We start from the raw sequence: 90,121 nt of genomic DNA, 5'->3' as shown, positions 1-90,121 counted from the left end.
CCGTTCGACTTGCATGTGTAAGGCATGCCGCCAGCGTTCAATCTGAGCCAGGATCAAACTCTTCAGTTTAAACCTGTTACTGTTTTCGGTTCAGTTAAGAACCGGTCGCTCACTCAAAGCTGACAGGAATATGAATTGCTTCATAAACCTGACTTACTTTAGTGTGAGACTCTTGATACTTTCGCTATCTGATCCGAGGATCAGCTCGCTTCCATCAAGCGCCCACACTTATCGGCTGTTAATTTTTAAAGAGCATTCTGCGAGGAACTTCGTGTTTCTCAGCAGCGCTGCGTTTTCAGCAGCAGAGAAGCGAGATTATGAACCGTGTTTCGCAGCTCGTCAACAACTTTTTACACTACATCGTTGCGACTGCGGGGCTCAACTTCCAGGCCAGTTGCGCGCTCCTGACTCCAGCACACCGCCAACCCTGCTTCCCTTCTCCCGCGCTGCGTTTCCGTTAGCGCGAAAGAGGCGTGATTGTAGGCAGCCTCCTCGATCTGCGCAAGGGGTTTCTCAAAAAATATAAGGCCCCGCACGCTGCCGCGTGCGGGGCCTTATATAGATAGAAGCGGCCGAACCGTCAGGCCGCCACGCGCACCTGGCGCGAGACGATCTCCATATAGTGATCGAGATCCGGCGTCACCTTGCCTTCTTCCTTCGCCATATCGTCCCAGCGGCGCAGACGCAGTGCGTCCTCCGCGAACGGGCGCTGCAGGAACGCCGCCGTCTCCTCTTCACTGAAGATGCCGCCCTGCAGCGCGAGGCTGCGCACCGAGTCCGGCGACAGACTCTCGAAGTAGCCGGCGTCCGTGCGGCACAGGCAGCGCTTCGCGTCGACGTGCAGCCGAATCGGCTCCAGCACCGCGTCGGAAAACAGCGGCCGCAGGAACGGCAGCACGTAATACTGATGCAGATCGTCGATCCCGCGCGCGCTCGGCGTCTCGCCCTGGCGATTCAGCAGATGCCCGAGGTCATGCAGGAACGCCGCCGCGACCAGCGCTTCGTCCGCCCCCGCCTCTTCGGCCAGCAATCCGCTCTGCAATGCATGCTCGAGCTGCGTGACCGGCTCGCCGCTATAGGCCACATGGCCATGCTCGCGATACAGCCCGTGGATCTCTTCCACCGTCAATGCCATTCATTCACTCCCAAGGCAGCGAAAACGTCTTCAGGTTCGTGAAGCTCTTCATCGCCTCCTGAACGCCTTCCTTGTAACCGAGCCCCGAATCCTTGATCCCGCCGAACGGCGACAGCTCGATCCGGTAGCCGGGCACTTCCCATACATTCACCGTGCCGACGTTCAGCTCGTTCACGAACCGCACGACCGCCGCCGTGCTGTCGGTACAGACGCCCGACGACAGCCCGAACGCCGTCCCGTTGCTGATCCGGATCGCGTCGTCGATCGTGTCGAACGTGATCACCGGCGAGACCGGCCCGAAGGTCTCCTCGCGCACGAGCGTCATCGACGGATCGACGTTGTCGAGCACGGTCGGCGCATACAGCGCGCCGCGCCGCACATTGCCGGTCAGCAGGCGCGCGCCCTGCGCGACCGCCTCTTCCACTCGCGCCTCGAACAGCCGAGCCGCTTCCTCGTCGATCACCGTGCCCATCTCGTTGGCGGGATCGAACGGATCGCCGTACTTCCATGCACGCGTCTTCTCGACGAGCAATTCGGTAAACGCCGGCGCGATCGAACGCTGTACCAGCATCCGCTTGACCGCCGTGCAGCGCTGGCCCGAATTCCGATACGAGCCGAGCACGGCCAGCGACGCCGCGCGGTCGAGATCGGCGTCCTCGAGGACGATCAGCGGATCGTTGCCGCCCAGCTCCAGCACGATGCGGCGGTAGCCGGCCCGCGCGGCAATCGCCTTGCCGATCGCCACGCCGCCCGTAAACGTAATCAGCGACGCATGCGGATGCGTGACGAGTTCGTCCGCGATCTCGCGCGGATCGCCGGTCAGCACCTGCAGCATCGGCTCCGGCAGCCCGGCTTCATACAGCAGATCGGCCAGGTAGAACGCCGACAGCGGCACCTTCTCCGACGGCTTCACGATCACACGGTTGTTGGTCGCGATCGCCGGCGCGATCTTGTGCGCCACCTGGTTCATCGGATGATTGAACGGCGTGATCGCGACGATCACACCGTCGAGCGGCTGGCGCTGCGAAAACACGCGGCGCGCCTTGCCGCGGGGCGTCAGGTCGCACGAGAAACTCTGCGCGTCGTCGCGCAACGCCTCGACTGCCGCAAACTTCAACACGTCGGCCACGCGGCCGATCTCGTAGCGGGAGTCCTGTTTCGACAATCCCGATTCGAGCGTGATCAGGTCGGATGCTTCCTCGGTGCGCTCGCGCAACAGCGCGGCCGCACGCTCGAGGATCTGCGAACGCTCGTACCGCGTGAGCTTCGGCCGGTACGCCATCGCGTAGTCGAATGCCGCGCGCACATCCTCGATGCTCGCCAGCGGCACCGTCCCGACGCGCGTGCCCGTGTAAGGGTCCATGACGTCGAGCGTGCGTTCCCGCGTCGCGCGGGTGCCGCACCAGCGCAGCGCCTCTGCACGAAACGCCGGGTGATCGTGTCGGGGATGAGCCATCATGTCGCGACCCGGTTCAGCACGAAATCGAACACGTCGAAGTTGCGCGGGCGACGCGCGGGATCGGCCGGCTCGATACGGCGATTGAACAGCAGCGGCACTTCCTGCTCCGACACGCCGCCATGCGAACGCAGCGGCACCGTGAGGCCCGACAGATCGTGTTCGCGCTCCCGCGTGCCGAGCGTCATGTCGCGGCGGCCGATCACGACGACGTCGCCGATCCGGTCGGCCGGCAACTCGAAACGGGCGGCGGCTTCCGCGTTGTCGAGCACGAGCTCGACGCCGTCGAGGCCACCGACGCGCCACATCGCCTCGGCCCGGTCGACGCCCGGCGCCAGATAGACGGTCGCAAACGAGCCGAGCGCGCCGTGGTGCACGACGTACGGATCCGTGATCGGCAGGATCACGCGCGCGGCCTGCGCGCCGTACCAGCCGTCGAATGCGTCCTGCAGATAGATGACGTTCGGCCGGCCCGTCGCCGGATCGTGCTTGGCGTTCATCCCGTGGTCGGCCGTGAGGCCGATCGCCCAGCCGAGCGCGTCGAGCTGCGCAAGATAGCCGTCCATCATCGCGTAGAACGCGTTCGCGCCCGCACTGCCCGGCTCGCACTTGTGCTGCACGTAATCGGTGGTCGACAGGTACATCAGGTCGACCTGGCGCGTCTGCGCAAGCCGCACGCCGGCCGCGAACACGAATTCGGACAACGCCGCGCTGTAGACGTCCGGCGACGGCAGGCCGACCCAGTCGAGCACGTCGACGATCCCGTTTTCCGCGAGATTCGCCTGCGCGGCCTTCTCGGCCGAAAAGCAGATGCCGTTCAGTTGCCAGCCGAGCAGCCGGCGCAGCTTGTCCTTCGCCGTCACGACGGCGACGCGCGCACCGGCGTCGGCGGCCGCCGCGAGCAGCGTGCCGGCCCGTAGGTAGGCCGGGTCGTTCATCATGACTTCGGCGCCACGCGCGCCGTCGGCGGCCGGATCCCAGAAGTAGTTGCCGCAGATCCCGTGGACCGACGGCGGCACGCCGCAGACGATCGACAGGTTGTTCGGGTTGGTGAAGGTCGGCACGACGCAATCGGCGCGCCAGGCCGTGCCTTCCGCGATCATCCGGCCGATGAACGGCGCGACGCCCGCTGCCACCGCCCGTTCGAGATAGTCGTACTCGCAGCCGTCGACGCAGACGACGACGGTCGGCTCGACCGGCAGCCGGTAGTGGCGGCCGTTGACGTCGACGGAACGTCCCGCGAGGCCCGTCGATGCGCCGGCTGCCGACGCGTCACCAGGCTGGCGCAGTGCGAACGCGGCGTTCATGATGCCACCCGCTTGCCGCGCGGCACGCGCGCCGCGATCAGCAGCAGCGCCGCGAGCGACGCGCCGAGCATCAGCAGCGACAGCGCCGATGCCGGAAGGTAATACCCGCGCTCGACCTGGCCGATCACGACGATCGGCACGGTGGCGAAGCCGGGCGGATAAACCGTCAGCGTCGCGCCGAGCTCGCCGAGCGACAGCGCGAAACCGAGCGCGAGGCTCGCGCGCAGCGCGGGCACGAGCTGCGGCAGCAGCACGCGACGCAGCACCATCGCGGGCGGCGCACCGAGGCTTGCCGCGGCCTCGCGCAGCACGGTCAGTTCCGGACGCAGCGCGGCGGCCGCGCAGCGATAGCAGAACGGCAAGATCAGCGCGAGCTGCACGAGCACGACGATCGCCGCCGAGCTCGACAGGTCGACCGGCTTCTGGTGATACGCGATCAGCACCGCGAGCCCGAGCACGACGCTCGGCACACCGTTCGGCACCATCACGAGCGCGTCGACCACCGCGCCAAGGCCGCGCCGGTCGCGCCCTTCGAGCGCCAGCGCAAGCCACAGCCCGAGGATCGTGCCGACCGCGGACACGCCGAAGCCGATTTCCAGGCTCGTCAGCAGCGCATCGTATTCCGGCGACCCGAGCCGCTCGAACCAGCGCAGGCTGTAGCCGGCCGGCAGGATCGTGCCCGACCACTGCGTCGACACGCTCGACAGCGCGACGACGATGACCGGCAACACGAACAGCCAGAAGCACGCGAACGCGGCCAGCGCGAGCGCCGCGCGCGACGCATGCTTGAGCACCGTGTCGCCCCAGCCGATCTGGTGGCGCGGCACGGCTTGCCCGATACGAAATTCAGCGGACATCGTTTCCTCCCGTCGCACGCCGGTTCACCCGGCGATAAACCGCATACAGCGCCAGCGACAGCGCGAGCATCACGACCGCGCCGGCCGACGCGGTCGGCAGGTCGAGGTCGACCGTCGCGCTGCTGTAGATCGCAACCGGCAGCGTCACGAGCCGCGCGCTGCCCAGCACGAGCAGAATCCCGAATTCGTTCAGCGTCAGCAGGAAACACAGCACGGTGCCGGCGGCGATGCCCGGCCACGCGATCGGCAGCACGACGCGACGTGCCAGCATCCAGCCGGACGCGCCGAGGCTGCGCGCGGCTTCGATCAGCCGCAGATCGAGCGTCGCGAACGACGCGAGCGTCGGCCGCACGACGAACGGCGTATAGAACACGGTCTGCGCGAGGATCACGCCGCCGATGCCGAACAGGAAGTTCAGCGGCGGCTCCTCCAGATGGAACAGGTGCTGCAGCGCGATGCTGATCGAGCCTTGCGAGCCGTACAGGAAGATCAGCGTGAACGCGACGAGGAACGACGGGAACGCGACGTACAGCTCCAGGAAGCGCGTGACCAGCGACGCGCCCGGAAACGGCTTGAAGAACAGCAGCGCGGCCAGCAGCACGCCGAGCACCGACGCAGTGCCGGCGCTCGCGAACAGCACGCCAAGTGTGGTCAGCATCACGTTGCGCGTGTCGGGGTTGCCGAAGAACGTGCGGTACGCGGCGAAACTCAGCCCATGGTCGCCCGACACGCTCAGCAACACGAGCCGCACCAGCGGATAGACGACGAGCGGGCCCAGCAGGACGGTCGCGAGCGCGGCCAGGTGCAGATCACCCATGCGCTTGCGGCGCCGCGCGGCGGCGGCGTGCGCGGCAGCCGACGCGAGCACGTGCGGCGGCAGGCCGGCTTCAGGGCTCGATAAGGACGACATCGTCTGCCTCGCAATGCAGGGAAACGCGCGCACCGCGCTCGGGAGCCGCACCGCGGCCGCGTTGCATCGTCACGCGCACCGGCTCGTCGGGGGCCGCATCGATCGTGACCGCGATCGACAGGTCAGCGCCCTGCCATTCGACGGACGATACCGTGCCGTGCAGCCCGCCCGCGGCGGGCGGCATCAGGGTCAGGTGCTCGGGGCGCACGCAGGCCACCTTGCCGCGCACTTCGTGGCGCGGATCGCCGAGCGGGAAGATCACGTGCGGCGGCAGCAGGTTCGCCGGGCCGAGATAGCGTGCGACGTAGCCGTCCTGCGGCGCGTCGTACAGCTGCTGCGGCGTACCGAGCTGCGCGATGTGGCCGTCGCGCATCAGCAGCGCGCGATCGGACAGCACGAGTGCGTCGTCGCGGTCGTGCGTCACGCAGACGACGGTCAGGTTCGGCAGGCGCTCGTGCAGCGCCTTCAGTTCGCTGCGCACCGAGGCGCGCAGGTTGGCGTCGAGCGCCGACAGCGGCTCGTCGAGGAGCAGCACGTCCGGCTCGATCACGAGCGCGCGCGCCAGCGCGACGCGCTGCTGCATCCCGCCCGACAGTTGCGCGGGCAGGTGATGGCCCGCATCGCCGAGCTGCACGAGCTTCAGCGCATCGGCGACGCGGCGCGTCACTTCCGACGACGCCATGCCGCGTGCGCGCAGCCCGAATGCGACGTTCTCGAACACCGTCAGGTGCGGGAACAGCGCGTAATTCTGGAACAGCAGACCGAGGTTGCGCTTGTGCGGCGGCGCATAGGTCAGGTCGCGTCCGGCCACGGTCAGCGTGCCGGTCAGGCCGTCGGCCTTCACGAACCCGGCGATGAAGCGCAGCAGCGTGGTCTTGCCGCAGCCGCTCTTGCCGAGCACGGTCAGAAATTCACCGGCACCGATCGACAGCGACAGATCTTCCAGCACCGTGCGTGCGCCGTAGCGCACGCTCAGGTGTTCGATCTGCACGCCGCCCGGCGCGCCGGACCGCAGCGTTGCCTGCGGTTCGGCGGCGCCGAATGCGCCGGGATGGGTCAGGGCGGTTTCCACCGGGTTCATCCTCTTGCTCACAAATACAGGCGGCGTGCGCCGATCACTTCGGCTTGACGACGTCGAGCTGCTTGCCCGAGCTGCCGATCACGTCCTTCTTCCAGCGCTCGATCCACACCGGCTTCTTCGCCATCACCTGGGTCCAGTCGACCGGGATCAGCTTCACGCCCGCGATCGCCTTCTTGACCGCTTCGCCGTTCTTGCCGGCCAGCGGCACGTCCGTGCGGCCCGGGATGCCGTACATATCCGGCACCTTCGACTGCACGTCGGTCGACATCAGGTAGTCGATCAGCTTCTTGCCGGCGTCCTGGTTCGGGCCGCTCTTGATCAGGCCGATGCCGTACGGGAGCTGGAACGTGGTCGGCTGGTCGCCTTCCTTCGCGGCCAGGAAGATCGGCTTGACGGACAGCGCGCCGTGTTCGGCGTCGTCGAGGTCCATCTGCAGGTCGCCGTTCGCGACGCTGATTTCGTTACGCGACAGCAGCACGTTCAGGTAGCCCGTGCCCTTCGTGTGGAACTTCACGCTCTGCGACAGCTTCGCGAGGTAGTCGAACGCCTTGTCCTCGCCCATCAGCGACGTCGTCAGGATCAGCACGGCCATCCCGTCGCCGGCGGTGGCCGGGTTCGAGTACGCGACCTTGCCGGCGTAGGCCGGCGCGAGCAGGTCGGCGAACGTCTTCGGCTGGTTCTTCACGACGTCCGGGTTGATCGCGAACGAGAAGTAATTGTTCACGAACGTCGCCCACGTGCCGTCTTCGGCCTTCGCGATGGCCGGCACGTTCTTGTAGTTCACGCTCTGGTACGGCTGCAGCAGGCCCATCTGGCCAGCTTGCTGAATGAACGGCGGCAGCGTGACGATCACGTCGGCCTTCGGGGAGTTCTTCTCGATGTTCGCACGATTGACGACTTCACCGCTGCCCGCCGTCACGATGTTGACCTTGACGCCTTCCTTCTTCTCGAAAGCCGGCAGCACATCGCGATAGAGGTTCTCGAGGCCGTCTGCCGTATACAGCACGACCGCGTTCGCCGCATGTGCGGGCAGCGCGGCGCCCATCAGGCCGGCGACGCTGGCGGCCAGCGCAAGCTTGCGGAACGCGCCGGCAGCGGCGCGCGAGGGTTTCTGCAGTGTCATCTGACTTCTCCGTAGGCGGAACACCAAATGGCCGGGGCACGATCCGGCTCTCCTGTTATCTCCGGGCAAGGCCGATCGACGGCCCGCCTCGCTACCGCGCCGAGGTGAGGTTTCGCGCGGCAAGCGAAGGATCACAGCGTTCGATGACAAACCCGTGACGAATGCGGCAATTTCCAAAAAATGACACATTTTGCCAATATCATGCAAGTCATTCAGAAATGCTTCCCGGCGTTTCTTCCGACCTTTGCAGAGGAAAACCATGTCTGATCCGATTCTTCTTACGCCTGGCCCGCTCACCACGTCCGCCACAACGCGCCACGCAATGCAACACGACTGGGGCTCGTGGGATGCCGCGTTCAATCAACTGACGGCCAGCGTCTGCGCGGATCTCGTCGCGATCGCGCACGGCGGCGATGAATACGTGTGCGTGCCGATGCAGGGTAGCGGCACGTTCTCCGTCGAAGCCGCGCTCGGCACGCTGGTGCCGCGTGACGGCGTCGTGCTGGTGCCCGACAACGGCGCGTACTGCGCGCGCATCCTGAAGATCCTCGGCCGGCTGGGTATCGAAGCCATCGCGTTGCCGTTCGGCGAGGACGCGGCCGTCGATCCGGCCGCGCTCGAAGCCGCGTTCGTGCGCGAGCCGCGCATCACGCACGTCGCGCAGGTGCATCTGGAGACGAGCGCCGGGATCCTGAACCCGCTCGACGACATCGCCGCCGTGTGCCGGCGCCGCGGCAAGCGGCTGATCGTCGACGCGATGAGCTCGTTCGGCGCGCTGCCGATCACGCTGGCCGGTAGCGGCATCGATGCGCTGATCTCGGCGAGCGGCAAATGCCTGGAAGGCGTGCCGGGGATGGGGTTCGCGATCGTGCGGCGCGACGCGCTCGACGCGAGCGAAGGCAACTCGCCGTCGCTCGCGCTCGATCTCCACGATCAATACGCGTACCTGCGCAAGACGGGCCAGTGGCGCTTCACGCCGCCGACGCACGTGATCGCCGCGCTGCGCGCCGCACTCGATCAGTACCTCGCCGAAGGCGGCCAGCCGGCGCGCGGCGCGCGCTATGTGGATAACTGCCGGACGCTGGTCGATTCGATGCACGCGCTCGGCTTCACGCCGTTCCTCGATGCGAGCGTACAGGCGCCGGTGATCGTCACGTTCCACGCGCCCGACCACCCGGCCTACGATTTCCGCCGCTTCTACGACGCGGTGCGCGACGCGGGCTTCATCCTGTATCCGGGCAAGCTCACGCAGCTCGAGACGTTCCGTGTCGGCTGCATCGGCGCGATCGACTCGAACGATATCCGCCGCGCGGTCGCGGCCATTGCGCAGGCGGTCGAATCGCTCGGCATCGCAGTTCAGCGCGCGTAAGCGCCGTACCACGCAAAAAAGCCCGGCGGCCTTGCGGCTGCCGGGCTGACGCACAGGATCTGCGTGGAGCCGGTGCTTACAGCTCGATCCGCTTGATGTCGCCGACCACGAAGATGTACGACGCCGCACCGACCAGCGCGATCACGCCGATGAACACGAGCGCGCCGACGAACGACCCGGTCGACGCGACGATGAAGCCGACCACGAGCGGCGTGACGATGCCCGCCAGGTTCGCCGCGAAGTTGAAGATGCCGCCCGTGACGCCGAGCAGGCCGTCCGGCGCGATGTCCGACACGAGCGTCCAGCCGAGGGCAGCCATCCCCTGCGCGAAGAACGCGACCGACATGATCGCGATCACGGCCTCGTTGCTCTGCACGTAGTTCGCGAGAATGATCGTCGATGCGAGCAGCAGGCCCGCGATGATCGGCAGCTTGCGCGCGAGGTTCGCGGACTTGCCGCGACGCAACAGCCAGTCGGAGAAGATCCCGCCGAACATCACGCCGACCGACGCGGCGATGAACGGCATCACCGCGAAGAAGCCGATCTTCAGCCAGCCCATGTGGCGTTCGGTGGCGAGGTAGGTCGGGAACCAGGTCAGGAAGAACACGAGCGTCGAGTTGCCGGCGAACTGGCCGAGGCAGATGCCCGCAAGCTGGCGCTTCTTCACCAGTTGGCCGACCATCGACCAGCTGAACTTGGCCTGCGCCGGCTTGTCGCCCTTGTCGCCGCTCTTGCGCGCACCGTGTACGAGACCGCCGCCCGCCTCGATATAGGCCAGCTCCTCCGAGTTCGCACCCGGATGGTTGCGCGGCTCGTGATAGAACTTCCACCAGACCAGGCCGAACACGATACCCACCGCGCCGACGACCCAGAACAGCGAGCGCCAGCCGAACGCACCCATCAGCGCGAACAGCACCGGGCTGAAGAACGCCAGGCCGATGTACTCGCCGACGGTGTAGGTACCCGTCGCCATCGCACGCTCGTTCTGCGGGAACCACGTCGCGACGACGCGGCTGTTGGTCGGGAAGCACGGCGCTTCCGTCACGCCGAGGCCGAGCCGGCAAGCGAGCAGCGTCGCGACGCCCGGCACGAAGCCTTGCAGGAACGTGCACAGCGACCACAGCGTCATCGACCAGTAATAGGTGATCTTGCTGCCGAAGCGGTCGAGGAACAGGCCGCCGGGAACCTGCATCGCGACATACGTCCACGAAAACGCGGAAAACATGATGCCCATCACGGCCGCGTTGATGCCGAGCTCCTTGGTGAGCTGAGGCGCAGCCACCCCCAGCACGGTGCGGTCGAGATAGTTGATCATCGTGCCGATCGCGAGCAGCGCGAGAATCTTGTAGCGCGCCGAAGTGCGCCGGACGGTGCCGGCCGCCTGCGCCGGCGCGGCGCTCGTGTGGGTGGTGTGCTGCATGGTCGTCTCCTGGTCTCTCTTTATGGAAGGGGTCAGCGCGCGACGAGCGACTGAAAGTGTTCGAACATCCGCTCGGCGTCGGGCGTGCGTCCGGTGAAGATCTCGAACGCGTCGACCGCCTGGTAGACGGCCATCCCGCCGCCCGGCAGCGTGGCGCAACCGGCCGCGCGCGCCGCGTGGATCAGTTCGGTTTCGAGCGGGAAGTACACGATGTCGGCCACCCACATGCCCGCGTGGAGCAGGTCGGCCGGCAGCGGCAGGCCCGGATGCTTGGCCATGCCGGTGGGCGTGCAGTGGATCAGGCCCGTCGCGGCGCGCATCGAGGCCGCGAGATCGTCGCCCTGCACGACGCGTGCCGCCGGGAAGCGCTGCTGCAACTCGGCCGCGAGCGCGGCGGCGCGCGTGCCGTCGACATCGAAAATCGTCAGCTCGGCCGCGCCCATTTGCAGCGCCGCATGCGCCACGGCCGCGCCCGCGCCGCCCGCGCCGAGCTGGACGACGCGTTCGAGCGACGCGTCGGGCAACCCGCGGCGGAACGATTTCGCGAAACCCGACCAGTCGGTGTTGTGGCCGATCCGCTTGCCGTCCTTGAACAGCACGGTGTTCACCGCGCCGAGCGCGCGCGCATCGTCCGACAGTTCATCGAGGTGCTCGATCACGCGCTGCTTGCACGGATGCGTGATGTTCAGCCCGTTGAAGCCCATCCGCTGCGCGGCGTCGAGCAGTTGCGGCAGGGCGTCGACGGTCACGCCCAGCACGTCGAGATCGATGCGCCGGTAGACATAGCCGAACCCCTGGCGGAACCCTTCTTCCTCGTGCATCGCGGGCGACAGCGAGCCGCCGATGCCCTGGCCGATCAGGCCGATCAGAAACGACGGGCGGCTCATCGTGCGGCTCCCTGCGCGAACAGCGTCGCCAGACGCTGCAGCGCGAACACGTAGCCCTCGGTGCCGCAGCCGCAGATCACGGCTTCGGCGAGCGCCGACACATAGGAATGGTGCCGGAACGCCTCGCGGCGATGCACGTTCGAGATATGCACTTCGATCACCGGCTTCGCGATCGCGGAAAGCGCATCGGCCAGCGCCACCGACGTATGCGTATAGGCGGCCGGGTTGATCACGATGCCGTGCGTGTCGTGACGGGCGGCGTGCAGCCAGTCGATCAACTGGTGCTCGGCGTTCGACTGGCGAAAGTCGATTTCCAGCCCGAGCGCCTCGCCCGCCGTACGGCAGCGCTGCTCGACGTCGGCCAGCGTTTCCGCGCCGTAGATATGGGGCTCGCGGGTGCCCAACAAATTCAGGTTCGGGCCGTTCAGCACGAGCACCTTGTGCTTGCTCATCGTGTTTCTGCTCCTGAAACAGGGGCAGACCACGATCGGCGCCGCCCCGAAGACATCGGAATGTGGCGCTAGTGTGCGCCCGTGCAAGCGGGCTGTCTTTTCGGGTTTTCGCTAATTTGTACCACCTAGTTAGTTTGTACAATACGCATCACTAGCCCAGTAAATTCGGGATATGGCGTTCGCGACGAATTCAATGACTGGTTCATTCAGGGTCGATTCGACCGGCGCCATGCCCCGCTCATCCGCAGGAATCGCCCATGCAGCGCTCGATCGCCACCGTGTCACTGTCCGGCACGCTCGCCGAGAAACTCGCCGCCATCCAGGCCGCAGGCTTCGACGGCGTCGAAATCTTCGAAAACGACCTCGTCTACTTCGATGGATCGCCGGCCGACGTCCGGCGCATGGCCGCCGATCTCGGCCTCGACATCGTGCTGTTCCAGCCCTTTCGCGACTTCGAGGGGGTGAGCGCGGCCCAGCTCGCCCGCAACCTCGACCGGATCAAGCGCAAGTTCGACGTGATGCATGCACTCGGCACCGACCGCATCCTGGTATGCAGCAACGTGTCGGCCGACACGATCGCGGACGACGGGCTGCTCGTCGACCAGCTCGGCGCGCTCGCCGAAGCCGCGCGGCAGGCCGGCGTGGTCGCCGCGTACGAAGCGCTCGCGTGGGGCCGCGTCGTGAAGCGCTACGGCCATGCGTGGAAACTCGTGAATGCCGTGAACAGCCCGCATCTCGGCCTGGCGCTCGACAGCTTCCACACACTGTCGCTCGACGATTCGCCGGACGCGATCGCGGACATCCCCGGCGACCGGATCGCGTTCGTGCAGATCGCCGATGCGCCGAAGCTCGCGATGGACGTGCTCGAATGGAGCCGCCATTTCCGCTCGTTCCCGGGCCAGGGCGACTTCGACCTTGCACGCTTCACCGCGCGCGTGATCGAGTCGGGCTATACGGGGCCGCTGTCGCTCGAGATCTTCAACGACGGCTTCCGCGCCGCGCCGACCGCGATCACGGCTGCCGACGGTCATCGTTCGCTGCTCTATCTGGAAGAACTGACGCGCGAGCGGCTCGCGCAGGACGGCCGCGCGCCGGCCGCCGGCCAGCCGCTGTTCGCGCCGCCGGCGCCGCCCGCGCACGTCGGGTTCCAGTTCATCGAATTCGCGGTCGACGCGCAGGCGGCGGCGACCGTCGGCGAGTGGCTCGGCCGGATGCGCTTCCGGCTCGCGGGCCGCCATCGCTCGAAGGACGTGACGCTGTTCCAGCACGGCGCCGCATCGATCGTGCTGAACGCCGAGCGCGACTCGTTCGCCGACGCGTTCTTCCAGCAGCACGGGCTGTCGCTGTGCGCATCGGCATTCCGTGTCGACGACGCGAAAGTGGCGTTCGAGCGCGCAGCCGGCTTCGGCTATGCGCCGTTCTCCGGCCGCGTCGGGCCGAACGAGCGCGTGCTGCCGAGCGTGCAGGCGCCGGACGGCAGCCTCGAATACTTCGTCGACGAAGCGCCGAACGCGCCGACGCTGTACGAATCGGATTTCGTGCTGACCGACATCGACGGCCCGAGCGAAGTCGGCCCGCTCACGGGTATCGACCACGTGTGCCTCGCACTGCCGGCCGACGCGCTCGATACGTGGATCCTGTTCTTCAAGACGGCATTCGGCTTCGAGGCGGAACGCAGCTGGCTCGTGCCCGACCCGTACGGGCTGATGCGCAGCCGCGCGGTGCGCAGCGCCGACGGCTCGGTGCGGATCGCGCTGAACGCGTCCGTCGACCGGCACACGGCGGTCGCCGAATCGCTCGACCGCTACCACGGCACGGGGCTGAACCACGTCGCGTTCCGCACGGACGACATCGTGAAGACGATCGCCGCGTTCGCAGCCGACGGCATTCCGTTCCTGCGCATTCCGCCGAACTACTACGACGATCTCGCCGCACGCTACGCGCTGCCGGACGACCTGATCGACACGCTGAGCACGCATCACCTGCTGTACGACCGTGACGAGCACGGCGGCGAATTCCTGCACGCGTATACAGAACTGGTCGACAACCGCTTCTCGCTCGAGATCGTCGAGCGGCGCGGCGGATACGACGGCTACGGCGCGACGAATGCGGCCGTGCGGCTCGCCGCCCAGGCGCAGCGCAGGAAATAAGGGAAGGAAGCGGGCAGGGATTCAAGGGGCGCATCACATTCGCGGCCTGTGGCTGCTTCAAAGGGCCGCATCCTGGGTGCACCATCGTGGGGAATCGCTCGGCCGCGCCTCCATCCGCGCGGCTCGCCACGATCGGGCGGGAAACCGCATTCCATATGGCGTTACATCCGGTAACCCGTACCGCAGCGCAGCATTCCGTCGCCCACCGCGGTTTTAAGAATCGCTTAAGTCTTCGACGGCACCATCCGCAACCAGTACCCGATGGTTATCTCGAAAAGGAGGAAAGCGATGAGCGCCGTAGAAGCACCCGCGGGCCGCCCGGCCGCGCCCCCTGCAAAGAAGACGATGCTGCGCCGCCTGCTCAGTCATCATGAAATCGCGACGCTGCTCGTGCTGCTGCACGCACCGATCGGCGCCAATGCCAAACCCGAACTGCCTGCGCTGCAGGAAGCCGGTCTCGTCGAGATGGTCAAGCTCGACACCGAAACGGCACCCAGCTTCCGGCTGACCGAAGACGGCACCGCCGTCCTGAAAGGGCTCGGCTACCGCTGAGCCGCCGTTTTCATCCCTTTCCCGCTTTCCCGCATCACCCCGATTCCCAGCGACCCGCCGGCCCTGTCGGCGTGTCGCGTCACCCCGCCCGCTCCTGCAGCATCAACCGGTATTCCGTCGGCGTGACGCCGACCGTCGCCTTGAACTGGCGCGTGAACGCGCTGTGGTCCGTATAGCCGCATAGCGCCGCGACGTCGGTCACCTTGTCGTGCGTGACGAGCAGCGCGGTGGCCGCATCGAGCCGCGTCTTCAGCAGCACCTGGCGCGGCGTCAGGTGGAACACCTTGTGGAAGTAGCGCTCGAGCTGCGCGACCGACATCCCCGCCATCTGCGCGAGATGCTTCAGGTTCAGCGGCTGCACGTAGTGATCCTGGATGTGCTGGACGACGTCGGCGAGCCGGCTGTACGCCGGGTGCGATCCCTCGTGTGCCTTCAGGTCGCGCGAGATGCCCGCGAGGCCGACGACCCTGCCCGCGGCGTCGCGCAGCGGCTCCTTGCAGGTCAGGCACCAGCCCGGCTGACGGCCCGGATACAGGTGCAGCTCGAGCTGGTCCATCAGTTGCTGGCCGGCGTTGATCGTCGCCATGTCCTGCTCGAAATAGCTGCGGCCGAAGCGGCGCGGAAACACTTCGTCGGCCGTCTTGCCGAGCAGGTCGCGCTTGTCCTTGTAGCCGCAGCGCATCGCCAGCGTGCGATTGACGATCGCGTAGCGGCCGCTCGCATCCTTCACGAAGAACGCGACGTCCGGCAGTGCATCGAACACCGGTTCGAGCAGGCGGAAGTGCGCAAGCATCGCGCCGAAATCGGCGTTGTCGGGCTGGTAGCGCAACGGTTCGGACAGGCTCATGGGCGGTACGGCAAGCAAGGGCGTCATCCCGGCAACCGCAATGCGAGTGGCAGATGGCGTCGATTATAGAAGCGCCCCTTCGATCGCGTCGCGCCGATCGCAAAGGCGGGCAAGTTGGCGGCGGCCGTCGCGTCGCGGCGCGCCGCCGATCGGCCGGCCGGCATCGTCACGCGACATACGTTGCGTGCGCAACCACTGCGTCGAGCGTGCGGCGGCCGGCGGCGAATCCGCTTGTGTCGACGCAGCCACCACGCGTGCGCCGGTGCCGACACGTCGCGCGCGGACTGGCGCACTCGCACGCCGGCACCGTACGCCCGAACTTGCCAGCATAGAAATGCGGACGTGCAGCGTCTTGGCGCGTTTGCGCATTCGGCGTGACGATTTCGGCATATATCAGGGTTATCGACGATATGCCGATATCGTCGCCGCCCACGCATCGAACGCGCAAGACGCACGCATTTTCGCTATCTAGACTTCGCTTCACGGTCACGAGACGACCTCACGCCGCGGCAGCAATCGGCATGCATGGCCTGCGGCATCGGCCATCGGGCGCGCCGATTCCGGCACAGCCCGGACAGCACGCGGCAAGCACGCACGGCCCTCGCATCGGCCTGCCGACCGAACCGTCTCGCCCGGTTTACCGGCGCCGGCCCGCCAGCCGGCGGCGGCCCAACCACGCCATCAAGGGGAAGTGAAAGTGAAGCTGAAGGTATCGCACGTCGCGCTGGCCGCTGCCTGCGCACTGTCGGGCACGCACGCCATCGCCGCCGACGTCGTCAAGATCGGTTTCGCCGCACCGCTGACCGGCCCGCAGTCGAACTACGGCACGGACATGCAGAAGGGCGTGCAACTCGCGATCGCCGATTTCAACGCGACGCGTCCGACCATCGGCGGCAAGCCCGTCACGTTCCAGCTCGACTCGCAGGACGACCAGGCCGACCCGCGCACCGGCACGACCGTCGCGCAGCGGCTGATCGACGACAACGTCCGCGGGATCATCGGGCACTTCAACTCGGGCACGAGCATTCCCGCATCCGACCTGTACGATCGCGCGGGGCTGCCGCAGATCTCGATGGCCACGTCGCCGCAATACACGGCGCGCGGCTACAAGACGACCTACCGGCTGCTGACGAGCGACGCGCAGGCGGGCCGCATCGTCGGCACGTACGCGGTGAAGACGCTGCGCTTCAAGCGCATCGCGATCATCGACGACCGCACGGCCTACGGCCAGGGCATCGCCGACGAATTCGCGAAGGCCGTCGAAGCGGCGGGCGGCACGATCATCAAGCGCGACTTCACGAACGACAAGGCGCTCGATTTCTCCGCGATCCTGACCAACCTCAAGGGGATGAACCCGGACGCGATCTTCTACGGGGGCGGCGACGCGCAATCGTCGCCGATGATCCGCAAGATGCGCCAGCTCGGGATGAAGTCGGCGTTCGTGACGGGCGAGATGTCGCGCTCGCCGACGTTCCTGAAGGTCGGCGGCGACGCGGCCGAAGGCGCGATCGTCTACATGGGCGGGCTGCCGAAGGAAAAGATGCCCGGCTTCGCCGGCTACGCGGCACGCTACAAGGCGCGCTTCAACGAAGACGTGATCACCTACTCGCCGTACGCGTATGACGGCACGATCGCGCTGCTCACCGCGATGAAGGACGCGAACTCGACCGACCCGAAGGTGTACACGCCGTATCTCGGCAAGGTGTCGGTCAAGGGCGTGTCGGCCCCCAGCATCGCGTACGACACGAAGGGCGACCTGAGGGATGCGCCGGTGACGATCTACAAGGTCGAGCACGGCGCGTTCAAGCCGGTCGATACGATCGCCGGCAACTGATACGTAAAACCCCGCCCCACGCGGCGCGTCAGCGGCTCACCGGCCGCCCGCGCCGCGTGCGCTTTTGCGTCTGCGTCTGCGTCTGCTCCGGCTTCGCGATCCGAACCGTTCCTCGGCGCGCCCCCACGCGCGTGCATTTCGCGCTCCTGTAGAATCCCCCCACCCGCTTTGACGCTTCGTCTCCGCCGCGCCCCATCCCGGTGCGGCGGCGCGTGTTTCGTGCCGCACCCGGCACGCGGCACGCTTCGACGATGCAAGCCGCGCCTTGTCAGTCCATGCCGAAAAGCGGGCCCTGGAGACGCAGCACCGACAACACCATTCGAAAAACCAATCGTCCTGACCATGCAAGCTTCCGAATTGAGCGGCGTGCCTCGCGCCGCCGAACGCGCGCTCACGCGCAGCGACTACAAGACCCTTGGCCTCGCCGCACTCGGCGGCGCCCTCGAGTTCTACGACTTCATCATCTTCGTGTTCTTCGCGCCGGCGATTGGGCAACTGTTCTTCCCGCACGACATTCCCGACTGGCTGCGCCAGCTGCAGACGTTCGGCATCTTCGCGGCCGGCTACCTCGCGCGTCCGCTCGGCGGCGTGATCATGGCGCACTTCGGCGACCTGTTCGGCCGCAAGCGGATGTTCACGCTGAGCGTGCTGATGATGTCCGTGCCGACGCTGCTGATGGGCCTGCTGCCGACCTACGACACGATCGGCATCCTCGCGCCGGTGTTGCTGCTGCTGTTCCGCGTGCTGCAGGGCGCGGCCGTCGGCGGCGAAGTGCCGGGCGCGTGGGTGTTCGTGTCCGAGCACGTGCCGTCGCGCCACATCGGCTATGCGTGCGGCACGCTGACCGCGGGCCTGACGGCCGGCATCCTGCTCGGCTCGCTGGTGGCCGCCGGCATCAACAGCCGTTACTCGAGCGCCGAAGTCGGCGCGTTCGCGTGGCGCATCCCGTTCCTGCTCGGCGGCGTGTTCGGCCTGTTCTCGGTGTACCTGCGCCGCTGGCTGCACGAGACGCCGGTGTTCGCCGAGATGAAGGCGAAGAAGGCGCTCGCGGCCGAGATTCCGCTGAAGGCCGTGCTGCGCGACCACGGCCGCGCGGTGATCGTGTCGATGCTGCTCACGTGGATGCTGTCGGCCGCGATCGTCGTCGTGATCCTGATGACGCCCGCGTTGCTGCAGAAGCAGTTCCACCTGACACCCGCGACGACGCTGTTCGCGAACAGCGTCACGACGCTGTGCCTGACGGCCGGCTGCATCACCGCGGGTTCGCTCGCGGGCTGGATCGGCGCGAAGCGTGTGCTCGCCATCGGCGGCATCGGGCTGGCCGCGTGCTACTACCTGCTGTTCGCGCAGGTCGCGGCCGACGCGTCGACGCTGCCGCTCTACTACGGGATCGCGGGCTTCATGGTCGGCACGATCGGCGCGGTGCCGTTCGTGATGGTCAAGAGCTTCCCGGCCGTCGTGCGCTTCTCGGGCATCTCGTTCTCGTACAACGTCGCGTATGCGATCTTCGGCGGCCTCACGCCGGTGATCGTGTCGCTGATGATGAAGTCGAATCCGCTCGCACCGGTGGTGTACGTCGCGGCGATCTGCGTGCTCGGCGCGATCGCCGTGCAGTTCTCGAAGGATGCGAAGGAGGATTCGCCGCACTGAGCGGCGACGGCGCGCGTGCGGTGGCGTCCAGCGCCGCATTGAATGACCGAATGCACGCGCTCCATGAACAAAAGGGCCGAATCCCGCGGGATTCGGCCCTTTTGTTTTGCTTCAGCGCAACGGCGACGGCGCGACGACGTGCGATCAGCGCAGGCTGCCGTACGTCGTGCTCGGCCGGCGCAGGCCGTCGATGCTCGCGCCGCCGGCGCCGGTGACGTACAACAGCAGGAATCCGCCGGCGATCGCGATGTTCTTCCAGAAATGGATCACCATGTCGTGCTGGACCGCGGCGTCCGTCGCGTCCCAGAAATTGTGCCCGACCATCGCGGTCGCGACCGTGTAGAACGCCATCAGCAGCGCGAGCGGTTTCACCTTGTAGCCGACGATCAGCAGCAGCCCGCCGAGCCCCTCGATCGCGACGACGATCGGCCCCATCACCTGCGGATACGGCACGTTCAGACCATGCAGGTAGCCGATGAAATCGCCATAGCCGAGCAGCTTCATCACGCCGCCCCACAGGAACAACGCCGCCAGCGCCAGGCGCGCGAAAAAAATGACGCCGGAATCGACGGAACGCGTCATGCCTCTCTCCTCGTATGCAATTCGGCCGGCCGCCCGGAGCATACCCGGACAACTCGGCGCCGCGCGACCCTGCGGGGCCTGCGGCAAATGGGCCAGCATAGACAGAGTTTCGGCCGTGTCCAAGAAAAAGGTTGTAGCAAATCTTTACACGGCGGCCGCCGCGCGGCCCGAAGGCAGCGGTATCGCCAAGGCGTTTAGCCCGCGTCGCTCAACAACACGCCCTTCTTGAAGATGAAGCAGCCGTAGCCGCGCAGCTCGCCGGTGACGATCACCGCGTACGTCTGCTGCGCGCGCTCGTAGAACGCGAACCGCTCGATGCCCGTGAGCGGCACCGGGCGCCCTTCGGCGCGATCGATCTCGGCCTGCACTTCGCGCTGTACGGGCGGCACCGCAGCTGCGTCGCCGACGACTTCCATCCGCCACGCGGGGGTGTCGACGTACGTGTCGAGCGGCAGCACGGACAGCACCGCGCGCACGACGCGTGCCGAATCGGCACCGTCGATCCGCAACGCGCGGCCGACCACCGTGTGCTCCGCGACGGATTCCGCCGGGAAATTCGCATCGCAGATCGCGATTTCGTCACCGTGGCCCATCGCGCGCAGCGTGTGCAGGATGTCGGCGTGCAGCAGCGGGTCGAGATTCTTCAGCATGTCGGCTAGTCTCCGGGATCAGGAACGAACGCATAACGTTACCCGATCCCGGTGGCCGCTGCGCATGCATCGCTCGTATCACGACGCCGCGGCCGGCATTTCGTCGATGAAACCCGTGACCGACGCGAGGCGGCCCGATGCGTCGACAGTGCCGAAGTCCGAGCCCTTCACGATCGCCGCGCCGTCGGGCGACACGAGCGCCCACGAGAACCGCAGGTGCTGGCCGAACCCGTCGACGTCGGTCGTGCGGCGGAAGCGGAACGCGGGGAAACGCGCCTGCACGGCCGCGATCATCGCGTCGATGCCCGCGTGGCCGTCGCCGGCCATCAGCGGATCGCGATACGCCGCGTCGCTCGCGTAGGTCGCATCGATCAGCGCGCGGCGGCGCGCGACATCGGGTTCGTTCCAGGCGTCGATGTAGCGGTCGATCAGGTCGGCGTGAACGGACGAGGCGGATGGGGCGGTGTTCATGGCGAGGCTCCTTGGGTCGATGAGAGGACGATGTCGCGAACGTCGCGTGTTGCGTGTTGCGTGTTCGCGTGCAGACATCGTCGCCGGCCTCGCGCGGGCGGTCGATTACGTACGAGGTAAGGAAATCGCACCCGCGCCACCGCGATCAACCATCAACCATCAACCATCAGCCATCAGCCATCAATTGGCCGCGTAGTCGACCGCCAGGCTCCACGCCGGATCCTCGTGCTTCGCCCAGTACGCGTCGAACAACCGGCGCGTCACCGGGCCCGGCCGGCCGTCGCCGATCGGCGCGCCGTTCAGCCGCGTGACGGGCATGATCCCGCCGGCCGTCGACGTGATGAACACCTCGTCCGCATCGCGCAGTTGCACGTCGTCGATGCGATCGGCTTGCGCGTCGATGCTCATCGACGCCGCCAGCTCGAACACGGTCTGCCGCGTGATGCCGTGCAGCACACCGCGCTCGGGCGTCCGAAGCCGGCCGTCGCGTACGACGAAGATGTTGAATCCGGGCCCTTCGGCGATGCTGCCGTCCGTGCACTTCAGCACGACCGACTCCGCTCCTGCGTCATAGCCCTTCAACAGCCCCGCGACGAGGTCGAGCCAGTGGTAGTTCTTGATCTGCGGATCGACCGATTCGGGCGGAATCCGCCGCACGTCGTCGATCAGGTGCAGGTGCAGGCCCTCGCGCAACTGCCGCTCGTTCGCGACCGAGCCGTACGGCACCGCGAACGCGATGAACTGGTTCACCGCGTCGCGCGGGTCGCGGCTGAAGGTGGGCGACACGCCGCGCGTGCACAGCATTTCAACGTACGCGTTGCGCAGGCCCGAGCGGCGCACGCATTCGACGAGGATGTCGCGCAGCGCGTCGTCGCTCAGCGGCACATTCAGCCGCAGCCTCGCCAGCGAACGCCTGAACCGCGCGATGTGCCGGTCGAGGCGGAAGAAGCGGCCGTTCCACACGTGCACGGTGTCGTACGTGACGTCGGAATGCAGGAAGCCCCAGTCGAGCACCGATACGCGCGCGTCGGCGATCGGAATGAAACGGCCGTTCATGTACGCGGCACCCGGCGGATACGCGGGTGCTTCGGCCGACTGAATACCTTCCTGCGTCGTGCGCGTCGCGGCGGGAACGTGCGGTGGCGCGTAGTCGACCTGCGCGGCAAACGACGCGCGATCGGCGTCGAACACGCTGCGATGCACGACCGCATTCGGTCCCGCCGCACGATCGAACGACAGCTTGCCATCGAGATGATCGATCTCGTGCTGCATCAGCTCCGACACATCGGGCGACAGCGCATCGCGCCGATGCAGTTCGCCGTCGAGCGTCGTGTACCGCACGCTCACCGACGCGTGGCGCTCGACGCGCACGAACAGGTCGGGAAAGCACATGCAGTCATCCCACAGCGTCATGCGCGCATCGCTGCGCCACACGATCTCGGGGTTCACGATCACGTCGGGCCAGCCGTCCAGCGCGAGCGCGATCATCCGTTGCCCGACGCCGATCTGCGGCGCGGCGACCGCGCGGCCGAAACCGTGTTCGTCGCGAAATGCGCGCAGCGCGGCGCGCAGTGCGCTGGCCGCTTCGCGCACGGCGGGATCGGCAACGTCGCCGACCGGCCGCGCGACGTCACGCAACGATGCGGTGCCCACGGGAAGAATCCGCGTATTCATTTCACTACCTCCGACAAAGTCACCTTGTTGCCTCCTTTGAACGTCGAAATCGTTGCCGCCGGATTGCGCAGCTCACCGTTCGCGTCGAACGCGATCCGGCCGGTCACGCCCTGGAAGTCGACGCGATGCAGCGCGCCGACGATCTTCGCCGGATCGGTGGACTGCGCGAGCATCACCGCGTGATAGACGGCCATCATCGCGTCGTAGGCATACGGCGCGTAGAGCTGCACGGGGGCGCCGTACTTCTGCGTGAAGCGCGCCGCGAACGCGGGGCCGCCCGGCATCTTCGCGAGGCTCCGGCCGCCGTCCGCGCACACGAGGTTGCCGTCGAGCGCATCGCCGGCCAGTTTCAGGATCTCTTGCGTGCACAGACCGTCGCCACCCAGCAGCGGCGCGGCAATTCGCAGCTTCTTCATCTGCCTGAGCATCGGGCCGCCCTGCGTGTCCATGCCGCCGAAGAAGATCGCGTCGGGCGCCTTGCCCTTGAGCAGCGTCAGCGGCGCGCCGAAGTCGAACGCCTTGTCGGTCGTGTATTCGCGGCCGACCATGGCCGTGCCCGTCTTCCCGAGCCCGTCGACGAACACATCCGCGATGCCCTGGCCGTAAGCCGTGCGATCGTCGACGACGCCGATGCGGCGCGCGTGCAGTTGCTCGACCGCATAGCGGGCGACGGCCTGCCCGAGGAAGTCGTCGTTCGCAAGCATCCGGAACGTCGTGTGATAGCCGAGACGCGTGAACGCCGGATTGGTGGCCGACGGCGTCAGCTCCGCGATGCTCGCCGTCGCATAGAGCCGCGCGACGGCGATCGACGTCCCCGAATTCTGGTGGCCGATCACCGCGCTGACGTGCGTATCGACGAAGCGCTGCGCGACCGTCGTCGCGACCTTCGGGTCGGCCTGGTCGTCCTGCGCATCGAGCGCGAACGTGACCGGATGCCCGGCGACGCTCGGATGCGCCGCGTTGATTTCATCGATGGCCAGCCGGATGCCGCGTGCGCTGTCCTCGCCGAAATGCGCCTGCGCGCCCGTGAGCGCGCCGGCAAAACCTACGACGACCGTATCCGCACCGAACGCGGGAACGGCCAGTACAAGCGACACAAGTGGCACGAGCGGCGCCAGCAGCAGACGTCGGGAACGCATGATGTTTTCCTCGCAGCTTCGTCGTTGACGGATGCTACGATTATCGGCAGCCGTCACGAAATCCGATAAACATCGAGCGGCTTCGTTCGTGAGTTTGTTTCGTTTTTTCTCTCCGAAGGAAATCCGATGAATCCTGCCGCCGCGCCGCTCGACGACTTCGACCTGCGGATCCTCGCCCGCCTCCAGCACGACAACCAGATCACCAACCAGGCGCTCGCCGCCGAGATCGGCCTCAGCCCGCCCGCGTGCCTGCGACGCGTGAAGCGGCTGCGCGACGAGCACTACATCCAGCAGGACGTGTCCGTCGTCGATCCGACCAAGGTCGGCCTCCCGTTGACGATGCTGGTGCTCGTGCAGGTCGAGCGCGAACGGGTCGACCTGCTCGACGAATTCAAGCGGTTCCTGAAATCGCTGCCGGAAGTCATGCAGTGTTATGTGGTGACGGGCCGTGCGGATTTCGTGCTGATGATCGCGATGCGCGACATCGACCACTACGAGGAGTTTTCCACGCGCGTGTTTCGGCAACACCACAACATCCGTCACTTCGAGACGATGGTCGTGATGTCACGCGTGAAGGTGGGGCTGTCGCTGCCGATCGGCATCGAGTGACGACCGCCCGGCCCGGACGCGGGCCCGTGCACGTGCACGAGCCGCCGCGATGAAAACGGGCGCCCTCGGGCGCCCGCTTCGTCCGGCGGCAACAGCCGCGCGCGTCAGGTCACCGGCGCCGGATTGAACAGCGTCAGCGCGTTCGCGAGCTTCCATTGCTCGGCCCACGTGCGGCGCTTGCCGCTCGCGACGTCGAGCATCAGCCGGAACAGTGCCCAGCCGGTGTCCTCGATCGTGGCCGCGCCGGTCGCGATCTGCCCCGCGTCGAGGTCCATGAGGTCGTGCCAGCGGCGCGCGAGGTCGCTGCGCGTCGCGACCTTGATCACCGGCACCTGCGCGAGCCCGTACGGCGTGCCGCGGCCGGTCGTGAAGATGTGGAGGTTCATCCCGGCCGCGAGCTGCAGCGTGCCGCAGATGAAATCGCTCGCGGGCGTCGCCGCGTACAGCAGCCCCTTCTGCTTCGCGCGATCGCCGGGACGCACGACGCCGGCGATCGGCGCGCTGCCCGATTTCACGATCGATCCCATCGCCTTCTCGACGATGTTCGACAGGCCGCCCTTCTTGTTGCCGGGCGTCGTGTTCGCGCTGCGGTCGACGCGGCCGCGCTGCAGGTAGCGGTCGTACCAGTCCATCTCGCGGATGATCTCGCGCGCCACGTCCTCGTTCGCCGCGCGCGACGTGAGCTGCGCGACGCCATCGCGCACTTCCGTCACCTCGGAGAACATGATCGTCGCGCCCGCGCGCACCAGCAGGTCGGCCGCGAAGCCGACGGCCGGGTTCGCGGTGAGCCCCGAGAACGCATCGCTGCCGCCGCACTGCACACCGACGACGAGATCCGATGCCGGGCACGTCTCGCGGCGGCGGCGGTTGAGCCGCTCGAGATGCGATTCGGCCATCTTCATGATCGAGTCGATCATCGAGTTGAAGCCGACGTGCGCGGTGTCCTGCAGGCACACCACGCCGCCGTTGTCGGCCGCACCGTCGGCCGCGACCGGAATCGTGCCGGGCGGCAGCAGGCGCTCGGGCTGCAGCTTCTCGCAGCCGAGGCTCACGGTCATCACCTCGCCGCCGAAGTTCGGATTCAGGCTGATGTTGCGCAGCGTGCGGATCGGGATGTCGGCGTCGGGCGCGTCGATCGCCACGCCGCAACCGTACGTGTGCTCGAGCCCGACCACGTCGTCGACGTTCGGGTAGCGCGGCAGCAGCTCGGCCTTGATCCGCTTCACCGCGTGCTCGACGACGCCCGACACGCACTGCACGGTCGTCGTGATCGCGAGGAGGTTGCGGGTGCCGACCGAGCCGTCGGCATTGCGGAAGCCCTCGAACGTATAGCCTTCGAGCGGCGGCAGCGGCGGCGCGGCGCGCGTCGCGAGCGGCAGGTCGTCGAGCCCCGGCGGCTCGGGCATGCGCATCGTGCGCTCGTTGACCCAGCTGCCGCGGCGCAGCTCGACCAGCGCATAGCCGATCACCACGTTGTAGCGGACGATCGGGTCGCCGGCCGCGAGATCGACCAGCGCAACCTTGTGCCCCTGCGGCACGCCTTCGCGCAGCGTCAGCCCGTCGGCGAACGTCGCGCCCTCGGGCAGGCCGCCGTCGTTGACGACGATCGCGACGTTGTCGTCCGGATGCACACGGATATAGAGCGGGGAAGCAGTCATCGGAATTCCTGGAGGCTATCGGCCATATCGTTAGTCATCATATGACATTAGACCTTGCTCGGCGATGCTGCGTAAACCCTTATCCGGAAAGACCCTACTATTTATCGACCAGCAAACCGCTTGCGTCGCCCCTCCCCTCGTTGTACGATGACATACAACGACATCGCCAATGTGGCTCGTATGCCGTTCCCAACGAACCCAGCACTCGCGCTAGACGGACGACCCAACCATGACCTCACCGCAAGAACTCAAACAGATCATTTCCCACGGCCTGCTGTCGTTTCCGCTGACGGATTTCGACGCCGACGGCAGCTTCCGCCCGTCCACCTATGCCGAGCGCCTGGAATGGCTCGCGCCGTACGGTGCGAGCGCGCTGTTCGCGGCCGGCGGCACCGGTGAATTCTTCTCGCTCACGCAGCGCGAGTATTCGGACGTGATCCGTGTCGCGACGGAAACCTGCAAGGGCAAGGTGCCGATCCTCGCCGGCGCGGGCGGCGCGACGCGCGTCGCGATCGAATATGCGCAGGAGGCCGAGCGCCTCGGCGCGAGCGGCGTGCTGCTGATGCCGCATTACCTGACCGAAGCCAGCCAGGAAGGGATCGCCGACCACGTCGAGCAGGTGTGCCGTGCGCTGAAGATCGGTGTCGTGGTGTACAACCGCGCGAATTCGAAGCTGAACGCCGACATGCTCGAGCGCCTCGCCGATCGTTGCCCGAACCTGATCGGCTTCAAGGACGGCGTGGGCGAAATCGAAAGCATGGTGACGATCCGCCGCCGCCTCGGCGACCGGTTCGCGTACCTCGGTGGCCTGCCGACGGCTGAAGTCTATGCCGCCGCGTACAAGGCGCTCGGCGTGCCGGTGTATTCGTCGGCCGTGTTCAACTTCATCCCGAAGACGGCGATGGAATTCTACGAAGCGATCGCGAAGGACGACCACGCCACGGTCGGCCGCCTGATCGACGAATTCTTCCTGCCGTACCTGAAGATCCGCAATCGCCGCGCGGGCTATGCGGTCAGCATCGTGAAGGCGGGCGCGAAGCTCGTCGGCCATGACGCAGGCCCGGTGCGCGCGCCGCTCGTCGATCTCACCGATGCAGAAGCGGCGGAGCTCGACGTGCTGATCAAGAAGATGGGGCCGCAATAAGCGGTGTTCGTCGGCGGCGCACGTCGCATTGGCACCGCGCCGGCAGTGCTACATCGCGGCCGGCATTCTCCGGCCGCGCCCTTTTGCGCGCTTTCCGCGATGACGCACGCATCCGCCGCCATGCGTGTCGCCACCGTCACATCTGCGCGATGACCCCGACGATCCGGTAACGCACGTTCCCCAGCTTGACGCGCGTCGCCTCGATCTGGTCCTGCGCACCCGACCGCGCGCGCGAATTCGATTCGCTGCCAAGGATCTGCCCGAGTACGTCGCGGTCAACGACCGCGTCGAAGAACCGGCCGACCGTGATCGTCGCCGACTGCTTCGCGGTCGCGAGCTGGCTGTTCGCCTGCATCAACGCTTCGGTGCGCAGGCCCGGATCGCGTTCATCGATGCCGCGCCGGTACTGGAGCGCGAACACCAGCGCTTCCATGTCCTGCCGGAAACGGCGAACGGCTTGACCGAACACGAGCGAATGCGCGTCGGAGCCCGTGACGAGCCGCCCCTGGTTGATCGTGATGTCGAATTCGCTGCCGCCCAGGTCGCGCTGGAATTCCAGCAGTGCATTCGCGAGCACGCGTCCTTCGCTGTACTGGCCAATCTGGGTGCGCACGGATTTCGCGACGTCGCCGATCGCTTTCCACAATCCGGCCGCGAACAGATGGTCGCCACGTTTGTTGATATTCATGGATTCGGTACCCTTTTAGACTTTTTCTGGATCTCTCAGGCTTCGCCCGCGGGTCGGTCGACCCGGGGCTTCGGTACTGTAGGAGAAAAGCGCGGGCGGCGAAAGTCTGCCGGGGTGGCATGCATCCGTTCTCCGACAGTTTCCGAAGCACGCAAAAAAGGCGGAAGCAGCCGACCGGCTACCTCCGCCTTTCCGATTTCAGGCACGCAATCGGCGCATTGACCGCCGTCATGACGCCATCAGCCGTGCGTGACGATTACTCCGCCTTCCCGTCCCGCAGCCGCGGAATCGCGAGCGGATTGCTTTCCTGCAACCCTTCCGGCAGCAGATCGTCCGGGAAATCCTGGTAGCACACCGGCCGCAGGAAACGCTCGATCGCCGTCGCGCCGACCGACGTGACGGCCGGGTTCGACGTGGCCGGGAACGGCCCGCCGTGCACCATCGCGTCGCACACCTCGACGCCGGTCGGGTAGCCGTTGAGCAGCAGGCGGCCCGCCTTGCGTTCAAGGATCGGCAGCAGCCGGCGCGCGAGCGGCTTGTCGTCGGCATCCATCTGCAGCGTGGCCGTCAGCTGGCCTTCGAGCGCTTCGAGCACGCGCGCGACTTCGTCGAGATCGCGGCAACGCACGATCAGCGACGCCGGCCCGAACACCTCGTGGCTGAACGCCGGCTCGGCGAGGAACGCCTGCGCGCCGACTTCGTACAGCGCGCCGCCGGCCTGGCAGTCGGTCTGCGCCGCCTCGCCCGCGCCGATCTCGCGCACGCCCGGCAGTTCGGCCAGCTTGCCGCGGCCGTTGCGATACGCATCGGCGATGCCGCGCGTGAGCATCACGCCGGCCGGCTTCTTCGCAAGCGCCTGCGCGGCAACGGTTTCGAAGCGGTCGAGATCGGGGCCGTCGATCGCGAGCACGAGGCCCGGGTTGGTACAGAACTGGCCGACGCCCAGCGTCAGCGAATCGACGAAGCCCGTCGCGATCGCGTCGCCGCGCGCGGCGAGCGCCGCCGGAAACAGCACGACGGGGTTGATGCTGCTCATTTCCGCGTAGACGGGAATCGGCTGCGGGCGCGCGTTCGCGAGCTCCACGAGCGCCATGCCGCCCTGCCGCGACCCCGTGAAGCCGACCGCCTGGACCGCCGGATGGCTGACGAGCGCCGCGCCGATCACGCGGCCGGGGCCGACCAGCAGCGAGAACACGCCCGCCGGCATCCCGGTTTTCGCGACGGCGGCGCGGATCGCGCGGCCGACCAGCTCGGACGTGCCGAGGTGCGCCTCGTGCGCCTTCACGATCACCGGGCAGCCGGCCGCGAGCGCCGACGCCGTATCGCCGCCGGCCACCGAGAACGCGAGCGGGAAATTGCTCGCGCCGAACACGACGACGGGCCCGAGCCCGACTTTCTGCAGCCGCAGGTCCGACCGCGGCAGCGGTGTGCGCGCCGGCTGCGCGGGATCGATCGACGCGGCGAGGAAGCGCCCGTCGCGCACGACGCGCGCGAACAGCCGGAGCTGGCCGACGGTGCGGCCGCGCTCGCCCTGCAGCCGCGCGACGGGCAGGCCCGTTTCGGCGTGCGCACGCTCGATCAGCGCGTCGCCGAGCGCGACGATTTCATCCGCGATCGCGTCGAGAAACGCCGCACGGGCCGCGAGCGGCTGCGCGCGGTACGCGTCGAATGCATCGCGCGCGAGTTCGCATGCGCGCTCGACGTCGGCCTGCGCCGCAACGCCGAACGCCGGCGCGTCGATCGGCTCGCCCTTCGACGGGTCGAACGCGCGCAAGGTACCGGCCGAGCCGGCGACCGCTTCGGCGCCGATCAGCATCTCTCCAGTCAGTTGCATGGGGTGTGCTCCGTGGTTCGGGAATAGATCGCTCATTGTAGCTCAACAGATATGATGTCCGCCCACCTAGCATCAATATCCGCGTCGATTGTCGGGTTGGCGCCGACGCGAGCAAAACCCTTATTTCACGCGCCAATATCTGGGATTTTCACTCTTTCACGCCATCATTCAGAGGGAAAACCCGAGGTTTCTGCGCCTGATTATTACCAATAAACTGTCGCCAAGTCATACGACGACATACATTAAAGTGCCTAATCAAACCCCTTCTCGCGAGCTTCCGCTCGACCTCGCGCGCACCGCGCGCCGGACCGCCGTGCGCTACGGGATCCTGGCGATGCTGTTCGTCGTCACGACGCTCAACTATGCGGACCGCGCGACGCTGTCGATCACCGGCACGCCGATCCGCAAGGCGTTCGGCATCGATCCGGTGACGATGGGCTACATCTTCTCGGCGTTCAGCTGGGCGTACGTGCTCGCGCAACTGCCGAGCGGCTGGCTGCTGGACCGCTTCGGCGCGCGGCGCGTGTATGCGGCCAGCATCTTCCTGTGGTCGGCGTTCACGCTGCTGCAGAGCACGATCGGCCTCGGCGGCAGCGCCGCGTTCGCGGTCGCCGCGCTGTTCGCGATGCGCTTCGCGGTCGGCATCGCCGAAGCCCCCGCCTTTCCGGCGAACGCGAAAGTGGTCGCGAGCTGGTTCCCGACCGCCGAACGCGGCACCGCGTCGGCGATCTTCAACGCCGCGCAGTACTTCGCGGCCGTGGTGTTCTCGCCGCTGATGGCGTGGCTCACGCATGCGTACGGCTGGCACCAGGTGTATCTGTGGCTCGGCCTCGCGGGCATCGCGCTCGCGTTCCTGTGGCTGCGGGTCATGAAGGATCCGGCCGACCATCCGGCCGTGAACCGCGCGGAACTCGACCATATCGAGCAAGGCGGCGGCCTCGTGCGCACCGCTGCACGCAGCAGCAACGGCGCGCGCTCCGAAAGCAGCCGCGTGGCCGGCTGGTACTACGTGCGCCAGCTGCTGTCGAACCGGATGCTGATCGGCGTGTACCTCGGCCAGTACTGCGTGAACGTGCTCACGTACTTCTTCCTCACGTGGTTCCCGATCTACCTCGTGCAGGCGCGCGGCATGTCGCTGCTGAAGGCCGGCTTCATGACGTCGCTGCCCGCGATCTGCGGGTTCCTCGGCGGCGTGCTCGGCGGGATGCTGTCGGACGGGCTGATCCGCCGCGGCGTGTCGCTCACGCTCGCGCGGAAGATCCCGATCGTCGGCGGGATGGCGCTGTCGATGGTCATCATCGGGTGCAACTACGTCGACAGCGAAGTGCTGGTGATCGTGCTGATGGCCGTGTCGTTCTTCGGCAAGGGGATCGGCTCGCTCGGCTGGGCCGTCGTCGCGGATACCGCGCCGAAGGAAGCGATCGGCCTGTCGGGCAGCCTGTTCAACATGTTCGGCAACACGGCCGGCATCGTCGCGCCGATCGCGATCGGCTACCTCGTCGGCGCGAGCGGCTCGTTCAACGGCGCGCTCGTGTTCGTCGGGCTGAACGCGCTCGTCACCGTGTTCAGCTATCTCGTGATCGTGAAGGACATCAAACGCGTCGAACTGCGTCATCGCGACGCCTGACGTTCGGCTTCAAGACAAAGCAACGGCGGCCGCATGAAAACGGCCGCCGTTGTTGCATCGGATACCCGGTATCAGCAGTCAGATCGACGAATGTGCGACGCGTAGCATGTCATGCACGCCGGACGTCATCAGCGCGAGGAACGCGAGCAGGCCCACGTAGCAGAGCGCGTACGTCGTCTTCGTCTCGATCGATGTCGCGTAGTACACGCGGTTCTCCGGCGCGTCGGGATCGTAGCGCCACGCGCGCTTCAGCTGCGGCAGCGCGAGGATCGCCATCACGATCAGCAACGGGCTCGGGCGGTACACGAACAGCGCGATCAGCACCGGCACGCCCGCGAACCAGATGCGCGGCGACAGCACCGCGGTGATCCGCCCGCCGTCGAACGGCGACAGCGGAATCATGTTGAACAGGTTCAGGAAGAAGCCCGTGTACGACAGCGCGAGCAGCAGGTTGCTGTCGGTGTGGCGCGCGGCCGCGTAGCAGGCCAGCGCACCGAGCGTGCCGACGAACGGCCCGGCGAGCCCGACGTACGCCTCGGTTTCCGCGTCGTGCGGCATCTCCTTCAGCTGGATCCACGCGCCGACGAACGGGATGAAAGTCGGCAGCCCGACGTCGAGCCCGCGCCGCTGCGCGGCGAGGTAGTGGCCGGCTTCGTGCACCAGCAGCAGCGCCACGAAACCGGCTGCGAACCGCCAGCCGTAGAACAGCGCGTAGACCGCGATCGACGCCAGCATGGTGCCCGCCGACATGAGCACCTTGCCGAGCTTGAGGCCGCCGAAGATCAGCAGCAACAGCTTCGTCATTCCTTGCGCTCCGTGCCGGATACGTCGGATACGCCGGATGCCTCGGCGACGGCCGGCACCGCGGCCGCCTTCGGCTTGCGCCCGAAGAAGCGCTTCAAAGCCGCGCCGCCGGCCAGCAGCGCGACCGCGCCGATCTTGAAGAACTTCACCGCGAACGCGCCGATCAGCGCGAGCAGGCCGAGCTTCTTCGCGCCGACGCCGACGATCAACGCCGCGAGGCCGTACTCGGCGACGTGGTCGGTCGACTTGTTGAAATCGGCATAGCGCTTGCCGTCGTTGAAGCGGATGTTCGACAGCAGCTCGTCGGCCGACGCCTTGTATTTCGGCAGATCGGCCAGCGTCGACGCCATCGTCAGCGACAGGTAGCCGTCACGGCCGAGCACGAGCGTCCGGTAGTTCACGCCGTCGTTCTCGGCGTTCGGGGCCGCGCCCTTGTCGCGGATGATCGCGGACCACACGAGCCGGTGCGTGGCGGCGTCGTACGCGGGCGCCTTCGCCCAGCCGACCACCTCGGTCTCCGGCAGGCCGCGCTCCTTGCGCCCCGGGTTGTCTTCCTCGGTGCCGGACTGCAGGCTCTTCAGCAGCTCGTCGGGCTTCCAGTCCTTCGCGTCGTCGTCGCGGATATAGCCGCTCGGCTCGAACGACACGACCGAGATCCAGTCGGCATCGGGATCGTCGGGCAGCACGAGGCCGACCAGCTTGGATTCGTCGATCGAGTTGCCCATCGAGCGCAGGTAGCGGCCGGCTTCGGCAGCCGGCACGAACGATTCGCCGGCTTTCAGCTTCAGCACGGCTTCGTGTTTCACGTCGATATCGGTCGGGCCCTTCACGACCGCGTCGTTGGCGGCCGCGGCGGCGGCCCTCATTTCCACCTGCGCAGCTTCGGTCTGCGCGTGGCCGGTGGTCGCGGCGAATGCGAGCGTCGCCACGCAGGCGAGCCGGACGGCAAGTTTTTTCATTGTTGGATTCCCCTGGAATGCCTTGTCGTAAATATGCACGGCACCGGCCCAGGCGTTTTCAATCGCGGGTCCGGCGTCGTCTCTCAGTTGGCACGGGGGCTATGGTAACGCAGCGCGGTGACACGCCGGGGAACGGCGCGATGCTTACGTCCGAGGTAATGCCCAAGCTGCGCGGGATTGCCTATCATCTGCCACATGAACCCGACCGCCGCCCTCCATTCGCCCTCCCCGTCCGCCGGCCGCGCGCCAGGCATCGGCCCGCTGCTGCGCACGTGGCGGCAACGCCGGCGCCTGAGCCAGATGGCGCTCGCGCTCGACGCGGACGTCTCCGCGCGCCACCTGAGCTTCGTCGAATCGGGCCGCGCGCAGCCGAGCCGCGAGATGGTGCTGCATCTCGCCGAGCGTCTCGACGTGCCGCTGCGCGAGCGCAATGCGCTGCTCGTCGCGGCCGGCTTCGCGCCGCTGTTCCGCGAACGGCCGTTTTCGGATCCGCAACTGGATGCCGCGCGCCATGCGGTCGACGCCGTGCTGCGCGGCCACGAGCCTTATCCGGCGCTCGCTGTGGACCGCCACTGGACGCTGCTCGCCGCGAACCGGATGCTCGGCGCGCTGGTCGCGCAGGCCGACCCGGCGCTGCTGCAGCCGCCCGTCAACGTGCTGCGGCTGAGCCTGCATCCGGACGGGCTCGCGTCGCAGATCGTCAACTGGCACGAATGGCGCGCGCACATCCTGCATCGGCTGCAGCGGCAGATCGATGCGAGCGGCGACCGCACGCTGCACACGCTGCGCGACGAACTCGCCGCGTATCCGGCGCCGGCCGGCCAGCCCGACGACACGCAGGCGCGCACCGACTTCGCGGAGATCGCCGTGCCGCTGCGGCTGCGCACGGCGGCCGGCGAACTGACGTTCTTCAGCACGACGACGGTGTTCGGCACGCCGGTCGACGTGACGCTGTCGGAACTCGCGATCGAGGCGTTCTTTCCGGCGAACCCGGAGACGGTGGAGGCCATGCGGGCGCTGGCGGATGCGTTGCCGGTGGAGTAATGTCGGCGTGCGGGTCGGCGGCGTGCACATCCCGCTCTCGTCGGAACGTTGCGTTTGCACACTACAATGAGCGCCATCCGCGCCGGACCTCGGCATCGCGTTTGCCACGGGCCGGACGGCCCGTGTCAGCTCCTCCGTTGACGATGCCGGCATGTCCTGGCTTTGACCGGGCAAGACTCATCATGAATCCGCTCAGGCACTCGCCGCTCCAATGATTCCTGCTCCGCTTTTCTCCGGCGCCTTCCTCGCCATTCTCGGCATTTCGTTTCTGGCGACTGTCGCCGTGCTGCTTTGGGTCGTCACGCTAACGTTTTCTCCCGATGCGCGACGCGCATTTCGCGCGCGCTGGATACGCAAGTCCGCCCTGCTCGGCGTGCTCTGCTGGATGAGCAGCTTGTTCGTCGCGTTGGCAATCGCCTATTTGAAGATCGATCTGGATGCACGAAAGAAAGACGCCGCGGAACATCCCACGCTGGAAAAGACCACCCGGCTGACGGGCATCGACATGCCGCCCGGCACACAACTGTCGCTCGACACCGCCGGCGACATGCATTCGTTCGACACAGCCGTGTTTCCGCGCGAGGTCGATGTCTACGGCATCCCCGCCAAGGCGGTGGAGGTCCGGTCGGAATTCGACGACGAAGCGCCGCGGAACGACCGGAACCCCGTCCACCTCACTGCGCTGGGGCTGACGATCACCGGCCCCCGCTCGCTCGACGGATGGGTGTGCGATGCAGGCCAACCGATGGAAATCGTCTTGCGCAACGACGCCCGGACCAAGTCGCTGTGGTGGTGTCGTCTGGCCGACGGCAATCGGGTAGCCGACGCCATCGTTCCGGCCGGATCGGACTTGATCCGTGACACGACCACCTATGGTGACGATCTGCGCGACGACGACTACTGGCGTATCGATGTTGCCCAAGGGGGCGTATTTCAACTGGCGGGGCTGGCGCTGCACGGCGCGAGACTGCGACTCGACCGGCAGCATCGCATCGTCGCCTTCACATCTGCGACGCTGGCACGCGCAATCGACATCGGCGGCATCCATTACCCCGCCGGGACCGCGGTCTCCTCCGCGTTGCGCGGGCTCCGCGAGAAGTATCCCGGCGCCTGGGTCTTCACACCGACGCGCGGTCAGCCGGCGATCAGCAAAACCAATGGGCCGATCGCCGAAGGCATGTCGATCGTCCAGGCGCCGTCGGGAAAGACCTACGCGCTCGTGCGGGATGCGGCTTACTGAGCGGACGCTGAACCGGGCAGCGCATCGTTAGGGTCAAGCCACCGCATCAAGAAACGCGACCGGCTGCCCGACCGGCCGCCCATTCAGTGCCTCGTCACGCACGACAACCTGCCCGCGCACGACCGTATGCACGGGCCAGCCCGTCACCGCGCACCCGTCGTACGGCGTCCAGCCACTCACGCTGGCAATCCATTCGTCCCGGATGACGCGACGCGCCTGCAAGTCGACGATGCTGAAATCGGCGTCGTAGCCCGCCGCGATCCGCCCTTTCCCCGCGATGCCGAAGATGCGCGCCGGCCCGGCGCTCGTCAGGTCGACCAGCCGCGCGAGGCTCAGGCGGCCCGCCTGCACGTGATCGAGCATCAGCGGCAGCAGCGTCTGCACGCCGGTCATCCCGCTCGGCGATTGCGGATAGGGCCGGCGTTTTTCGTCGCGCGTATGCGGCGCGTGATCGCTGCCGATCACATCGACCACGCCATCTCGCACGGCCTGCCAAAGCGCATCCTGATGATGCCGCTCGCGCACCGGCGGATTCATCTGCGCGAACGTGCCGAGCCGCGCGTAGCAATCGGGCGCGTGCAGGCTCAGGTGATGCGGCGTGACCTCGACGGTCACGCGATGCCGGTGTTGCGCGAGAAACGCCATTTCCCCGGCAGTGGACACGTGCAGCACATGCAGCCGCCGGCCCGTCTCGGCGGCCAGCCCGACGATGCGCCGCGTCGCCGCCAGCGCGCTTTCCTCGTCGCGCCAGCGAGGATGATCACGCACATCGCCGCTCGCTTCGACGAGCGCCCGGCGTTCGCGCAGCCGCGCCTCGTCTTCCGCGTGCACGGCCATGCGCCGCCGCCCGTTACGCACGATCCGGCGCAACACGGCTTCGTCGTCGGCCAGCAGATCGCCGAACGAGCTGCCCATGAAGACCTTCACCCCCGCGCAGCCCGGCAGGTTTTCGAGCGCCGGCAGCCGTTCGGCATTCGCGGCCGAGCCGCCGATGTAGAACGCGTAGTCGCACCAGGCACGGCCGCGCGCAAGATCCAGCTTGGCCTGCAGGTCCTGCGCGGTCAGCGTCAGCGGATGCGTGTTGGGCATCTCGAAGATCGTCGTGACGCCGCCGAGCACCGCGCCGCGCGTGCCGGCCTCGAGGGTCTCCTTGTGCGTCAAGCCCGGTTCGCGGAAATGCACCTGGCTGTCGACGACGCCCGGCAACACGTGCAGGCCGCCGGCATCCAGCAGGACGTCGGCGCTCCACGTGCCGTGCAACGCGCCCAGCGCGACGACACGGCCGCCCACGCACGCGATGTCGATCCGCTCGGCTCCGTTGGGTGTCATCGCGGTGCCGCCATGCACGAGCAGGTCGGCGTGACGTCGCTGCAGCGCGTCGCTCACGCCCGCTTCACGTCGGATAGGCTCGTCCATGACTCAGAACTCGTTCTGGATGTGCTTGTAGCCCAGCACCAGCGCATTGTTCGTGCGTGCGACGTCCTCGGAGAAATCGCTCGCGTCGGCCGTCACCTGCGGCAACGCGGCGAGATCGGTTTCCGGCCCGATGCGCTCGGTCGAACGCACGTAGAACCCCGGCGGCAGATGGCAGCCGTCGACGACCGCGTTGTAGCGCACCACGCAGCCGTCGTCGATGGTGCAGTTGAACAGCACGCTGTTGAAGCCGACGAACACACCGTTGCCGACCTTGCACGGCCCGTGGACGATCGCGCGGTGCGCGATCGACGTGTGCTGGCCGATGGTGACGCTCGCGCCCGACTTCGAATGGATCACCACGCCGTCCTGGATGTTCGAATGCGCACCGATCACGATCGGCGCGATCCGGCCGCCGGCATCCGTTTCGTCGGCGCGGATCACCGCGTACGGGCCGATGAACACGTTCTCCTCGACGATCACGAGCCCGCACAGAATGGCGGTCGGATCGACGAAGGCGCTCGGGTGAATCTGCGGCAGGTCGCCGCGCGGGTTCTTTCTGATCATCAGGATTCCTGCGTTGAAAGGGGGCGGCCGCGCTTGATCCGCTCGAACAGGCCCGGATCGCGCCACTGTGCGGCGATTGCCGGCGCGAACACGATGTCGTCCAGGTCGATGCGACCCATGCGCGGGTTGAACGCATCGTCGCGAAAGCACTGCGCGTAACCGGTCTCGGTCTCGTGAACGATGATCGAATGCAGTCGCACGTCGGCTTCGCCGTTCGTCATGCGGGTGCTGGACAGTGCCGCATCGACGAGGCGAAAGAACACGCGCGAGAACTGCTCGGCGCTCGGCGACACGGGCAGCAGCACCCAGCGCTCGGAATGCCGGCGCATGCTCTCGACATAACACGGGTCGTCATCCGACCACAGCGTCACGGCGTGATCGAACGCGTCGATCAGCTCGCGCACGTCGCCCTTGAGCAGCCCGAAGTCGTAGATCATCTGCCCGTGATCCAGCGCGTGCGCTTCCAGCAGCAGCTCGACGCGGTACGAATGGCCGTGGATCGAATGCGAGCAGCGCCGCGTGCTGCAGCCGCGCACGACGTGCGCGTTCTCGAAGCGGAACAACTTGCGGATCAGCATGCGTCGGCGCCTTCGCGCACCGGCGCGGCCCAGGCGACCGCATCGTGCGGATGCAGGCTTTCCAGATGGCGCACGTGCACGCGCGGGGTCGCATGGTGGCCGTCCAGCGCGGCCTGGACCCGGCGCGCGGCGTCCTCGACGAACATCAGGTTCCCGCCGTTGAGCACCGCGAAGGCCTGCTCGTCCGCGCGCTTGACGGCCGTCTGCACCGGCGTGCCGAGCGCGTGCTCGATGCGATCGATCAGGTCGATCAGCCCCAGCGTCGCGCCATCGGCGGGCAACGCCACGCTGACGACGGCTTCGCTGCGCTGGCTGTGCGGCGTGGCCGCCGTCGCGTGCCGCTTCAGCCACGCGGCGACTGCCGCCGGCTCCACGCGATCGTCGCGGCCGAATGCCGCCAGGAACGCCTGCTCGACCCAGTGCCGCGACAGCGCGGCCGAGCACGGGCACGTCGACGAATAGACGACCGTCACCTGCGCGCGCAGCGCGAACCGGGAGCCGGTCAGCGTCGCGTCGAGCCGGACCGGATAGGCCTTCCATCCGGCCAGCCCGTCCGTCACCAGCGCGGCGCGGCGCGCCAGCAAGTCGAAGCGCAACCGGAGCCGCGCGCTGCGCGTGTCGCAGTCCCGATGGCTGTCGACCATCGCGTGCAGCACACGCTGAAGGCCGGCCGGCGACAGCGCCGCGCCATCATCGAGCCCGTCGAGCAGCCGGTACAGCCGCGACATGTGGATGCCCTTCACGTGCGGCGCGGGGAGATCGACCTGCACGTCGGCGCGCGCATGCACGTCGCGCCGGCAGCCGGGTTCGGCCACTGCAACGGGCAGGTCGATGCCCTGCATGCCGACCCATTCGAGCGGGCGGCCGCCCGGCGCGGCATCGGTCAGGGAAATATCGGGAAGCGGTGCGTTCATGCTCGAAATCCGGTGGAGCGCCTTCTCCATCCGGATCGATGCAGGCAGCGCGGTCAGTTCAGGGCCAGTCGCGGAACGGGTTGTCCCACGTGGTCCAGTGTTCGGGGCCGGTGGCCATCTCGGCATCGGTCAGCAGACACGCGTCGAAGCGCGCGCGCAGCGCGGGCTCGTCCATGTCCATGCCGATCAGCACGAGTTCCTGCCGTGCGTCGCCGACGTGCTCGTCCCAGCGCGCGCGGATCTGCGCGACGGCTTCCGCGTCCTGCGGCCAGCGCTCGGGCGGCATGGCCGCCCACCAGTAGCCGGCCGGCCCATGCCGCGCGACCGCACCGGCCTGCGACCACGAGCCGGCCACGGTCGGGTGGGTGGCGAGCCAGAAGAATCCCTTCGAGCGCACGACGCCCGCCCATTCGCTTTCGACGAGATCGAAGAAGCGCTGCGGATGGAACGGCCGACGCGCGCGATAGACGAAGCTGCGGATGCCGTACTCGTCGGTCTCGGGCGTGTGCGTGCCGCGCATCTCCTGCAGCCAGCCCGGCGCGCGCGATGCGGCTTCGAAGTCGAACAGGCCGGTGTCGAGCACGCGCTCGAGCGGCACCTTGCCGAATTCGGCGATCTCGATCCGTGCGCGTGGGTTCAAACCGCGCAGCAACGCGACGAGCCGCTCGCGCGCGCTGGCGTCGATCAGGTCGATCTTGTTGATCACGATCACGTCGCAGAACTCGATCTGGTCGATCAGCAGATCGACGACCGTGCGCGCATCTTCCTCGCCCATCGATTCGCCGCGCGCCTGCAGGCTGTCGCGCGACGCGTAGTCGCGCAGGAAATTGAACGCATCGACCACCGTCACCATCGTGTCGAGCCGCGCGACTTCGCCGAGGCTGCGGCCATCCTCGCCTTCGAACGTGAACGTCTCGGCCACCGGCAGCGGCTCCGAGATGCCGGTCGATTCGATCACGAGCTGGTCGAACCGCCCTTCGCGCGCGAGCCGGTCGACCTCGATCAGCAGATCCTCGCGCAGCGTGCAGCAGATGCAGCCGTTGCTCATCTCGACCAGCTTCTCGTCGGTGCGCGACAGCCCCGCGCCGCCGTCGCGCACGAGCGCGGCGTCGATGTTGACCTCGGACATGTCGTTGACGATGACCGCGACGCGCCGGCCCTCGCGATTGTTGAGGATGTGGTTGAGCAGCGTCGTCTTGCCGGCGCCGAGGAAGCCGGACAGGACGGTCACGGGAAGCCGCGTGGACGGGGAGAGTGCGGGGCTCATCGGGCGATTCCGGGAGGAGAGTGGACGATCATCGAGTGATACATAGTATCGCAACGATATAACATATCAATTCAGACGTCCAGCATGCCGGTTAGGTTTTGTCCGGAGCGGACCACGCCGCTCCGGCATCACGCCGTCATGTATAGAGCGACGCTTGCGGCAACTCGGCCGTCAGCGCGAACCGGCCCACATCCCGCAACCGGTAGTCGAGCGGATCGTGCAGCGTATGCGTGCGCGCGTTCCGCCAGAAGCGGTCGAGGCCGAGCGACGCGGCCGTCGCGCGTGCGCCGCAGGCGTCGAACAGCGCCTCGCCGTTCTCGAGCGCCGCACGCTGCGCGACGATCTTCGCCTCCGATACCGCGAGCGCCACCTCGGCGCGCTCGTCCGCCGTCAGCGCATCCTGCCGCGCCCATGCACGCTGCAACGCGGCGGCCGCGCGATCGGCCAGCGCCGCCGCGGCGATCGCCCGCACGCGCATGTCGCCGAAGCGCTGCAGCGTGTACGGATCGTCGCTCGCCTGCGCGACCTCCGACTGGATCCACGGGCGGCCATGCTTCAGCACGTAGTCGCGCGCTTCCGCCAGCGCGCCTTCCGCGAGCCCGACGAACAGGTTGGTCAGCACGAGCTGCGACACGAGCGTGCGCAGTGTCGCGCGCGGGGTCGGCGGCGTCTCGGAACGGTGCAGCACCTCGTCCGCCGCAAGCGTCACGCCGTCGAAGCGCACGCTGCCGCTGTCGGTCTGGCGCTGGCCGATCGGATCCCAGTCTTCGTTGACCGTGATCCCCGCGCGATCGGTCGGCACCACGCCGAACACGGTGCGGCCGGTGTCCGGATCGTGCGCGGACACCGTCATCCGCTGCGAGCCGCGCGTGCCCGAACAGAAGCCCTTCACGCCATCGAGCCGGTAGCCGCCGTCAGGCGTCGCCGTGGCCACGAGCCGCGTGTCGAGCGGATTGACCGCATTGCCCCACCACCATTGCTCCTCGACCGTGCCACGCAGGTAGCGCTCGCGCTGCGCGGCGTTGCCCCACACGTCGACGCTCACCACCTGCAGGCACTGGAACCCGACGAGATGCGCGAGCGCGCTGTCGACGCGCGCGATCTGCCGGATCGCATCGTAGATCCCGGGCCACGCGGCTTCCTGCCCGCCGAACGCACGCGGCACCGCGAGCGTCAGCAAGCCCGCATCGGCGAGCCACTGCTTCTCCTGTGCCGCATGACCGCCCGCGCGGTCGCGCGCGGCGGCCGTGGTGCGCAACGCGTCGATCGCGCGCGCCAGCGCGGCGTGGTCGAAGGCCGGGGCATCGGTATCGGGCGCGAAGGTCGCCGGGCCGCGTGGATCGTTCATGCGACGGCTTCCTGCGCAACCGCTTCACCCGACAGCGGGACGAGCGCGTCGAGCGTGCGGCCGGTCAGCCGCGACAGGATCTCGCGCCGCCAGTCGTCGTAGATCGCGCGGTATTCGGCGATATCCGCGCCGAACACGTGCGCGGTGTGCGCGTACTCGTCGTGCAGGTAACCGTCGAGCCGCGCCTGCGTTTCCTCGTCGGCCGCGATCACGCGATCGATCAGCGCATCGCGTTCGGCTGCCGGCAGCGCCTTCAACGTGTCGAACCACCACTGGACGATCTGCACGCGATGCCATTCCTCGTCCGGCCGGATCCGGTTCTCGCCGTGCTCGCGCATCTCGGAATCGCCGATGCGGCCGGTCTTGCGCTGCATCCACAGCTTCGCGAGGATGTGCAGCTCGTAGTGCCATTCGAACGCGAGAAAGCCGGCGATGTCGCGCACCGCGATGTCGCCGATGCGCGCCCAGTGCGCGGCGACGAGCCGGTCGACTTCCGGCAGCGGATCGCGCCCCGTCAGTTCGGTCACGCGCTCGCGGCCGATCACCGCGTGCGCGCCGTCGTCGCCGAGCTGGCGCGACAGGATCAGCTGGAAATGCGGATCGTCGCGGAACAGCGTGTCGATCGCCTTCGCGACGACCTGCACGATGAACAGGTCGTGCGACGCCATCTTCGTGTAGTAGTCGGCGACGGCGGCCAGTTCGTCGTCGTTGCGCGGCTCGCGCGGCGGCGTGGCGAGCTTCGCCGGGAAGTCAGCACGATGGCGTCGCGCCACGTCGAGAAACAGCGCTTCCTCGAATTGTCCGTTCCATTCGCGCGGCGCGCCGATGGGCAAGGTCATAGGTTTCTTTCTCTCAGGATCATGAATGAAGCGAGCGGACGCTTGTGGCGTCGCTCAGGTACGCCGGGTCACACGTCGGACCAGGCGGTCGCCCGTGATTTGCACGGCCGAGACGAGCGCGATCAGGATCACGATCACGGTCGCCATGACGGTGGTGTCGAAACGCTGGTAGCCATAGCGGATCGCGAGATCGCCGAGGCCGCCCGCGCCGACGGCGCCCGCCATCGCCGTCGAGCCGATCAGCGCGACGACGGTAATGGTGAAGCCGCCGAGCATGCCGGGCAGCGCTTCGGGCAGCAGCACGTGCCAGACGATGTGGCGGCGCTTCGCGCCCATCGCGAGCGCGGCCTCGATCAGCCCGCGGTCGACTTCGCGCAGGCTCACCTCGGCGATCCGCGCGAAGAACGGGATCGCGGCGATCGACAGCGGCACGACGGCCGCCCAGACGCCGATCGTCGTGCCGATCAGCACGCGCGTGAACGGCAGCAGCGCGACGAGCAGGATGATGAACGGCGTCGAGCGGAACACGTTGACGAGCGCGCCGAGCACCGCGTTCACGCCGCGCCGCTCGTAGATGCCGCCGGGCGCGGTCGTCACGAGGATCACCGCGAGCGGGATGCCGATCAGCGCGGCAATCACGGCCGATGCGGCGACCATCGACAGCGTGTCGCGGATCGCGTCGAGCAGTTCGGGCCACCAGAGGTCAAACATAGCCGAGCACCTCCGCGTGGTTCGCGTGGCGGCGCGCGCGTTCGAGCAGCGCGGCCACTGCACCGCCGCGGGCCGGCGGCTGGCCGGCATCTTCCGCGCGCAGGGCTGCCGCGATCACGAGCCGCCCCTGTGCATGCCCCTGGATGCGCTCAATCCCGCCGTGCAGGAACCGCACCGAGCCGCCGAGCGCCACCGCAAGCGCACCGACATCCGGCTCGCCGCCGCTCTCGCCCGTATAGCGGACGTCGAGCACGACCTGCGCGCCTTCAGGCAACGCGGCCTGCTCGGGCAGCGGCTGCACGCGCGCCGCCAGTTCGGCCGGCAGGTCGTGCACGAGCGTGCTGAGCAGCGCGCGCGTCGCGCCGTGGCGCGGATCGCCGAACACGCGCCACACGGGGCCCGTTTCGACGACTTCGCCCTGTTCGATCACCGCGACCGTGTCGCACACCGCGCGGATCACTTCCATCTCGTGCGTGATCAGCACGATCGTCAGCCCGAGGCGACGATTGATGTCGGCGAGCAGCGCGAGGATCGACTGCGTCGTCTCGGGATCGAGCGCCGACGTCGCCTCGTCGCACAGCAGCACCTCCGGATCGTGCACGAGCGCGCGGGCAATGCCGACGCGCTGCTTCTGCCCGCCCGACAGGCTGGCCGGATACGCGTCGCGCTTCGCGGCGAGCCCGACGAGTTCGAGCAGCGCCTCGACCTTGCGCACGCGCTCGGCCTTCGGCACGCCGGCGATCTTCAGCGGCAGCGCGACGTTCTCGAACACCGTCTTCGCGGACAGCAGGTTGAAATGCTGGAACACCATGCCGGTGCGGCGCCGCAGCGCGACGAGGCCATCCTCGTCGAGCGCGCCGACATCGACGCCCTGCACGCGCACGCGGCCCGAGCTCGGCCGCTCGAGCCCGTTCACGAGCCGCAGCAGCGTCGACTTGCCGGCGCCGCTGCGGCCGATGATCCCGAAGACCTCGCCGCGCCGCACGTCGAGCGTCACGTCGCGCAACGCGGCAGCCTGGCCGCGCGGCGTCGCGAACACCTTGCCGACCTGCTCCAGCGATACGGCTGCGCCGGCGCGGGTCGATTCGGCCGACGCGGCCGCTTCGTCATGTGCCGTTGCCTCGGCTCCCGCACGTACTGCCGACGTCTCAATGAAACCCAACGTATCGAACAATTGCGTCATCGCTTCGCTCCGTCACGTTCAGACATGCGCGGGATGCGCGGATTCGGCGCGCACGGCGGCGCCCGGCCGGTGCTGTGCGCCCGTGTGCCACGCGGGCAGGCGCGGGCCCGCGCCGAACAGCTTCTCGCGCAGCGTCGGCGCGGGATCGTAGTCTTCCTTGTAGACGCCGCGGTTCTGCAGCTCGGGCACGACCCAGTCGACGAAATCCTCGAACGACTCGGGCATCACGGTGCGCGTCAGGTTGAAGCCGTCGATGCCGGTCTCGTCGATCCACGACTGCAGCTCGTCCGCGACCTGCGACGGCGAGCCGACGATCGGCGCATAGCGGCCGCCGAGCGACATCTGTTCGAGCATGCGGCGCACGGTCCACGTGCCGGTCGTGCTCTTGCGCGAGATCGCGTCGACGGCCGACTGGATCGAATCGGTCTTCACGTACGAGATCGGCTCGTCGAGGCCGTACTTCGCGAAGTCGATGCCGGTCGAGCTCGCGAAATGCGCGAGGCCGGCTTCGGCGCTCGCGTAGCGCCGGTATTCGTCGAATTTCTCGCGTGCCAGAAGCTCGGTTTCCGCCGTCACGACGCTCACGCCGGCAAAGATCTTGATCGACGCCGGGTCGCGGCCCTGCCGTGCTGCGGCCGCGCGAATGTCGAGTGTCGCCGCGCGCGCGGCGGCCTTGCTTTGCCCGTTCACGAACACGCATTCCGCGTGACGCCCCGCGAACTCGACACCGCGCGCGGACGAACCGGCCTGGTACAGCACCGGCGTGCGTTGCAGCGACGGCTCGCTCAGATGAATCGCGTCGATCGAATAGAACGGCCCGTCGTGCTTCACGCGCCGCACCTTGCCCGGCTGCGCGAACACGCGCGCCTTCGCATCGCGGATCACCGCATCGTCGTCCCAGCTCTGTTCCCACAGCTTGTAGACGACGTCCATGTAGTCGTCCGCGCGCTCGTAGCGGTCGTCGTGGCCGATCTGCTGCGCGAGGCCCATGCCGCGCGCGGCGCTGTCGAGATAGCCGGTGACGATGTTCCAGCCCACGCGCCCTTTCGTCAGGTGATCGAGCGTCGACATGCGGCGCGCGAACAGGTAAGGCGGCTCGTAGGTGAGGTTCGCGGTCACGCCGAAGCCGAGGTGCCGCGTGACCTGCGCCATCGCGGGCACCAGCAGCAGCGGATCGTTGACGGGCACCTGCACCGATTCGCGCAGCGCGGCATCGGGCCCGCCGCCGAACACGTCGTACACGCCGACGATGTCCGCGAGGAAGATCCCGTCGAACTTGCCGCGTTCGAGCGTCTTCGCGAGGTCGGCCCAGTAGTCGAGATCGGTGTAGTGCGCGGAGCGGTCGCGCGGATGTGTCCACAGCCCGTGGTTGATGTGCCCGACGCAGTTCATGTTGAACGCGTTGAGCAGGATTTTCTTGCGGTTCGCCGTCGTCATGCGCGCCTCCGTCACCACGCGATCGCGTACAGCGAGCCGAACGCGTTATCGAGCGCCTTGCGCACCGCCGGCGAGTGCTGGTAGATCGAGATGAATTTGCGGATGCGCGGATCGTTCACGCTGTCCGGGCGCACGACCCACTGGATCGCGAAGATCTTGTTCTCGGTGCCGTCGAACAGCAGCGCGCTGTTCGGGTCGGTCGTGCCCGCGAGCTTGATGAAGCTCGGGTAGCCCTGCGCGAGATCGACGTCGTCGAGCGAGCGCGCGAGCTGCGACGCTTCGAGCGGGATGATCTTCAGGTGCTTCGGGTTCGCGACGATGTCGTGCGTCGTGGCGCGGTAGTCGGCGCCCGGCTTCAGCGTGATGAGCCCCGCGCGCTGCAGCAGCAACAGCCCGCGCCCGCCGTTCACCGGATCGTTCGCGATCGCGACTTTCGCGCCGTCCTTCAGCTCGCTGAAGCTTTTCACCTTCTTCGAATAGAGGCCGATCTTCATGATCGTGCCGGGCGCGATCGACACGAAGTTGTAGCCGCCCTGCTTGTTCGCGTTCTCCAGAAACGGGATGTGCTGGAAGTAGTTGACGTCGATGTCCTTGTTCGCGAGCGCCGCGTTCGGCGTATTCCAGTCGGTGAATTCGACGATCTTCACGTCGAGCCCCTGCGCCTTCGCTTCCTTCGCGGCAACTTTCAGCGCTTCGATCTGCGGGCTGGTCGAGATGCCGACCTTCAGCGGCGCGGTGTCGGCGTGCGCGCCATTGAGCAATGCGACGCCAAGCACGGCGGCAGCCAGCAGGCGCGCGACGCGGCCGGCGGAAAAGCGGGCGGAAAAAACGGCATGCAGCATGAAACCACTCTCCTGTCCAAAGACGGTATCGATGGATGAGCGACGCCGCGGCGAACGCACGGGCGTTCTCCGGACAGGGTCAATCGCATCGGAAAAGATCAGCCGATGATAGAGAGCGGCGCGGGGGCGGTCTACGAAGCGATTGTGCGAAGAAAATCGCGCGCGGCGATATGGCGGGCGGCCATGCGGGATCGGCGGCCCGACCGGGCACCCGGCCGGCCGTCAGGCCGAAATCTCGGCCTCGGCGCCGGACGAATTCCGAAATCTCGGCCAGCCAGTCGGGCCGCCCTTTCCGCAGACGAAACAAACCCCTTATAAATCAATGCATTAAAAATATTCCGGCAGGCCGGATTTCTGGCACGGGGGTTGCGTAATAGACGGCACACGATGCCGCGAAGCCATGCAGGCATACCAACATCAGGAGACACGTCTTGCAGACCTCTATCCATACCCCGTCCCATCCGGAGCCGGTTTCCGACGCCGTCGCCGCCCCCCGCGCGCGCTTCTGGCCGGAAGGCTGGTGGAAACTGATGGAAATCCGCATCGGCATCATTCCGCTGCCCGTCTATTTCATCCTGCTCGCGCTGATCGTCGGCTTCTCGGTGACCGGCAAGGTGCCCGGCGAGATCTCGATGGCGATCGCGGTGCTCGCGTTCTTCGGCTTCACCTGCGCGGAACTGGGCAAGCGCCTGCCGCTCTTGCGCAACATCGGCGCGGCCGCGATCTTCGCGACCTTCGTGCCGTCGGCGCTCACGTACTACCACGTGCTGCCGAAGCCGGTGCTGAACCTCACCGTCGAGTTCACGAAGTCGACCAACTTCCTGTACCTGTTCATCGCGTCGATCATCGTCGGCAGCATCCTGAGCATGGATCGCCGCGTCCTGATCCAGGGCTTCGTGAAGATCTTCATCCCGCTCGCGGCCGGCTCGGTCGCGGCCGCGATCGTCGGCACGGCGGTCGGCACCGCGCTCGGCCTCGGCGCGCGCCACACGCTGCTGTACATCGTCGTGCCGATCATGGCGGGCGGCGTCGGCGAAGGCGCGATTCCGCTGTCGATCGGCTATTCGGAACTGATGCACCTGCCGCAAGGCGAGATGTTCGCGATGGTGCTGCCGCCGGTGATGCTCGGCAGCCTGACCGCGATCATCCTGTCGGGCGCGCTCGACATGCTCGGCAAGCGCTTCCCGCACCTGACCGGCAACGGCCGCCTGCAGGTCGGCGAATCGGGCGACATGACGCCCGAGAACGAGGAAATCCGCGGCCACGTCGACGTCTCGCACATCGCGGGCGCCGGTATCACGGCCATCACGCTGTACCTGGTCGGCCTGATGGCGCACAAGCTGTTCGGCCTGCCCGCGCCGGTCGCGATGCTGTTCCTCGCGGTGCTCGTGAAGCTCGCGCGTGCGGTGTCGCCGCCGCTGCAGGAAGGCGCGTTCGTCGTCTACAAGTTCTTCTCGACCGCCGTCACGTATCCGCTGCTGTTCGCGATCGGCGTCGCGATGACCCCGTGGGACAAGCTGACCGCCGCGTTCACGATCGTCAACGTCGTCACCATCGTGTCGACCGTCGCGACGCTGATGGGCACCGGTTTCGTGGTCGGCCGCCTGATGAAGATGTACCCTATCGACACCGCAATCGTGAACGCCTGCCACAGCGGCCAAGGCGGCACCGGCGACGTCGCGATCCTGACCGCCGCGAACCGGATGCAGCTGATGCCGTTCGCGCAGATCGCGACGCGGATCGGCGGCGCGATCGTCGTCACGGTCACGCTGATCCTGGTCGCCCACTTCGGATGACGCGCCGCCGCGCGCACCGTCGCGCAGGCTGCTTTGCACGCGCCGCCGCCGGCCCAGCCGGCGCGCGGCGCGCGTCGTTCGGGGCGTCGCTTCGGGCGTCACGCCGGGCGGACGGATGCGGGTTTCGATGAGGGCGAACGTGCAGAAGAGCTTCAAGGGAATCCCGTGGTGGGGCTGGGCATCGGCCGGCGTGCTGTATGGGTGCGTGGCGGCCGCGGCCGTCGATTTCGCGTGGGAACGCGCGATCGACGCGCTCGAGGAAACCGGCGCGCACCGGCTCGACCTGTATGCGTCGAGCCTGAAGAGCGAACTCGGCCGCTTCGAGATCCTGCCCGGCCTGGTCGCGCGGCAGGACGGCGTGCGCGCGATGCTGAAAGCCGCGCCGCATGAGGCTCCCGAACTCGTGCACACGGTCGATACCTACCTCGAAGCCGTGAACCGCGACGCGGGCAGCGGCGCGGTCGACGTGATCGACCTGCAGGGCGACGTGATCGCCGCCAGCAACTGGAACGAGACGCTCAGCTTCGTCGGCACCAACGTGTCGTACCGGCCGTACTTCAAGGACGCACTCGCGCGCGGCAGCGGCCGCTTCTTCGGCATCGGCACCAATACCGGCGTGCCGGGCGTCTACTTCGCCAGCGCGGTGCGGGACAACGGCGTGCCGATCGGCGTGGCCGCCGTGAAGATCAGCGTCGATCCGCTCGAGTCGGCGTGGCGCGCACCGGGGGTCGCCGCGATGGTCGTCGACAGCAACGGCGTGGTCGTGATCTCGACCGAACCCGCCTGGAAATTCACCGCGCTGCGCCCGATCACCGCGCAGCAGCAGCGCGACATCCAGGCGTCGCGGCAATACGCGGGCCGCACGGTCGACGCGCTGCCGTACCGCCACATCGGCGACCGCAGCGCGGCCGCGTGGTTCGGCACCTTCCCCGATACACGCCACAGCGGCCGCACCACGCGCTATCTCGTGATGTCGCGCCCCGCGCCGCAGGCCGGCGATTCGCTGATGGTGCTGCTCGACATCGCGGGCGCGCGGCGCCAGCAGCAGACGGCCTTCGTATTCGTCACCGGTGCGTTCCTGATCGCCGCGCTGCTCGCCGGCTATGCGATCCAGCGCCGTCGGGCCATCGTCGCGCGGCTGAACGCGCAGGACGCGCTGCGGCGCGCGAACGACCAGCTCGAGCTGACCGTCGCGCAGCGCACGGCCGCGCTGACGGCCGCGAACGAACGGATGCAGCGCGAGATCGTCGAGCGCGAGCGCACCGAGCAGCGGCTGCGCGCATCGCAGCAGGAAGTCGTGCATGCGGGCAAGCTCGCGGTGCTCGGGCAGATGGCCGCCGGCCTCACGCACGAGCTGAACCAGCCGCTCGTCGCGATCCGCACGCTGTGCGACAACGCGCGCACGTTCTTCGAGCGCGGCCAGCCCGCGCCGGCGCTCGCCAATCTCGAACGGATCGGCAAGCTCGTCGACAGCATGGCGGTGCTCACCGGCGAGCTGAAGACCTTCGCGCGCAAGCCGGACGTCGAGCGCGTCGCGGTGTCGCTGAACGAGGCCGTCGCGCATGCAAGGCTGATCTACGATGCGCGGATCCGCGACGAAGGCGTGCAGCTCGACGTGAACATCGCGCCGGGCACCGCCGTGTCGGCCGAATCGAGCCAGTTGCAGCAGGTGATCGTGAACCTGCTCGGCAACGCGCTCGACGCGGTGCACGACGCACCCGTGCGCCGCATCGTCATCGAGGCCGCCGGACCGGACGAAGCCGGCCGCGTGCGCTTCACGGTGGCCGACAGCGGCGCGGGCATCGCGCCCGAGGTGCTGCCGCACCTGTTCGAGCCGTTCGTCACGACCAAGCCGCGCGGCCAGGGCCTCGGGCTCGGCCTCGCGATCACGTCGCGCATCGTCGAGGCGTTCGGCGCGAAGATCGCCGCGACGAACCGCGACGAAGGCGGCGCGCAGTTCAGTATCGAATTCGCGGCGGCCACGCTGCAAAGGACAGAGCATGGAAGATGAGATTCGGGTGCTGGTCGTCGAGGACGATGAAAACGTCCGGATCGGCGTCGAGCAGGCGGTAGCGCTTGCCGGTTTCGCGGTCGATGCGTTCGCGTCGGCCGCCGACGCGCTGCATCACGTCGCGCCCGGCGCGCCGGTCGTGATCGTGTCGGACGTGCGGATGCCGGGCATCGACGGGCTGCAGCTGCTCGATCGCGTGATGGCCATCGACGCGCAGATTCCGGTCGTGCTGATCAGCGGCCATGCCGACATCTCGACGGCCGTCGGCGCGATGCAGGTCGGCGCGTACGACTTCATCGAGAAGCCGTTCTCGTCGGACGTGATCGCGGGGCGCGTCGCGCGCGCGGTCGAGAAGCGCCGCCTGACGCTGGAAGTGCAGGGGCTGCGCGCGGCGCTGAACAACTGGCAGGGCATCGAGGCGTTCGTGCTCGGCAAATCGCCCGCGATGGCCGACGTGCGCAAGAAGATCCTGCGCCTCGCCGATACGTCGGTGTCGGTGCTGATCACCGGCGAAACGGGCACCGGCAAGGAGCTGATCGCGCGCAGCCTGCACGACTTCGGCGGCCGGCGCGACGCGCATTTCGTCGCGCTGAACTGCGGCGGCCTGCCGGAGCAGGTCTTCGAGAGCGAACTGTTCGGCCATGAAGCCGGCGCGTTCACCGGCGCGATCAAGAAACGCATCGGCAAGATCGAATGGGCGGACGGCGGCACGCTGTTCCTCGACGAGATCGAGACGATGCCGATTCCACTGCAGGTCAAGATGCTGCGCGTGCTGCAGGAGCGCGTGGTCGAGCGGCTCGGCGCGAACGAGCTGATTCCGGTCGACTGCCGCGTGGTCGCCGCGTCGAAGGCCGATCTAGCCGAGCTCGCGGCCGACGGCCGCTTTCGCGCGGACTTGCTGTATCGCCTCAACGTCGCGCAGATCGAACTGCCGCCGCTGCGCGAGCGGCGCGAGGACGTCCCGCTGCTGTTCGAACATTTCGTGCTCGCGGCCGCGCGCCGCTTCGGGCAGCCGGCGCCGGTCGTCACGGCTGCGCAGGTGTCCGAACTGATGACGCATGCGTGGCCCGGCAACGTGCGCGAACTGCAGAACGTGGCCGACCGCTTCGTGCTCGGGCTGACCGGCGACAGCCTGCTGTCGTCCGGCGGCACGCCGGCCGCGGGCGGCACGCTCGCGGAGCAGCTCGCGTATTTCGAGCGGATGCTGATCGAGGACATGCTGCAGCGTCACAATGGCAACGTCGCAGAGGCGAGCGAAGCGCTTGGCATGCCGAAGAAAACGCTCTATCACAAGCTGCGCAACCTGCGGATTCCCGCGCGCGGCGACGCGGCGGCCGATGGCGGCGAATGACGCGAACGAGGACACGCACAGCATGGATCGCATCGACATCACCGAACACGGCCGCGTCACCGGCCACCTGATCCGCGGCGTCACGCACGCGCAGAAAACCTTTCGCCCGAGCGACTGGCCCGAACGCCTCGCGGGCGTCATCACGCTGTTCGTCGGCGAACGGCGGCCCGGCTATCCGTGCGCGCTGTCGCGGCTCGCGATGCCCGTCGTCGACGGCAACGTCAAATGCCTGTTCGTGTCGGACGAATTGCGCACCGTGTGTGCGGACGCATTCGATTTCGCGATGCAGTTCGCGGCCGACAACGACCTCCCGGTCGTGCTTCAGACCGCGCCCGCGTTGGCGGTGCGCTGACGGGGCGGGCCGCTGTCGCGGCTCGCGTTCTTCCCGTTTTCTAAAAGTGCAATGCGCTGCTGCGCAGGCCGCCGCACGCCCCTTTTTGGCCTTTCCGGCGCCGCGACCAATCGTCAGATGATTGAAAGCATCGACACCCATCCCCTTCCGACAAGGGTTTCCGGCCGAGCCATCAATAAAATTGATCGTCACGATGAAAATTATGCGTTTTCCTTGCAGGTCGCCGTGATGCATAGTTGCGTCGTGTTGACGCACCTTTGAGTCTTTCAGTCATGAACATGCGAATCGAGCCGTCCGTGCTCGCGAACCCCGACCTGCAATTTGCGACGCTTTCGTCAGGCATCAGCCTGCCGTATGTCGAGCGGGGCAGCGGCGCGCCGATGGTGTTCGTGCACGGCTCGCTGTGCGACTACCGCTACTGGGATCCGCAACTCGCGTCGCTGTCGGCCCACTACCGCTGCATCGCGCCGAGCCTCAGCCATTACTGGCCGGCCGTCGAAGCGGGTATCCAGGACGAGTTCAGCTGGCAGAACCACGTCGACGAGCTCGCCGAATTCATCGACGCGCTCGACCTCGGCCCCGTGCACCTGGTCGGCCATTCTCGTGGCGGCAGTGTCGCGTTCAACGTCGCGCGCCAGCATCCGCATCTCGTCGAATCGCTGACGCTCGCCGATCCGGGCGGCCCGCTGCAACAGCCGGGCGTGCGCGAAGCCGCGCTGCCGGCCGCCGCGATCGCGCTGCGCACGCAGGCCGTGAACCTGATCGGGCAAGGCGACATCGAATCGGGCCTCGAGATGTTCGTCGATTCCGTGAGCCTGCCGGGCGCATGGAAGAAGAGCACGTCGCGCTTCCGCACGATGGCGATCGACAACGCGAGCACGCTGCCGAAGCAGTTGCGCGACCCCCTGCCCGCGTACTCGCAGCACACCGCCGGCGACATCGCATGCCGCACGCTGCTGATCGACGGCCAGCGCAGCCCGAAGATGTTCCGCAACAACGTCGACACGCTGTCGCAGTGGATCGGCAACGCGCAACGGCAGACCGTCGCCGGCGCGTCGCACGGGATGAACGCGGCAAGCCCCGCCGTGTTCAACCGCTTCGTGCACGAGTTCGTCGCCGCGTAAAGGCTCCCGGGCGGCTTCCGCGCCGCCCGTTCTCCTCGCTGTTCAACGACGATGCGGATACGCGCCGCAGCGCCGCTTCATCAACCGCCGTGCGTCACCGGCGCGTCCGCCCCGTCAATCCGCCTGCGCCATTCCGTCAGCACGGCTTACCACACGGCCGGCTCCGGCTCCGCCTTGCGCGTGACCGCATCGGGCAGCCCGAACACGCTGTCGAACGCCCAGTTGTACGTGAACGTGAAGATCGGGAAGAACACGATCAGCACCGCGTCGTACAGGAACGCCTGCAGCAGCGACACGTCGAGCCACCACGCGATCAGCGGGATCAGGAACGTCACGAGCGCGATCTGGAAGCCGATCGCATGCAGTACGCGGCGTCCGACCGTGCGCGTCGTCGCCGCGCTCCTGCGCTCCCACGCCTCGAACACGAGGTTGTACAGGAAATTGACGGTGACGCCCGTCGTCGAAATCATCACGCCCAGCAGGCCGCTCGCCGCCACGCTGGCGCCGCTCAGCATGCCGAGCACCGACGATGCGATCAGGATACCGAGCACCTCGAACATCACGACGTAGACTATGCGTCTCTTCCACCCTTGCATGACCATCCACCTTCTATCGAACAAGGTGGCGAGACTATCAGCGGGTAGCGCGTCCGCCAAAGTCAGGTCCTTTCAATTTTTCTGACAGGAGGCCAGTGCATGCTGACCAGCGACCACATCGACATGCTGCTGACCGTCATCGACAAAGGCTCGTTTTCCGCGGCCGCGCGCGCGCTCGGCCGCACGCCGTCGGCGATCAGCATGGCGATCGCGAACCTCGAGGCCGAACTCGACCTCATGCTGTTCGACCGCGGCACGCGCGAACCGACACCGACCGCCGCGATGGCGGCGCTGCTGCCCGACGCGCGCTCGATCGCCGAGCGGCTGCACGCGCTGCGCGCGCATGCGCAGCATCTGTCGGAAGGCGTCGAGGATACGTTGCGGCTCGGCCTCGCCGCCGAACTCGACGGCGCGCCCGTCGCCCGCGCGCTGACGGCCGTCGCCGCGAAATACCCGGCGCTCGCGATCAGCATCGTCACGGCGCCGCAGGACGTGATCATCGATGCGCTGCATCGCGGCGCCGTCGATCTCTGTGTCGCGTATGGCGGGCTCGACCTGCATCCGCAGGAGCAGATCCACGCGCTGTGGACCGAGACGCTCGTCGCGGTCGCCGCGCCGAGCCATCCGGCAATCGCCGAATGCGCGCAACCGGAAGCAATCGAGCGGTTGTCGGGCTTCAGGCAGATCGTGATCGCCGATCCCGAGCGGCCGCTGACTGACGTGCGGCCGGTGATCGGCAACCGCACGTGGAAGGTGACCGACATGGCCACCGCAATCGCGCTCGTGAAGGCCGGGCATGGCTGGGCGAATTTGCCCGAATCCATGATCGGCCGATACGTCGCCGACGGCGAACTCGCGCCGCTCGTGTTCGCGAACATCCGCAACGGGCTGCCGCTACCGGTGTACCTGCGCCGACCGAAGCATACGGGGCTCGGCAAGGCGGCGAGCGAACTGGTTCGCGCGCTGCGGGTGGCGGGTGACGAAAAATGACCGGCGTGGCGGCGAACGCCGCCACGCCGTCGATCAACGCCGGACGGCTTGACCGTTAGTTGCGATCAGTGCGTGGCCGCCGCCGCCGCGCTCTGGATCGAATCGACGAGCGACACGTTGTCGTAGCGTCGTCCGGCAATGCCCCATCCACCGTCGACCGCATGAACCACATTCACCCACACTTGCGCGGCCGTCAGCCGCCCACCTGCCCGGCGCAGCACGATCGCGGTCGCCCGTTCGACGAATTGCCGCTGCCGCTCAGGCGCCGCGAGCGCCACGGCAGGCAACTTCAGCTCGACGAACGCAGCAGGCTCCGCGCGCCCATGCACGAAGGTCCGGTGTCGCGGCAGCACGTTGAGCGTGCCCACCACGTTCGGCGCCAGGAACGCATTCCCGGTCAGCCCCTCCACTTCCAGCAGCGCATCGGTCAACTCGGCAAACACCGGCCCCTCGTCGTCCGGCGTGAAAACCCCTTCGGATACGGTCAGCGTAATCGGCATCGCACTTTCTCCTGGTCAGGTCATCGGTCAGGTGACGTGATATAAATATCAGTCACTCTCTATACATTAGACACTGATCGCTCTCTATGCAAGATAAAGAGTGATCGCTCTGAAGCGAGCCTGTCATGCGTTATTCCGTCGAGCACAAGCACGAAACCCGTACGCGCATCCTCGATGCCGCGAGCCGGCTGTTCCGCGAGGAGGGGTATGGCGGCTCCGGCATCGGTCCGCTGACGAAGGCGGCGGGCGTCACCAACGGCGCGTTCTATGGCCATTTCAAAACGAAGGGCGAAGCGTTCCGGCAGGTCGTCCTCGATGGCCTCGCCCAGCTCCGGCAAGGCGTCGCGACGTTCAAGGCCGAGCATGGCGCGCGCTGGCGGCGCCCGTTCGTGTCGTTCTACCTCGGCCCGCGACGCACCTGCGAACTCGGCGAAAGCTGTGCGCTGCCGAGCCTGTCCCCGGAAGTGATGCGTGCCGATGACGAGACGCGCGACGCGTACGAGCAGGCACTGCGGCAGATCGTCGACGAAGTGTCGGCCGGGATGGATAACCCACCCGATGACGATCGGGCCATTGCGTTGCTTGCGCTGCTGTCGGGCGGCGTCACGCTCGCGCGCGCGGTGCGCGATCCCGAACTGGCGCAGCGCATCGCCGATGCGGTCGGCCGCTACGCGGTGGTGATCGCCGAACGCACGGACGTGAAGCCGGAGCAACAGGCCTGACCGCCCTGACTGACCGCCAATAGAAAACCCCGATCCACGTCGCCACGGATCGGGGTTCTTCGATCGACTACCCGTTAAGTCGACCCGTCTCGGGCCGGTGTATCACCGCGCCGCCACCTCCGCCTTGACGGGCGCCGCATCGCCCACCGCCGTCGGAGCCGGCCCCCATCCGCCGCCCAGCGCGCGGATCAGGTTCACGGTCGACACGGCCTGCGCGCCGGTCAACTGGTTCGACTGCAATTGCGACTGCAGCACCGAGCGCTCGCTGTCGATCACGTCGAGATACGCGACCTCCCCTTCCTGATACTGCGTGCGCGACAACGTCGCCGCGCGCCGCGACGCGTTGACGGCCGCATCCTGCGCGCGGATCTGGTCGTCGAGCAGGCGCAGGTCGGCGAGATTGTCCTCGACCTCGCGGAATGCGACGAGCACCTGCTGCCGGTAGTTAGCGACCTGCTCGTCGTACTGCGCACGTGCCTGCTGCACGCCGGCCGCACGCCGCCCGCCGTCGAACAGCGGCAGCGTCAGCGCGGTGCCGGCGAACGGCCCGAGCAGGAACGTGCGGCTCGACCACAGGAACAGGTTGCCGAGCGTCGACGCTTCATATCCGAACGCACCCGTGATATCGAGCTTCGGGAAGTACGCCGATTTCGCGAGGCCGATCCGCGCGTTCGCGGCCGCCATCGCGCGCTCGGCCGCCGACACGTCCGGACGGCGCTCGAGCAGCGCGGACGGCAGGCCCGGCGGCACCTTCACCGCGACCGGCACGATCGGCGTTTCCTTGAACGCGAAATCCGCGGGCGCCTTGCCGAGCAGGATCGCCAGCGCATGCTCGGACGCCGCGCGCCGCCGCGCGACGCCGACCGCATCGGCCTGCGCGGTGGCCAGCTCGTTCTTCGCGCGCGACACGTCGAGCTCGCTGATGTCGCCTTCGTTGAAGCGACGCTGCACGAGCTTCAGTGCCTGCTCGCGCAGCTCCACCGTGCGCCGGTACAGGTCCTGGTCGGAATCGAGCTGACGCAGTTCGAAGTAGTTCTGCGCGACGTCCGCCTGCAGCGCGAGCTGCACCGAACGGAACAGCGCTTCGCTCTGCGCCTGGTCGGCACGCGACGCCTCGACGTTGCGGCCGACGCGGCCGAACAGGTCGGCTTCATACGACACCGTGCCCTGCGCGCGCCACAGCGTCGCATTGGTCGGGCCCGTGCCCTGCGGCTGGAACTGCGACGCCGACGACAGCCCCTCGCGCGTCGGCCCGAAACCGGCGCCGACCTGCGGGAACCATTGCGAGCGCGCCGAACGCGTCGCCGCACGCGCTTCCTCGACCCGCGCGGCCGCGGCCTTCAGGTTCTGGTTCGCGGCGAGCGCCTGCGCTTCGAGCGAATCGAGCACCGGGTCGCCGAACACCTTCCACCATTCGCCGCGATGCGCGCCGTCCGCCGGCTCGGCCGTCTTCCACGTGCCGGCCTGCTCGCCGGCGGCGAGCGTCGGCGCTTCCTTGAACGCGGCGGGCGTCGGCGCGTCCGGGCGCTTGTAGTCGGGCCCCACCGCGCACGCGGCGAGCAGCGTCGCGAGCAGGGTGCTCGCGGCCGCCACCTTCGCGAAGCGCATCAGGCCATTCGTGTTGTGCAAGTTATTCATCTTCCTGTCCTCAAGCATCCGAAGCCGGCACGTGCTGGGACGGCACACCGTAACCCGCCGAGTCCTTCCCGGCGACGTGGATCTTGCCGCCCGCGAGCGTGCGCAGCACGACGTAGAACACCGGCGTCAGCATCAGCCCGAACAGCGTCACGCCGAGCATCCCGAAGAACACGGCGACACCCATCGCATGGCGCATTTCCGAACCGGCGCCCGTCGACGTGACGAGCGGCACCACCCCCATGATGAAGGCGATCGACGTCATCAGGATCGGGCGCAGCCGCAGCCGGCTCGCCTCGATCGCGGCCTCGAGCGGCGTCCTGCCGTCGTGTTCGAGTTCACGCGCGAATTCGACGATCAGGATCGCGTTCTTCGCCGACAGCCCCACCAGCACCATCAAGCCGATCTGCGTGAAGATGTTGTTGTCGCCCTGCGTGAGCCACACGCCTGTGAGCGCCGACAGAATGCTCATCGGCACGATCAGGATCACCGCGAGCGGCAGCGTCAGGCTTTCATACAACGCCGCGAGCACGAGGAACACGAGCAGCACGCTGATCGGGAACACATACATCGCCGAATCGCCGGCAAGAATCTGCTGGTACGTGAGGTCGGTCCATTCGAACCGCACGCCGCGCGGCAGCGTTTCATGCGCGATGCGCTCGATCGCCGCCTGCGCCTGGCCCGACGAGAAGCCCGGTGCCGGGCCGCCGTTGATGTCGGCCGCCGTGTAGCCGTTGTAGCGCACGACCATTTCCGGGCCGAACGTCGGCGTCACCGTGACGAGCGACGACAGCGGCACCATCTCGCCACGGTCGTTGCGGGTCTTCAACTGCAGGATGTCGTCCGCACGCTGGCGGAACGGTGCATCGGCCTGCACGCGCACCTGGTACACACGGCCGAAGCGGTTGAAGTCGTTCACGTACAGCGAGCCGAGATACACCTGCATCGTATTGAACACGTCGGTCACCGGCACGCCGAGCTGCTTCGCCTTCACGCGATCGAGATCGACGTTGAGCTGCGGCACGTTGATCTGGTAGCTCGTGAACAACGGGCCAAGCTCAGGCGCCTGCTGCGCGCGCTTGATGAAGTCGTTGGTCGCATCCGCGAGCCGCGCATAGCCGACCGCGCCGCGATCCTCCACCTGCATCTTGAAGCCGCCCAGCGTACCGAGGCCGAGCACCGGCGGCGGCGGGAACACCGCGACGAACGAGTCCTTCATCGCGCCGTACTTCTGGTTCAGCGCCCCCGCGATCGCGCCGGCCGACAGCGCCTTGCCGTGCCGTTCCGAGAACGGCTTCAGCGTGACGAACACGATGCCCGCGCTCGAGCTGTTCGTGAAGCCGTTCACCGACAGCCCCGGGAACGCGACCGCGCTCTCGACGCCCGGCTGCTTCAGCGCGATCGACCCCATGTCGCGGATCACCTTCTCGGTGCGGTCGAGCGACGCACCGTTCGGCAACTGCGCGAACGCGATCAGGTATTCCTTGTCCTGCGCGGGCACGAAACCGCCCGGCACGACCTTCGACACGAGCACGGTCGCGCCCACCAGCACGAGGTACACGCCGAGCATCAGCGTCTTGCGCGACAGCACGCCGCGCACGCCGCGGCCGTAGTTCTCCGCGCCGCGATGGAACACCTTGTTGAAGCCGCGGAAGAAGCCGCCGAGCACGCGGTTCATCACGCGCGTGAGCCAGTCTTCCTTGTCGCCGTGACCCTTCAGCAGGATCGCGGACAGCGCCGGCGACAGCGTCAGCGAGTTGAACGCCGAGATCACCGTCGAGATCGCGATGGTCATCGCGAACTGCTTGTAGAACTGGCCGGTCAGGCCCGACATGAACGCGAGCGGCACGAACACGGCGACGAGCGTCAGCGCGATCGCGATGATCGGCCCGCTCACTTCCTGCATCGCCTTGTAGGTCGCCGCCCGTGCGTTCATCCCGCTCTCGATGTTCCGCTCGACGTTCTCGACCACCACGATCGCATCGTCGACCACGATCCCGATCGCGAGCACCATCCCGAACAGTGACAACGCGTTGATCGAATACCCGAACGCGAGCAGCAGCGAGAACGTGCCGATGATCGATACCGGCACCGCGATCAGCGGAATCAGCGACGCGCGCCAGGTCTGCAGGAACACGATCACGACGATCACGACCAGCGCGATCGCTTCGAGCAGCGTGTGCACGACGGCCTTGATCGACGAGCGCACGAACTGCGTCGGGTCATAGACGATCTTGTAGTCGACGCCCGCCGGCATGTCCTGCTTCAGCTCGGCCATCGTCTTGCGCACTTCGTCCGAGATCTGCAGCGAGTTCGCGCCCGGCGACTGGTTGATCGCCATTGCGACGGCCGGCTTGTTGTCGAGCAGCGAGCGCAGCCCGTATTCGGATGCGTCGAGCTGGATCCGCGCGATGTCGCGCAGGTGCGTGACGCCGCCGTCCGGCGTCGTCTTCACGACGATGTCGCCGAACTCGTCTTCCGTCTGCAAGCGGCCGCGCGCGTTCACCGACAACTGCAGCGGCGTGCCCGGCAGCGACGGCGACGCGCCGATCACGCCGGCCGCGACCTGCACGTTCTGCTCGCGGATCGCCTGCACGACGTCCTCGGCCGACAACCCGCGCTGCGCGACCTTCTGCGGATCGAGCCACACGCGCATCGCGTAGTCGCCCGAACCCCACAGCTGCACCTGGCCGACGCCCTGGATCCGCGACAGGCGATCCTTCACGTTGATCAGCGCGTAGTTGCGCAAGTAGGTCATGTCGTAGCGGTTGTCCGGCGAGATCAGGTGGACCACCATCGTCAGCGTCGGCGAGCTCTTCACCGTCGTGATGCCGAGCCGCTGCACGTCTTCCGGCAGGCGCGGCAGCGCCTGGTTCACGCGGTTCTGCACGAGCTGCGTGGCCTTGTCCGGATCGGTGCCGAGCTTGAACGTGACGGTGATCGTCATGTTGCCGTCGCTGTTCGCCTGCGACTGCATGTAGAGCATGTCCTCGACACCGTTGATCTGCTCTTCGAGCGGCGACGCGACCGTCTCGGCGATCACCTTCGGGTTCGCGCCCGGGTACTGCGCCTTCACGATCACGGAAGGCGGCACGACTTCCGGATACTCGGAGATCGGCAGCAGGAACATCGCGATCACCCCGCCGAGCAGGATGATCACCGATAGGACTCCTGCGAAGATCGGCCGGTCGATAAAGAATTTTGAAATGTTCATGTGTGGCTCTGTCTGGTTGAACGCGGATCGGAAGCGGCGAGCCGCTTACGAATCCGCCTTCGCCGGGGCGGCCGGCTTCGCGGTGTCCGCCAAAGGCGCGGACGGCGCGTCAGCGCCCGTCATCGGGACCATGTGCGGCTTCACCTGTTCGCCGGGGCGCACGCGCTGCGTACCGTTCACGACCACGCGATCGCCGGCGGAGAGCCCGCTCACGATCACGCGCCGGTTGCCGTGCTGCATCCCCTGCTGCACTTCGCGGTACGACACGCGGCCCTGCTGGTCGACGACGAACACGAACTTCTTGTCCTGGTCGGTGTTGATCGCCGCGTCGTCGACGAGCAGCGCCTCGTGCGGCGCGCTGCCGCCCACCTTCACGCGTGCATAGAGGCCCGGGACGAGCGCGCCATCGGCGTTGTCGAAGCGCGCGCGCACGCGGATCGTGCCGGACGACGTATCGAGGCGGTTGTCGACCGAGTCGATCTCGCCGCTGCGCGAGTAGCCGGTTTCGTTCGCGAGGCCGAGCTCGACCGGCACCTTGCGGCCGCTGCGCGCGCCGTTGATGTATTGCAGGTAGGTCTGCTCGTCCGCGTCGAACGATGCGTAGATCGGCGACACCGACACCAGCGTCGTCAGCGGCGCGGCCGCTGCGCCGGCCGACACGACGTTGCCGAGCGTGATTTCCGCGCGCGACACGCGGCCCGACACAGGCGCCGTGATCCGCGTATAGCCGAGGTTGATGCGCGCCGTTTCCAGCGCGGCTTCGGCGGCCTTCAGGTTCGCCGTCGCCTCGCGGGCCGCATTCTGCTTCTCGTCGTAGTCGCGCTTCGCGATCGCGTTGTCGCCGATCAGCCGCTGCGCGCGCTGCCAGTCGGTCTGCGCGTAGCCGTTGCGCGCCTGTGCTGCCGCGAGCTGCGCGGCCGCGCGATCGGTCTCGGCCTGGTACGGGCGCGGGTCGATCACGAACAGCACGTCGCCTTTCTTCACGAGCGCGCCGTCCTTGAAGTTCACCGCGACGATCGTGCCCGACACCTGCGGGCGCACGTCGACTTTCTCGACCGCTTCGAGGCGGCCCGAATAACTCTGCCAGTCGGTCACGGTCTGCGGCACGACGGTCGCGACGTCGACTTCGGGCAGCGGTGCGGCCGCTTTCTCCGGTGCGTTTGCGTTCACGCGCATCGCGCCGAATGTTCCGAGGCCGACGACGGCGAGCGTCACGATCGCCGCTGTCGCGATTCGGGAACGGGAGGTGCGTAGGATGGCCATGTGGATCTCCAGTAAACGTGGATTGGTTTTGGTTATTCGGGACGGTTCGGCTGGCGCGCCTGGAAGCGGCACTGGAAGAAGCGCACGGCTTCCTCGAAGGCGGCTTCGTGCGTCGCGAGCGCGGCGTGCGTGATGTCCGGATAGCGGATCACCTGCGTGAGCACGCCCGACGAGATCAGGCAGCCCGCATATTTCTCCGCTTCGACGTGCAGCACGTCGTTCTGCGCGGTGACGACGAGCGTCGGCGGCAGCCCCGCGAGGCGCACCGATTCGAGCGGCGCCGCGTACGGGTGCATGCGTTGGGCGGCCTGCGGCAGATACGCGCGATAACAGGCCGCGCATTCGCGCGGGGTGATGTCGGAGGAAAGGCGATCGGCGTCGCCGATGCGCGTCATGCTGGGGTCGAGCATCGGCCCGAACAGCGCCTGCGCGACGATCTGCACCTCACCGCGATCGCGCGCGATGAACGCGAGGCAGTTCGCGAGCTGGCCGCCCGCGTCGTGGCCCGCGACACCGATCTTCTTCGGGTTGCCGCCGAACGCGCGGGCGCGCGTCGCGGCCCACACGGCGGCGCGATACGCATCCTCCGGCGCGGCCGGAAAAGGAAAGGCCGGTGCGAGCGAATAATCGACCGACACTACGAGCGCTGGTAAGCGTTCTGCTAAAAAACGCGCGGCGAAATCGGCGTCTTCGAGCGAACCGCGCACGAAGCCGCCACCGTGGAAATAAAGCACTACTGGCAACCCGGTCTTGTCCGGGCGGCGGTAGAGGCGCAGCACGATGTCCTGCGCGTAGCCGGGAATTTCGACTTCGGCGACCGTCAGCGCCGCGCCTGCCGTGGCTTGCACGGGCAACGCGGCCTTCAGGAATTTGCTGAATTCAGAAGCGTCCATGACGATGCAGCATCCATTTCGAGATGGAACGAATTCTGGGTCCGGCAGACATTGGGATAAATGCCTATAATCCGGCAACACAATTCAACGCCCCCGAACAATCCGAGGCTGCGTTTACCCACGAGGTAGCGCAGCCTTCTTGTTCCGGAGGCTCATTAGATTGCGGAGGTTGTGATGGACCGGCTTCAGGCCATGCAGGTGTTTACTCGCGTCGTCGATACAAGCAGCTTCACCAAGGCAGCAGAAACGCTCAGCTTGCCGCGAGCGTCCGTCACGACGATCATCCAGAATCTCGAAGCATTCCTCGGTGTGCGGCTGATGCACCGGACCACGCGCCGGCTGTCGCTCACGCCGGACGGCGCCGCGTACTACGAACGATGCGTGCGGATCCTCGCGGACGTCGAGGAAACCGAGGCAAGCTTCCAGGCGAACAACCGGAAGCCGCACGGAAAGTTGCGTATCGACATGCCCGGTTCGATCGGGCGGCTGCTCGTGATTCCGTCGCTGTGCGAATTCCATACGCGCTATCCGGACATCGACCTGCAGCTCGGCCTGTCCGACCGGCCGGTCGACCTGCTGCAGGAAGGGGTCGATTGCGTGATCCGCGTCGGTGCGCTGCAGGACTCGTCGCTCGTCGCGCGCCGGGTCGGCCTGTTCGAATGCGTGACGGTCGCGTCGCCCGACTATCTCGAGCGCCACGGCGAGCCGCAGACGATCGACGACCTGAACCAGCACAAGGCCGTCAACTACTTCTCGAGCCGCACCGGCCGCACGATCGACTGGACGTTCCTGACCGACGGCAAGGAAGTCGAGATGAAGATGGAAGGCATCGTGTCGGTGAACGACGCGGACGCGTACGTGACCTGCGGGATCGAAGGCTTCGGGCTGATCCAGCCGCCGCTCTTCATGGTGCTGCCGCATCTGCGCGAAGGCCGGCTCAAGGAAGTGCTGCCGGGCGTCAAGCCGCTGCCGATGCCGATCTCGGTCGTGTATCCGCACAGCCGCCATCTGTCGCCGAAGGTGCGCGTGTTCGTCGACTGGATCGCCGAGGTGTTCGACCGCTGCCCGCTGCTGAGCGGCAAGGGCAGCCTCGACGCGACGTGCAGCAAGCGCACGTTCGAGGAAGCCGAACGCGCACCGGCGCTCGACACGCCGGTCATCAACGAATGGGTTGCGTAAGCGCCTGAACTGAGCAACTGAACCGCACACGCGGGCTGCCAAGCCCGCGTGTCGTCCCGCCTCCGCGCCCCATTTCCCGCCCGGCGCACCCGATCCTTCCCGAATCCGCAGCAAACCTTTGTGCCAGGCGACGCAATCGTCCGCCTGCGTCGTCGCGCGCCGTCGTCGCTCCCGTGCGAGGCCCGCTTCAAGCGGGTTCGAGCGATTTCCGCATAACCCTGCCGGGTGTACGGATGGCGATTGTTCCACTGACACGACAATTCAATTCGCCTCTGCCGCATTTATCGCGACGGAACAGATACCTAGAGTAAACCCTGTCGCGCACCTCGTTGCGCATCGAACAGATCCCGCTTGATGGGACCGGAGTAAGCGCTCCAGCGCCAGCTCCGACATTCTAGGAGTCTCGCCATGAACCGCCGCCATCTTCTCTCCGCCCTCGCCTTCACGCTCGCCGTGTCCGCCCCGGCCTTCGCCGATTCCGGCACCCCGCATGCCGGCGACTACGGCAACACGTCGTGGTACTCGCAACACAACGGCCCGCGCACGCGCGCCGAGGTGAACGCGGAAGTCGAGCAGGCACGCAAGGACGGCACGCTGGCGTACCTGCGCAAGGCCAATTCGTATCCGCAAGGGCTCGACCTGGCGCAAGGCCCGTATCGCTCGTTGCCGGAGAGCAACCAGCTCGCCGGCGGGGGCCGGTAAACGCGCAACGCCGCGCAACGGGTTGCCCCGCGCGCGGCGTTTCGCACCCTTCATCGACGACTCGCCGAGTCAGTCAGCTAGATAGTTAGTTGCAGGAGCACATGATGAACGATCAACTCCCTTCGCCGCTCGATCACTGGGACGACACCACGCCGGTGTGGACGCCGTTCCGTTCGGCCCCGCACGCGCACTGATCGCGGCTGAGTCGTCGTCCGGCACTTACCGACGCGGCACCCCGTCACGCCATTCGCCCCAGTGCGTCACGATGTCCTGCACGAGCGGATTGCCCGCGCGGTACAGGTTTTCGGTCGCCGGGGCGAAGCCGCCCTGGTCCGCGTAGTTCAGCAGGTTGTCGGCACTCGTCTGCCCCGCATACGGCCGATCGAAATCGGACCCGGTGCGCAGCACCGCGACGCGCGACAGGTCGACCCGCTTCACGCTCGCCGCACGCTTGAGCGCTTCATACGTCGCGTTGTCTTCCTGCGCGGTCATGCAGTACGTGCCCTTGCCGTCGGTCAGGATCTTCGTCCACTGGCGCGCGCGCTCGCCGATCAGCGTGCCCGAGAACCACGTGTTGCCCGACGACGTGTCGCACTGGATCACCGTCGGCGGCCGGTTCGCCGGCGCGTAGTTGAACTTCGCGCGTGCGGCCTGCGCCTGCGCGCTGTCGGCGAGCACGACGTTGCGCGACAGCGCGACCGCGGCGTCGGTCAGCTGCGGGTTGAGCTGGAACACCTCGGTGCGATAGTCGAGCGGCGGCTTGTCGCTCGGGCTCTTCGTGTTGATGCCGAGGAAGCCCGTATTCCAGCCGGCCGGAATCTCGCGTGCATCGAGCTCCCACTGCAGGCTGAAATCGACGAGGTATTTCGACCACGCGGCCGAACCGACCGTGCCTTGCGCGGGGTCGACGCCCGCGATGCCGGAGATCAGGAAGTACGTGCGGCGCAGATCGAAGCGCTGCGAAAACGTGAGCGCCATGATCGTCGCCGACGCGTTCGCATAGCCCATGCCGGTCGTGACCACGCACACGTCCTGCTTGTTGCAATGCACGTTCGGGTAATCGGGCGACAGGCCGGGCACGGCGATGTCGCGCCACGGGCCGATCCGGTCGAGCCAGGCCTGGCCCTCCGGACCGAACATCGTGATGATCATGACCTTGACCGGGCGGCCCTGTGCACCGGTCTCGGCGAATGCATTGTTGCCCGCGTTGTTGCCCTGGTTGTCCTGCGCGATCGACGGCGCGGTCGCACAGGCTGCGAGCGAGAATGCAGCGGCGGAAAGAATGGAGCGAGTCAGCATCGGCGTTCCTTGTTTCGATGATGTTGGGTGAGAACGGCTCTCGTAGACTGCGCGTCGGAGTATAGAACGCGCGTGCCCGATGCGGAACCCGACTACGAAACGACGACGGTGCGTCGGTGCGGGTCCGCTACGCGCGGGAATGACGCAGGAAATGGTCTCCGCGCGTCGACACACCATCAGGATTACTATCCGGTTGCTCGACACCGACGCGTCAATCGCACTGGCACGCGCGTAATCCGGCGAACCGCTACAACCGCGCCAGCCCCGCCACCCCGTAACCCAGCACGACAAGCGCCGCGACCACATGGCTCGCCGCGAGCAGCGCCGGCGACTTGACGATCCGGCCGATCACGCTGCCGCCGAATGCGAACACGAGCTGCCCCACGAGGCTGCCGGCAAACACGCACGCGGCACCCAGCAGCCAGTGTCGATGCGCACCGGCGGCAGCCGTTGCATAGCCGTAGAACAACAGGATCGTGAGCGGATTCGCCAGCGTGACGAAAAACATCGATGAAAACGGGCGGCTGCCTGGCGGCCGTGCATCACCGTCGAGCGTGCGGCGGCGATCCCGCAGCGCCTGCCACAGCATCCGCGCGCCCATCGCGAGCAGCACGAGCGCGCCGACCAGGCGAAACAGCAGCAGATGGGCGGCGAGCGTGCTCGCGAGCATTGCGCCGAGCGTGAATGCGACGACCGCATAGCAGCCGTCGGCCGTCGCGACACCCACCGCCGCGCGCACGCCGCTTGCGGTGCCGGCGCGCATTCCGTAGTTCGCGATCATCAGCGCGACGGGCCCGACCGACAGCGCGATCATCAGCCCGAACAGGAAGTCGTTCATCGGTCGTCGATGCCTTCGATGGAAGGCATCGATTCTAGCGACCGCAAAAAAATCCTGTGTGGCGCGTGAGCGTCACGCGACGTCGACGCGTGCAGGCCCGTCCACCATCTCGCCGATCACGCCCGCACGGTCGAAGCCGTCGGCACGGAAGCACGCGAGCACGTCGTCGACGGCCTCCGGTGCGCACGCGACCAGCAGGCCGCCCGACGTCTGCGGATCGGTCAGCAGCGCCTGCGCGACGGGCGGCAGCGTGGCGGCCAGTTGCACGTCCGCGCCGTACGCGGCCCAGTTGCGACCCGACGCGCCGGTGAACACGCCATCGGCGACGAACGCCTCGACGCCCGCGAGCCACGGCAGCGACGCATAGTGCACGCGCGCGGTGAGGTGCGCGCCGCGCGCCAGCTCGAGCGTATGGCCGAGCAGCCCGAAGCCCGTCACGTCGGTCAGCGCATGCACGCCCGGCAGCGCGGCGAGCTCGGCGCCCGGCCGGTTCAGCTTGGTGGTCGTCGCGACCATCTGCGCATAGCCATCGGCATCGAGCTGGTTCTTCTTCAGCGCGGCGGACAGCACGCCGACGCCGAGCGGCTTGCCGAGCACGAGCACGTCGCCCGCGCGCGCGGCCGCATTGCGCTTCACACGCGATGGATGCACGACGCCGATTGCCGCAAGCCCGTAGATCGGCTCGACCGAATCGATCGAATGGCCGCCCGCGACCGGGATGCCGGCGTCCGCGCACACCGATTCGCCGCCGCGCAGCACGGCCGCGATCGTTTCGTGCGGCAGCACGTTGATCGGCATGCCGACCAGCGCGAGCGCGAGGATCGGCTTGCCGCCCATCGCATAGACGTCGGACAGCGCGTTGGTCGCGGCGATGCGGCCGAAGTCGAACGGATCGTCGACGATCGGCATGAAGAAGTCGGTGGTCGCAACGATCGCCTGTTCGTCGTTGAGGCGGTAGACGGCTGCGTCGTCGGAGGTCTCGGTGCCGACCAGCAGATCCGGGAACAGCGCGGGCGGCGTCGCGCGCTTCAACAGCTCGGACAGCACGCCCGGCGCGATCTTGCAGCCGCAGCCGCCGCCATGTGACAGGCTCGTGAGGCGCGGAACGGCAGGCTGGGCTTGGGTGGCTTCGGTCATGGTCGGCATCCGGTGAATAACAACACGCCATTATCGACAATTCCATGCGAGTGCGCCCGATACCCACATAATGACGGCGCCGCCTCCGCTCCCGCCCCTGTCCGCCGCATCGTCCATGGACCACCTCTTCATCGGCCTCGTGCTGTGCTCCGCGTTGCTGCACGCGATCTGGAATGCCTTCCTCCACGTGAGCGAAGACCGGCTCGTCCAGCTCGGCACGATGTCGCTGCCGTATTTCGTGTTCGGCGCGGCCGGCGCCATGCTGCTGCCCGCGCCGGCGCCCGCCGCGTGGCCGTATATCGCCGGGTCGGCCGTGCTCGAGGTCGCGTACTGCTTCACGCTGGCGCGCGCGTATCGCAGCGGCGAATTCGGGCAGATCTACCCGATCGCACGCGGGATTTCTCCGCTGCTCGTGTCGGTACTCGCGCTCGCGATCCTGCATGAGCGGCCGACGCCGCTCGGCTTCGCGGGCATCGCACTCGTGTCGTTCGGCATCATGTCGCTCGCACTGCGGCGCGGCTTCCGGTTCTCCGGCGAAGGCGTGCCGTTTGCGCTGCTCACGGGTGTGTTCATCGCCGCGTATTCGATCTGCGACGGCATCGGCTCGCGCGTATCCGGCAGCGCGCTCGGCTACATCGCGTGGGTGTACGTGCTGTGGAGCGTGCCGCAATTCGTGCTGGTGTGCGCGGTGCGTGGCGGCCCGCGCGCGGTGCTCGGCTCGCGCACCGCGCTCACGCAGGGCGCGATCGCCGGCACGATCTCGCTCGCGGCGTACGGGATCGTGATCCTCGCGTACCGGTACTTGCCGGTCGGCACGGTGTCGGCGCTGCGCGAAACGAGCTCGATCTTCGCGGTCGCGATCGGCTGGCTCGTGATGCGCGAGCGGCCCGGCGCGCAGCGGCTCGCCGCGTGTGCGCTGGTGGTGGCGGGCGCGACGCTGATCCGGCTGTAAGCAGAACGAGCGCGCGCCCGCGGCCTGGCGCCGCGTCAGAACTTGTGGCGGATGCCCGTCACCGCGACGATCTGCGTGCGCGTGCTCGACGGATTCGCGATGCCTTCGATCGCGGCCACCGTGTTCGACGACGCACGCTGGTAGAACGCGTTCACGTAGATATCGGTGCGCTTCGACAGGAAATACTGCGCACCGACGCTCGTCTGCAGGTAGTGCGAACTCGGCTTCGGCCCTTGCGACGCGAGCACCTGCGTATAGGTTTCGCCGAGCGCGAACTGCAGCGCGGGCGTCATCAGGTAGCGCACGCTGCCCTCGTAGTTGTTGAAGCGCATCGCGCCGCCCGTCTGCAGGTTGAACAGCGAACTCGTGTACAGCAGCCCGAACGTCGCCGCGCCCCACGCATACGCGCCGCCCGCGCCCCAGATCTGCTGGCGCGTCACGCCCTTGACGAACGTGTAGTAGTTGTCGGATGCCGCCGCGCCGGTGGTGTCGAGCGCCGGATGATCGACGCGCACATAGGCCGCACCGAGTTGCAGCGGCCCGTTCTCGTAGCTCGTGCCGATGCTCCACACGCGGTTTTGCGCGAACGACGTCGAATTCGAGAAGCCGTACAGGCCGACCGCGCGCAAGCCGTACCAGGTGGGCGTCTGGTACTGCACCGAATTGTTGGTGCGGAACGTGTTGTTCAGGTCGTCGGTGTCGAACGGGTGCAGCGCGTACTGCGTGAGCGCGGTGGTCGCGCCGATCTGCAGCGGCTCCAGCACTTCCTGCGCCGCGTTGTACTGGCGACCCATCGTCAGCGTGCCCCAGCGGTCGTTTTCCAGCCCGACGTACGCGCGGCGCCCGAACAGCCGGCCGCCCTGGCTCGCGGCGCCGCTCTCGATGTTGAAGCCGTTCTCGAGCCGGAACACCGCGCGCGTGCCGCCGCCGAGGTCTTCCTTGCCGAGCAGCCCGAAGCGCGTGCCCTGCTCGTTGCCGCCGGTCGCCTGCCAAGCGGCATGCCCGTTCTGGTTGTTCGTGTACGTGATCCCCGAATCGACCACGCCGTACAGCGTCACGCTCGACTGCGCATGCGCGTGCATCGCACCCGCCGCCGATGCAAGTCCCGCCAGCGCGACCGCCATTCCTTTTCGCCTCATCTCCGACCCCTTTTATCGATTGAATATGGGGAGCGATTTATTTCGCTCGAAACGTGTTTTATTGAATAAAACATCGTCTTATTCATTGTCGAATTCGGCGATTTGAAGCGTCAAGCGATGCCAAAAATCTCACACGGGAGTCGGATAGCCGTGAATCCCAAGGTGTTTCAAGGAATGAAACAATCCCAATAAACACGGGCATTCCAGCCCGATCACGACGCGCAATCCCGGTATTGCAAAAAGCCCTTGACCGCGATTTTCAGTCGTTGTGAAATATTGATACGCTGTTTTAATGATTAAAACAAACGCACGAGACGCTTCGAGAAACTAGGTAAAGAACCTGATCCCCATGCTGACGTTTAATTGCAACAACGCGACCGCCGGCGCATCGCCTGCGTACTTCGTCGCGACGCCGACGGTGCCGGCCCTGCCGATCGTCGTCGATTCGCCGCACAGCGGCATCGCGTATCCGCCGGACTTCGCCACCGTCGCGCCCGATGACGCGATCCGCACGACGTGGGACGCGTACGTCGACGAACTGTGGGCCGGCGCGCCGGCGCGCGGCGGCACGCTGCTCGGCGCGACGTTTCCGCGCGCGTACATCGATCCGAACCGCGCGGAAACGGACATCGACGCGACGCTGCTCGCCGAACCGTGGCCCGAGCCGCTTGCGCCGCAGCCGTACACGCAGCGCGGGATGGGGCTGATCCGGCGCGACGCGCTGCCCGGCGTGCCGCTGTACGACCGCAAGCTGTCGCTCGAAGCAGTCCGCAACCGGATCGACGTGTACTACCTGCCGTACCGCCGCGCGCTCGCCGGCATCGCCGAGCCGCTGCACGCCACGCACGGCGCGCTGTGGCATATCGACTGCCATTCGATGAAGTCGCGCGGCAACGCGATGAACGTCGACGCGGGCGCATGGCGGCCGGACGTCGTCGTCAGCGACCGGCGCGGCACGACCGCGGACCCGGCCTTCACCGCGTGGACCGCGCAGTGGTTCGCCGACGCCGGCTATCGCGTGCAGGTCAACGACCCGTACCAGGGCGGCGACCTGCTGACCGCGCTCGCCGATCCCGCGCGGCAGCGCCACAGCATCCAGATCGAATTCAACCGCGCGCTGTACATGGACGAGGCCGCGTTCGCGAAACACGCGGGCTTCGCCACGCTGAAGCGCTCGGTCGACGCCTATCTCGACGCACTCGCCGATTACGTCCGCGCGCGCATCGCGCCGCAGGGAGACCCCGCATGACGACCTACATCGTCGACGCCGTCGACAGCGCGCTGAAGCTGCTGACCTACGTGGCCGAGCATCCGAACCTTGGCGTGACCGAGCTCGCATCGCAGCTCGGCATCAACAAGTCGCGCACGTACCGGATGCTGTGCACGCTGGAACTGCACCGCTTCGTCGTGCAGGACCCGCGTACGTCCACCTATGCGCTCGGCCCACAGGCGTTCGTGATCGGCGTGGCCGCGTCGCAGCAGAACGCGCTCGTGCGCGCCGCGCACCGTCACATGCTCGCGCTCAACCAGGCGATCAACGAGACCATCGTGCTGCGCGTGCGCGAAGGGCTCGAATCCGTGTGCGTCGCGCGCTGCGAAACGACGCATGCGGTGCGCACCGTCGGCGCGGTCGGCAATCGCCGGCCAATCAATTTCGGCGCATCGGGCAAGGTGCTGCTCGCATTCGCGCCCGATCCGGTGCGCGACGACTATCTCGCGCAACTGCGTCGAAACGGGCACGCCGACGATCCGGCGAAGCTCGCCGGCGAACTCGACGCGGTCGCGCGCAAGGGCTACGCGGTAAGCAGCGGCGAGGTGACGCCCGGCGCGGTCGGGATTGCGGTGCCGGTGCGCGACCTGACGGGAGCGACAGTCGCATCGGTCAGCGTGACGGGGCCCGAGGTGCGCGTGAGCCACGCCGACATTCCCGACTATCTCGAACGACTGCAGGCGTGCAGCCTCGCGATTTCCGCCGAACTCGGCTACGTCCCGGCGCGTGCCGCGCTGCAACCGGCCTGACGGCCCGCTTCCTTCTCCGACGAGGATCCGATGTCCGCCTCTTCCCCGCACCCTGCCGGCGCACGCGCCGCCGACGCCACCACGCTCGCGGCACCGGCTGAAGCAGCGCCCCACGACGCGGCCGGCAATGCGCCCGGCGACGCATCAGACCACGCCGGCCGCGCGCCGCATCCGCACGGCAAGATGCTGCATCCGGTCGTGATGATGCTGTGGGTGCTGGCCGTCGCGATCACGCTCACCTGGATCGTCGATTCCGGCCGCTTCGAGCGCAACGGCCGGCTCGTCGTGCCCGGCACCTATCACGTGGTGCCGAAGACCACCGCGCTCACGACGCTCGTTGCACCGGCAGTCAGCCACAGCACGCCCACGCATGCGATGCCTGCGAGCCTCGTCTCGGCGTTCGTCGCGATACCGGAAGGATTGCTGAAGAACGCTCCGCTGATCGTGATGGTGATGTTCGTCGGCGGGATGTTCGGCGTGATGCGCCGCACCGGCGTGGTCGACGCGGGCATCGACCGGCTGCTGCAGCTCACCGGCAACAATGCGTACCTGCTGACACCGATGCTGATGATCCTGATCGGGCTCGGCAGCACGCTGCTCGGCTTCATCTCCGAGTACCTCGTGATCATTCCGATGGTGGTCGTCATCGCGCGGCGCCTGGGTCTCTCCGACCTGTTCGCGGTCGCACTGGTCGCACTCGCCGCGAAGATCGGCTATATCGCGTCGGTAACGAACCCGCTCGCGCTCGCCGTCGCGCAGCCGCTCGTCGGCGTACCGCTGTTCAGCGGCGTCGCGCTGCGCGCGGCCGTGTTCGTCGTCTTCCTGACGATCGGCATCCTGTACCTGCTGCGCTACGTGCGCAGCACCGGCTATCGCGCCGGGCAGACCGCCGCCGGCCACGCCGCACACGCAACCGCGAAGCTGTCGCTACGCCACAAGGCGACGCTGGCCGTGTTCGCCGCAGCGGTCGCGATGCTGATCTACGGCACGCGCGAACTGAAGTGGGGCAACGTCGAGCTGGCGGCGTTCTATACGTTCGTGAGCATCGTGACGGCCGTGATCGGCGGGCTCGATTCGCGCAGCGCGGCGGACGCGTTCGTCGACGGGATGAAGAACATGATCCTCGCGGCCCTGTTGATGGGGCTCGCCGCGTCCGTCGAACTGCTGCTGCAGAACAGCCTCGTGCTCGACACGCTGATCCACTTCTTCACGCGGCTCGCGGACGGGCAGTCGCCGGTGTGGGTCGCGAACGGGCTGATGGGGGTGCAGATGGTGCTCGACGTGTTCATTCCGTCGGTGTCCGGCAAGGCCGCGGTCAGCATGCCGATCATCGGGCCGATCGCGCAGCTCTCCGGCGTGAGCGGCCAGACGTCGGTGCTCGCGTTCGTGCTCGGCGGCGGGCTGACGAACCTCGTCACGCCAACGTCCGGGATGCTGCTCGCGTATCTGGCCACCGCTCGCGTCGATTTCGGCGCGTGGATCCGCTTCGTGCTGCCGCTGTTCCTGACGCTGCTCGCACTATCGTGCGTCGTGCTGACGTTCGCGGTGTGGATCGGGTATTGAGGTTCGCGGCAGGGTCTGCACAACGCGCGTGCGCTTCGCGGTGCGCAGCGCACGCCGCCGTCCGGCATCGATGGCCGCGGCGGGCATCGCCACGCGATACCGCCACCGCATACGCCGCTCAAGCCGCCTCGACCGCCCGACCGAACGCCCGCTCGTCGATCGCCTCGGCGAGCGTCGCGAACGCGGTCGCGATCTCGTCCTCCGGCACGCACGCATAGCCAAGCAGCAACCCCGACGCCGCACGGTCGCGGTCCGCGTAATACCCCGACAACGGCCGCACGACGATATTGCGTTCGAGCGCGGCCTGCGCGACCGCGCGATCGTCGACGCCGTCCGGCAACTGCGTGACCAGATGCAGCCCCGCATCGCTGCCGAGCGCGTGCAGCGTGTCGCCGTAGCGCTGCGCGACCGCGTCGAGCAGCACCTCGCGGCGCTGCCCATATAACGTGCGCATCTTGCGGATATGCGACACGAAGTGCCCTTCCGCGATGAATTCGGCCAGCACCGCCTGCTGCAGCAACTGCCCTTCGCGATACAGCTCGGCGCTGGCGGTCGCGAAACTTTCCGCGAGCGGCTCCGGTGCAACCAGATAACCGACCCGCAGCCCCGGAAACAGCGTCTTGCCGAAGCTGCCGACATAGATCACCTGCCCGGCCGTATCGAGACCCTGCAGCGACGCGAGCGGCCGGCTGCCGTAGCGGAATTCGCTGTCGTAGTCGTCCTCGATGATCCAGCAGCCGTGCTGGCGCGCGTATTCGAGCAGCATCCGCCGCCGCGCGAGGCTCATCACCATCCCGAGCGGATACTGGTGCGACGGCGTGACCAGCATCAGCTTCGGCGGTTCGGCGAGATCGGCGGCCGATGGCGCGATGCCTTCGTCGTCGACCGGGATCGGCCGCGTCGTCAGCCCCGACACGTTCAGCACGCTGCGCACGCCCCAGTAGCACGGATCCTCGGTCCAGATCGCGTCGCCCGGGTCGGTCAGCAGCCGCACCGCGAGGTCGATCGACTGGTGGATACCGGTCGTGATCACGATCTGCTCGGGCGTGCAGCGCACCGAGCGCGACGTGCGCAGGTAGTCGGCCAGCGCCTCGCGCAACAGCGCGAGCCCGCCGCCCGGCGCGTAGGTCAGCAGGTCGGGGCGCAGGCGCCGCCAGTACTTGTTGTGCAGCCGCGTCCACACGCGCGCCGGAAATCGCGACACATCGGGCACGCCCGGCATGAACGCGCCGCCCTGCCGCTTCGACACGCCGGCGCCTTCCACGAGCCGCGTGCCGCGCGCGGACAGCCGCCGCGCGGACGGCTGCACGAGCGCCGCGTGGGTGGTGGCCGCGTCGGTCGGCGCACCGACGATCTCGTCCGGCGCGCTGTCGGCGACGAACGTGCCGCGGCCGGTCGCCGAGTTCACATAGCCTTCGAGCGCAAGCTGCTCGTAAACCTGCGTGACCGTGTTGCGCGCGATCCCGAGCTCGGCGGCCAGGAGCCGCGACGACGGCACGCGCGTGCCGGCCGGCAGTTCGCGCGACAGGATCGCCTGTTGCAGCAGCCGGTGAAGCTGCCGGTAGATCGGCTGTTCGCCGCCGCGCACGAGGCGCTGCGCCAGCCAGTCCGACAACACGCTCGCGCGCATGATTGGCTCCTGAATATTTATTGAAATGGCTCTGATTGCCAGAGCCAAATGTGATTATAGTCGCCTCCATGGGCGGTCGAAGCGCCCGATTTCTACTCACCGGAAAGAACATCAAGGAGATGACCGTGAAGAATGCCGACCTGCAGGCCCGCAAGAACGCCGCCACCCCGCGCGGCGTTGGCGTGATGTGCGATTTCTACGCAGCCCGCGCCGAGAACGCGGAACTGTGGGATGTCGAAGGCCGCCGCTTCATCGATTTCGCCGCCGGCATCGCGGTGCTGAACACCGGCCACCGCCACCCGAAGATCGTCAAGGCGATCGCGGATCAGCTGAACAACTTCACGCACACCGCTTACCAGATCGTCCCGTACGCGTCGTACGTCGAGCTGGCTGAAAAGATCAACGACCGCGCGCCGGGCGATTTCCCGAAGAAGACCGCGTTCTTCACGACCGGCGCGGAAGCCGTCGAGAACGCGATCAAGATCGCGCGTGCAGCGACCGGCCGCCCGGGCGTCATCGCGTTCTCGGGCGGCTTCCACGGCCGCACGATGATGGGCATGGCGCTGACCGGCAAGGTCGCCCCGTACAAGCTGAACTTCGGCCCGTTCCCGGGCGACGTGTTCCACGCGCCGTACCCGAACGCCGTGCACGGCGTGACGACCGCCGACTCGATCAAGTCGATCGAGATGCTGTTCAAGGCCGACATCGATCCGAAGCGCGTCGCCGCGATCATCTTCGAACCGGTCCAGGGCGAAGGCGGCTTCTACGCGGCGCCGGCCGAGTTCGTGCGCGCACTGCGCAAGATCTGTAACGAGCACGGCATCCTGCTGATCGCCGACGAAGTGCAGACAGGCTTCGCGCGTACCGGCAAGCTGTTCGCGATGCAGCACTACGACGTGCTGGCCGACCTGATCACGATGGCGAAGAGCCTCGCGGGCGGCATGCCGCTGTCGGGCGTCGTCGGTCGTGCGGACGTGATGGACGCGGCAGCGCCCGGCGGCCTCGGCGGCACGTACGCGGGCAACCCGCTGGCCGTCGCGTCGGCGCATGCGGTGCTCGAGATCATCGACGAAGAGCAGCTGTGCGAACGCGCAACGCAACTCGGCGACGTGCTGAAGGCGAAGCTGAACGCACTGCAGGCCGACGTGCCGCAGATCGCCGACGTGCGCGGCCCGGGCGCGATGATCGCGGTCGAGTTCCTGAAGCCGGGCTCGGGCGAGCCGGATGCGGAATTCACGAAGCGCGTGCAGGCGCGTGCGCTCGAGCGCGGCCTGCTGCTGCTCGTGTGCGGCGTGTACTCGAACGTCGTGCGCTTCCTGTTCCCGCTGACGATCCCGCAAGCCGTGTTCGACGAAGCGCTCGTGATCCTCGAGGAAGTGCTGAAGGAAACGGTCGGCGTGCCGGCCTGAGTGTCCGTCGATTTCATCCATTGAATGCGCCGCCGCCGTCTTCATGACGGCGGCGGCCGTTTCATCCGTCCTTTTCGAAGCAGGTGATTCATATGAGCACGGTTCAGGAAACCCTGGCACTGAAAGACCCGTCGCTGTTCCGCCAGCAGGCGTACGTCAACGGCGAATGGCAAGGCGCGACGAACGGCGAGACGTTCGAAGTCCGCAACCCGGCGACGGGCGGCCTGCTCGGCACGGTGCCGGCGATGGGCACGGCCGAGACGCGTCACGCGATCGAAGCCGCGAACGCCGCCTGGCCGGCGTGGCGCAAGAAGACCGCGAAGGAGCGTGCGGTCGTCCTGCGCAAGTGGCACGACCTGATGATGGAAAACGCCGACGATCTCGCGCTGATCCTGACCACCGAGCAGGGCAAGTCGCTGGCCGAAGCGAAGGGCGAGATCGGCTATGCCGCATCGTTCCTCGAGTGGTTCGCGGAAGAAGGCAAGCGCGTGTACGGCGACACGATCCCGACGCCGGCGAGCGACAAGCGCATCGTCGTGACGAAGGAAGCGATCGGCGTGTGCGCGGCGATCACGCCGTGGAACTTCCCGGCGGCGATGATCACGCGCAAGGTCGGCCCGGCGCTTGCCGCAGGCTGCCCGATCGTCGTGAAGCCGGCCGAGGCGACGCCGTTCTCCGCGCTCGCGATGGCCGTGCTGGCCGAGCGCGCGGGCGTGCCGGCGGGCGTGTTCAGCGTCGTCACGGGCGACCCGAAGGCGATCGGCGGCGAGCTGACGTCGAACCCGATCGTGCGCAAGCTGTCGTTCACCGGCTCGACGCCGGTCGGCCGCCTGCTGATGTCGCAATGCGCGGCGACGGTCAAGAAGGTGTCGCTGGAACTCGGCGGCAACGCGCCGTTCATCGTGTTCGACGACGCCGACCTCGATGCGGCCGTGCAGGGCGCGATTGCATCGAAGTACCGCAACAGCGGCCAGACCTGCGTGTGCACGAACCGCTTCTACGTGCATGAAGCCGTGTACGACCAGTTCGCGCAGAAGCTCGCGGCAGCCGTCGGCCAGTTGAAGGTGGGGCGCGGCACGGAGCCGGGCGTCACGCAAGGTCCGCTGATCAACGAAGCCGCCGTGCTGAAGGTCGAGGCGCATATCGAGGACGCGCTCGCGAAAGGTGCGACCGTCGTGACGGGCGGCAAGCGCCACGCGCTCGGCCACGGCTTCTTCGAGCCGACCGTGCTGACGGGTGTCACGCCGGCGATGAAGGTCGCGAAGGAAGAGACGTTCGGGCCGCTCGCGCCGCTGTTCAAGTTCGGCAGCGACGACGAAGTGATCCGCCTCGCGAACGACACCGAGTTCGGCCTGGCCGCGTACTTCTACAGCCGTGACATCGGCCGCGTGTGGAAGGTGGCGGAAGCGCTCGAATACGGGATGGTCGGCGTGAACACGGGCCTGATCTCGAACGAAGTCGCGCCGTTCGGCGGCGTGAAGCAGTCGGGCCTCGGCCGCGAAGGCTCGCACTACGGCATCGACGACTACGTCGTGATCAAGTACCTCTGCCTCGCCGTCTGACGGTTCAGGGCCTGGCGCTTCGGCGACAGGTCCTGACCGCCCGGCCGGAACCGGGCGGTCCGACGCGGGCCGGTACTCCTCTCCGCCGTGCCCGCGTCATCTCTTCCCCTCCTCGCCCCTTCCCCCTCCTCGCCGCTTCCCCCCTCGCCGCTTTCACCAGACCGCGATCACCGCATCGGCCTTGATCGAACGGCTGACCGTCGTCATCAGGCCACGCCACGCCCGCAACGCCCATCCTCTCGAACAAAACCGAAAAACCAAAGCCCTCGCGACATCGGCACACGCCTTCACCCACCAACCTTTCAAATTTGATACGATTCAATTTCATTTTGAAAGGTTTCGGGATGCCGGACCGATGGTGTTGGCGCCCGGCGCGAACGCGGTTCGACCGACTGCGCACCCGGCGCAAGCGGTCGTCGTCAGTCTTCGAGCCACGCCCAACGAGGATGCTGTTCATGGAAAGCCACGTAGGACCAACGTGCCTGCGCGCCCAACTCAAGCGGGGGCTGCTCGAGATCAGAGTCGATGCCGCCGCGCTGCCCCCTGCGAACCTGTTCGGTTTCGCGGAGCGCCGGAATCCCAAGCGAGCCTTCCTCTTCGTATCCAGGGTCCTGGGCCGTCACATCCCGGTGCGCCCGTCGATCATGGCGGCCAGCTTCGAGCGCCTGGCGGCCGGCATTCCGGCGGACCTGCCCGGGCCGGTACTGGTGATCGGCATGGCCGAAACCGCGGTGGGCCTCGGTGCCGGCGTGCACCGCGCCTATCGTGCGGGCCGCCCTGACAGCGTGTACCTCACCAGTACCCGGCATCCGCTGGGTACCCGCGTCTTTGCTCGATTCGAGGAAGAACACAGCCATGCGAGCGCCCATCTGATCCACTGGCCGGTCGATCCGGAGATTCGTGACCTGATGCTGAAGGCGCGATCGCTGATCCTGGTGGACGACGAAGCCTCCACCGGCAAGACCTTCCTGAACCTGCACCGCGCACTGGTCGCAGCAGGCCTGAGCAACGTCGAGCGAGTGGTCACCTGCGTCCTGACGGACTGGACTGCCGGTGCCGCGCGTCACGCGATCGGGGAACCGGCCACCGCGGTATCGCTGCTGACCGGCTCCTACCAGTTCCACGAGGATCAGTCCGCGCCGCTCCCGGATATGCCGAACGTCGGCACCGTTTCCATGGGCGAATGGCCGCTCTCGCCCCGCAATGACTGGGGACGTCTGGGCGTTCGGGAGGTGGACGACACGCTTGCGCCGGACGTCCAGGTCCGGCCCGGCGAGAAAGTCATTGTCGTCGGTACCGGCGAGTTCGTCTGGCGTCCTTTTCTGCTGGCGGAACGCCTGGAGCGAGCTGGCGCGGATGTCCACTTCAGCTCGACCACGCGGTCCCCCATCGCCCTGGGCCATGCCATCGAGCACGCGCTGTCGTTCCCCGACAACTACGGCCTCGGTATTCCGAACTTCCTCTACAACGTGAAGCCCGGCCAGTTCGACCGGATCCTGATCTGCACGGAAACGCCCGCTCAGGCACTCCCCGTGGAACTCGTCGATGCACTGAACGCAGAGGTGATTGTCGATGAGCGGTAACCGCCCCCTGGCATTCGTCGACCTCGACGACACCCTGTTCCAGACCGCCCGCAAGATGGCGGAAGGCGTCCCGCGCACGGCGGCCACGCTGGACGTGCACGGTCAGCCAAACGGCTTCATGGACCCGGTCCAGCACGCGTTCATCACGTGGCTGCTCGCCACCGCCGACGTCGTTCCGGTCACCGCGCGCAGCGTGGAGGCATACGGCCGCGTCATGCTTCCCTTCACCGAAGGCGCAATCTGCTCGCATGGGGGCGTCATGCTCCGCCCCGACGGGTTACGCGATCGAAGCTGGCACGGGCAAATGGTCGAGGTTCTCCAGAGCGTTCAGGAGCGACTGCCGGCACTGTGCGAGGCCACGCTGGCGATCGGCGAGGAACTCGGCCACTCGCTCCGCGGCTGGGTCGTGGAAGAAGATGGCTTGCGCCACTACGTGGTGATCAAGCACAACGCGTCCGACGACGCGGTGCTCGCCGAGGTGCTGGCCGGCGTGCGGTCCCGGCGCATGGTGGACGGCATGCACGTTCACGCCAACGGCAACAACCTTGCCTTCCTGCCAACGGGGCTGGCCAAGCGTGCAGCCGTTCAGGAATGGTTGCGCCGCGACCGTGAGATCCACGGCGAGCGGCCGGTCCTGGGCTTCGGCGACAGCATCACCGATCTCGGGTACATGGATCTCTGCCACATGTGGGCGACACCCGCGCGCAGCCAGCTTGCGAATTGGGTGACGGGGACTATCCATGGGTAATCGCCTCGAGAGCCTGAACACCGTCGGCAGCGGCAGCTATGCACCCGACGATGTGCACGTCCTGCTGCAACACGTGCGGATGAGCGTCACCGACGTCGAGGAGAAGGAACGTCTGATCCAGACGAATCAAAAACACTACTCGGAAATGATCGGCCTCGAGCAGGCGCCCAGCGACGTGCACCAGCGCCTTTACGCCCGCGCGCTGGTGCAGAACGGCGCCCGCATGGCTTCGGAGGTGCAGTCCCTGGCGCTGGCGCTGACTGCCGCTTGCACCGGGCCGGGCATCGCGCTGGTCTCGTTTGTGCGCGCGGGCCTGCCGCTTGGCGTGCTGCTGCGCCGGGCACTCGTGGAGATGGGGCGCGACGCCCGCCACTACGGGATCAGCATCATTCGCGATCGCGGGATCGACACGGTTGCGCTGGAAGCCATCATCCGGCTGCATGGCGCCGAAAACATCGTCTTCGTCGACGGCTGGACCGGCAAAGGCGCTATTTCCGGCGAGCTCGCACGGACCCTCGCGGACGACACGCGCTTCCCTGAAGGTCCGCGCCTCGTGGTTCTGGCGGATCCTTGCGGCCGCGCGTGGCTGGCTGCCTCCGCGCAAGACTGGACCATTCCGTCCGGCATTCTCGGTGCAACCGTTTCCGGGCTGGTGTCCCGCTCCATCTGGCCGGCTCAAGGCGGCCTGCATGGTTGCGTGGTCTACGAACACCTGCGCGAACACGATGTCACGCGCGCGTTCATCGACAGGATCGACGCCGAACGTCGGGCGCTGGCAGGCGCCCGACCTGCCGCTCCATGGACCAACGATCAGCGACTGACGCTTCAGGCGTCCGCGGACGACGTGGTGTCCGCGCTGGCAACCCGCTTCGACATCGGCAACCTGAACCGCGTGAAACCGGGTATCGCCGAGGCAACCCGGGCGGTCCTGCGCCGTGTGCCGGATCGCGTGCTGGTACGTGACCGCGATGACTGCGACGTTCAGTTGCTGCTGCACCTCACCGAACGCGCGGGCGTGACCGTAGAGGAAGCTGGCGCCGATCTGGGGCCGTACTGCGCGGTCACCATCATTCGGAGCGCGAATTGATTAAAACCCTCTCTCCGTTCGCCCTCGGCGCGACGCTGTACATGCCGGCCACCCGCAGCGACATTCTGGATGTGGTTTCCGGCACCCGATTCCCTGAGCTGCGCTCGCTGGTGGTCTGTCTGGAAGACGCGGTGGCGGCAATCGACGTCGACAGCGCGCTGGCGAACCTGCGGGCGCTCCTCATGAATATCGATGCCCGGGGCGGGCGCGCCGAATCCGGTCCCTTGCTGTTCGTTCGGCCACGTGATGCCGCGATGGCGGCGGTGCTGAACAACTGGCCGCTGATGAAGCACGTCGACGGGTTCGTCGTGCCCAAGTTGACGCTGCAGTCCCTTTCGTCGTGGGAGAACGCGGTCAGTTGTCCTGACTTGTACCTCATGCCGACACTGGAGACAGCCGACGTTTACGACCCGGGCGCAATGGTGGAGCTTGGCTCGGCCCTGAAGGCGAACCTGAACCGACGCATCATCGCGCTGCGCATCGGCGGCAACGACCTGATGGGTTGTCTTGGTCTGCGGCGCAATCCGGCCACCACGCTCTACAGCACGCCTCTCAGCTACGTGATTCCCATGCTTGCCGGAATCATGGGGGCGCAGGGATTTGCCCTGACCGCGCCCGTCTTCGAGCAACTCGCCACGCCCCATCTCCTGAACGAGGAACTGGAACTGGACATCGCTCATGGCCTGGTAGGGAAGACGGCCATTCATCCGAGCCAGATCCGCATCATCCAGGAGGCGCTGCGCGTGAGCCTCGAGGACTTCAACTGCGCCACGCTGATCGTCAACGATGCGGCGCCTGCCGTTTTCAAGCACAACGACGCGATGTGCGAGCCGGCAACCCACTACAAGTGGGCGGTCAACATCCTCGAACGCGCCAAGTGGCACGGGGTGAAGCCCACCGCCCCGAGTCATGGCGAGCATGGCGTCCGACTGGCGGAGGCCGGCTGATGCGCGCGGAAATGCATGAGGCTGCCGCACAAGACGAGTCATGGCGACGCTTTCCCCGTGTGGCGGCAATCCCGCTCGCGGTTTGGCCAAGCCGGGACTCGGCAACGTGACTCCGTCCGATCCCTCGCACGAACACTGAACATTGAAGATCAACAAGGAGCGTAAAGATGGCACTCACCCTGAGCAAGAATCAGAGCATCTCGCTGGAAAAAACCGCGGGCCGTGGCTTGACCTCGATTAGTCTGGGCCTGGGTTGGGACCCGGTAAAGCCCAGCGGCTTCTTCTCCAAGATGCTGGGCGGCGGCAGCAACGACATCGACCTCGATGCTTCCTGCATCCTGCTGGACGGCGACATGAAATCCGTCGACCTGGTCTGGTTCCGACAACTGGCATCCAGGGACGGCGCCATCGAGCACTCCGGCGACAACCTGACGGGTGAAGGCGATGGCGACGATGAAACCATCCACGTCGACCTGCAGCGCCTGCCGGGCACCATCCAGCATCTGGTGTTCACCGTGAACAGCTTCCGCGGTCAGACGTTCGACCAAGTCGAAAACGCCTACTGCCGCATCCTCGACGACGCCCAAGACAAGGAGCTGGCGCGCTTCAACTTGGCGGAGAAGGGCCGCCACACCGGTGTTGTCATGGCCAGCCTCAGCCGTGGCGGCGGCGGCTGGGAATTCAAGGCGATCGGCCAGTCCACCCACGGCCGCACCGCGGACGATCTCGTCAATCTGGCGATTCAGGCGGTGCGAGCATGACGACACTGGTACCTGGCGGCAATGCACCGGTGGCCACCGGTCAATTGCGCGTGGACATCAACTACGCGCCGATTCCAGGCGCGGAGATCGATATCTCCGCATTCGCGCTCACCGCTGCCGCGAAAGTCCGGGGCGATGGCGACATGTGCTTCTACGGCCAAACCAGTGTCCTGGGCGGCGCGGTTCAGTTGACCGCCACGACGGCCGGCCGGGCAACGTTCATCGTGGATCTCGCCCGGATCGACCCTGCCGTCGAGAAAGTCGCGCTCACCGCGACCATCCATGAGAACAAGGCGACCTTCGATCGCGTCTCGACGCTGGCGCTGGCCGTGACGGGAGGGATCGAGGCGCAGATCCCGACTACCGGGATGAAGGAGACTGCGCTGATCCTCGGGGAGTTTTACCGCCGTCAGGACGCATGGAAATTCCGCTGTGTCGCACAAGGCTTTGCCGGCGGCCTGGAGCCGCTGGCCAGGCACTTCGGCGTCGACGTTGCCGCACCTTCCGGTAGCCCGACGCAGAGCCCTCCCGCGCCGGCTCCGGCGCCCGTCCCGGCGCCCGCGCTCGCACCGGTACCGCCTGGCGCACCGACGTCCACGATCCGACTCGGCAAAGTCACGCTCGACAAATCACGCCCCAGCATCAGCCTGGAGAAGACCGCTGCCGGCTTCGGTGAAATCAAGGTGAACCTCAACTGGAACCAGGGTACGAGTGGCCTGCTCGGCGGCTTCCTGGGAAAACGCGGCGCCATCGACCTCGACCTGGGTTGCCTGTTCGAAATGCAGGACGGATTCAAAGGCGCCGTGCAGGCGCTCGGCAAGCGTTTCGGCGATCTGCGTGAGGAACCCTACATCCAGCTGATGGGAGATGACCGCACCGGCTCGGTGGCCGATGGCGAGTGGCTTCGCATCAATGGGCAACAGTGGAACAAGATCGAACGCATCCTGATTTTCGCGTTCATCTACGACGGCGCGCCGAACTGGAAGGCAACGGATGGTGTCGTCACCATTTTCGTGCCCGGCCAGTCCGACATCGAAGTTCGCATGAACGAGGAGGGCGGCCGCCACGGCATGTGCGCGATTGCCCTGCTTGAAAACGTGAACGGGGCCGTCAAGGTCTCTCGTCGAGTCGACTTCCATCCCGGACACGAGGAAATGGATCGTGCCTACGGCTGGGGGATGCGCTGGAAAGCAGGCTCCAAGTAACCATTGACCGGCGGGGCCGTCCGGCCCCGCTCACTGAGAGGAAACACATGCTCGACTGGCTGAAAACCAACGCGGCCAAAGCCCGCGAAACCTTGACCATCGAAGTCGCCAAATTCAAGAACCGGACGTTCATGGAGGCAACCGCCAACGCTTGCGCGCTGATCTCCGCCGCGGATGGCGAGATCAAATCCGAAGAGAAGCTGAAGATGGTCGGCTTCATCAACAATTCCCCGGAATTGAAGGTCTTCAACCTGAGCGACGTGATCGCGGTGTTCAACGACGCCTGCGGCAAGTTCGAATTCGATTTCCAGATCGGCCAGGCCGAGGCGCTGAAGGCGATCGGCAAGATCAAGGGCAAGGACGGCGAAGCACGCTTGCTGGTGCGCGTGGCCTGTGCCATTGGCGCATCCGACGGTCATTTCGACGACAAGGAAAAAGCAGCTTGCCGCCTGATTTGCCTCGAGCTCGGCTTGAACCCGGTTGACTTCGAACTGTAGGAAACCGAAACGTGGAAACGACACACATTGGCTTCCCGCCGTTGACCATGGCGGTATTCATCGGCCTGGCGCTGGCCGCCCTGGTGCTGGACATGGTGACCCACCGCGACGACAAGCCGATCACCCTCGCCCGGGCGTCCATCTGGTCGGTATTCTGGGTGGCCATCTCCGTTGCCTTTGCCGGCTTCCTGTACGTGCAGCACGGCGCGGAAGTGGCCAGCCTGTTCCTGACCGGTTATGCGCTGGAGAAGGTCCTCTCCGTCGACAACCTGTTCGTCTTCATGGCGATCTTCGCGTGGTTCAAGGTTCCGGACGGCATGCGTCACCGCATCCTGCACTGGGGCATCATCGGGGCCATCGTCTTCCGTGGGGTCTTTGTCGTCATCGGTACCGGCCTGCTGGCATTCGGGCCCTGGGTCGAGATCGCCTTCGCGCTGATCGTGGCGTGGACCGCCGTCATGATGCTCAAGGGCGGTGACGACGATGACGAGGAGAAGGACTACTCGCAGCATCTTGCTTGCCGCTTCGCGAAAAAGCTCTTCCCCGTATGGCCCAGGCTGCACGGCCACAAATTTTTCGTGAGCCGCAAGCAGCTCGAGGCGGAAGCACGGACGGCCGAGCGGGACATGAGCCTGGCGGCCAAAGGCGGCCTGTTCGCTACGCCGCTGTTCCTCTGCCTGGTCGTGATCGAAGTGTCCGACGTCCTGTTCGCGTTCGACTCGGTCCCGGCGGTCATCGCAGTCAGCCGTGAACCGCTGATCGTCTACTCGGCGATGCTGTTCGCCATTCTTGGCCTTCGCACGCTGTATTTCGTGCTGGAAGCGCTGAAGCGCTACGTGGTGCATCTGGAAAAGGCCGTGGTCGTCTTGCTGTTCTTCATCGCGGCGAAGCTGGGCCTGAACGCGACCGACCATCTGTTCCACCACGGTATCAGCATCTCCCCGAACACCAGCCTGCTCATCGTCATGGCGGTCCTGGCAATCGGAATCCTGGCCAGCGTGATCTTCCCGAACAAGGAAGACGCGCAAGCCGAAAATCAGTAACCCGTCACAACCCAAAGGAGCTGTTTTCATGGCACTGACTCTTCAAAAAGGCGGCAACCTCTCCCTGTCCAAAGCCGACCCGAGCCTGACCCGAATCCTGGTTGGCCTGGGCTGGGACCCGCGCGCGACCGATGGCGCCGAGTTCGATCTGGACGCCAGCGCGTTCCTGCTGGGGGCCAACGGCAAAGTCCGCGGTGAAGCCGACTTCATCTTCTACAACCAATTGCGCAGCCAGGACGGCTCCGTCGAGCATACCGGCGACAACCGTACCGGCGCGGGCGACGGCGACGACGAAGTCATCAAGGTCGACCTGAGCCGCGTTCCGGCCGACATCGACAAGATCGCCTTCACGGTCACCATCCACGACGCGGAAGCGCGCAAGCAGAACTTCGGCCAGGTCAGCAATTCGTTCATCCGCGTCGTGAACGAGACCTCCGGTGCCGAGGTGGTCCGCTACGACCTGGCGGAAGACGCCTCCACCGAAACCGCGATGATCTTCGCGGAGTTGTATCGCAGCAGCGGCGAATGGAAATTCCGCGCCGTTGGCCAAGGCTATGCCGGCGGCCTGCGTGCCCTGGCAAACGGCTACGGCATGAACTTCTGAACGGTCTCCTCACCTGAACAAGGAATCACACCATGGCTGTCAGTCTGTCCAAAGGCGGTAACGTCTCCCTGTCGAAAGAGGCCCCGGGCCTGAGCGAAATCGTCGTCGGCCTGGGCTGGGACCCGCGCGTCACCGACGGCACCGAGTTCGACCTCGACGCCTCGATCTTCGTCACCGGTGAAAACGGCAAAGTCCTGAACGACGCCAGCTTCATCTTCTACAACAACAAGAAGTCCGTCGACGGTTCCATCGAGCACCTGGGCGACAACCGTTCCGGCCAGGGCGACGGCGACGACGAGCAGGTCAACGTGAAGCTCACGGGTCTGGCGGCCGACGTGAAGAAGCTGGTCTTCGCCGTCACGATTCACGACGCAGAAGCCCGCAAGCAGTCGTTCGGTCAAGTCAGCAACGCCTATATCCGCGTCGTCAACAAGGCCGACAGCAAGGAAATCGCCCGCTACGACCTGTCCGAAGACGCATCGACCGAAACCGCGATGATCTTCGGCGAGCTGTATCGCCACAACGACGAGTTCAAGTTCAAGGCGATCGGACAAGGTTTCACGGGTGGCCTGAAGCCTCTGGCAGAAGCTCACGGGGTGAGCATCGGTTAATCCGAAAGGCTGGAAAATCTCCAGCCTGGCCGATCGCGCCGTTCAGTTCGTCACTGAACGGCGCGATCCACGCATGAGGCCGGTCGACATGCGTGAAGGCCAACGAGGCACGCCACGCTCACCGGAACACGTTCACCGCATCCACCAGTCGCGTCGCCTGCTGCTTCAGGCTCTCCGACGCCGCCGTGCTCTGCTCGACCAGCGCCGCGTTCTGCTGCGTGATGTTGTCCAGGTGCACGACCGCCTGGTCCACCTGCGACACGCCCGTGCTCTGCTCGACCGTCGACGAGCTGATCTCCGCGATCAGGTCCGACACGCGCTTCACCTGCGCGACGATGTCCTCCATCGTCTTGCCCGCCTCGTCCACGCGCCGCGCGCCCGATTCGACGCGCTCGACGCTCGCGCCGATCAGCGTCTTGATCTCCTTCGCCGCATTCGCGCTGCGCTGCGCGAGCGCCCGCACCTCACCGGCGACCACCGCGAAGCCGCGCCCCTGCTCGCCCGCGCGTGCCGCTTCCACGGCCGCGTTCAGCGCAAGGATGTTGGTCTGGAACGCGATGCCGTCGATCACGCCGATGATGTCGGCGATCTTGCGCGAGCTGGCCGTGATGTCGCTCATCGTCGTAACGACCTCGCCCACCGCCTGCCCGCCGCGCCCGGCCGCCTCGCTCGCCGACATCGCGAGCCGGTTCGCCTGCAGCGCGGTCTCCGCGTTGCTGTCGACGGTCGCCGTCATCTCGGCCATCGACGCGGCCGTCTCCTGCACGCTCGACGCCGCCTGCTCGGTGCGCGCGCTCAGGTCGTTGTTGCCCTGCGCGATCTCGTTGCTCGCGCGCTGCACGTTGTGCACCTGCTCGCTGACGTCGTCGACGAGCCAGCGGAACATCAGCCCGAGCTGGTTGATCGTGCGCAGCGTCATGCCGATCTCGTCGACACGGTTCATCCGCACGCCACGCCGGCTTTCGCCGGTCGCGACGTTCAGCGCCTGGTCGTGCAGCCGCTTCAGCGGACGCACGATCTGCGCATCGAGCCACAGGCCGGCCGCCGCCGCCACGCCAACCGTCACGCCGGCAAACGCCGCGAGCCCGCCGCCCGCCAGCCCGCATGCCCAGCCCGCGCCAACGACCGCCGGCGCGAGCACGCACAGCGCCGATTGCACGCGCGCGCGCACCGACATCGTCTGCGACAGCGATGCGATGCGCAGCAGCCCCGTACGGATCACCAGCCCCTTGTGGAACCGGCGTTGGCCGGCCTTGCCTTCGCGGAACGCGCGATACAGCGCGTCGGCGGCCTCGGACTCGTCGTGCGGCGCCTTCGTCCGCACCGACATGTAGCCTTGCGGCTCGCCGTTGCGCATCACCGGAATCGCGTTCGCACGCACCCAGTAGTGATCGCCGTTCTTGCGGCGGTTCTTCACCAGCGCGGTCCAGGGCTCGCCGCGCCTGAGCGTCGCCCACATATCGGCGAACGCTTCGCGCGGCATGTCCGGGTGGCGCACCGCGTTGTGCGGCTGGCCGACGAGTTCCTCGTTCGTGAAGCCGCTCACCTGCGCGAACGTCGTGTTGGCGTAGGTGATGATGCTGTCTGCGTCGGTCGTCGACATCAGCGTGACGTCGTCGGGAAAATCGAATTCCTGTTGGGTAACGGGCTGGTTATTGCGCATGCAAGGCTCCGAAAAGCGGATCTGACGTCCGCGTCGCGCTGACTTCACGCTCAGTAGCCGAAAAACGGTTTATCGCTTTACGACGGTCTTCATCTTACTGTCGGCATATTGGGGAAAAACCTTACCCTTTGATCGCATAAAATATTCAATTCGGCGGCCACCATGATTTCGATCAAATAATCCGGCAATATTCGCTGCGCGTGTTCATCCGCCTGTCACGCCGCACCGCCCGGCCAGCCCGCACGGCACGCCAACGCCGTCGGCCGTTGCACGCGGCGAAACGATTCCGCTTATCCTGCTCCATTCAATCGGTATTCGAATTCGATGAAAAAGGCATTGCACGAACTGAATCGGCTGTCCTGGAATACGGCGACAGTCGCGCATAACAGTCATAAAGGCGATCAGGCCGCATTTTTTCGCGCGGGCGGCTCGACGCTCTTCCCGGAAGAACGCGAACTGCTCGGCGACGTCAGCGGGCTGCGGCTCCTGCACCTGCAGTGCAACGCGGGGCAGGACACGCTGAGCCTCGTGCGCGACGGCGCGGAGGCGACGGGCGTCGACATCTCCGACGAAGCGATCGCCTTCGCACGGCAACTGTCGGCCGACGCGGGCCTGCCCGCACGCTTCGAGCGCGCCGACGTGCTCGACTGGATGCCCGAGGCCGCGGCGCGCGGCGAACGCTTCGAGCGCGTGTTCACGTCGTACGGCGCGATCTGCTGGCTGTCCGACCTGAACGCGTGGGCCCGCGGGATCGCCGCGCTGCTCGCGCCCGGCGGCCGTTTCGCGATGGTCGAGTTCCATCCGTTCGCGCTGTATTTCGACGAACACTGGAAGCCGCACTACGACTATTTCAAAGGCGATGCGACCGAGGAGCCGGCAGGTGTCGGCGATTACGTTGCCGCATCCGGCACGGGGCTCGGCGCGCAGCACGACCATCCGGGCGTCGTCGATTTCGCGAACCCGCATCCGAGCTACGAGTTCATGTGGGGCATCGGCGATGTCGTGAACGCGCTCGTATCGGCCGGGCTCGCGATCGACCGCCTGACCGAATATCCGTACGCGAACGGCTGGAAGGGTTTCGACGACATGCGCGAGCTGGACGGCCGCCGGATGGTGCCGCCCGATCACATGCCGCGCCTGCCGCTGATGTATGCGATCGCCGCGCATCGGGAGGCCGCATGACGCGCCGCACCGCTGCCGAACGCGACGCACTGTCCACCCGCCTGCTCACGCGCGACGACGTG

81 protein-coding genes and 1 rRNA gene (1 of these 82 cut by a window edge) are annotated in these 90,121 nt (G+C 67.1%); 37 read left to right on the top strand and 45 right to left on the bottom strand.

From position 1 onward, the window contains the following. The 8 genes from LGM56_RS28545 to phnS form a co-directional block, all read right to left on the bottom strand. Positions 1 to 69, bottom strand: a 16S ribosomal RNA gene (locus LGM56_RS28545); the annotation flags it as partial. 511 nt (positions 70 to 580) lie between these two features. Then, entirely contained in the window at positions 581 to 1,135 is a 555-nt protein-coding gene (locus LGM56_RS28540) for a phosphonate degradation HD-domain oxygenase (RefSeq protein WP_089496165.1), read from the bottom strand. A 4-nt stretch (positions 1,136 to 1,139) separates the two neighbouring features. Beyond that, positions 1,140 to 2,594 carry a phosphonoacetaldehyde dehydrogenase gene (gene phnY, locus LGM56_RS28535; protein WP_226207381.1) on the bottom strand — a complete coding sequence of 485 codons (1,455 nt, stop codon included), beginning with the start codon at positions 2,592 to 2,594 and terminating at the stop codon, positions 1,140 to 1,142. Then, positions 2,591 to 3,898, bottom strand: coding sequence for a phosphonoacetate hydrolase (gene phnA / locus LGM56_RS28530; RefSeq protein WP_226207380.1), 1,308 nt, complete (start codon positions 3,896 to 3,898; stop codon positions 2,591 to 2,593). The genes phnY and phnA overlap by 4 nt, the downstream gene beginning before the upstream one ends. After that, entirely contained in the window at positions 3,895 to 4,755 is an 861-nt protein-coding gene (phnV, locus tag LGM56_RS28525) for a 2-aminoethylphosphonate ABC transport system, membrane component PhnV (protein WP_069252527.1), read from the bottom strand. The genes phnA and phnV overlap by 4 nt, the downstream gene beginning before the upstream one ends. Continuing rightward, positions 4,745 to 5,665, bottom strand: coding sequence for a 2-aminoethylphosphonate ABC transporter permease subunit (locus tag LGM56_RS28520; RefSeq protein ID WP_226207379.1), 921 nt, complete (start codon positions 5,663 to 5,665; stop codon positions 4,745 to 4,747). The genes phnV and LGM56_RS28520 overlap by 11 nt, the downstream gene beginning before the upstream one ends. After that, on the bottom strand, positions 5,643 to 6,746 hold the full coding sequence (gene phnT / locus LGM56_RS28515) for a 2-aminoethylphosphonate ABC transport system ATP-binding subunit PhnT (protein ID WP_226207378.1): 1,104 nt from the start codon (positions 6,744 to 6,746) through the stop codon (positions 5,643 to 5,645). The genes LGM56_RS28520 and phnT overlap by 23 nt, the downstream gene beginning before the upstream one ends. Before the next feature lie 34 nt (positions 6,747 to 6,780). After that, the gene (phnS, locus tag LGM56_RS28510; RefSeq protein WP_226207377.1) at positions 6,781 to 7,869 is read right to left on the bottom strand and encodes a 2-aminoethylphosphonate ABC transporter substrate-binding protein; all 1,089 of its coding nucleotides are present in this window, start codon (positions 7,867 to 7,869) and stop codon (positions 6,781 to 6,783) included. Between the two features lie 259 nt (positions 7,870 to 8,128). Here phnS and LGM56_RS28505 point away from each other — a divergent pair, with 259 nt between their 5' ends. Beyond that, positions 8,129 to 9,238 (top strand): 2-aminoethylphosphonate--pyruvate transaminase, encoded by a 1,110-nt coding sequence (locus LGM56_RS28505; protein ID WP_226207376.1) that lies wholly within the window; start codon positions 8,129 to 8,131, stop codon positions 9,236 to 9,238. 76 nt (positions 9,239 to 9,314) lie between these two features. On the opposite strand, the gene LGM56_RS28500 is transcribed toward LGM56_RS28505, so the two are convergent. From LGM56_RS28500 to aroQ, 3 genes are read right to left on the bottom strand one after another with little or no spacing between them, the layout of a single operon-like run. Further along, positions 9,315 to 10,658, bottom strand: coding sequence for an MFS transporter (locus tag LGM56_RS28500; protein WP_089496159.1), 1,344 nt, complete (start codon positions 10,656 to 10,658; stop codon positions 9,315 to 9,317). Between the two features lie 32 nt (positions 10,659 to 10,690). Continuing rightward, positions 10,691 to 11,545, bottom strand: coding sequence for a shikimate dehydrogenase (locus LGM56_RS28495; protein ID WP_089496158.1), 855 nt, complete (start codon positions 11,543 to 11,545; stop codon positions 10,691 to 10,693). After that, a complete protein-coding gene (gene aroQ, locus LGM56_RS28490; protein ID WP_089429019.1) occupies positions 11,542 to 11,997 on the bottom strand; it encodes a type II 3-dehydroquinate dehydratase in 456 nt (151 codons plus the stop codon). The genes LGM56_RS28495 and aroQ overlap by 4 nt, the downstream gene beginning before the upstream one ends. Before the next feature lie 257 nt (positions 11,998 to 12,254). On the opposite strand from aroQ, the gene LGM56_RS28485 reads away from it, so the two are divergent. Both LGM56_RS28485 and LGM56_RS28480 read left to right on the top strand, forming a co-directional pair. Next, positions 12,255 to 14,147 (top strand): bifunctional sugar phosphate isomerase/epimerase/4-hydroxyphenylpyruvate dioxygenase family protein, encoded by a 1,893-nt coding sequence (locus LGM56_RS28485; protein WP_089496157.1) that lies wholly within the window; start codon positions 12,255 to 12,257, stop codon positions 14,145 to 14,147. A 288-nt stretch (positions 14,148 to 14,435) separates the two neighbouring features. Then, a complete protein-coding gene (locus LGM56_RS28480; RefSeq protein WP_039367795.1) occupies positions 14,436 to 14,699 on the top strand; it encodes a hypothetical protein in 264 nt (87 codons plus the stop codon). Between the two features lie 79 nt (positions 14,700 to 14,778). Here LGM56_RS28480 and LGM56_RS28475 read toward each other — a convergent pair whose 3' ends face one another. After that, the gene (locus tag LGM56_RS28475) at positions 14,779 to 15,573 is read right to left on the bottom strand and encodes an AraC family transcriptional regulator (protein ID WP_089459046.1); all 795 of its coding nucleotides are present in this window, start codon (positions 15,571 to 15,573) and stop codon (positions 14,779 to 14,781) included. Positions 15,574 to 16,243: 670 nt separating this feature from the next. Between LGM56_RS28475 and LGM56_RS28470 the strand changes: the two genes are divergently transcribed. Together LGM56_RS28470 and LGM56_RS28465 are read left to right on the top strand one after the other, a co-directional pair. Then, entirely contained in the window at positions 16,244 to 17,380 is a 1,137-nt protein-coding gene (locus LGM56_RS28470; RefSeq protein ID WP_089496155.1) for a branched-chain amino acid ABC transporter substrate-binding protein, read from the top strand. A gap of 342 nt (positions 17,381 to 17,722) precedes the next feature. Beyond that, positions 17,723 to 19,030 carry an MFS transporter gene (locus LGM56_RS28465; protein ID WP_226207375.1) on the top strand — a complete coding sequence of 436 codons (1,308 nt, stop codon included), beginning with the start codon at positions 17,723 to 17,725 and terminating at the stop codon, positions 19,028 to 19,030. A 144-nt stretch (positions 19,031 to 19,174) separates the two neighbouring features. Here the strand turns inward: LGM56_RS28465 and LGM56_RS28460 are convergent, their stop codons facing one another. The 5 genes from LGM56_RS28460 to LGM56_RS28440 all read right to left on the bottom strand — a co-directional run bounded on the left by LGM56_RS28460 (position 19,175) and on the right by LGM56_RS28440 (position 23,546). Beyond that, positions 19,175 to 19,612 carry a DoxX family protein gene (locus LGM56_RS28460; RefSeq protein ID WP_226207374.1) on the bottom strand — a complete coding sequence of 146 codons (438 nt, stop codon included), beginning with the start codon at positions 19,610 to 19,612 and terminating at the stop codon, positions 19,175 to 19,177. 194 nt (positions 19,613 to 19,806) lie between these two features. Then, positions 19,807 to 20,262 carry an RbsD/FucU family protein gene (locus LGM56_RS28455; protein ID WP_089496153.1) on the bottom strand — a complete coding sequence of 152 codons (456 nt, stop codon included), beginning with the start codon at positions 20,260 to 20,262 and terminating at the stop codon, positions 19,807 to 19,809. Positions 20,263 to 20,340: 78 nt separating this feature from the next. After that, on the bottom strand, positions 20,341 to 20,733 hold the full coding sequence (locus LGM56_RS28450; protein ID WP_089496152.1) for a nuclear transport factor 2 family protein: 393 nt from the start codon (positions 20,731 to 20,733) through the stop codon (positions 20,341 to 20,343). Positions 20,734 to 20,913: 180 nt separating this feature from the next. After that, on the bottom strand, positions 20,914 to 22,407 hold the full coding sequence (locus LGM56_RS28445) for an aminotransferase class IV (RefSeq protein WP_226207373.1): 1,494 nt from the start codon (positions 22,405 to 22,407) through the stop codon (positions 20,914 to 20,916). Then, positions 22,404 to 23,546, bottom strand: coding sequence for a branched-chain amino acid ABC transporter substrate-binding protein (locus LGM56_RS28440; RefSeq protein ID WP_226207372.1), 1,143 nt, complete (start codon positions 23,544 to 23,546; stop codon positions 22,404 to 22,406). The genes LGM56_RS28445 and LGM56_RS28440 overlap by 4 nt, the downstream gene beginning before the upstream one ends. 126 nt (positions 23,547 to 23,672) lie before the next feature. On the opposite strand from LGM56_RS28440, the gene LGM56_RS28435 reads away from it, so the two are divergent. Further along, positions 23,673 to 24,155, top strand: a complete 483-nt coding sequence (locus tag LGM56_RS28435; protein WP_089496149.1) for an Lrp/AsnC family transcriptional regulator — start codon at positions 23,673 to 23,675, stop codon at positions 24,153 to 24,155. Between the two features lie 104 nt (positions 24,156 to 24,259). On the opposite strand, the gene garD is transcribed toward LGM56_RS28435, so the two are convergent. Continuing rightward, positions 24,260 to 25,813 carry a galactarate dehydratase gene (garD, locus tag LGM56_RS28430; protein WP_226207371.1) on the bottom strand — a complete coding sequence of 518 codons (1,554 nt, stop codon included), beginning with the start codon at positions 25,811 to 25,813 and terminating at the stop codon, positions 24,260 to 24,262. A gap of 229 nt (positions 25,814 to 26,042) precedes the next feature. Between garD and kdgD the strand changes: the two genes are divergently transcribed. Continuing rightward, complete coding sequence (gene kdgD, locus LGM56_RS28425; protein WP_226207370.1) at positions 26,043 to 26,957, top strand: 5-dehydro-4-deoxyglucarate dehydratase; 915 nt, start codon at positions 26,043 to 26,045, stop codon at positions 26,955 to 26,957. Between the two features lie 136 nt (positions 26,958 to 27,093). On the opposite strand, the gene LGM56_RS28420 is transcribed toward kdgD, so the two are convergent. Then, positions 27,094 to 27,645 (bottom strand): hypothetical protein, encoded by a 552-nt coding sequence (locus tag LGM56_RS28420; RefSeq protein ID WP_089429010.1) that lies wholly within the window; start codon positions 27,643 to 27,645, stop codon positions 27,094 to 27,096. Between the two features lie 256 nt (positions 27,646 to 27,901). After that, positions 27,902 to 29,479: an aldehyde dehydrogenase (NADP(+)) gene (locus LGM56_RS28415; RefSeq protein WP_226207369.1), complete on the bottom strand. Its 1,578-nt coding sequence runs from the start codon at positions 29,477 to 29,479 to the stop codon at positions 27,902 to 27,904. A gap of 247 nt (positions 29,480 to 29,726) precedes the next feature. On the opposite strand from LGM56_RS28415, the gene LGM56_RS28410 reads away from it, so the two are divergent. Continuing rightward, positions 29,727 to 31,106, top strand: coding sequence for an MFS transporter (locus LGM56_RS28410; protein ID WP_226207368.1), 1,380 nt, complete (start codon positions 29,727 to 29,729; stop codon positions 31,104 to 31,106). 78 nt (positions 31,107 to 31,184) lie between these two features. Here the strand turns inward: LGM56_RS28410 and LGM56_RS28405 are convergent, their stop codons facing one another. Both LGM56_RS28405 and LGM56_RS28400 read right to left on the bottom strand, forming a co-directional pair. Further along, on the bottom strand, positions 31,185 to 31,910 hold the full coding sequence (locus LGM56_RS28405) for a site-2 protease family protein (protein WP_226207367.1): 726 nt from the start codon (positions 31,908 to 31,910) through the stop codon (positions 31,185 to 31,187). After that, complete coding sequence (locus LGM56_RS28400) at positions 31,907 to 32,869, bottom strand: DUF2167 domain-containing protein (protein ID WP_226207366.1); 963 nt, start codon at positions 32,867 to 32,869, stop codon at positions 31,907 to 31,909. Before LGM56_RS28400 ends, LGM56_RS28405 begins: the two co-directional genes overlap by 4 nt. 195 nt (positions 32,870 to 33,064) lie before the next feature. Here LGM56_RS28400 and LGM56_RS28395 point away from each other — a divergent pair, with 195 nt between their 5' ends. After that, a complete protein-coding gene (locus tag LGM56_RS28395; RefSeq protein ID WP_226207365.1) occupies positions 33,065 to 33,913 on the top strand; it encodes a helix-turn-helix domain-containing protein in 849 nt (282 codons plus the stop codon). A 211-nt stretch (positions 33,914 to 34,124) separates the two neighbouring features. Then, positions 34,125 to 35,153 carry a hypothetical protein gene (locus LGM56_RS28390; protein WP_226207364.1) on the top strand — a complete coding sequence of 343 codons (1,029 nt, stop codon included), beginning with the start codon at positions 34,125 to 34,127 and terminating at the stop codon, positions 35,151 to 35,153. 33 nt (positions 35,154 to 35,186) lie between these two features. Here LGM56_RS28390 and LGM56_RS28385 read toward each other — a convergent pair whose 3' ends face one another. From LGM56_RS28385 to LGM56_RS28335, 11 genes are all read right to left on the bottom strand, one after another. Continuing rightward, positions 35,187 to 36,569: a dihydroorotase gene (locus tag LGM56_RS28385; RefSeq protein WP_226207363.1), complete on the bottom strand. Its 1,383-nt coding sequence runs from the start codon at positions 36,567 to 36,569 to the stop codon at positions 35,187 to 35,189. Positions 36,570 to 36,572: 3 nt separating this feature from the next. Beyond that, the gene (locus LGM56_RS28380; protein WP_089433370.1) at positions 36,573 to 37,133 is read right to left on the bottom strand and encodes a carbonate dehydratase; all 561 of its coding nucleotides are present in this window, start codon (positions 37,131 to 37,133) and stop codon (positions 36,573 to 36,575) included. Continuing rightward, positions 37,133 to 37,711, bottom strand: a complete 579-nt coding sequence (locus LGM56_RS28375) for a 6-pyruvoyl trahydropterin synthase family protein (RefSeq protein WP_226207362.1) — start codon at positions 37,709 to 37,711, stop codon at positions 37,133 to 37,135. Before LGM56_RS28375 ends, LGM56_RS28380 begins: the two co-directional genes overlap by 1 nt. Continuing rightward, positions 37,705 to 38,625, bottom strand: a complete 921-nt coding sequence (gene folE2, locus LGM56_RS28370) for a GTP cyclohydrolase FolE2 (RefSeq protein WP_226207361.1) — start codon at positions 38,623 to 38,625, stop codon at positions 37,705 to 37,707. The genes LGM56_RS28375 and folE2 overlap by 7 nt, the downstream gene beginning before the upstream one ends. Positions 38,626 to 38,683: 58 nt before the next feature. Continuing rightward, positions 38,684 to 39,892 (bottom strand): zinc metallochaperone GTPase ZigA, encoded by a 1,209-nt coding sequence (gene zigA, locus LGM56_RS28365; protein ID WP_226207360.1) that lies wholly within the window; start codon positions 39,890 to 39,892, stop codon positions 38,684 to 38,686. 136 nt (positions 39,893 to 40,028) lie between these two features. Then, a complete protein-coding gene (locus LGM56_RS28360) occupies positions 40,029 to 41,240 on the bottom strand; it encodes an acyl-CoA dehydrogenase family protein (protein ID WP_226207359.1) in 1,212 nt (403 codons plus the stop codon). Further along, a complete protein-coding gene (locus tag LGM56_RS28355; protein WP_226207358.1) occupies positions 41,237 to 42,079 on the bottom strand; it encodes a hypothetical protein in 843 nt (280 codons plus the stop codon). The genes LGM56_RS28360 and LGM56_RS28355 overlap by 4 nt, the downstream gene beginning before the upstream one ends. 54 nt (positions 42,080 to 42,133) lie before the next feature. After that, positions 42,134 to 42,790, bottom strand: a complete 657-nt coding sequence (locus tag LGM56_RS28350; protein ID WP_046546161.1) for a methionine ABC transporter permease — start codon at positions 42,788 to 42,790, stop codon at positions 42,134 to 42,136. Further along, complete coding sequence (locus tag LGM56_RS28345) at positions 42,783 to 43,973, bottom strand: methionine ABC transporter ATP-binding protein (protein WP_226207357.1); 1,191 nt, start codon at positions 43,971 to 43,973, stop codon at positions 42,783 to 42,785. The genes LGM56_RS28350 and LGM56_RS28345 overlap by 8 nt, the downstream gene beginning before the upstream one ends. Before the next feature lie 18 nt (positions 43,974 to 43,991). Then, entirely contained in the window at positions 43,992 to 45,410 is a 1,419-nt protein-coding gene (locus tag LGM56_RS28340) for an LLM class flavin-dependent oxidoreductase (protein WP_226207356.1), read from the bottom strand. Positions 45,411 to 45,421: 11 nt separating this feature from the next. After that, positions 45,422 to 46,252, bottom strand: a complete 831-nt coding sequence (locus tag LGM56_RS28335) for a MetQ/NlpA family ABC transporter substrate-binding protein (protein ID WP_089428996.1) — start codon at positions 46,250 to 46,252, stop codon at positions 45,422 to 45,424. A gap of 431 nt (positions 46,253 to 46,683) precedes the next feature. Between LGM56_RS28335 and LGM56_RS28330 the strand changes: the two genes are divergently transcribed. The 5 genes from LGM56_RS28330 (at position 46,684) to LGM56_RS28310 (ending at position 52,886) form a co-directional block, all read left to right on the top strand. After that, the gene (locus LGM56_RS28330) at positions 46,684 to 48,048 is read left to right on the top strand and encodes a 2-hydroxycarboxylate transporter family protein (RefSeq protein WP_089433376.1); all 1,365 of its coding nucleotides are present in this window, start codon (positions 46,684 to 46,686) and stop codon (positions 48,046 to 48,048) included. Between the two features lie 127 nt (positions 48,049 to 48,175). Next, positions 48,176 to 50,059, top strand: coding sequence for a sensor histidine kinase (locus LGM56_RS28325; protein WP_226207355.1), 1,884 nt, complete (start codon positions 48,176 to 48,178; stop codon positions 50,057 to 50,059). Next, positions 50,049 to 51,410: a sigma-54-dependent transcriptional regulator gene (locus tag LGM56_RS28320; RefSeq protein WP_089428993.1), complete on the top strand. Its 1,362-nt coding sequence runs from the start codon at positions 50,049 to 50,051 to the stop codon at positions 51,408 to 51,410. Before LGM56_RS28325 ends, LGM56_RS28320 begins: the two co-directional genes overlap by 11 nt. Positions 51,411 to 51,432: 22 nt before the next feature. Beyond that, a complete protein-coding gene (locus LGM56_RS28315) occupies positions 51,433 to 51,762 on the top strand; it encodes a DUF3579 domain-containing protein (RefSeq protein WP_175240039.1) in 330 nt (109 codons plus the stop codon). A 272-nt stretch (positions 51,763 to 52,034) separates the two neighbouring features. After that, positions 52,035 to 52,886 (top strand): alpha/beta fold hydrolase, encoded by an 852-nt coding sequence (locus tag LGM56_RS28310; RefSeq protein WP_226207354.1) that lies wholly within the window; start codon positions 52,035 to 52,037, stop codon positions 52,884 to 52,886. Between the two features lie 146 nt (positions 52,887 to 53,032). Here LGM56_RS28310 and LGM56_RS28305 read toward each other — a convergent pair whose 3' ends face one another. Continuing rightward, positions 53,033 to 53,482, bottom strand: a complete 450-nt coding sequence (locus LGM56_RS28305) for a PACE efflux transporter (RefSeq protein ID WP_089462041.1) — start codon at positions 53,480 to 53,482, stop codon at positions 53,033 to 53,035. Positions 53,483 to 53,581: 99 nt separating this feature from the next. Here LGM56_RS28305 and LGM56_RS28300 point away from each other — a divergent pair, with 99 nt between their 5' ends. Then, positions 53,582 to 54,472 (top strand): LysR family transcriptional regulator, encoded by an 891-nt coding sequence (locus tag LGM56_RS28300; protein WP_226207353.1) that lies wholly within the window; start codon positions 53,582 to 53,584, stop codon positions 54,470 to 54,472. A gap of 65 nt (positions 54,473 to 54,537) precedes the next feature. Here LGM56_RS28300 and LGM56_RS28295 read toward each other — a convergent pair whose 3' ends face one another. Continuing rightward, complete coding sequence (locus LGM56_RS28295; RefSeq protein ID WP_226207352.1) at positions 54,538 to 54,972, bottom strand: Tautomerase enzyme; 435 nt, start codon at positions 54,970 to 54,972, stop codon at positions 54,538 to 54,540. Between the two features lie 125 nt (positions 54,973 to 55,097). Between LGM56_RS28295 and LGM56_RS28290 the strand changes: the two genes are divergently transcribed. Continuing rightward, the gene (locus LGM56_RS28290; RefSeq protein WP_226207351.1) at positions 55,098 to 55,694 is read left to right on the top strand and encodes a TetR/AcrR family transcriptional regulator; all 597 of its coding nucleotides are present in this window, start codon (positions 55,098 to 55,100) and stop codon (positions 55,692 to 55,694) included. Positions 55,695 to 55,796: 102 nt separating this feature from the next. Here LGM56_RS28290 and opcM read toward each other — a convergent pair whose 3' ends face one another. From opcM to LGM56_RS28270, 4 genes are read right to left on the bottom strand one after another with little or no spacing between them, the layout of a single operon-like run. Continuing rightward, positions 55,797 to 57,332 (bottom strand): multidrug efflux transporter outer membrane subunit OpcM, encoded by a 1,536-nt coding sequence (gene opcM / locus LGM56_RS28285; RefSeq protein ID WP_226207350.1) that lies wholly within the window; start codon positions 57,330 to 57,332, stop codon positions 55,797 to 55,799. A gap of 10 nt (positions 57,333 to 57,342) precedes the next feature. Continuing rightward, positions 57,343 to 60,543, bottom strand: a complete 3,201-nt coding sequence (gene ceoB, locus LGM56_RS28280; protein WP_089433382.1) for a multidrug efflux RND transporter permease subunit CeoB — start codon at positions 60,541 to 60,543, stop codon at positions 57,343 to 57,345. Positions 60,544 to 60,588: 45 nt separating this feature from the next. After that, a complete protein-coding gene (gene ceoA / locus LGM56_RS28275; protein ID WP_226207349.1) occupies positions 60,589 to 61,806 on the bottom strand; it encodes a multidrug efflux RND transporter periplasmic adaptor subunit CeoA in 1,218 nt (405 codons plus the stop codon). 32 nt (positions 61,807 to 61,838) lie between these two features. Next, on the bottom strand, positions 61,839 to 62,699 hold the full coding sequence (locus tag LGM56_RS28270; protein ID WP_226207348.1) for an alpha/beta hydrolase: 861 nt from the start codon (positions 62,697 to 62,699) through the stop codon (positions 61,839 to 61,841). A gap of 174 nt (positions 62,700 to 62,873) precedes the next feature. Between LGM56_RS28270 and ceoR the strand changes: the two genes are divergently transcribed. Both ceoR and LGM56_RS28260 read left to right on the top strand, forming a co-directional pair. Beyond that, positions 62,874 to 63,878, top strand: coding sequence for a putative multidrug efflux transcriptional regulator CeoR (ceoR, locus tag LGM56_RS28265; RefSeq protein ID WP_039367883.1), 1,005 nt, complete (start codon positions 62,874 to 62,876; stop codon positions 63,876 to 63,878). 408 nt (positions 63,879 to 64,286) lie between these two features. Beyond that, complete coding sequence (locus tag LGM56_RS28260) at positions 64,287 to 64,580, top strand: DUF4148 domain-containing protein (RefSeq protein WP_226207347.1); 294 nt, start codon at positions 64,287 to 64,289, stop codon at positions 64,578 to 64,580. Between the two features lie 219 nt (positions 64,581 to 64,799). Here LGM56_RS28260 and LGM56_RS28255 read toward each other — a convergent pair whose 3' ends face one another. The 3 genes from LGM56_RS28255 to selD all read right to left on the bottom strand — a co-directional run bounded on the left by LGM56_RS28255 (position 64,800) and on the right by selD (position 67,854). Continuing rightward, positions 64,800 to 65,879: a purine-nucleoside phosphorylase gene (locus tag LGM56_RS28255; protein WP_226207346.1), complete on the bottom strand. Its 1,080-nt coding sequence runs from the start codon at positions 65,877 to 65,879 to the stop codon at positions 64,800 to 64,802. Positions 65,880 to 66,126: 247 nt separating this feature from the next. Continuing rightward, complete coding sequence (locus LGM56_RS28250; protein WP_226207345.1) at positions 66,127 to 66,717, bottom strand: LysE family translocator; 591 nt, start codon at positions 66,715 to 66,717, stop codon at positions 66,127 to 66,129. A 72-nt stretch (positions 66,718 to 66,789) separates the two neighbouring features. Further along, positions 66,790 to 67,854: a selenide, water dikinase SelD gene (selD, locus tag LGM56_RS28245; RefSeq protein ID WP_076841442.1), complete on the bottom strand. Its 1,065-nt coding sequence runs from the start codon at positions 67,852 to 67,854 to the stop codon at positions 66,790 to 66,792. 115 nt (positions 67,855 to 67,969) lie between these two features. Here selD and LGM56_RS28240 point away from each other — a divergent pair, with 115 nt between their 5' ends. Next, a complete protein-coding gene (locus tag LGM56_RS28240) occupies positions 67,970 to 68,806 on the top strand; it encodes a DMT family transporter (protein WP_226207344.1) in 837 nt (278 codons plus the stop codon). A gap of 35 nt (positions 68,807 to 68,841) precedes the next feature. Here LGM56_RS28240 and LGM56_RS28235 read toward each other — a convergent pair whose 3' ends face one another. Next, positions 68,842 to 69,945, bottom strand: coding sequence for a porin (locus LGM56_RS28235; protein ID WP_226207343.1), 1,104 nt, complete (start codon positions 69,943 to 69,945; stop codon positions 68,842 to 68,844). 349 nt (positions 69,946 to 70,294) lie between these two features. On the opposite strand from LGM56_RS28235, the gene LGM56_RS28230 reads away from it, so the two are divergent. Genes LGM56_RS28230 through LGM56_RS28220 form a run of 3 tightly spaced genes read left to right on the top strand, consistent with a single transcriptional unit; the run spans position 70,295 to position 73,527 of the window. Next, positions 70,295 to 71,194, top strand: a complete 900-nt coding sequence (locus tag LGM56_RS28230) for an N-formylglutamate amidohydrolase (protein WP_226207342.1) — start codon at positions 70,295 to 70,297, stop codon at positions 71,192 to 71,194. Beyond that, positions 71,191 to 71,964, top strand: a complete 774-nt coding sequence (locus LGM56_RS28225) for an IclR family transcriptional regulator (protein ID WP_089475750.1) — start codon at positions 71,191 to 71,193, stop codon at positions 71,962 to 71,964. The genes LGM56_RS28230 and LGM56_RS28225 overlap by 4 nt, the downstream gene beginning before the upstream one ends. Positions 71,965 to 71,994: 30 nt before the next feature. After that, positions 71,995 to 73,527, top strand: coding sequence for a YfcC family protein (locus LGM56_RS28220; protein ID WP_226207341.1), 1,533 nt, complete (start codon positions 71,995 to 71,997; stop codon positions 73,525 to 73,527). A 118-nt stretch (positions 73,528 to 73,645) separates the two neighbouring features. On the opposite strand, the gene LGM56_RS28215 is transcribed toward LGM56_RS28220, so the two are convergent. Beyond that, positions 73,646 to 75,157, bottom strand: coding sequence for a PLP-dependent aminotransferase family protein (locus tag LGM56_RS28215; RefSeq protein WP_226207340.1), 1,512 nt, complete (start codon positions 75,155 to 75,157; stop codon positions 73,646 to 73,648). A gap of 119 nt (positions 75,158 to 75,276) precedes the next feature. Here LGM56_RS28215 and LGM56_RS28210 point away from each other — a divergent pair, with 119 nt between their 5' ends. The 12 genes from LGM56_RS28210 (at position 75,277) to LGM56_RS28155 (ending at position 87,214) form a co-directional block, all read left to right on the top strand. Then, entirely contained in the window at positions 75,277 to 76,566 is a 1,290-nt protein-coding gene (locus LGM56_RS28210; protein ID WP_226207339.1) for a 4-aminobutyrate--2-oxoglutarate transaminase, read from the top strand. A gap of 92 nt (positions 76,567 to 76,658) precedes the next feature. Further along, positions 76,659 to 78,128 carry an NADP-dependent succinate-semialdehyde dehydrogenase gene (gene gabD, locus LGM56_RS28205; RefSeq protein ID WP_021156413.1) on the top strand — a complete coding sequence of 490 codons (1,470 nt, stop codon included), beginning with the start codon at positions 76,659 to 76,661 and terminating at the stop codon, positions 78,126 to 78,128. A 455-nt stretch (positions 78,129 to 78,583) separates the two neighbouring features. After that, positions 78,584 to 79,711, top strand: a complete 1,128-nt coding sequence (locus tag LGM56_RS28200; RefSeq protein WP_226207338.1) for a phosphoribosyltransferase domain-containing protein — start codon at positions 78,584 to 78,586, stop codon at positions 79,709 to 79,711. Continuing rightward, the gene (locus LGM56_RS28195) at positions 79,701 to 80,459 is read left to right on the top strand and encodes a trehalose phosphatase (protein WP_089496118.1); all 759 of its coding nucleotides are present in this window, start codon (positions 79,701 to 79,703) and stop codon (positions 80,457 to 80,459) included. The genes LGM56_RS28200 and LGM56_RS28195 overlap by 11 nt, the downstream gene beginning before the upstream one ends. After that, a complete protein-coding gene (locus LGM56_RS28190) occupies positions 80,452 to 81,546 on the top strand; it encodes a cysteine protease StiP domain-containing protein (protein ID WP_226207337.1) in 1,095 nt (364 codons plus the stop codon). Before LGM56_RS28195 ends, LGM56_RS28190 begins: the two co-directional genes overlap by 8 nt. After that, entirely contained in the window at positions 81,543 to 82,493 is a 951-nt protein-coding gene (locus LGM56_RS28185; RefSeq protein WP_226207336.1) for an HpcH/HpaI aldolase/citrate lyase family protein, read from the top strand. Before LGM56_RS28190 ends, LGM56_RS28185 begins: the two co-directional genes overlap by 4 nt. Positions 82,494 to 82,660: 167 nt before the next feature. Continuing rightward, positions 82,661 to 83,254: a TerD family protein gene (locus tag LGM56_RS28180; protein ID WP_089433390.1), complete on the top strand. Its 594-nt coding sequence runs from the start codon at positions 82,661 to 82,663 to the stop codon at positions 83,252 to 83,254. Further along, a complete protein-coding gene (locus tag LGM56_RS28175; protein WP_226207335.1) occupies positions 83,251 to 84,459 on the top strand; it encodes a TerD family protein in 1,209 nt (402 codons plus the stop codon). Before LGM56_RS28180 ends, LGM56_RS28175 begins: the two co-directional genes overlap by 4 nt. Before the next feature lie 47 nt (positions 84,460 to 84,506). After that, positions 84,507 to 84,956, top strand: coding sequence for a tellurite resistance TerB family protein (locus LGM56_RS28170; RefSeq protein ID WP_089428973.1), 450 nt, complete (start codon positions 84,507 to 84,509; stop codon positions 84,954 to 84,956). An 11-nt stretch (positions 84,957 to 84,967) separates the two neighbouring features. Beyond that, the gene (locus tag LGM56_RS28165) at positions 84,968 to 85,999 is read left to right on the top strand and encodes a TerC/Alx family metal homeostasis membrane protein (protein ID WP_089475760.1); all 1,032 of its coding nucleotides are present in this window, start codon (positions 84,968 to 84,970) and stop codon (positions 85,997 to 85,999) included. A 28-nt stretch (positions 86,000 to 86,027) separates the two neighbouring features. Further along, positions 86,028 to 86,603, top strand: coding sequence for a TerD family protein (locus LGM56_RS28160; protein WP_089428971.1), 576 nt, complete (start codon positions 86,028 to 86,030; stop codon positions 86,601 to 86,603). Between the two features lie 32 nt (positions 86,604 to 86,635). Beyond that, positions 86,636 to 87,214, top strand: coding sequence for a TerD family protein (locus tag LGM56_RS28155; RefSeq protein WP_226207334.1), 579 nt, complete (start codon positions 86,636 to 86,638; stop codon positions 87,212 to 87,214). A 118-nt stretch (positions 87,215 to 87,332) separates the two neighbouring features. Here the strand turns inward: LGM56_RS28155 and LGM56_RS28150 are convergent, their stop codons facing one another. Continuing rightward, complete coding sequence (locus LGM56_RS28150) at positions 87,333 to 88,877, bottom strand: PAS domain-containing methyl-accepting chemotaxis protein (protein ID WP_226207333.1); 1,545 nt, start codon at positions 88,875 to 88,877, stop codon at positions 87,333 to 87,335. A gap of 324 nt (positions 88,878 to 89,201) precedes the next feature. Between LGM56_RS28150 and LGM56_RS28145 the strand changes: the two genes are divergently transcribed. Both LGM56_RS28145 and LGM56_RS28140 read left to right on the top strand, forming a co-directional pair. Then, positions 89,202 to 90,059 (top strand): class I SAM-dependent methyltransferase, encoded by an 858-nt coding sequence (locus LGM56_RS28145; protein WP_226207332.1) that lies wholly within the window; start codon positions 89,202 to 89,204, stop codon positions 90,057 to 90,059. Next, positions 90,056 to 90,121 carry the 5' end (the start) of a GNAT family N-acetyltransferase gene (locus LGM56_RS28140; protein WP_226207331.1) on the top strand. Its footprint extends 495 nt past the window's final position, so the window shows 66 of its 561 coding nt (coding positions 1-66); its start codon is at positions 90,056 to 90,058; its stop codon lies off the right edge, out of view. Before LGM56_RS28145 ends, LGM56_RS28140 begins: the two co-directional genes overlap by 4 nt.

Origin of the sequence: Burkholderia sp. AU38729 (assembly GCF_020419725.1) — a bacterium.
GTDB lineage: Bacteria > Pseudomonadota > Gammaproteobacteria > Burkholderiales > Burkholderiaceae > Burkholderia.
This window is presented reverse-complemented; position numbering and strand designations above follow the sequence as displayed.

Excerpts from the sequence above, each read along its gene's own strand:
- LGM56_RS28390 (WP_226207364.1), top strand. The coding sequence starts at position 34,125 with ATGATTCCTGCTCCGCTTTTCTCCGGCGCCTTCCTCGCCATTCTCGGC.
- LGM56_RS28445 (WP_226207373.1), bottom strand. The coding sequence starts at position 22,407 with ATGAATACGCGGATTCTTCCCGTGGGCACCGCATCGTTGCGTGACGTC.
- LGM56_RS28260 (WP_226207347.1), top strand. The coding sequence starts at position 64,287 with ATGAACCGCCGCCATCTTCTCTCCGCCCTCGCCTTCACGCTCGCCGTG.
- LGM56_RS28215 (WP_226207340.1), bottom strand. The coding sequence starts at position 75,157 with ATGCGCGCGAGCGTGTTGTCGGACTGGCTGGCGCAGCGCCTCGTGCGC.
- LGM56_RS28360 (WP_226207359.1), bottom strand. The coding sequence starts at position 41,240 with ATGAACGATCCACGCGGCCCGGCGACCTTCGCGCCCGATACCGATGCC.
- LGM56_RS28305 (WP_089462041.1), bottom strand. The coding sequence starts at position 53,482 with ATGCAAGGGTGGAAGAGACGCATAGTCTACGTCGTGATGTTCGAGGTG.
- ceoR (WP_039367883.1), top strand. The coding sequence starts at position 62,874 with ATGGACCGGCTTCAGGCCATGCAGGTGTTTACTCGCGTCGTCGATACA.
- phnS (WP_226207377.1), bottom strand. The coding sequence starts at position 7,869 with ATGACACTGCAGAAACCCTCGCGCGCCGCTGCCGGCGCGTTCCGCAAG.
- LGM56_RS28435 (WP_089496149.1), top strand. The coding sequence starts at position 23,673 with ATGAATCCTGCCGCCGCGCCGCTCGACGACTTCGACCTGCGGATCCTC.
- phnY (WP_226207381.1), bottom strand. The coding sequence starts at position 2,594 with ATGATGGCTCATCCCCGACACGATCACCCGGCGTTTCGTGCAGAGGCG.
- LGM56_RS28440 (WP_226207372.1), bottom strand. The coding sequence starts at position 23,546 with ATGCGTTCCCGACGTCTGCTGCTGGCGCCGCTCGTGCCACTTGTGTCG.
- LGM56_RS28385 (WP_226207363.1), bottom strand. The coding sequence starts at position 36,569 with ATGGACGAGCCTATCCGACGTGAAGCGGGCGTGAGCGACGCGCTGCAG.
- LGM56_RS28350 (WP_046546161.1), bottom strand. The coding sequence starts at position 42,790 with ATGTTTGACCTCTGGTGGCCCGAACTGCTCGACGCGATCCGCGACACG.
- phnT (WP_226207378.1), bottom strand. The coding sequence starts at position 6,746 with ATGAACCCGGTGGAAACCGCCCTGACCCATCCCGGCGCATTCGGCGCC.
- LGM56_RS28235 (WP_226207343.1), bottom strand. The coding sequence starts at position 69,945 with ATGAGGCGAAAAGGAATGGCGGTCGCGCTGGCGGGACTTGCATCGGCG.
- LGM56_RS28160 (WP_089428971.1), top strand. The coding sequence starts at position 86,028 with ATGGCACTGACTCTTCAAAAAGGCGGCAACCTCTCCCTGTCCAAAGCC.
- LGM56_RS28175 (WP_226207335.1), top strand. The coding sequence starts at position 83,251 with ATGACGACACTGGTACCTGGCGGCAATGCACCGGTGGCCACCGGTCAA.
- LGM56_RS28335 (WP_089428996.1), bottom strand. The coding sequence starts at position 46,252 with ATGCTGCATGCCGTTTTTTCCGCCCGCTTTTCCGCCGGCCGCGTCGCG.
- LGM56_RS28315 (WP_175240039.1), top strand. The coding sequence starts at position 51,433 with ATGGATCGCATCGACATCACCGAACACGGCCGCGTCACCGGCCACCTG.
- LGM56_RS28155 (WP_226207334.1), top strand. The coding sequence starts at position 86,636 with ATGGCTGTCAGTCTGTCCAAAGGCGGTAACGTCTCCCTGTCGAAAGAG.
- LGM56_RS28485 (WP_089496157.1), top strand. The coding sequence starts at position 12,255 with ATGCAGCGCTCGATCGCCACCGTGTCACTGTCCGGCACGCTCGCCGAG.
- gabD (WP_021156413.1), top strand. The coding sequence starts at position 76,659 with ATGAGCACGGTTCAGGAAACCCTGGCACTGAAAGACCCGTCGCTGTTC.
- LGM56_RS28320 (WP_089428993.1), top strand. The coding sequence starts at position 50,049 with ATGGAAGATGAGATTCGGGTGCTGGTCGTCGAGGACGATGAAAACGTC.
- LGM56_RS28465 (WP_226207375.1), top strand. The coding sequence starts at position 17,723 with ATGCAAGCTTCCGAATTGAGCGGCGTGCCTCGCGCCGCCGAACGCGCG.
- LGM56_RS28540 (WP_089496165.1), bottom strand. The coding sequence starts at position 1,135 with ATGGCATTGACGGTGGAAGAGATCCACGGGCTGTATCGCGAGCATGGC.
- ceoA (WP_226207349.1), bottom strand. The coding sequence starts at position 61,806 with ATGGCCATCCTACGCACCTCCCGTTCCCGAATCGCGACAGCGGCGATC.
- LGM56_RS28340 (WP_226207356.1), bottom strand. The coding sequence starts at position 45,410 with ATGACGACGGCGAACCGCAAGAAAATCCTGCTCAACGCGTTCAACATG.
- LGM56_RS28345 (WP_226207357.1), bottom strand. The coding sequence starts at position 43,973 with ATGACGCAATTGTTCGATACGTTGGGTTTCATTGAGACGTCGGCAGTA.
- garD (WP_226207371.1), bottom strand. The coding sequence starts at position 25,813 with ATGACTGCTTCCCCGCTCTATATCCGTGTGCATCCGGACGACAACGTC.
- opcM (WP_226207350.1), bottom strand. The coding sequence starts at position 57,332 with ATGAATAACTTGCACAACACGAATGGCCTGATGCGCTTCGCGAAGGTG.
- LGM56_RS28190 (WP_226207337.1), top strand. The coding sequence starts at position 80,452 with ATGGGTAATCGCCTCGAGAGCCTGAACACCGTCGGCAGCGGCAGCTAT.
- LGM56_RS28495 (WP_089496158.1), bottom strand. The coding sequence starts at position 11,545 with ATGAGCCGCCCGTCGTTTCTGATCGGCCTGATCGGCCAGGGCATCGGC.
- LGM56_RS28325 (WP_226207355.1), top strand. The coding sequence starts at position 48,176 with ATGAGGGCGAACGTGCAGAAGAGCTTCAAGGGAATCCCGTGGTGGGGC.
- LGM56_RS28230 (WP_226207342.1), top strand. The coding sequence starts at position 70,295 with ATGCTGACGTTTAATTGCAACAACGCGACCGCCGGCGCATCGCCTGCG.
- LGM56_RS28380 (WP_089433370.1), bottom strand. The coding sequence starts at position 37,133 with ATGATCAGAAAGAACCCGCGCGGCGACCTGCCGCAGATTCACCCGAGC.
- LGM56_RS28150 (WP_226207333.1), bottom strand. The coding sequence starts at position 88,877 with ATGCGCAATAACCAGCCCGTTACCCAACAGGAATTCGATTTTCCCGAC.
- LGM56_RS28375 (WP_226207362.1), bottom strand. The coding sequence starts at position 37,711 with ATGCTGATCCGCAAGTTGTTCCGCTTCGAGAACGCGCACGTCGTGCGC.
- LGM56_RS28210 (WP_226207339.1), top strand. The coding sequence starts at position 75,277 with ATGACCGTGAAGAATGCCGACCTGCAGGCCCGCAAGAACGCCGCCACC.
- LGM56_RS28295 (WP_226207352.1), bottom strand. The coding sequence starts at position 54,972 with ATGCCGATTACGCTGACCGTATCCGAAGGGGTTTTCACGCCGGACGAC.
- LGM56_RS28170 (WP_089428973.1), top strand. The coding sequence starts at position 84,507 with ATGCTCGACTGGCTGAAAACCAACGCGGCCAAAGCCCGCGAAACCTTG.
- LGM56_RS28290 (WP_226207351.1), top strand. The coding sequence starts at position 55,098 with ATGCGTTATTCCGTCGAGCACAAGCACGAAACCCGTACGCGCATCCTC.
- LGM56_RS28395 (WP_226207365.1), top strand. The coding sequence starts at position 33,065 with ATGAACCCGACCGCCGCCCTCCATTCGCCCTCCCCGTCCGCCGGCCGC.
- LGM56_RS28220 (WP_226207341.1), top strand. The coding sequence starts at position 71,995 with ATGTCCGCCTCTTCCCCGCACCCTGCCGGCGCACGCGCCGCCGACGCC.
- LGM56_RS28475 (WP_089459046.1), bottom strand. The coding sequence starts at position 15,573 with ATGACGCCCTTGCTTGCCGTACCGCCCATGAGCCTGTCCGAACCGTTG.
- LGM56_RS28520 (WP_226207379.1), bottom strand. The coding sequence starts at position 5,665 with ATGTCGTCCTTATCGAGCCCTGAAGCCGGCCTGCCGCCGCACGTGCTC.
- phnA (WP_226207380.1), bottom strand. The coding sequence starts at position 3,898 with ATGAACGCCGCGTTCGCACTGCGCCAGCCTGGTGACGCGTCGGCAGCC.
- LGM56_RS28355 (WP_226207358.1), bottom strand. The coding sequence starts at position 42,079 with ATGACCTTGCCCATCGGCGCGCCGCGCGAATGGAACGGACAATTCGAG.
- aroQ (WP_089429019.1), bottom strand. The coding sequence starts at position 11,997 with ATGAGCAAGCACAAGGTGCTCGTGCTGAACGGCCCGAACCTGAATTTG.
- LGM56_RS28145 (WP_226207332.1), top strand. The coding sequence starts at position 89,202 with ATGAAAAAGGCATTGCACGAACTGAATCGGCTGTCCTGGAATACGGCG.
- zigA (WP_226207360.1), bottom strand. The coding sequence starts at position 39,892 with ATGAGCCCCGCACTCTCCCCGTCCACGCGGCTTCCCGTGACCGTCCTG.
- LGM56_RS28480 (WP_039367795.1), top strand. The coding sequence starts at position 14,436 with ATGAGCGCCGTAGAAGCACCCGCGGGCCGCCCGGCCGCGCCCCCTGCA.
- LGM56_RS28225 (WP_089475750.1), top strand. The coding sequence starts at position 71,191 with ATGACGACCTACATCGTCGACGCCGTCGACAGCGCGCTGAAGCTGCTG.
- LGM56_RS28505 (WP_226207376.1), top strand. The coding sequence starts at position 8,129 with ATGTCTGATCCGATTCTTCTTACGCCTGGCCCGCTCACCACGTCCGCC.
- kdgD (WP_226207370.1), top strand. The coding sequence starts at position 26,043 with ATGACCTCACCGCAAGAACTCAAACAGATCATTTCCCACGGCCTGCTG.
- LGM56_RS28195 (WP_089496118.1), top strand. The coding sequence starts at position 79,701 with ATGAGCGGTAACCGCCCCCTGGCATTCGTCGACCTCGACGACACCCTG.
- LGM56_RS28300 (WP_226207353.1), top strand. The coding sequence starts at position 53,582 with ATGCTGACCAGCGACCACATCGACATGCTGCTGACCGTCATCGACAAA.
- LGM56_RS28420 (WP_089429010.1), bottom strand. The coding sequence starts at position 27,645 with ATGAATATCAACAAACGTGGCGACCATCTGTTCGCGGCCGGATTGTGG.
- LGM56_RS28310 (WP_226207354.1), top strand. The coding sequence starts at position 52,035 with ATGAACATGCGAATCGAGCCGTCCGTGCTCGCGAACCCCGACCTGCAA.
- LGM56_RS28455 (WP_089496153.1), bottom strand. The coding sequence starts at position 20,262 with ATGCTGAAGAATCTCGACCCGCTGCTGCACGCCGACATCCTGCACACG.
- folE2 (WP_226207361.1), bottom strand. The coding sequence starts at position 38,625 with ATGAACGCACCGCTTCCCGATATTTCCCTGACCGATGCCGCGCCGGGC.
- LGM56_RS28250 (WP_226207345.1), bottom strand. The coding sequence starts at position 66,717 with ATGAACGACTTCCTGTTCGGGCTGATGATCGCGCTGTCGGTCGGGCCC.
- LGM56_RS28450 (WP_089496152.1), bottom strand. The coding sequence starts at position 20,733 with ATGAACACCGCCCCATCCGCCTCGTCCGTTCACGCCGACCTGATCGAC.
- LGM56_RS28240 (WP_226207344.1), top strand. The coding sequence starts at position 67,970 with ATGGACCACCTCTTCATCGGCCTCGTGCTGTGCTCCGCGTTGCTGCAC.
- LGM56_RS28500 (WP_089496159.1), bottom strand. The coding sequence starts at position 10,658 with ATGCAGCACACCACCCACACGAGCGCCGCGCCGGCGCAGGCGGCCGGC.
- LGM56_RS28460 (WP_226207374.1), bottom strand. The coding sequence starts at position 19,612 with ATGACGCGTTCCGTCGATTCCGGCGTCATTTTTTTCGCGCGCCTGGCG.
- LGM56_RS28270 (WP_226207348.1), bottom strand. The coding sequence starts at position 62,699 with ATGGACGCTTCTGAATTCAGCAAATTCCTGAAGGCCGCGTTGCCCGTG.
- LGM56_RS28400 (WP_226207366.1), bottom strand. The coding sequence starts at position 32,869 with ATGAAAAAACTTGCCGTCCGGCTCGCCTGCGTGGCGACGCTCGCATTC.
- selD (WP_076841442.1), bottom strand. The coding sequence starts at position 67,854 with ATGACCGAAGCCACCCAAGCCCAGCCTGCCGTTCCGCGCCTCACGAGC.
- LGM56_RS28255 (WP_226207346.1), bottom strand. The coding sequence starts at position 65,879 with ATGCTGACTCGCTCCATTCTTTCCGCCGCTGCATTCTCGCTCGCAGCC.
- LGM56_RS28200 (WP_226207338.1), top strand. The coding sequence starts at position 78,584 with ATGGAAAGCCACGTAGGACCAACGTGCCTGCGCGCCCAACTCAAGCGG.
- LGM56_RS28405 (WP_226207367.1), bottom strand. The coding sequence starts at position 31,910 with ATGACGAAGCTGTTGCTGCTGATCTTCGGCGGCCTCAAGCTCGGCAAG.
- LGM56_RS28180 (WP_089433390.1), top strand. The coding sequence starts at position 82,661 with ATGGCACTCACCCTGAGCAAGAATCAGAGCATCTCGCTGGAAAAAACC.
- ceoB (WP_089433382.1), bottom strand. The coding sequence starts at position 60,543 with ATGAACATTTCAAAATTCTTTATCGACCGGCCGATCTTCGCAGGAGTC.
- phnV (WP_069252527.1), bottom strand. The coding sequence starts at position 4,755 with ATGTCCGCTGAATTTCGTATCGGGCAAGCCGTGCCGCGCCACCAGATC.
- LGM56_RS28415 (WP_226207369.1), bottom strand. The coding sequence starts at position 29,479 with ATGCAACTGACTGGAGAGATGCTGATCGGCGCCGAAGCGGTCGCCGGC.